We start from the raw sequence: 115021 nt of genomic DNA, 5'->3' as shown, positions 1-115021 counted from the left end.
GTCCATTCGATACCGCGAATCTTGTCCCTGGCCTAAAGGGTCAGTGCTGCGAATGTAGAAACGGCGGACTGACTTACGCCAGCCCGCCGTCCCGGTTGTGACCGTTACGTGCTTGAATTGCCACTGCGCACGTAACAGCTTGCGAGGGCCGGTTGCGCCAGCGCGGCCGGCCCTTTCCCTCGCGTTCGCCCCCCGCCTCGGCGGCGGACGACGCCGGCATACGCGTGATGTGTATGCCGGCCGCCCCGTAAAACAACCGATATTGCCAGATCCCGTTGCGACCCTGTTTGGGAGTTTTCTAGGCGTGGCAAAAAATGTGTTTCCGCTATTTCTTCTGATGCTTAATCAGGTACAGTGCATTAATTGTTCCTTGTCCTTCCCCAACAAGGCGCGAGCCGGTCAATACAACGTTCCATTTTTTGATTTGGCCCGGATGCGTTGTCGCTGTTGAGTCTGGAAGGCGTTATACCCTTCAAGGCAAATTGTCGCATCGCGTTTTCAGCAGGTTCTGACTATCCTGACATCAGACGAAATGCACGGGAGATATTTGAAATGATTGCCTTTTATGTTTCGTTGGCTTTATTCGGAACGGCGATTATCGGGCACGTAGCGGCGAAAAACAGGAGTGAGCGCCGCCAGCCGGTGCGTGTGCGCCGCACTGAAGGTCGTATCCGGCAACAGTAGTCGCCGACGTGAACCTGACCGTCCGGAACATCCCCGCGTCGTGCACCGAGCAGGAAGTGCGCGAATTTCTGCGCAAGGAACTCGGACACTACGCTGTTGGCGTGGCGGTGTACGAGGCGGGGACGCCGAATGCATACGCGGTCGTCGAACTGGATGCGGACGAGCCTTACGTCGGCGAGGTGATTGCCCGTCACATGCAGGGGCTTCACCTGAAAGGCGCGTCGCTCGACGCGAGTTCGCCGCTTTTCGGCGACGAGCCGCCAGCGCGGCACTAGCACAAGGCATGTACCACGAAGCCCGGCAATGGGCGTTCGTCGTCGACCGCGATTTTCCGGAGCGCGCTCGCGGGCGCTAGTCGGCAACCGGCCAGTCAAACGGCGTGTAGGGCAACGCCCGCTTGTGACGCGTTGCGTCGTAGAAGCGGAACACTGCCTCGTACACGTTCTTGCTGACCGGTTTCCCCTCGAGAAAATCGTCGATGTGGTTATATGTAATGCCGTACGCATCCTCGTCGGGCCTTTGAGGACGCAACATCTCCAGGTCGGCAGTCGGAATCTTTTCCGCCATCGTTTCCGATGCGCCAAGCGCACGTGCCAGCGCACGCACGCGGCGCTTGTTGAGACCGGTCAACGGCAATACGTCTGCGCCGCCGTCTCCGAACTTCGTAAAGAACCCCATCACCGACTCGGCCGCGTGATCCGTGCCGATCACCACGCCTGAGCGTGCGCTCGCCACCGCGTACTGAGCAATCATCCGCTGCCGGGCCTTGACGTTGCCGTGGACGAAGTCCTGTTGCGCATGGTTTGCGAACTGCGTGCCGGCGGCATTCAGCGCGGCAAGCATCGCATCGGCGGCGGGTTTGATGTCGACGGTCAGCGTTTCGTCGGCGCGAATGAAAGCAAGCGATTGCTGTGCGTCCGCTTCGTCGTGCTGCGTGCCGTAGGGCAAGCGCATGGCTACAAACCGGCATGCGTAGCCCTCCCTGCGCAGACGTTCGACGGTCAACTGCGCCAGGCGCCCGGCAGTGGCCGAATCGACACCGCCGCTGATGCCGAGTACGTAAGTCTTCAAGCTGCTGGCGCGCAGATAGTCGGCGAGAAACGTGACGCGGCGATCGATTTCCCGGTGTGCGTCGAACTCCTGCGTCACATGCATCTCTTCGATGATGCGCCGCTGCCGTGCTGCCGGATCCTGGTGGATCATCGGTTTTTTCCTCTAGAAAGGGTCGCCCCGCTCGCAGTTCTTCCGCTTTGTCTGGTTTAATGGCACAAACTGTATGGAACTTGTCGTCCGAGATAAACCGGATTGAATCTGACGCAATGTTGAATGCCGGGTAATCAGGCTGCATTTTTCGGGTTTGAAAATGCTATTGCCGGTGCACCCGGTGAAAAACCTCCGGCCCGCGCCCGTGCAGGCCGGAGGCCGGTCAATCATAAGCGGGTTTGCTCGAAGACGTGATGAACAACAATAGGCGCCACGATCAGGCGCACAGAAACAGAGAGATTCCGGGATCTGCCACTTCACTGGGTGACGTCCACCTTGCCGTGCGGCGTAGATTGATTCATGGCGCGTTGAGCGTGGGCTTGTGCGCGCTCTCGTGTTCGACCGCGTTGGGTGCGGGCCCCGTAAAGACTTCGGATGCGGCAACCGCAGATGTCGGCTCCGCGTCGACGGTAGTTGCGACACCGGATGCCACGGGTGTCGTCGATCCGCGGCATGCGCTGTTGTTGCGCGATGCGTTCGCACGCCAGGTGACCCGCCGCCTGAAGGTGCCCGCAGCGGAGCAGGCCGCCTACGGCGCACGGCTGCAGACTGCGCTCACCACGAAGGATCTCGGCGGGCTGTCAGGCGAATATGTGGTGCTGGTCGACCGCAACGCCAACGTGCAGGCTCTTTTCATCTATTTCCGCGCGGCCCCGGCCGACAGGTGGCAGATGATTGGTGCGTCGCCGGTTGCGACCGGAAGACCGGGCGAGTTCGATCACTTCATCACGCCACTCGGCGTATTCGAACACACGCCGGACAACATGGATTTCCGCGCGGAAGGCACGATGAACCAGAACGGCATTCGCGGCTATGGCCAGCATGACATGCGCATTTTCGACCTGGGCTGGGCAGAAGGCGAGCGAGGGTGGGGCAAGGGCGGCTTCTCGCAGATGCGCTTCCAGATGCACGCGACCGATCCCGACCGGCTGGAACCGCTGCTTGGCATTCGCCACTCGAAGGGCTGTGTGCGGATTCCAGCGTCGCTCAACGTGTTTCTCGATCATCACGGCATTCTCGACGCCGAATACGAAGCGCTGGTGTCATCGGGCGATTCGCTATGGGTGCTGCATTCAGACCGTCAGGTCACCCCGTGGGCGGGACGCTACATCGTCGTAGTCGATTCGGAGCGTAAGTCGCGGCCCGCGTGGTCCCCCGCCCCGGGCGCGAAAGCTCATGCGAAGCTGCCTCCGGGCGGAGACAAGGCGGATTGATGCGGCAGGCATTGACTCATGTCGCCGCTGTCGCCTCTACCGGCGTCCCGAGCGGGCAAGCCAGACGCCCGCGAGCGCAGCGACGAAGCCGGCGACCTGAACCGGCAGCAGTCTTTCGCCGAAACCGAAATAGCCTTCGAGCGCGGCGAGCGGCGGCGCGAGAAAGAGCAGCGCCGTTGCACGGGACGCGTCGCCGCGCCGGACCATCCACACGAGCAGTGTCACGCTGACACCCGACAGCATCACGATCCCCCACGCGAGCGATGCCCACAATTGCGGCGACGGAATCCAGCGATGCTCGCCGAGAGCCAACGCGAGGATCGCGGCGACGATGGCTGCGCCGGAATTCTGGACGGCGCTGGCGCTGCGAATGTCGGCTTTCGCGAGCGAGGTCTTCTGGAACAATGTGCCTGCCGTTATCGCGACCACCGCGAGAACCGAAATGACAGCCACGAGCCAGGACGGCACGTTGCCGTGCGCTGTCGGCATGGCAGCAGCAGTGAGCTTCGGCTCGAGGACGAGCGCGACCCCGACCAGGCCGAGCGCCATTCCGGCCCAGCCCCGTCGCGACAGCCGCTCGCCGAAGAGCGGCGCCGCGACGGCGGCGGTCAGGAGCGGCTGCAGCGCGCCGAGCAGCGCCATGACACCGGCGCTTTGTCCCTGGGCGACGGCCCAGTAGCCTGCGCCCAGATAAACGCCCTGCAGCAGCGCGCCCGCAAAGAGGTGTTTGCCGAAATCTTGGCCAGTCGGCCACGCGGTTCGCGCGACAAGGGCGGCGATGGCGAACAGCAGCGCCGTTCCGCTGAAGCGCGCCAGCAGGAAGAGATTGGGATCGGCGAACGGAGTGATCGCCCGGGCGACGACAAACCCCGTCGACCACAGCACGACAAAGACAGCAGCGTTGAAAGTGGCAAGCATCGGACATCAGGCGGTCGGACCGCATACAAAAGGTCCGTAGTATTGCGCGGCGCCCGCGGGTGGGTCTTGTTCGAGCCTGCACTGCCGGCTCGTCGAGACGCGGTAACCCCGGATACCTATCGGAGCAGCAAGGCGGCGCCAAGCCCAAGCACGGCACCACACCCCGCGCATGCCCATAGCAGCCTGCGCGTACGGCGCGATTCGCGTTCGAGATCGATCGCGAGCTGGGCGTGCTGATGCTGGGCAGTCTGATCGTGCTGGTGCTGCAGGTAGCGCACCGCCAGTTGCGGCACGCGCGGCACGATGTGCGCGAGATGGGGTAACTCCTGCGAAATGCGCCGGATCCAGCCCCGGTGGCCAAGATCGCGTCGTGCGATATCGGCCAGTGCGGTCCGCGCGATATTCCACGTATCGACGCCCGGATGCAGTGCGCGTGCGAGCGCTTCAGCCTGTTCGAACGAACGTTGCGCGTTCGAAAGACGCACCGATACCGCGCCGTCGAACGGCTGGACCGCGTGCAACAGATGATGAAAAAGCGCGCCGGCTGAGCGTTGCTCAGGCTCGTCCGCGAAGTGGGCCTCGGCGCGGGTGCGCAGTTCGGCTTCGAGCATCTCGGTGCGCGTCGTGGGCGGCACGTGGCCGGTATTGCAATGGAGTGCGGCGAGGCGTCCATAGTCCCGCTCGAACAATGCGCTCGCGCCGTGCACGAAGAACTCGCGTTCCTGCGACGACAGGCTGGACATGATCGCGAAGTCCTCCAGCACGAGGCGACCCAGCGAGTCCGGCTCGATGCTCACGCGCACGCGCTCCGCATCGAGCGCCGCGTGAAAGAAACCGTGCTCGAAAGCCTGCTGCGCCACCACCTCGACGATGTGCGCCGCAAGCGTCGCAAGCTTGATGTGATGCGCGTGCAGCCCGACGATGTCAGCGCACGACAGCGTGTCGATTCTTTGCATGGTCAACGTGGTCGTCGTGCACAGGTCCCAGATCACGCTGGGCACGACGAGCCGCGCGTCACCGGTGAAGTGGTGGCCGGTCTGGCTCAGGTTGGCCGCTTCGGCGCGCAGGTCGAAGCGGCGCATCACGTCGTCGGTGAACGATTGCGCGAGCGCGCGCAGATTGAGACGTCGCGCCGTCCCTGACAGCTTTTCAAGCCAGCGTGCAACCCAGCGCAGCAGCGCCGCTTCGTCGCCGATCTGCTGGACGGCCGCGGCGCGCAGCAGCTTGATGGTGACGTTGTGATGGCCGTCGACCGGCTCGGCGAGACGCGCGACATGCGTCTGTTCGGCGAAGCCGTTGCGCACCGGCGTGAGGTCGATGGAGATGAAGAGGGCGGAGAGTGGCCGCCCGAAAGCGGCGCTCAAGGAACGTTCGACTTCCTGCGGTGGCAACGGCGCTTCGAGATGCTCGATGGCGTCAATGGCGTCGTGCAGGGTGCCCGCGGCGAGTTCGGGGTGTTCGGCGAGCGCCTCGGCGAACCCGCTCGCAAGCGGTCCGAGGCGCGGTAGCACACCGTGCAGGCTGGCGCGCGCACCGTCGGATTCATGCACGCGGATGGCGAGGGTCGCAATCCAGTGCAGCCTTTGGTGCTGCGGCGCTGCGAGCCAGAGAAGGCGTGCGCCGTAGCGCAGCGCGTGAAACAGCAACAGTAGTCGGCGAAACAGGGGAGGCATTGGCAGATCGTTCAGCTAGGCGCGCATCGATAGCTGCGGCAAGCGTTCAGGGTAGCAGGGAAGCGCACCGGATGGAGCGTTGCGGGCTGTCACGTACTACAATACGCCGGCCTTCCGAACTCACGCGTGCCGTCAGCCCGGCACCCACCGCGATGCTCGCAGAACAACGTCACCAGTACATCCTGTCGCAAGTCGCCAAAACCGGCGCGTTGTCCGTAGCTGAACTTGTCCGCGAACTGAACGTGTCGCGCGAAACCATTCGCCGCGATCTCAATACGCTCGCCGGACGAGGTCTGATTGTGACGACGCACGGTGGCGCATTGTCCAGTGAGCGGCGTGAGCCAGATCTCGACACCCGCGAGGCAGCCAACGCCGGCGCCAAGCGGGCAATCGGCGAGCGCGCCGCACAATTTGTGCCAGACGGCGCATCGGTCATCATTGATTCGGGCAGCACGACGCAAGCGGTCGCGCGGGCGCTCACCGACCGGCACAAGCTCACGATCTATACCAACGACTGGCGGATCGCCCTGTTATTGGGGCGGCGCAACGACAACCGCGTCACGCTGCTCGGAGGGGAACTGGCGGACCTTGAAGACGCCACCTTCGGTCTCGATACGGTGCAGCAATTGAGCCAGTATCACGCGGATTTCGCGTTTGTCGGCGCGGGCGGCATCTCGTCGGACGCCTGGCTCACGGACTACTCGCGCATGGCCGCTGAGGTACGCAGCCGGATGATCGCGGCGGCGGGCATGGTGGTCGTGGTCGCCGACAATTCGAAGTTCGGGCGTGTCACGCCTGTGCGCATCAATGGCTTCGAGACGGCTCGCTATCTGGTCACCGAACTCGCGCCGGATCGCGCGCTCGCGAAAGCCATCGCGGCGCGCGGTCCGGAAATACTGATCGCCTGATCGATCAACGCCTTTAGCGCACGCGCACGCCCAGTTTCTTCAGCGTTCGGTCGATCGCCGCGACGGCGTTGTGCAGTTCGTTCGCATCGATGGCGCCGATGCAGCCGACGCGGAACGTTTCCACCTGCGTAAGCTTGCCCGGATAAAGGACATAGCCCGCATCGCGCACGGCGGCGTAGAAGTCCGCGAACCGCCACGCGGGATCCTTCGGCGCATGGAAGGTGACGATCACCGGCGCCTGCACGTCGGCTTTCAGGAACGGCTCGAAGCCGAGCGCCATCATCTCCTGCACCAGCGTCCTGCAGTTCTCGGCGTAGCGCGCGCCGCGCGCCGGCTGGCCGCCTTCCGTGATGAAGCGGTCGAGCGCGTTGCGCAACGCGGCGACAACGTGCGTCGGCGGCGTGAAGCGCCACTGCGTCGTCTTCTGCATGTACACATATTGATCGTGCAGATCGAGGGCGAGAGAAGGCGAGCGTCCTTCGCTCGCTTCCAGCACGCTGCGCCGCACGATCACGAAGCCCATTCCGGGCACACCTTCGAGGCACTTGCCGCTTGCCGAAACGAGCGCATCGATGCCGCCCTTGCGCAGGTCGATCGGCAGCGCGCCGAACGAACTCATCGCATCCACAATCAGGCTCTTGCCATGACGCTGACACAGCGCGGCGATCTCGTCGAGCGGATTCACGAGGCCGGCGCTCGTTTCCAGATGGACCTGCGCGACGTGCGTGATCCGCGGGTTAAGGTTGAACGCGTCCTCGATCGCCGCCGCGCTGACTGGCTCGTCTTCGCGCAGAGCCAGTTCGATAACGGCAATCCCCATGCACTGCAGGATCCTGACGATGCGAGCGCAATACGCGCCGTTGTTCGGCACGAGTACGCAGCCGTTGCGCGGCACCAGCGTGCCGATGGTGGCTTCGACCGCGAACGTGCCGCTGCCCTGCATCGGGACACATACATAGTCATTTTCCCCATGTGCGATCTCGACCAGATCAGTACAGACTGTTTGCGTCATGCGGTTGAACGCCGCGTCCCACGAACCCCAGTCACGCAACATGGCCTGACGGGTTGCCGATGAGGTCGTCAGCGGCCCCGGTGTCAGCAGGATTGGATCGTTTCCAAGAATCACAGAACCTCCGTAGTCAGAAGATATGCACTGTGGCATGTGCAAGATGGTACGCATATTATTGGCGAATTGTGTCATTTTGTGGAATTCGTGAAAATAGTCATGCCGCTGTCACGGAAACCTGTGATTCTTGCCATGCCCTTTCGTGGCAAGGCACCGTGCGCCGGATCTGTCCGCAAGCTGGATGTCTCGCTGGAGAAGGAATCGCTGGATTGTCAGCAATCTGCAATCCGGTTTCAGCATCACAAGGGGCACGGCGTGAGCGCCGTTTTCAATCACAACTGGTATGGGGTTTTCCCGACCGTCTGGTTTTTGCCTTTCGGAGAGCGACATGACAACGAAGAACCATCTTCACGCGACAGCCGGCTTCGCCCGCAAACTGCTGCCGGCACTCGTGGCAGCAGCAGCGTTTGGCGGCGCGGCATTGCCCGCACATGCGGCCGACGCCGTGGTGCTGTACACGGCCGACGGTCTCGAGAACCTCTATAAGGACGTGCTGCCGGCGTTCGAAAAGAAGGAAGGCGTCAAGGTCAATATCGTCACAGCCGGTAGCGGCGAAGTAGTGAACCGCGCGACGATCGAAAAAGATGCGCCGAAGGCCGACGTGATCGTCACGCTGCCGCCGTTCATCCAGCAGGCAGCGCAGTCCGGTCTGCTGCAGCCGTACCAGAGCGTGAACTACAAGAACGTTCCGGCGATCGCAAAGGCAAACGGCGGCGAGTGGGCGACGTTCGTCAACAACTACTTCTCGTTCGCGATCAACCCGGAAGTGGTCAAGAATGAGCCGAAGACGTTCTCTGACCTGCTGCATCCGGACTACAGCGGCAAGGTTGCGTATTCGAACCCGGCGACGGCGGGCGACGGCATGGCCGTCATCATCCTGACGACGTCGCTGATGGGCGAAGACAAGGCGTTCGACTATCTGAAGAAGCTCGAGCAGAGCGCCAAGTTCCACACGAAGGGCACGGGCTACCTCGACGTGCTGCTCTCGCGTAACGAAATCTCGTTCGCGAACGGCGACCTGCAGATGGACCTCGACGATGCAGCAAACGGCGGCCTGTCGTTGAAGCCGATCTTCCTGTCGGTCGACGGCGGCCAGCCGACGACGTTCCAACTGCCGTACGCGATCGGTCTGATCAAGAATGGTCCGAACCAGGCGGAAGGCAAGAAGCTGATCGACTATCTGATGTCGACGGAAGTGCAGTCGAAGGTGCCGGACATCTTCGGTATCCCGGGCCGTACGGACGTGGCGCTGACCGGCAAGAACGGCGAGATCGTGAAGAAGGCGACGGCTGGCGTGAAGGTGATTCCGGTCGACTGGGACCATGTCATGGCGAAGAAGGCTGACTGGACGGCCCGCTGGAAGAGCGACGTGATTGGCAGTTCGGACAAGCAGCTCGAAGTCGTCAAGCCGAAGTAAGCAACTGGAATTAGCAGCCGAAGTTGCCAACCGAAGTTGGCAACCGAAGTTGGCAATACAAGCAACCAGTAGCAGCAACGTTGGAGGATGAACCCGGTGAATACGGCCAGTCTTGCTGATCGAGGCGCCCTCGGCGCCTCACCGGACGCGCTTGTCGACACGTGTCCGGACACGCCGCGCGGTGTACAGATCGACCATTTGACCGTGCGCTTCGGTTCGCGCACGGTGCTCGACGATCTGTCGCTGACGATCCAGCGCGGCGAATTGCTGACCGTGCTTGGACGCAGCGGTTGCGGCAAGACGACGCTGCTGCGTTTTATCGCCGGGTTCATCGAAGCGGATGGGCTGGCGGGCACGCTGACGGTCGCAGGGCGCGATCTCACGCATGTCCCGCCGCATAAACGCAATCTGGGCCTGCTGTTCCAGAGCTATGCGCTGTTTCCGCATCTGTCGGTGTTCGAGAACGTCGCGTTTGGCCTCAAGGCACGCCGCGCGCCCGCCAGGGACGTGGCGCGGCGCGTCGCGGATGCGCTCAAGCTCGTGCAGCTCGGCGATGCCGGTCATGTGATGCCGGCGCAACTGTCGGGCGGCATGCAGCAACGGGTCGCGCTTGCGCGCGCACTCGTCATTGAGCCCGATGTCCTGCTGCTCGACGAGCCGCTCTCGGCGCTCGACGCTAACCTGCGTGCGTCGGTGCGTTCCGAACTCAAGTCGCTGCATGAGCGTCTGCCGAATCTGACGATCGTTTGCGTGACCCATGATCAGGATGACGCGCTGGTGCTCTCCGATCGCACGCTGCTGATGCGCGAAGGCCGCATCGCGCAGCTCGGTACGCCACAGCAGTTGTACGACACCCCGAACGATGCATTCGTCGCGCGCTATCTTGGCGCGGCTAACCTGCTGCCGCCGCAGGTAGCGTTTCCGCTCGACGACGCGCGCTACAGCGAACGTGAGCGCGTCGCGTGCCTGCGCCCGGAGAGCATGCGCATCGTGCCGCTCGGCGAAGGGCAATTGCACGGCAAGATCGCTTCGGTCGAATGGTACGGCGCGGTGCTGTCGGTGTCGGTCGCGCTCGACGCGATGCCGAATGAGCCAGTTCTCGTCACTACGCAACGTGGCCAGGGCAAGATGCCCGAAAAGGGCGCGCGCGTTTCCTTGCGATATGAGGCAGACGATGTCGTCCTTATCAACCGGTAACACCCCTGACAGCCCCGAAGCGCATCGCACGAAGAGCGGTGCAGCGCATACGGCGGCTGTGCGGCGTCGCGAGCGCGCCGCGCAATGGCACCTGCTGTTCATTGCAATCGTCGTGCTTGGGCCGCTGGTGATTTATCCGCTCGCGCGGCTCGTGCTGCTGAGTCTGGCCGGAACGCACGGACTGAGCTTCAGTGCCTACTCGCACTTCTTCCACAATCCGGAAACGAGCGGCGTGATCGGCACGACGTTACTGATTCTCTTCGCCAGTGCGGGGCTTGCGTCGCTGCTGGGCGTGGGGCTCGCGTCGCTGCTCTTCTTCAAGCCGTTTCCGGGCGCGCGGATGGTGACCCGGTTCCTTGAGCTGTTCGTCGCGTTTCCGTCGTTCCTCGTCGCGTTCACGCTGATTTTTCTGTATGGCTCGCAAGGGTCGGTCAGCATCGGATTGCAGCGACTTTTTCATCTGGAGGCACCGCCGCTCAATTTCCTCTTCGGCATCGGTGGTGTGATTCTGGCTGAAGTCGTGTTTTACGCGCCGTTTGTCGTGCGCCCGACGCTCGCTTCGTTCGCGACGCTCGACATGCGTCTGATCGAGGCGGCGCGCAGTCTTGGCGCTCACGGCTGGATGGTCGCGTTCCGCGTGATCCTGCCGCTCGCATGGCCGGGCATTGCCGCGGGCACGATCCTCTGTTTTCTCCTGACGCTCAATGAGTTCGGCATTCTGCTGGTGCTGGGCAGCGCGCATCTGATCACGCTGCCGGTGGCGATTTACAGCGCAGCGACGGTCGACCTCGACTTGCCGACTGCGGCGGCGGGCGCCGTCGTGATGCTGGCGATGTCGCTGTCGCTGTATGCGCTGTACAGGCAGGTCAATCGACGCAAAGAGGGAGGCGCGCGCCATGGACGCTGAACTCGATCCGGTACCGTTGCCGGTCATCCATCATCGCGTACGTCCGGTGAAGCGCAGTCTGTTGACGCGCGTTGTGGGTTCCGTGCTGCTGGGCCTCGCCGCGCTGCTGTGTTTCTGGCTGTTCGTGCTGCCGGTAGGCGTGGTTGCGCTGTCGAGCGTGGCTGCCCACTGGTCGGGCACGATCCTGCCCGACGGCTTCAGCATGCGCTGGTTCGAACGTCTCGGTTCCAGCGATTTCGACGCGCTCACCACGAGTCTCGAGATCGGCTTCGGTGTCGCCGTGCTGGGCACCGCGCTTGGGCTGTGGCTCGCGCTGGCGCTGGAAGGGCGTGACCGCCGCGGTCTCGGCGCGCTCGTCGACACGATCGCGATGATGCCGAATGGCGTGCCTAGCGTCGTGCTCGGGCTTGCGGTGCTGATTGCGTATCACAAGGCGCCTGTGGATCTGTCGAGTTCGGCGGCGATCGTCGTGTTCGTGCAGCTCGCGCTGGTGTTGCCGTTCTGCTATCGCTGTGCCAGCGCCGCGCTGCGGCCCGAATTGACCGTGCTGCGTGAAGCGGCCGCGAGTCTGGGAGCGCCGCCATCGATGGTGCTGCGCCGGGTGGTGCTGCCGCAACTGCTTCCCGCGATACGCGCGAGCCTCGCGCTTGGCTTCGCGCTGTCGCTCGGCGAGCTGGGCGCCACGCTGACTGTTTATCCGCCGGGCTTTGCAACCGTGCCGATCGTTGTCGTCGGACAGGTCGAACGCGGTTACTACCTGCCGGCTTCCGCTCTTTCGCTGATTCTTTTGCTTGTCTCGCTCGCTGCGTTACTGCTGATCGCAGCGCGCGTCCCGCGTCGTCGCCTGGACTGACGGGGCGCTTCTGATGTTCCGGGTAGTGCGTCACCTAGGCGCACAACACATATCGATGTGGCAAAAAATGTCAGAATGACCGAAAATATGGAAAATGTCTCGGCTGATCCGATTGCTGTCGTTCGCAGGCATACGCTGACGGAACTGGTCCGCGACGAGATTGAGCGCCACATCGTAGAGGGGGCACTCGCTCCTGGCGACAAGCTCAATGAAGCCGACTGGGCCGCGCGTCTGGAGGTGTCGCGCGGGCCGGTGCGCGAGGCATTTCGCGCGCTGGAGCAGGCTGGTCTGGTGCGCACCGAGAAAAACCGTGGTGTGTTCGTGCGGATCGTGTCGCTTGCTGAGGCGGATGAGATCTATGCGGTCCGCGCGGTGCTTGAAGAGGCGGCGTGCCGGATGCTGGCGGCGCGCATCGACGCGGCGCAGCTTGCGAGGCTGCGGGTCCATGTCGATGCGATGCGTGCCGCGCTGGATGCGCAGAATCACGACGAGTACGCTCGCGCCAACGTCGCGTTTCACGATGCGGTCGTGGCGTCGGCGGGCAACGACAAGCTGTATGAGACGTACCGGCGGCTCGTCGGCGAACTGAGTCTGTTCCGGCGTGCAGCGCTCGTTGCGCACACCGACGCGATGGAGCGTTCGCTCAGCGAGCACCGCGCCATTCTAACCGCGCTTGCGTCGCGTGACGGCGATCACGCTGCCGCACTGATGCATGCGCATGTGAACGGCGGGCGGCAACGCGCGCACGACGCCTGTGAGCCGGCTGGGCAACGCTCTGTGCGTGAGACGTTGTCGGCCTCGACCGATGAAGAACGCGCGTAACCTACGCACATGGATGACTACGATGGCAAGCCAATCTGAACGCAGTATCGAAGTGAACGGCCGGGCATACCGCCTTCCGTCGACGCCGACCGTGGTCGTGTGCGTCGACGGTTGCGAGTACGACTATCTCGAAGCCGCGGTCGCAGCCGGCGTCGCGCCGTTCATCGGCAAGATGCTGCGCGGCGGCGCGGCGTTCAAGGGCGATTGCGTGATTCCGTCGTTCACGAACCCCAACAACCTGTCGATCGTGTGCGGCGTGCCGCCATCGGTGCATGGCATCTGCGGCAACTATTTCTGGGACCCGGATGCGAACGACGGCAAGGGGGCAGAAGTGATGATGAACGACCCCGTCTATCTGCGCGCCGGCACGTTGCTGGCTGCGGCGGCGGACGCAGGGGCGAGCGTCGCGGTCGTAACAGCCAAGGACAAGCTGCGCCGCCTGCTTGGCTGGCAGATGAAGGGTATCTGTTTTTCTGCCGAAAAGGCCGATGCCGTCACCTGCGAAGAAAACGGTATCGACGATGTGCTGGGTCTGGTCGGCCTGCCCGTGCCTGATGTGTACAGCGCCGGTCTGTCCGAGTTCGTGTTCGCCGCGGGCGTGCGCATGGCTGAAACACGCGAGCTCGACCTGATGTATCTGTCGACGACCGACTACGTGCAGCACAAGGCCGCGCCGGGCACCGAAGGCGCGAATGCGTTCTACGCGATGATGGATGGCTACCTCGCGCGACTCGACGAACTCGGCTGGGTGGTTGCGCTGACCGCCGATCACGGCATGAATGCGAAACACGATTCGAAGACGGGCGAGCCGAACGTGATCTACCTGCAGGATGTGCTCGACGAGTGGCTCGGCGCGCGCGCCGCACGCGTGATCCTGCCGATTACGGATCCCTACGTCGTTCATCATGGTGCGCTGGGTTCGTTTGCGACGATTTACCTGCCGCGCGAGGTGAGGGCTGCGCAGGTGATCGAACGTATCGGCGGTCTGTCCGGTATTGAGGTCGTGCTCGACAACAAGGCGGCGTGCGAGCGTTTCGAATTGCCGAACGACCGGGTCGGCGACATCGTCGTGATCAGCCGGCAGGATGTCGCGCTCGGCACGCGGCGCGATGAGCACGACCTCTCCGGTCTGACCGTGCCGCTGCGCTCGCACGGCGGTCTGTCGGAGCAGACGGTGCCGCTGATTTTCAATCGGCTGATCGATCGTGCGTCGACTGAGGGCAAGAGTCTGCGCAACTTCGACATCTTCGATCTCTCTCTGAACCACGTGGTGGTGTCATGAATGCGCCTGCTCACAAGGATCATCCTGCGTTTCGTGCTGAAGCGCTGCGTTTGAAGGGTGAGCGTGCGGTTCGCGAGCGTACGCTCGATGTGTTCGATCCTTACGCCGGGCTGCGGGTCGGCACGGTGCCCCTCGCCAGCGTCGATGATGTGCGAAGTGCGTTGACTTACGCGGCTGGGTATCAGCCGAAGCTGACGCGCTACGAGCGCTCGCAGATCCTCGAGCGCGCGGCGGCACTGTTGCGTGAGCGCATTGAGGAAGCGTCCGATCTGATCTCGCGCGAGTCGGGTCTGTCAAAACAGGATTCGCGCTACGAGATCGGGCGCGTTGCCGATGTGCTGAAGTTTTCGTCGATCGAAGCGTTGCGCGACGACGGTCAGAGTTTCTCCTGCGATCTTACGCCGCATGGCAGGAAGCGCCGCGTGTTCACGCAGCGCGAGCCGCTTGCTGGTGTGATCGTCGCCATCACGCCTTTCAACCATCCGATGAACCAGGTCGCGCACAAGGTTGCGCCTGCAATCGCAACGAATAATCGTGTGCTGCTGAAACCGTCGGAAAAAGTGCCTCTTTCCGCGTTCTACCTCGCGGATATTCTGTACGAAGCGGGTTTGCCCGAGCCAATGCTCCAGGTGTTGACCGGCGATCCACGCGAAATCGCCGACGAGCTGGTCACGAATCGGCTCGCGGAACTGGTGACGTTCACTGGCGGCGTCGCGATCGGCAAACAGATCGCAGCGAAGGCGGGCTACCGGCGCGTCGTGCTCGAGCTCGGCGGCAATGATCCTCTGATCGTGCTCGAAGATGCCGACCTCGAGCGCGCGGCAACGCTCGCGGTTCAGGGTTCGTACAAGAACTCCGGGCAGCGGTGTACCGCGGTCAAGCGAATGCTCGTGCAGAAAACCGTCGCGTCGCGCTTCACCGAGTTAGTGGTGGAAAAGACGCGAGCCTGGTCATACGGCGATCCGTTCGACGCCGCGAACCAGATGGGCACCGTCATCGACGAAGCCGCTGCGATGCTCTTCGAAGCGCGCGTCAATGAAGCGGTTGCACAGGGCGCCCGGCTTCTCGTGGGCAACGAGCGCAATGGCGCACTGTATGCGCCGACCGTCGTCGACCAGGTCGATCCGGCCATGACGCTCGTGCGCGAGGAAACCTTCGGTCCGGTGTCGCCGATCATCGTGTTCGACACGCTCGATGACGCTATCCGCATCAGTAATGGCACACCGATCGGGCTGTCGTCAGGCGTCTGCACCAACCGGCAGGACGCGATCATCCGCTTCGTCAATGAATTGCGCGTCGGGACGGTCAACGTGTGGGAAGTGCCGGGGTACCGCATCGAGCTGACGCCGTTCGGCGGCATCAAGGATTCGGGGCTTGGATATAAGGAAGGGGTGCAGGAAGCGATGAAGAGCTTCACCAACCTGAAGACGTTTTCACTACCGTGGGAGTGATGGAGTGGCTTTGAGTCTGGACGACATCCGTACGCTCTTCGAGCAACACGGCAACCTGGTTTATAGCGGCGAGCCGGTGACGCAACTTGAACATGCGCTGCAGAGCGGTGCGCTCGCTGAGGAGGAACGCGCAAGCGACGAGCTGGTCGCGGCGGCATTCCTGCATGACCTTGGGCATCTGCTGAACCGGCAGGGAGAAACGCCGACGGCGCGCGGCGTCGACGATCTTCACCAGTATTTCGTATCGCCTTTCCTGCGGGCGGTCTTGCCGGAAGCCGTATTGGAGCCGATCCGCTTGCACGTGGATGCAAAGCGCTGTCTGTGCGCGGTCGACGCAACGTACTATGGGCTGCTGTCGGCGGATTCGGTTCGCAGCCTGGAGTTGCAGGGCGGGAGCTACAGCCCGGATGAGGCGCAAGCTTTTCTGCAGAAGCCTTACGCGGAAGACGCCCTGCGCCTGCGCAAGTGGGACGACCGGGCGAAAGAAGCGAACCGATCGACGCCGGATATCGAGCACTATCTACGCGTCGTCGAGCGGGTGATGGAGAAGCAACTGCCTGTCTGACGCAGGCAGATTGCGTATTGCGCATCTGTGCCGTTTTGGGCGTCTCCGTTCGAAATCCATGCACAGCAAAATAACGCTTGCAAGGGTGCGGGAGGCTGGCTAGAATTCCGGTCTTTCGTGCTTTCGGAAGAAGGCGCGGGGAAGCGGGAAGCCAGGGTTGGCAAGGCTTTGCGAGGTGGTTGGCGGGCTGGGGTGGTTAAAGAAACCTGTTGACGACATAGCGGAAGTTCTTCATAATTTCGTTTCTCTGCTGCTGATGCAGCGACGCAGGGCGAGGCGGTACCGGAGGGTGGTCTGACCGGTGCGGCGCGCGACGCGGATCGATCTTTAAAAACTAACAGCCGATAAGTGTGGGCGCTTGATGGCGACGCGCTGGCGGGTCCTTTCTGGGCCTGTCAGGACAGGCGAAGGTATCAAGTCTCACACAGTAATGAAAGGAAGGTTTGGCCGTCGCGAGACGGCTGGATCATTCGTCAGTACGTTGAGTGAGCGACCGGTTGGTAAAACAACCGAAAAACAGTAACAGGTTTGAACTGAAGAGTTTGATCCTGGCTCAGATTGAACGCTGGCGGCATGCCTTACACATGCAAGTCGAACGGCAGCACGGGGGCAACCCTGGTGGCGAGTGGCGAACGGGTGAGTAATACATCGGAACGTGTCCTGGAGTGGGGGATAGCCCGGCGAAAGCCGGATTAATACCGCATACGCTCTGAGGAGGAAAGCGGGGGATCGCAAGACCTCGCGCTCAAGGGGCGGCCGATGGCAGATTAGCTGGTTGGTGGGGTAAAGGCCTACCAAGGCGACGATCTGTAGCTGGTCTGAGAGGACGACCAGCCACACTGGGACTGAGACACGGCCCAGACTCCTACGGGAGGCAGCAGTGGGGAATTTTGGACAATGGGGGCAACCCTGATCCAGCAATGCCGCGTGTGTGAAGAAGGCCTTCGGGTTGTAAAGCACTTTTGTCCGGAAAGAAAACCTCAGCCCTAATACGGCGGGGGGATGACGGTACCGGAAGAATAAGCACCGGCTAACTACGTGCCAGCAGCCGCGGTAATACGTAGGGTGCGAGCGTTAATCGGAATTACTGGGCGTAAAGCGTGCGCAGGCGGTTCGTTAAGACAGATGTGAAATCCCCGGGCTTAACCTGGGAACTGCATTTGTGACTGGCGGGCTAGAGTATGGCAGAGGGGGGTAGAATTCCACGTGTAGCAGTGAAATGCGTAGAGATGTGGAGGAATACCGATGGCGAAGGCAGCCCCCTGGGCCAATACTGACGCTCATGCACGAAAGCGTGGGGAGCAAACAGGATTAGATACCCTGGTAGTCCACGCCCTAAACGATGTCAACTAGTTGTCGGGTCTTCATTGACTTGGTAACGTAGCTAACGCGTGAAGTTGACCGCCTGGGGAGTACGGTCGCAAGATTAAAACTCAAAGGAATTGACGGGGACCCGCACAAGCGGTGGATGATGTGGATTAATTCGATGCAACGCGAAAAACCTTACCTACCCTTGACATGGACGGAGCCTGGCTGAAAGGCCGGGGTGCTCGAAAGAGAACCGTCGCACAGGTGCTGCATGGCTGTCGTCAGCTCGTGTCGTGAGATGTTGGGTTAAGTCCCGCAACGAGCGCAACCCTTGTCCCTAGTTGCTACGCAAGAGCACTCTAGGGAGACTGCCGGTGACAAACCGGAGGAAGGTGGGGATGACGTCAAGTCCTCATGGCCCTTATGGGTAGGGCTTCACACGTCATACAATGGTCGGAACAGAGGGCTGCCAACCCGTGAGGGGGAGCCAATCCCAGAAAACCGATCGTAGTCCGGATCGCAGTCTGCAACTCGACTGCGTGAAGCTGGAATCGCTAGTAATCGCGGATCAGCATGCCGCGGTGAATACGTTCCCGGGTCTTGTACACACCGCCCGTCACACCATGGGAGTGGGTTTTACCAGAAGTGGCTAGTCTAACCGCAAGGAGGACGGTCACCACGGTAGGATTCATGACTGGGGTGAAGTCGTAACAAGGTAGCCGTATCGGAAGGTGCGGCTGGATCACCTCCTTTCTCGAGCCAACACGTGTTCAACGTTGAGCGCTCACGCTTATCGGCTGTGAAAAAGACAGACTCAGGGGTCTGTAGCTCAGTCGGTTAGAGCACCGTCTTGATAAGGCGGGGGTCGATGGTTCGAATCCATCCAGACCCACCATTGTCTGCGGTGGCTGATCGGTGCACCCCTGGGGTAGCGGATGCGCACAGCGGTGTGCGTGCATGACTGGGGGATTAGCTCAGCTGGGAGAGCACCTGCTTTGCAAGCAGGGGGTCGTCGGTTCGATCCCGTCATCCTCCACCAATCCTCAATGCGCAGTGTTCTGCCGGCGGTATGCGGTGCAGAGCGTTTTGCATTGGCGATTGAGCCAGTCAGAGTGATAGGTGATCGGTGATCATGCTATCGGCTGTCGTTCTTTAACAATCAGGAAGAAGTAGTAAAGAGATTCACGAAAGGGTGCCTCGAGATGGGTGTCCGAGTAGGTGAATCAGGGTTGTGATTGTATCGATGTATTTTAAAGGTGATCGAAAGATTGCTTTGGAATACGGCGCAACACGAATACTCAACCTGTAATGTGTGTGAGGACACGGTCCCCGTCGGGGCCCGGGAAGACACACTCGTTATAGGGTCAAGCGAACAAGTGCATGTGGTGGATGCCTTGGCGATCACAGGCGATGAAGGACGCGGTAGCCTGCGAAAAGCTTCGGGGAGCTGGCAAACGAGCTTTGATCCGAAGATGTCCGAATGGGGAAACCCACCTCTTTTGAGGTATCCATGGCTGAATACATAGGCCATGTGAAGCGAACGCGGTGAACTGAAACATCTAAGTAACCGCAGGAAAAGAAATCAACCGAGATTCCCAGAGTAGTGGCGAGCGAAATGGGAGCAGCCTGTACTCTTTATCTTTGTTGTTAGCCGAACGCTCTGGAAAGTGCGGCCATAGCAGGTGATAGCCCTGTAGGCGAAAACAGCGAGGAAGAACTGGGTGTACGAGAAGTAGGGCGGGACACGTGAAATCCTGTCTGAAGATGGGGGGACCATCCTCCAAGGCTAAATACTCGTGATCGACCGATAGTGAACCAGTACCGTGAGGGAAAGGCGAAAAGAACCCCGGGAGGGGAGTGAAACAGATCCTGAAACCGCATGCATACAAACAGTCGGAGCCCCGCTTTAAGCGCTTTGGGCGCGCTCACGAAGTGAGTGCGTCAAAAGACATCGAGTCTGAAACAGGACAGCTGCGCGCTTAGGGCGGATTTAAGCGCGAGAGCGCTTAAAGCGGGGTGACGGCGTACCTTTTGTATAATGGGTCAGCGACTTACATTCAGTGGCAAGCTTAACCGATTAGGGCAGGCGTAGCGAAAGCGAGTCCGAACAGGGCGTTCAGTCGCTGGGTGTAGACCCGAAACCAGGTGATCTATCCATGGCCAGGATGAAGGTGCGGTAACACGTACTGGAGGTCCGAACCCACTAACGTTGAAAAGTTAGGGGATGAGCTGTGGATAGGGGTGAAAGGCTAAACAAACCTGGAAATAGCTGGTTCTCTCCGAAAACTATTTAGGTAGTGCCTCGTGTATCACCTTCGGGGGTAGAGCACTGTCATGGTTGAAGGGTCCATTGCGGATTACTTCGCCATAGCAAACTCCGAATACCGAAGAGTGCAATCACGGGAGACAGACATCGGGTGCTAACGTCCGGTGTCAAGAGGGAAACAACCCAGACCGCCAGCTAAGGTCCCCAAATATTGCTAAGTGGGAAACGAAGTGGGAAGGCTAAAACAGTCAGGAGGTTGGCTTAGAAGCAGCCACCCTTTAAAGAAAGCGTAATAGCTCACTGATCGAGTCGTCCTGCGCGGAAGATGTAACGGGGCTAAGCAATATACCGAAGCTGCGGATGCACAGCAATGTGCATGGTAGGAGAGCGTTCCGTAAGCCTGCGAAGGTGCACTGGAAAGTGTGCTGGAGGTATCGGAAGTGCGAATGCTGACATGAGTAGCGATAAAGGGGGTGAAAGGCCCCCTCGCCGTAAGCCCAAGGTTTCCTACGCAACGTTCATCGGCGTAGGGTGAGTCGGCCCCTAAGGCGAGGCAGAAATGCGTAGCTGATGGGAAGCAGATTAATATTTCTGCACCATTGTGAAATGCGATGGGGGGACGGATCGCGGAAGGTTGTCCGGGTGTTGGAAGTCCCGGTTCCTGTGTTGGAGAAGGCGCTTTGGCAAATCCGGGCGCGTAATTCAAGGGCATGGGACGAGCCGCTTAGGCGGCGAAGCAACTGGAAGGGGTTCCAGGAAAAGCCTCTAAGCTTCAGTTTCACGATGACCGTACCGCAAACCGACACAGGTGGGCGAGATGAGTATTCTAAGGCGCTTGAGAGAACTCGGGAGAAGGAACTCGGCAAATTGGTACCGTAACTTCGGGATAAGGTACGCCCCGGTAGCTTGACTGGCCTGCGCCAGAAGGGTGAAGGGGTTGCAATAAACTGGTGGCTGCGACTGTTTAATAAAAACACAGCACTCTGCAAACACGAAAGTGGACGTATAGGGTGTGACGCCTGCCCGGTGCCGGAAGATTAAATGATGGGGTGCAAGCTCTTGATTGAAGTCCCGGTAAACGGCGGCCGTAACTATAACGGTCCTAAGGTAGCGAAATTCCTTGTCGGGTAAGTTCCGACCTGCACGAATGGCGTAACGATGGCCACACTGTCTCCTCCCGAGACTCAGCGAAGTTGAAGTGTTTGTGATGATGCAATCTCCCCGCGGCTAGACGGAAAGACCCCATGAACCTTTACTGTAGCTTTGCATTGGACTTTGAACCGGTCTGTGTAGGATAGGTGGGAGGCTATGAAGCGTGAACGCCAGTTTGCGTGGAGCCGTCCTTGAAATACCACCCTGGCTTGTTTGAGGTTCTAACCTTGGCCCGTGATCCGGGTCGGGGACAGTGCATGGTAGGCAGTTTGACTGGGGCGGTCTCCTCCCAAAGTGTAACGGAGGAGTACGAAGGTACGCTAGGTACGGTCGGAAATCGTGCTGATAGTGCAATGGCATAAGCGTGCTTAACTGCGAGACCGACAAGTCGAGCAGGTGCGAAAGCAGGTCATAGTGATCCGGTGGTTCTGTATGGAAGGGCCATCGCTCAACGGATAAAAGGTACTCTGGGGATAACAGGCTGATACCGCCCAAGAGTTCATATCGACGGCGGTGTTTGGCACCTCGATGTCGGCTCATCTCATCCTGGGGCTGTAGCCGGTCCCAAGGGTATGGCTGTTCGCCATTTAAAGAGGTACGTGAGCTGGGTTTAAAACGTCGTGAGACAGTTTGGTCCCTATCTGCCGTGGGCGCTGGATATTTGAAGGGGGCTGCTCCTAGTACGAGAGGACCGGAGTGGACGAACCTCTGGTGTACCGGTTGTCACGCCAGTGGCATCGCCGGGTAGCTATGTTCGGAAGAGATAACCGCTGAAAGCATCTAAGCGGGAAACTCGCCTTAAGATGAGATATCCCCGGGGCTTCGAGCCCCTTGAAGGGTCGTTCAAGACCAGGACGTTGATAGGTCAGGTGTGGAAGCGCAGTAATGCGTTAAGCTAACTGATACTAATTGCCCGTAAGGCTTGATCCTATAACCAGTGTGTTTTGTGTCGATCAATGTTAGCGCTTCAGCGCTTACAGTGATCCCACCCCCGAAGGGGGTAACGCGCTCAGGTTGAGACCGGTGTTGTGCCCGACACATCACAGCCCGCATCCCGCTGATGAGCCATCATCGGCAACTACTTCTTCCCGATTGGTTGTGCTGCCCCGGGCCCAGAACCCCCGCAGCGCGACAACAAGTCATGCCTGATGACCATAGCGTGTCGGTACCACCCCTTCCCATCCCGAACAGGACCGTGAAACGACTCCACGCCGATGATAGTGCGGATTGCCCGTGTGAAAGTAGGTAATCGTCAGGCTCCCCTGCAGCACCAGAAACCCCACCCCGAAAAGGTGGGGTTTCTGCGTTTACACACCCTGCCCGCAGCAGCAGTGCATACGGCACCATGCAGCGTCGCGGCCGCTGTATCGTAAGCGCCCGGCCATGTCACCTTGAACCGGCGGGTCATGAAAGCGACGATCGTGTCCACCTATTTTTTTAATGGACACGTGTACGCTATGAACGAAAATGAAGTGGGTTCTGAAGTGGTGCAGCCGAGGCGGCGCCGTCGGCACAGCAAGGAGTTCAAGGAGAAGGTGATTCGTGCGGCGATGCAGCCGAATGTGTCAATCGCTGCGGTCGCGCTGCATTACCAGTTGAATGCGAATTTGTTGCGCCGATGGGTGGCTGCACAGGAGGAACAGGACCTCGCACGTGAGGCGCGCCAGTCGATGAGCGTGCCGCCGGCGGAGTTCGTTCCGCTGCAACTGCAGGCGCCGGGCGCGGTGCCCGCTTCGACGGAGATTCAGATCGAGGTGCGCCGGGGAGCGGCGACCGTCATGGTGCGCTGGCCGCTTTGTGCCGCAGCCGATTGCGCCGCCTGGTTGCAAGGGTGGCTGCGATGATCCGCATCGAGGCGATCTGGCTGGCGACGGAGCCCATCGATATGCGCGCCGGCATCGACACGGTCCTGGCGCGTGTGGTCAAGGTGTTCGGCGCGGCACGTCCGCACCACGCCTACCTGTTCGCCAATAAGCATTCGACGCGCATGAAGGTACTGGTGTACGACGGGTTCGGTATCTGGTTGGCTGCGCGTCGCCTGAACAAGGGGCGGTTCATCTGGACGAATGGGGACCAGGCGATCGCCACCGCGCTCAATCCCGAGCAGTTGCGAGCGCTCGTGACCGGACTACCGTGGCAGACGCTCACACACGATCACGCGATTACGGTCGTGTAATACCCCCAAAGACGTAAACTGGCTTGCTTGCCGCAGCGGGTTGGGTTCTGGCAGACTGGCCCCATGAACCTGCCCGCCAACCTCGACGCTCTGAGCCCCGACGAACTGCGCACACTGGCTGCGCAGTTGATGGCTCAGGTCGGCGAGAACGAGCGGGAACTGCGCTACCGTAAGACGCGCATCGACCAGCTCACACACGAGATTGCCGTGCTCAGGCGTCTGCATTTCGGCAAGCGCAGCGAGCAGCTCAACGCCGAGCAACTGAGTCTGCTCAATGAGGCGATCGATGCCGATCTGGCAGCACTCGAAATCGAACTTGAGCAGTTGCAGCCGGATACACCACCGGATAAGCAACGACAGAAGCCCAGGCGCACACCGCTGCCTCCGCACTTGCCGCGCACCGACATCCACCATGAACCCGACGACAAGACGTGCTCCTGCGGTTGCCAGCGAGTGCGTATCGGCGAGGACGTCAGCGAGAAGCTGGACTATACGCCGGGCGTGTTCACGGTCGAGCGGCACATTCGCGGCAAGTGGGCCTGCAAGGCGTGCGAAACGCTGATTCAGGCGCCTGTTCCGCCTCATGTGATCGACAAGGGCATCCCTACCGCCGGCTTGCTCGCGCAAGTGCTGGTCGCCAAATACGGCGATCACTTGCCGCTGTACCGTCAGGAACGCATCTTCGAACGCGCGGGTCTTGCAATTCCCCAATCAACGCTTGGCGAGTGGGTTGGCGTTTGCGGCGTGCGGTTGCAGCCGCTAGTCGACGCGCTGCGCGACGAGCTTCTGCAACAGGGTGTGCTGCACGCCGATGAGACGCCGGTGCAAATGCTGGTTCCCGGTAAAGGAAAAACGCAACGCGCCTATGTATGGGCGTATGCCACCACGCAGTTCGCCGACGTGCGCGCAGTGGTCTATGAATTCGCGGATAGCCGTGCTGGCGAACATGCTCGCACGTTCCTCGGCAAATGGCGTGGCAAGCTGGTGTGTGATGATTACAGCGCCTATAAAGCCGGATTCGAGCTGGGCATCACTGAAATCGGCTGCGCGGCACATGCCAGGAGGAAGTTCTTCGAACTGTACGCCAACCACAAGAGCCAGATCGCGGAACAGGCCCTGAAATACTTCGTCGCGCTATACGACGTCGAGCGCGACGTTGCAGACCTGAAGCCCGATCGAAGATGTATCGAGCGCCAAGAGCGAGCGCGACCCATTGCCGATGCATTGCATGCCTGGATGACCGGTCAGCGCAAACTGGTCTCCGAGGGATCGGCGATCGCCAGGGCACTCGACTACAGCCTCAAGCGATGGGACGCGCTTACACGCTACCTGGTCGATGGGCATGTGCCCATCGACAACAACTGGCTGGAAAATCAGATTCGTCCATGGGCCCTGGGAAGGGCGAACTGGCTCTTCGCGGGCTCTTTGCGTGCGGGCCAACGTGCAGCCGCGATTATGAGCCTGATTCGATCAGCGCAGCTCAACGGCCATGATCCATACGTCTACCTGAAAGACGTACTGAATCGCTTGCCAACGCATCGCGCCGACCACATCGCTCAGCTACTGCCTCATCGCTGGGCGCCGATCACCGCCTGATCGCTGTAGGCACTCCCCAGGGTGCCATTGCCGGGCGCTTACAACGCATTCCTCGCTAAAACCGGTCCACCCGGAACGGAGAGGGATCGACAGTCAGATCCGAGCCAGTCATCATCTCTGCAATCATGCGCCCCGTGATCGGACCGAGCGTGAGACCGTGGTGCGCATGGCCAAAGGCGAACCAGAGGTCCTTATGACGCCTTGCCGGCCCGATAATCGGCATCATGTCGGGCGTACACGGACGGCTGCCCATCCACGGCTCGTCGTCGATGCGTGCGCCGAGCGGAAATAGCCTGCGTGCGATCGGTTCGACCGCTGTGAGCTGGTCGGGCGTCCTCGGCGCGTCCCGATGCCCGAGTTCGACGCCGGTGGTGAGCCGTATGCCGCGCGCCATTGGCGTGATCAGATAACCGTTCTCGACATCCACTACCGGATGGTTGAGGCGCGCGTCGCCGTCTGCCGCGTAGTGCATGTGATAGCCGCGTTTCACCGCAAGCGGCAGCCGGTAGCCGAGTTTCGTGCTGAGCAGATCCGACCACGGTCCCATTGCCACTACCGCAGAGCGCGCTTCGATTCGGCCATGATCAGTGTTCACTGTCCACCCGGGTTCGAGCGACGTCGCGTCGCCGGACAGAAAGCGTCCACCGAGCCTCTCGAAATAGCTCGCGTACGCGGTGGCGAGCGCATTCGGGTCGCTGACCGAATCTGATGCCGTATAGCGCAATGCGCCGAGCAGAGACGGACTCAGACTCGGCTCGACCTGCCTCAATTGCGCGGCGTCGAGCGACTCGAACGTGACGCCGAATTCATCGTTCCAGCGCTGCGCAGTGCGTGTTTCTTCGTCCTGCTTCGCAGCGCTGCGAAAAATCTTCATCCAGCCGGACCGGCGTATGAGCGCACTTGCGCCAGCCGCTTCGGCGAGCGCGCGATGCTCGCTGACGCAATGCTCGATCAGCGTCGCGTACGATCGCGCGATCGCCGCATGGCGGGCAGGATGTGAGTGATGCCAGTAGCGGTAGAGAAACGGCGCGAGTCTCGGCATTGCGCTCGGGTGATAGCGCACATCGAGCGAGCGGTTACGCGCGTATTGCATCAGCGTGCTGAGCGCGCGCGGGAACGCGTACGGATAAACACCTTCGCGCTGGATCAGCCCGGCATTGCCGAAAGACGTCTCGTTGCCCGGCCGCTTTCGGTCGATGAGGGCGACCGCCCGGCCTCGTAGCTGCAGATGCACTGCCACCGAAACGCCCACTATGCCGCCGCCCAGTACGACCGTGTCGAATTTCATTGCCATGTTTTATTGCCTCGTACCTTGATGTGCAAAGAGGGCGACGACATCGCCATTCGCGCATCGCGGCAAAACCGTCTCGCGCTTACGCCAGCGCCGTTACCGCCACTTCCACGTCGAGGCCGGCCTTCATCAGCAGCGCCTGTACGCATGCGCGCGCAGGTGCATGGCCGGCTGGCACCCATGCGTCCCACACGGCGTTGAATTCGTCGAAATGCTTCGGGTCGCTCAGCCAGATATTGGCTGTAACGAGACGCGTCTTGTCGACGCCGGCAGCTGCAAGCAACGCGTCGATCCGCTTGAGGATTTCGGTCGTCTGAACAGTGATCGGCGCGTCTGCCGTGTCGGGCACCTGGCCGGCCAGATGGACGATGCCATTGGCGATCACCACCTGGCTCATCCGGGCGTTGGTCTGCAGGCGTTTGATTTCGTTGGACATGATTTAAACCGCCGAAGTACCGGCATGACTTTCACCGGTTGAGTGGAAAAGGGGTGGCGCCGTTACGATCGACTTCAGCGAGGGCGTAGGCTGCGCGAGCTTTGACAGGTCGGGACACGGGCGGCGCAGCGCCGGCGATGCGTCGAAAGCTTGTTCGAACGCAAGCGCCACCGCGAGGGTCTTGCGGTCGCCACGATACGGCCCGACGATCTGCAATCCGAATGGCATGCCCGCGTGATCGACACCGCACGGCAGGGACAAGGCGGGGTGTGTCGTCAGCGTGACCACATAGGTGAGCGCGAGCCACCGGTAGTAATTTTCCTGCTCGCGACCGTTGATCTGTGCCGCATAGAGTTGCTGCCAGGGAAACGGCGACACGGGCGTGGTCGGCGAAAGGATCACGTCGTAGCGGTCGAACGCGGCCTGGAAACGCTTGAAGATGCGCGTCTGTTCGGCTTGCGCCCACGCGCTGTCGGCGAGGGACATTTTCGCGCCCATCTCGTAGTTCGCCCGGGTGTTCGGGCCGAGCGCGCCGGGGTCACGCGAGTACGCGTCGCGCAAGCCCGCGACGAAGCTCTCCGCGCGAATCACATCGAAGCAGCGGTGCACATCGCCCAGATCGAACGCGACCCCTTCGCAGGTGCGGACCATCGGCGCGATCGCGTCGATGCGCGAGCGGAAGACGGCACGGATGGCGTCGTCGACGTCGCAACTGCCGAAGTCTTCGGTCCAGCCCACGCGCAGTGACGAAAGGTCGAGCGGCGCAGGCATCGCGAAGGCGAGCGGATCGACTTCGTAGCTAAGCGGGTCGCCGGAGGAAAGGCCGGCGGTCGCGGCCAGTTGCAGCGCGGTTTCAGCGACGGTGCGCCCCATCGGGCCGACTACCGGGATTGGCGTCCAGCCGAGCAGCCGCCGCGAATTGGGCACCAGTCCGGCAGACGGGCGGAAGCCGACCACGCCGCATTTCGACGCAGGAATACGCAGTGAGCCGCCGGTATCCGAACCGGTGCACACGGGTAGCATGTCGCACGCGAGCGCCGCCGCCGATCCACCTGACGAGCCGCCCGCGTTCAGTTCCGGATTGAACGGATTGCCGGTGGCGCCCCAAACCGCATTGCGCGTATTCGCGCCCGCTCCGAGTTCCGGCACATTGGTTTTCGCGACCAGAATCGCACCAGCCGCGCGCAGCCGTTCGACCAGCACGACGTCGTGTGCCGGTACATTGCCGCGCGACATGGGCGAGCCATATGTTGTCAGGAGGCCGGCTGTGTCTTCGAGATCCTTCACGCCGAGCGGCAAGCCGTGCAGCAGGCCGAGCGGTTCGCCTTTCAACACTTGACGCTCGGCGGCTTTCGCGGCTTCGCGCGCTTGTGGATAGCAGGTCGCGGTCACCGCGTTAACCGCAGGGTTGATCGTTTCTATGCGCTCGATGCAGGCGTCGAGCAGCTCGACCGGCGAAATCTCTTTGGCGCCGATCATCCGGCGCAAATCGACGGCAGAGCGGCTGACCAGATTGGCGTTCTCAGTCATGGCGTAGCGTCCTCTAGTCCTGTAGATAGGGTTCAGTCAAAGATCAGTCGAGTGCTTCACCGGTTCGGTCGCGTAGCCAGATCACCGGCACAAGCGACACGGCGCAGGCCACTGCGACGTACCACGCCGGCGCAAGCGGGTTGCCGGTATGCGCGACGAGCCAGCTCGCGATGAATGGCGAGAAGCCGCCGAAGAACGATGCACTGACAACGTAGGTCAATGCGATGCCAGTGGCGCGTACGTCCTTCGGAAAGAGCTCCGGGATCATCACCAGCACAGGGACGATCTGGCCCGCCACGAAGACCGCGAGGAACGCGGACACCACGCACAGCGTCAGCATCGAAGGATACGCGCCGAGCACTGCAAATGCAGGGTAGACGGACAGCAGCAGTACGACCCGCGAGATCACCAGCACCCGCTTGCGGCTGAAACGGTCAGCGAGGCGGCCTGCGACTGGCGCGGCGACGAACAGCACGAGCGAACTGACGACGCCCGATACAACAGCCGAGGTCGGCGAGAGATGCAGCACACGCACCGCGTGGCTTGGCAAAAAGAACGCGGTGATATACACCGACACCGAGCCTCCAAGTTCCGCAAGCGTGCCGAGCACTGTCAGCTTCAGGTGCGTGGTCAGTGCGGCTTTGAGCGCGCCGCTTCGCCGCGTCGTGGCGGACGACGCGTGAGTGAGCGTTTCCTCGAGACGGCGGCGGATCAGCATGCCGACTGGCGCGGCGACGATGCCGAGCAGAAACGGCACCCGCCAGCCCCATGCGAGCAGCGCATCTTTGGGCAGCCGCAACGTTGACGAGCGTTGCGACCACCGCGCCCAATGCGAGCCCGAGTGCAGTCGCGGCAAAATTCCAGCTTGCGAAAAATGCCCGCGTGTTTTCGGTTGCATATTCGACCAGGAGCGTCGTGCCCGGCCCGAATTCGCCGCCTGCGGCAAAGCCCTGGATCAGCCGGGCGGCGAGCACGATGAACGGCGCCGCGATACCCGCCATCGCATAAGTCGGCGCGCAGGCGATCAATGCACAACTGAGCGCCATCAGCATGATGGTCAGCACCATCGCCTTCTTGCGCCCCACGCGATCCGCGTAAGCACCGATCACGATTCCGCCCAGCGGCCTCACGACAAAGCCGACGCCGAATACGCCGATCGACAGCAGAAACTGGTTGACTGGCGATGCGGCTGGAAAAAACAACTGACCGATCTGGATTGCGAAGAAGCTGTAGATCGTGAAATCGTAGTATTCGAGTGCGGTCCCTAGGGTCGTCGCGACGATGACCTGTCCTTTGGAAAGGCTTGCCTTGTCTAGTGCGAGAGTTGACACGATCGGGATCCCTTCAAGGTTGGAAATCGACGTGAGTTATCATATACGAGAAAAAAATAATTCTCGTATACGACAAAACCCGCACTGAATTTAAGCCTTCATGCCAAAAACGGCCGCTCCCGTACCCGTCCCGTCTCCCTCCGACACGCCGCCGCAGATCGATCACAAGGCCGTCGGTGCGCGCGTTCGCAAAGCGCGCAAGGCGCGCGGTCTTACGTTGATGCAACTGTCTGAACAGTCGGGCATCGCGGTTTCGACCATCTCGAAGACCGAACGCGGTGACATCGCGCTGACGTACGACAAATTCGCAGCGCTCGCGCACGCGTTACGTTTGGACCTCGATGCAATCTTCGGACGACCGAAGCGCGCCAGGGCGAGTGTGATGACACCATCGTTCACGGCCGACGGCGAGCAGATGATCTACGACACGCCGAATTACGAGTACGGCATGCTGGCCAACGATCTGACCGGCAAGCGGATGGTCCCGATGCGTGCGCACGTGCGAGCCCGCGAGCTGTCCGACTTCCCGGATTACATCCGCCATGCGGGCGAGGAGTTCGTATTCCTGCTGGCGGGCGCGCTGGAACTCCGTTTCGAGGACGGCGGGGTGTTTACGCTGAAACCTGGCGACAGCCTGTACTTCGACAGCTCGGTTGGCCATGTGTACATCAGCCTGGGGGACGAAGAGGCGGAGGTGCTAGTTTGTTGTGTAGATACAGACGACGAGCGGCCACAAGGGGCAATCTAGACGCACGGCCTCTGAGGTGTGAAGCCATCGCGATGGCCAGTACCATCGTCAATCCTGGCGACTTCGTGTCGCCGAACGTGAAGGCGTGGACCGACGCGCGATTCGGATCCGGTGTTGCGGGTTTGATCCTGCGCGCGGGCCATCGATCAAATCCCTGTTGATTCCGCCGACCCGCAACGGTTGTCGCCGTGCTTATTCGAGACGACGTGACCGGCCCGGTCAAACGTTTCTGCCGACGGTCAGTCCGGTCGACCGCCCAATCCCTTCAAGCCTTTGATCACCACGAGCAACGCCCGCCCGTGCTCTTCCGAACCGTCCCACGCGTCGACGATCGCGTTGCGCAGCAACTCGTTGTAGCCGGCGGCCCGTCTCCTCGAAAGGCGCGATTCGACACCGTAGAAATTGCATAACTTATTGAATGATGCGCTTCTGCGCACCCTGCGTCCGTTCGACAGCCGAAGTCGTGAGACAGTAGGCTGACTCACACCGGAAAGCCGCGCTATTTCGCTGGACGAACGGGTATCTGCCGTCAACCGGCGTAACAGGTCCTGCACGGGCAAATCGGTGTTCGGGGCTTCCATTCCATACATTATAGCTATACATTAACGGTTATTGAATTGGCTGTTCAACTCAGCGAATGGCAGCGTCTTGAGGAAGTCGATGACACTGAAGCACCTACCGCCCGCGTTTTGCTGGACCAAAACAGGCGTCGAGTCTGGCGAGGATCTCCCCACCATCGTTCTGCAAAAGGAGTGGGAGCGCAGGCTCGGAGGCGGGCGCTTTCTGTGGGGCATCAGCCAGTCGCTTGGGAGCAGTGCACAGGTTGCAGCTCACAGGACGGGTTCGCTGATTGCTCTCTTCTCGCCTACGTCGGGCAGGCCGAAGGCGGCCGACAGAAAACGGGAGGACGTTCTGCTCTGGAACGCCTGGGTCGACAGCGCCGGCCAGGTTCGGCAACTGGCGCCTCACGCCTTTATCGTTAGCCGCACGATGCTGCCTTCCGGGCGACGCAGAGAGCACCACTACGCATTGGTTTGCTCCTCGCCAACCGAACTCAGCATCGGCAGCAGATTGAGGGTGTATCCCGATCACCTGCGAAGCGTTAGCACAGGAAAGGCGCTCGGCGCGGCGCAGGGTGCGGCTGTGGTCGACTGCATCGCGCGAGCTGGCGAACTCACCGGCAAGAGCTATCCGCTCGCGCTCGCTGTCGAGCTCGAAGCCCCGTATTTCGTGCGGCTTACGCAGCCGAGTGTCCTGAAAGCGCGCGACTTTCTGGAAGTCAACAAGGCGCTACGCGACGGCGACTTTGGATCGTTCGCCGATCTGGTGAGACGTTTGCGCAGCCGGCCGTCTGCGGAACGAATGCGCGGATTTACGCGGGATCTTTTCGATATGCCGCCGGCCGAATCGATCGCTTCTTTCGGCAGCGTGGCTCACCAGGCAAACTACGCGTGATGACAGATCGACAGCTGAACAGAGCGTGGACAAAAGAAAAATGAAGGCGGCTCAGTAGCGGCATATCGTGACGCAGCCCTGTAATTTTCGATTTGCTGCGCAAAAAAAGACCCGAATACGATTCGGGTCAAGGGGTCGATTCGTTGCGAATGTTCCGCAGTCGACCCGGACGTAACGGAGGAATTCCCCCTTGGTATTACACGGCACCGTAACAAGTCCCCACCCCGCAGGCGCCGTGACGTATCGGGTCCGAGAGTAGGGTTGGTGCCTTAAACGAAGCTTAAAAGCGGTATAGGGTAAACGTTGCGATGACGCTCGGGCGACTGGTCGGCGCACCTGTGTTCAAAAGCGTGACGAGGCCGGGAATGTCGCGCACGGGGTGCGTGTGTTGATGCCGTCGAATTTGCGCGCGTGAAGCTGGCCGCGCAGGTGGCTCGATGTTGAGTCAGGACGAGGTGCGCAGGTCAACTGAAAACGGGAATGCCAGCGAATGGCGCGTCTGATGACGACCGGCGGAAAGCGATAACCACGATAAGCCGACTTTTCATTCTTCATCGCGATCATCCTGCTTGCCAGACGTTTGCAACGTGACAGGGTTTGATCTCGTCAACGCCCTCGCGGTCACTGCGCCGCCGTCAGCGTGTTTTCACACCCTGGAAAGCGACCTATCCTAAAGGAGTCTTTCGCAATAAATTTCATCTGCTTCCCTTCGAGAGGAGGTTCGTCATGTCAATGTCTGCCACCCTCCAGGACTACCTGCGCAGCAAGGGCTCCCGGTACGAAATCGTGCATCACCCATACAGCCATTCCAGCATGGAAACGGCTGCGGCAGCGCATATACCAGGTGATCGGCTCGCCAAGACCGTGCTCCTCGAAGATGAGCGCGGCTACGTGGCGGCTGTGCTGCCATCGACCCACGCCGTGCGGTTGTCCGAGCTTTGGGCAAAGACCGGGCGGCACCTTGTGCTGGCCAGGGAGGTCGATCTGCGTGAACTGTTTAAAGACTGCGAGGCCGGAGCGCTTCCGCCGGTATGCACGGCCTATGGTATGCAAACCTACCTCGACGAGAGCCTGGCACAGCAGCCGGACGTCTACTTCGAGGCCGGCGATCACGAAGAACTTGTTCACATGGGTTCGGACCAGTTCCTGGATCTGATGGATCGAGCTGAGCGGGCACGCTTTGCCCATCGCATCCAGGGTAAGTCGAGCTGACTGGCGCTCGCGTTGGCGGGCGGAAAGCCCTGCCGCGTTGCTTCGGCGGCAAATCGTTGTCGCGTGGGGCGGGATCGGTGCGTGAACAGGAACCGTCCGGGGCGAGCCGGCTGAAGAAGCTATTGGCGCGAATCCGCGCGTGACATTACAGCGCGGATACACGCCATCAAGCGGCCAGCGGCTTGGCCCTGGCATTGATCCGCTGACGTGCAAACTTCGATTTCAATATTCCCGCGCGGACGGCTTTTGCATACGGTCTTGCCGGGGGGCAGCCGGGATGGCCGCTCGTCGCGCCACGCCAATACCTATAATCGACTGTACAGTGCCCTCCTGATGCGGCAAGACTCGCAAGATGCGGCATGGTGGGCGCTGCATCATCAAACCTTTCCGCGAGGCAGATCATGCAACGCAGCGATACGGTCCTGACACAGGTGATGGCAGCCTTCGAACATGAATCACACCGGAAGCTCCACAATCATTCCATTCATATGAGTTTCGACGGCGGTACCTTGACCGTGGCAGGCGAGGTGCCGGATATAGCATCCAAGAAACGTCTTCTTCGGTTGACCCAGACGCACAGCGAAGGGAAGCCTCTGGTTGACCAGTTGCGTGTCACCGCCAATCCGCCCGTCAGGGATGGCGAGTTGCGGACACACGTTTGTGAACGGCTCGCTCAAGCAGTGGATTTCCGCAATTGCGTAATTTGTGCACGCGTCAAGGGTCAGCTCGAAGTGCTGCGCGGCACCATGGACCAGGCTGGCGAAGACGGCAGCGGCGTACTCGAAGTGACGGTGGAAGATGGTGTGGTGACCCTGACTGGGCAGGTGATCAGCCTGTCTCACAGGCGCCTGGCGGGTGTGATTGCCTGGTGGGTCGGCGGCTGCCGCGACGTGGTGAACCTGCTTGAACTGGTGCCCGCCGAAGCCGATGGCGACGATGAAATTATCGAGGCCTTGCACCTTGTGCTGGAAACCGATCCCCGTTTGCGCGCCGAGCAGATCACCGTCAATGTGAAAGACCACCGGATCACGTTGGGAGGTTGGGTGGCGACCGAAGCAGAAAGCCGACAGGCGGAACAGGACGCCTGGTGTCTGGATGCGATCGAGGGCGTTGTCAACCGTATCGAAGTGCGGGCCTGACGCCGCCGAGGGGCCGGGCAACTCGATGCGCGGCATCCATCGTGCGACCTCGTGCCCGCCAGGCACAGCCGGGCGACACCCGGCATCACGTGTTACAGGGCTGCCTTGAGACGGCGCGTGCGTCGTCTATCGGGCACCCTTTTTATTCGATTAAAGCAGTCATGAGCGGCCTCTCATAACAGGCTCGCGAATGTCTGTTCAACATGAACACGCCGCGCCCTGGGCGCGCGGCGAGCGTCGGTCTTTGCGACCGTCCAGGGCCTCCGGCTTGCGGCCGCTTTTCAACGTCCGGTTCAGCGCCTGGTGTCTGCGTGGGTTTTTCAAAGCGGTTCTAGCGATCATCCTTTGATCTGATGTGTCAGCCTTGCTCCATTCCGATGGCTTGCAACGAGACGCTGTGTTAAGTGAAATCCCTTAACGACACTGGTCGATGATAACGCTACCATCGACGTCAATTCAGCTGCCGCATGAAATACATCCCCACCTGTATCAATACGTTGTCAGCCGGAGATTATTCAGCCGGAATGATAGCGATACCATGGAGAAGCCAGTGACCTCGACCCGCAAGACGCCCGAACAGTTGCGCAGCTACCGCTGGTATGGCGCAAACGACCTTCGCTCGTTCGGACACCGCTCGCGCACCGCGCAGATGGGCTATCACCCGTCGGACTACATGGGCAAGCCTGTCATTGCCGTCGTCAACACGTGGAGCGAGATCAACTCCTGCCACACGCACTTCAGGCAGCGCGTCGAGGAAGTGAAACGCGGCATCTGGCAGGCAGGCGGATTCCCGGTCGAAATGCCGGTGATGACACTCGCCGAACCGTTCCAGAAGCCGACCACGATGCTCTACCGCAACTTCCTCGCGATGGAAACCGAGGAAGTGCTGAAGTCGTACCCGTTCGACGGTTGCGTGCTGATGGGCGGCTGCGACAAAACCACGCCGGCCCTGCTGATGGGAGCGATCAGCATGAACCTGCCGGCGATTTTCCTTCCGGCCGGGCCGATGCTGCGCGGCAACTGGAACGGGCGAACCCTCGGCAGCGGCTCGGATACGTGGAAATACTGGGCCGAACTGCGCGCGGGCAAGATCACGGAAGAAGAGTGGAAGGGCATCGAAAGCGGCATTGCGCGCTCGCCGGGGCACTGCATGACGATGGGCACCGCGTCGACGATGACCAGCGCGGCCGAGGCGCTCGGCTTGACGCTGCCGGGCTTCTCGTCGATTCCCGCTGTCGATTCGCGCCACGCGCAGTTTGCGTCGCTGACCGGTCAACGCGTCGTCGAAATGGTATGGACCGATCAGAAGCCGTCGGACATCCTGACGGCGAAGTCCTTCGATAACGCGGTGACCACGGTGCTGTCGATGTCGGGCTCGACCAATGCGATCGTTCACCTGGTGGCGGTTGCCCGTCGCGCGGGGATCGACCTGACGACCGCACGCTTCGACGAACTGGCGCGCATTACACCCGTGCTCGCCAATCTGCGACCGGCCGGCAAGTATCTGATGGAAGACTTCTTCTATGCGGGCGGCCTGCGCGCGCTGCTCGTGGAACTGGGCCGCCTGATCGACGGCACGCAGATGACCGTCAACGGCAAAACGCTCGCGGAGAACATCGCGGGCGCCGAAATCTACGACAACGACGTGATCCGGCCGCGCAGCAATCCGCTCGTCGAACGCGATGGTCTCGCGGTGCTGACCGGCAATCTTGCGCCGGACGGCGCGGTGATCAAGCCGGCTGCGATGGAATCGCATCTGCTCAGGCATCGGGGCCCGGCGGTGGTCTTCGAGGACTATGCGGACATGGCTGCACGCATCGACACTGAAGAGCTCGACGTCACCGCAGACTCGGTGATCGTGCTACAGCACGCCGGTCCGGTGGGTGCGCCGGGCATGCCGGAGTGGGGCCAGTTGCCGATTCCGCAGAAGCTGCTGAAACAGGGCGTGCGCGACATGGTGCGCATTTCGGACGCGCGGATGAGCGGCACGAGCTACGGGGCGTGCGTACTGCACGTCGCGCCGGAGTCGTTCGTCGGTGGCCCGCTTGCGCTGGTGAAGGACGGCGACATGATTGAACTCGATGTGCCGGGCCGCCGCCTCCATCTCGAAGTCGGCGCGCAGGAACTGGCTGCCCGCAAGGAAGCGTGGCAAGCGCCGAAACGCCCGTTCGAGCGTGGCTTCGGCGTGATGCATCAGATTCACGTGACGCAGGCGAACAAGGGTTGCGATTTCGACTTCCTCGAAGAGCCGCTCAAGACCACCGCCACGACGCACGAGACCGCTGTGACCGCCGACGCGCGCCGCAACGAACCGGAAATCCACTAAACCCAGCTATTCCAGCCAGACATCATCATGACCTCAACCGATAAGACCGTCAGCGCTGCCGCGCTCGAACAGCTTCGACATGTCAGCACTGCCACGCTGACCACGCAACTCTTCAAGCGCGGACTGCGCAATGTGTTTCTGCAGGGCGTCGCGCCGCTCGTGAAGCCTCTACCCGGCGCACCGAACCTCGTGGGCCCGGCGTTCACGCTGCGTAATATTCCGGCGCGCGAGGACCTCGATCACGTCGGCGTGTTCCAGGACCCCGATCATCCGCAGCGCAAGGCGGTCGAAAGCGCGCCGCCGGGCAGCGTGCTGGTCCAGGATTGCCGGGGTGAGCGTTCGGTGGCGTCGGTGGGTTCGATACTTGCGCTGCGCCTTGCGAAGCGGGGTGTCGCAGGCATGGTGTCGGATGGCCCGGTGCGCGACAGCGGCACCATCTCCGGCCTCGGCCTGCCGCTGTGGTGCGCGGGCGCGAGCGCGCCGTTGAATCTCGCGAAGCACCACGCAGTCGACATGAACGTGCCGATTGCCTGCGGCGGCGTGCCGGTGTATCCGGGCGATATCGTCGTCGCGGATGTGGATGGCGTCGTGATCGTGCCGCACGAAATGGCGGAAGAAGTGGCGCGCGATGCGGCCGAACAGGAACTGATGGAGGTCTTCATCACCGAACGCATTGCCGAAGGGCGTCCGCTGCGCGGCACGTATCCGCCGAACGAGGACACGCTGGCTGCCTACGCAGCGTGGCGCGCAGAACGACAATAATCACCGGCAATACGCTGGGGCGCGCCGCGCCGGCGTGCAACACGACGCTTGCATTCAGGATGCAGACCGAGGAGACACCTTGAACACCGTGATGCCAACGATCGACGAATCGCGTCTCATCAACCGCCTCGCGCTGAGGCTGATGCCGTTGCTAGGCCTGCTGTATCTGGTCGCGTATATCGACCGATCCAACATCAGCTTTGCGAAGCTGCAGATGCTGGGCAGCCTCGGACTCTCTGAGGTCGCGTATGGGCTAGGCGCATCGTTGTTCTTCATCGGCTATCTGTTGTTCGAAGTGCCGAGCAACGTGCTGTTGCACAAGTACGGCGCGCCGCGCTGGATGGCGCGCATCATGCTGACCTGGGGCGTCGTTACCGTGCTCCTCGCCGACGAACGCGCCGATGTTCTACGCGTTGCGCTTTCTGCTCGGCGCATCCGAGGCAGGGCTGTATCCGGGCGTGATCTATTACCTGACGCTGTGGTTCCCGGCGCGGCATCGCGTGCGCATGCTCGGCTATTTCACCGTGGGCAGCAGCCTCGGCAACATGGTCGGCGCACCGATTTGCGGCTACCTGCTCGACAAGAGCGGATTCGCCGGGCTGCAGGGATGGCAACTGGTGTTCATCGTCACGGGCTTGCCGTCGATCCTGTTGACCTTCGTCGTCCTGTTTCTGTTACCGGCATCGCCGCGCGAAGCCCGCTTCCTGTCCGACGGCGAGAAAGCGTGGCTGACGAACGCGCTCGAAACGGACCGCGCTTCCATGCAGAAGAACGTCTCCGGCCATTCGTCGCTGCTGAGTGTGCTGACCGAGCCGCGCGTGATCGGTATGGCGTTGTACTACATGATGCTGTCGATTTCCGTGTATGGCGTGAGCTACTGGCTGCCGACGCTCGTGAAGGGTTTCGGCGTCAGCAACACGACCAACGGCTTGCTCAACATCATTCCATGGTTGCTCGCGACGATCGTGCTCGCGTGGCTGCCATCGAAGCTTCGCGCCGGCAATCGCGCCCTCGCCGCGATGCTGGTTTCCGCATTGCTCGGCGTGCTGTTCTTCCTGAGTTCGGTCTTTCTGCCGACCAACACGCTGCGCTTCGTGGCGCTGTGCTTCGGCGCGCCGTGTCTGTACCTGCTGATTCCGTGTCTCTGGACGCTGCCGCCGAAGTTCCTGTTCGGCGTGCGCGCCGCGGCAGGGATTGCTGCGATCAACTCGCTCGGCAACATCGGCGGCTTCATCGCGCAGAATCTCGTACCCGCCGTCAGGCAGGCGACCGGCAGCGTGCGCGCGCCGATGCTGATTCCGGCAGCCTGCCTGCTGGTGTTCGCGACCATCACCGCACTGATCATTCGCCGCAACAGCGCGGCGAGCCCGCAACTGGACGGCACCCCCGTCGCCGAATGAAGGGATGTCCGCACGTCGCGTACGGACATCATTTGCCCCGGTATGACATCGGCACATGGGTGGCAGCGAAGCGTTGGCGCGCGGCACATCGCCAAGCATGACTACAATAGCCGCAATACATTATCTCCAGCCATTGAACCATGCCGAATCACAAGCCGACCGCCGCCGCCAGCCCCGATGCGCCGGAGGTGGCGACGCCCGCGAAACGCATGCGTGGCGGTCCGAAAGGGCTGCGCATTACCGATGTCGCCGCGCAGGCCGGGGTCGCGCCGATTACGGTGTCGCGTGTGTTCAATAGCCCGGAGACAGTCGCGCCCGAAACGCTCGAACGGGTGCGGCAGGTCGTGCAAAAGCTGGGCTATGTGCCCAATCGCCTCGCGGGCGGATTGTCGTCGGCGCGTTCAAGGCTGATTGCCGCGATCGTGCCGACCATCGCTCACTCGCTGTTCTCCGAAACGATCCAGGTGTTCAGCGAAACGATGTCGCGCGCTGGCTACCAGGTGCTGCTCGCGCTGAGCGGCTACAGCGATTCGAGCGAGGAGGCGCTGCTCGACGCCGTACTAAGCCGGCGCCCGGAAGGCGTGCTGCTGACGGGCGTCGCGCATGCCGACTCGTTGCGCGAACGGCTGCGCAATGTCGGCATGCCGATTGTCGAAACATGGGATATGACGGCGACGCCGATCGACATGCTGGTCGGTTTTTCGCACAACGAGATCGGCGCTGCGGTGGCTGAGCATTTTCTGCACAGGAAGGTGCGGGCACCGGGTCTCGTTTCGGCCAATGACGACCGCGCGCTCGCGCGCCGGGACGGCTTTCGCGCGCGCCTTGCGCGGGCGGGCATCCACGAGATCGCAGAGGTGCTGGTGTCGCCGCCGAGTTCGGTTGCTGCCGGCAAGGCCGCATTGCTGACGCTGATCGAACAGGCGCCGCATCTCGATGCGGTTTTCTGCGGCTCGGATCTGCTCGCGATCGGCGTGCTCGGCGCGGCGAAACGCCTGGGGATGAGCGTCCCATCGCAGTTGTCGATTTGCGGTTTCGGTGACCTCGAATTCGCGACCGAAACCACGCCGCAATTGACGACCGTGCGCGTCGACGGCACGCGCATCGGACTCACGGCTGCACGCTGCCTGCTCGACAGGCTGGCCGGCGTCGAGAAAGACAAAGTGACTGACGTCGGTTTTCATATCGTCGAGCGCGAGACGACCTGACGCTCGAACATCACGGCGCGCTGCGCATTCTTCAATCCTCGCGCAACGTCTCGATGATCAGCTCGCGAAACCAGCGGCTTCCCTCGTCCTTGTCGAACGTGTCATGCCAGTGCACGGTCACTTCGACTTCTGGAATTTGCACCGGCAAAGGATAGATCAGGAATTGCCCTGACTCGTTAAAGAGCTTCGCCACCCGTTTCGGCAGTGTCACCATCCAGTCGGTGCGCCGAAGAATCTGCGGAATCACCGTGAAATGCGGTACGCGCAGCGCAATGCGCCGATGCAGTCCGCTGGCGCGCAGCGAATCATCGATCGTCCGGTGGCTGCTTTCGCTCGACACCACGGCCACGTGCGACTGCTCCAGAAACTTCTGCCTCGACAGTTGCCGCGCCGGCAGCCCTGGCCGTTTGCGCGTCATGCAAACGTAGGCCTCGTGAAACAACACCGCATAGTTCGTGGTCAGCTTGAGCGTTGGCAGATTGCCGATCGCAAAATCCAGCTGCCCTAGCCGCAGATTCTCCTCCACGTCGGCTACCGGAACCTGTCCGGCCTCCAGCCGTACCAGTGGCGCAACGCACTGCAATTTCTCGCAGATGGGCGGCAGAAACGCCTGCTCCCCTATGTCCGACATCGATAGCCGAAACGCACGCGAACTCGTCTGCGGATCAAACTGTTCTCCATGGCGCAACGCTTCGCGGATCGAAGCGATGGCGCGGCCGACCGGCACCGCCAGTTGCTCGGCCGTCGGCGTGGGCAGCATGCCGTCAGTTGTTCTGACGAATAACGGATCGTCGAACAGCGATCGCAATCGTCCCAGTGCATAGCTGATCGCCGGCTGCGAAAGTCCCAGGCGCTGGCCGGCGCGCGTCAGGCTGCGTTCTTCCAGGATCGCCTGGAACACCCGCAGGAGGTTCAGATCGACGAAATTGAAATCAGCCATGTTTATGTTCAGTATCATTTTGATAAATTTGACCAATAGAATACCCGATCCTATTCTTGGTCACATACGAGACGTGACATGAGGGCATCGGCCGTATGGAAACTGTTCGCGAACATTGCGGGAGCCTGACACACGAGCTTGCCGCGCAGCACACGTTGCCGGCCTTGCTGGCCGCGCGCGTGGAGCGAAACGGCGCCGCGCCGCTGCTCTCCGATGGCACGACGACGTGGAGCGGTTCCGATGCGGTAGCCATTGCGAGTCGCCGCGCCGGGGCACTCGCAGCGCACGGTGTCAGGCGCGGCGACCGGGTCGCGCTGCTGTGCACGAATCGCATGGAGTTCATGGAGATCGTGCTCGGCTGCGGCTGGCTAGGCGCGGTGGTCGTGCCGATCAATACCGCATCGCGCGGGTTGCAGCTGGAACATATCCTGCGCAACTCCGGCGCGCGCCTCGTCGTGGCGGAGGCGCAACTCGTCGACGCCATCTATGCCCTCGACGCGCAGAACCTGGCACTGGAGCGCGTCTGGCTGATCGACGAGCCAGCAACAGACGCGACGTCGGCGCCGCCCTACGCCACGATCCCCCTGCCGCCCGCAGGTGAGCCGCTCGCCGCTGCCGCGCTCGCCGGTGGCGATCCGCTCGCGATTCTCTACACGTCAGGAACATCGGGGTTGTCGAAGGGTGTGGTCTGCCCGCATGCACAGTTTTACTGGTGGGGCCATCACACGGCGAACAACCTGGGCGTCGTCGCTGGCGACGTGCTTTATACCTGTCTGCCTCTCTTTCATACGAACGCGCTGAACAGCTTCTTTCAGGCACTGACTCGTGACGCTAAGCTCGTCGTCGGCAGGCGCTTCTCAGCGAGCGGCTTCTTCGACGCGCTGGTCGCCACGCGCGCCACGATTACATTCGTGCTCGGCGCGATGGTGCCGATCCTGCTTGGCAGGCCCGTGACGGCAAACGAGCGCGAGCATCGCGTGCGCATCGCGCTTGCACCTGGCGTGCCGGGGCATTTCCAGAAGGATTTCACGGCCCGCTGTGGCATCGCGCTGCTCGACGGCTACGGTTCGACGGAGACGAATTTCGCGCTCGGCGGCAGCGTCGACGCGCAACGTCCCGGTTACATGGGCAAGCTTTCGAAGGGCTTCGATGCCCGGGTGGTCGACGAGCACGACCAGCCGCTGCCCGATGGTCAGGCAGGCGAACTGATTCTGCGCGCCGACGAACCCTTTGCGTTCGCGAGCGGCTACTTCGGCATGCCGGAGAAGACCGTCGAGGCTTGGCGCAACCTCTGGTTCCACACCGGGGACCGCGTCCTGCGCGAGGCCGATGGCTATTACCGTTTCGTCGATCGTCTGAACGACGCGATTCGTCGCCGCGGCGAGAACATCTCGTCCTATGAAGTCGAACAGGTGCTGCTGAGCCATCCGTCAATCGAGACGGCCGCGGTTTTCGCGGTGAAGTCGGTGTTGGCGGAAGACGAAGTGATGGCGTCGGTCGTACTGCGCGACGGCGAGACGCTCGAACCACTCGAACTGATCCAATATTGCGAACCGCGTATGCCGTATTTCGCGGTACCTCGCTATCTCGACATCGTGCGCGATCTGCCCAGGACGGAAAACGGAAAGATCCAGAAATACAAATTGCGTGCAACCGGCGTCAACGCGGCGACGTGGGACCTGGAGACGTCGGGATACCGGCTCAGGCGCCTGTGAGATGAGACCCGCTGTCCCTGAAACGTCCGCGGCAGAAGACATCGAAGCGATGCGCGCCGGGACGCGGCACGGCAGCCCTGGCTGAAAACTTTGAGTGCATCGCAAGGCGCACGCGAGGAGACAAAGATGGCAAGTATGCAGACGCTTTCCGCCGCTGGCACGCGTCCCGACGACGCGCCCGAGGCGCCGACCGCTCCCGTCGACGACAGGTCGCTGCGGCGCATCGTCATCGCATCGGTAGCGGGCAACGCGCTCGAATGGTACGACTTCTTTCTGTACAGCACGGCCGCCGCGCTCGTGTTCGGTGAACTGCTCTTTCCCAAGGGCACCGATCCGCTGGTCGGAACGCTCGCCGCATTTGCCGGATTCGCGGTCGGTTTCGCCGCGCGGCCGTTCGGCGGCGTGCTGTTCGGCCATATCGGCGATCGCTACGGCCGCAAGGGTGCCCTCGTGTGGACGCTGTCGATCATGGGTGGTGCGACATTCCTGATCGGCCTCCTGCCGACCTACGCTCAAGCCGGCCTGTGGGCGCCAGCGCTGCTGGTGCTGTTGCGCGTGCTGCAAGGCATTGCCTCGGGCGGCGAATGGGGTGGCGGCGTATTGATGATCAGCGAATCGGCGCCGCCCGAGAAGCGCGGCTACTACGCGTCATGGAGCCAGATCGGCGTGGGCGGCGGCTTCGTGTTGTCGGCGGCCGTGTTTTTCCTCGTGCAGATGTTGCCGAGGGACGCTTTCATGAGCTGGGGATGGCGCATCCCGTTCCTGCTGTCGATCTTCATTTTCGGCATTGGCGTGTATATCCGCTCGAAACTGCCCGAGAGCGCCGAATTCGCCAGGGCCGAAGCGGCGGGCAAGAAAGCGCGTATGCCAGTGTTCGAAGTCATCCGCAAGCACCCGAAGGAAATCTTGATGGCAATGGGCCTGCGTGTCGCGGAAAACGGCGGCTCGTACATCTTCCTTGCCTTTTCGCTGGTGTACGGCAAATTCATCGGCGTGCCCGGTCAGATCATGCTCGCGGGCGTGATGGTGTCGATGACCGTCGAGCTCTTCACGATGCTGTTGTGGGGCCGCCTGTCCGACCGCATCGGCCGTAAGCCCGTGTACATGATGGGTGCGGTCGGCCTCATCGTCGTTGCTTTCCCGTTTTTCTGGCTGATCGGCACCAAGGTGCCGGTGCTGATCTGGCTGGCATTTCTGCTCGGCAACGCCGTTTGCCACGGTGCGATGATCGGCACGCAGCCGAGCCTGATGGGCGAGCTGTTCAGCACGGAAGTGCGTTACTCGGGGATGGCCTTGGGCCACGAGATCGCATCGGTTTTCGCGGGCGGCCTGTCGCCGCTGCTGGCGACGGCGTTACTCGCGCACTATCGCGCGGCCTGGCCGGTGGCGTTGCTGCTGATGGCGATGGGCATGGTCACGGTCATCTCGCTGCTGTTCACGCACGAGACTCGCCATCGCAGTTTGCATTGATCCCCAGGGCACAAGGAACTTCACTATGCCATCCCGTGATTTCGACCATGTGCTGGTCGCGGCCGGCGTCGAAGTGCCGTACCGGCGTCAGGCGCCGCGCGAGTCTACCGGCGATCTGCTCGCGCGGGCGTTTGGCGCGGCGCTCGCGCAGTCGGGTTTCTCCATCAGGGACATCGACGGTCTCGGCGTGGCGTCGTTCACGCTGGCGCCCGATCACGCGATCGATCTCGCCTGGCGGCTGGGCTTGAGCCCGCGTTGGTGCATGGACGACTGTCATGGCGGCGCGAGCGCAATCAACCTGCTGCAACACGCGATCCGCGCGATTCAGCACGGTGACGCGAACGTCGTTGCCCTCGTATCTGGCGACCGTTTCGAGCCGGCCGATTTCAGGCAACTGATCGAGCATTACAACCTGACGACGCGCACCTGGTTGCGTCCGCTCAAGAACGGTGGCCCGAACAGCCTGTTCGCGATGCTCACGCAACGCCACGCGAAGCGCCACGATCTCGCGCGCCGCGACTACGGAGCGCTCTGCGTCGCGCAACGCGCGTGGGCGGCGCTGAACCCGAATGCTGTCTACCAGACGCCACTAAGGATCGAAGACTATCTCGCCGCGCCGATCGTTGCCGAGCCGCTGGGACGCTTCGATTGCGTGCCGGTCGTGTGTGGCGCGAATGCGGTGATCGTCGCGCGCAGCGACCTTGTACGCAAGGCGGCAAACGTTCGCGTGCGGGCGCTGAAATGCCAGTACAACGCCGATCATCAGGCGGGCGATGGCCTGCAAACATCGCTGGCAACGCTTGCCGCAGACCTGTGGCAGCAAGCCGGCGCCATGCCTGATGACATGGACATGGTGTCTGTCTACGACGACTACCCCGTCATGACCCTGGTGCAACTGGCTGATCTCGGTTTTGCGCCCGATGGCGACCTGCGTGCGCTGATCGCGCGCATCGGCTCGCGTGCGCTGCCCGTCAACACGTCGGGCGGCCAGTTGTCCGTCGGGCAGGCGGGGGCGGCCGGCGGCATGCACGGCCTTGTCGAGGCGATCACGCAACTGCGTGGCGATGCGGGCGAACGGCAGGTGGCCAACGCGCGCCTCGCCGTCGTGAGCGGTTACGGCATGGTCGAGTATCGCTACGGCATGTGCGCGAACGCCGTCGTGCTCGAAAGCGCCCAGCGAGGTGTGCAATGACGCTCAAGGTATTCCAGTGCCGGCAATGCGGCACGACGCTGTTCCCGGCGCGCTATTTCTGCCCGGCATGCGGTGGCGGCGAATGGGACGAACGCGTGGTCGAGCACGGTACGGTTGCCGAGGCGACCATCGTGCACCATCGTGTCGGCGTGCAGGAGGGCAGCGAGGTGCATCTTGCGAGCGTCGCGACGGATGCCGGTCCCATCGTCATCGCACGGCTCGAACGGGCGACGCAGGCGGGCGACAGGGTGCGCCTGGAAATCGACGAGGCAAGACGCATCCTTGCGCAACGGATCTGAATCGGAACAGACGAAACATGGCTGAGAAATCATTCAGGAAGGAAGTCCAGAAGCTGCGCATGCCTGCCGGCGAGGAGTTTCGCGGCGAAGGCATTCTCGCTGTCACGAAGGCGCTGCTGCAGGCAGGGGTGTCGTATGTCGCGGGTTATCAAGGCGCGCCGATCTCGCACCTGATGGATGTCCTGTCCGATGCGAACGAGATCCTCGAAGAACTCGGCGTGCATTTCGAAAGCAGCGCGAGCGAGGCGACGGCTGCTGCGACACTGGCCGCCTCGGTCAACTATCCGCTGCGCGGCGCCGTGACGTTCAAGGCAACAGTAGGCACGAACGTGGCGTCGGACGCGCTCGCCAACCTCGCGTCGGGCGGCGTGACGGGCGGCGCGCTCGTCATCGTCGGCGAAGACTACGGAGAAGGTTCGAGCATCATGCAGGAGCGCTCGCACGCATTTGCGATGAAGTCGCAGATGTGGCTGCTCGATCCGCGCCCGAATCTACCCTCGATCGTTGACGCGGTGGAGAAGGGCTTCGAACTGTCGGAGGCCAGCAACACGCCCGTGATGCTGCAACTGCGCATCCGTGCCTGTCACGTGCATGGCCGCTTCACGACGAAGCCCAACGTGCGCCCCGCATTCACGCTCAAAGATGCGATCGAGAATCCCGTGCGCGACATCCGCAGGATCGTGCTGCCCCCCGCAAGCTTCGCGCACGAGCAGGAGAAGGTCGAGAAACGCTGGCCGGCTGCGGTCGAGTTCATCCGCCGCCACGGGCTCAATGAGTTCTTCGGCACGGACAGTGCGCACAATGTCGGCATCATCGTGCAAGGCGGCCTCTACAACACGCTGATGCGCGCGCTCGCCCTGCTGGGTCTCGCCGACGTCTATGGCCGCACTGATCTGCCGGTGTACGTGATGAACGTCGCGTATCCGACGATCGATGCGGAAGTGCGCGAATTCTGCGCGGGCAAGCGCGCCGTGCTGATGATCGAGGAAGGCCAGCCGGAATTCATCGAACAGTCGCTCAACACGATCCTGCGCCAGGCCGATCTGCAAACACGCGTGCACGGCAAGGATTTTCTGCCACGCGCGGGCGACTACACGCCGAATGTCATCATCAAGGGTCTGCTGCGATTCCTCACCCGTTATTTGCCCGACCTGACCCACGAAGACCGGCTGCCCGCCAGCGTGCGCGCAACGGTCTCGACGAGGCGCGCCGTGCCGGTGCCGGTTGTGTCGTCGGCAGCGGCAGCAGCATTGGGAGAGGGCAACCGGCAATTGCAGCAGTCCGTTACGGAGCCTCCAGAGCTTTCACCACCACCTCCACCTCCTCCACCTCCGGAAGTGCATCTGCGCCCGCCGTCGTTCTGCACGGGCTGTCCTGAGCGGCCGATTTTCACCGCGATGAAACTCGTCGAGCGCGAGCTTGGCCCGCATCATGTCAGCTGCGATATCGGCTGCCATCTGTTCTCGATCCTGCCGCCGTTCAATCTCGGCGCGACGACGATGGGCTACGGGCTCGGCTGGGCCGGCGCGGCAGCGTTCAATACAAATGAGACCGAGCGTCGCACGATCAGCGTGATGGGCGACGGCGGTTTCTGGCACAACGGTCTGACGAGCGGTGTCGGCAATGCCGTGTTCAACCGCAACGACAATGTGCTCATCATTGTCGACAACGGCTACTCGGCGGCGACGGGCGGGCAGGACATCATGTCGTCGAAGGCGGACAACAAGATCCGTTCGACCAGAAATCCGATTGAGGCGGCGGTGCGGGGCGTCGGCGTCAAATGGGTCAAGACGATTACCCGCACGTACAGCGTGGCGGCGATGCGCGACACGCTGCGAGAAGCGCTGACGACGAAGGAGAAAGGCCCGAAGATCGTCATCGCGCAGTCCGAATGCATGCTCAACAAGCAAAGGCGCGTGAAGCCGTTGATGAAACGTCGGATCAAGGAAGGCAAGCGCGTCGTGCGCGAGCGCTTCGGCGTCGATCCCGATACCTGCACGGGCGATCATTCGTGCATCCGCCTGTCGGGTTGCCCGTCGCTGACGATTCGCGAGAATCCTGATCCGTTGCGTCGTGATCCGGTCGCGTCGGTGCTGAACAGCTGCGTCGGGTGCGGGCTGTGTGGCGAGGTCTCCCATGCTGCGGTGCTGTGTCCGTCGTTCTATCGCGCTGAGCTGGTCAGCAATGCCGGCTGGTGGGAGCGTGTTTCGAGGCGCCTCGCCGATCGCGTGATTGCCGCCCTGCAGCGCCGCGTCAAGGCTCGGGAGGTTGTCTATGTCGCATGAGCTTGTCAAGCCGGTCAGCATCGCGATTCTCGCCATGGGTGGCGAGGGCGGCGGGGTGCTCGCAGACTGGATAGTCGATCTGGCAGAGCACGCCGGCTATGTGGCGCAGACGACGTCCGTGCCCGGCGTCGCGCAGCGGACCGGCGCGACGATCTATTACGTCGAATTCCATTCGGTGAAGCTCGCGCCGCATGCGCCCGAGCCGATCCTGGCGCTCGCTCCGGTGGCGGGCGACGTCGACATCGTGCTTTGCTCCGAATTGATGGAGGCGGGCCGCGCCGTGCAGCGCGGACTTGTGTCGGCCGACCACACGACGCTGATCGCGTCGACGCATCGCGTCTACTCCATGACGGAGAAAACCGCGATGGGCGACGCTCGCGTCGACTCGCAGAAGTTTCTGGAGACCTGCCGAAACGCCGCGAAGCGCTTCGTCGCGACCGACTTCGCGGCAATGGCGGAGCAGACCGGCAGCGTGATCAGCGCCGTCCTGTTCGGCGCGTTGGCGGGGGTTCGTGCGCTGCCGTTCGAGCGCGCCGATTTCGAGGCGGCCATCGAACGCGGTGGCGTGGGTGTCGAGACGAGCCTGAAGGCGTTCGATGCCGGCTTCACGATTGCGACTGCGGCGGACTCCATCGAGACGAGGCCTGCCGCGAATGATCCGCCCATCAAGCCGTTGCCAGCGGATGCCCGGTTGGCCGCGCTCGATGCACGCATTCGCAACGACTTTCCCGCCGCGGTTCAGCCCACCCTGCACGTCGGCGTGCGACGACTTGCGGACTATCAGGATGTAGCCTATGGCGCGGATTACCTCGACCGGCTCGTTCCGATCCTCAGGATTGGTGATGGCAAGGGCAGGGAGCGCTGGGAACTGCTGTGCGAGACGGCGCGTTATCTGGCGCTGTGGATGTCATACGAGGACACGGTGCGCGTTGCCGATCTCAAGATCCGCAGCGGCCGTTTCGCGCGTGTGGCAGACGAGGTCAAGGTCGAGAGCGGGCAGTTGCTGCACATCAATGAGTACCTGCATCCGCGTGTCGATGAGATCGCCGATACGCTGCCCGCGCAACTTGGCCGCTGGCTGATGAAGCCGGGCTGGGCCCGCATGTTCATCGAGCGGATGACGCGCGAGGGGCGCATCGTGCGGACGTCGTCATTGCGCGGATTTCTGCAGCTGTATATGGTAGCGTCGCTGCGCGGCATGCGCCGCAGGTCGTTGCGCTTTGAACGCGAGATGACGGCCTGCCGCCGCTGGCTTGCGAGTATCGTCGAGATCGCCCGGGACGATTACGCGCTGGCCGTCGAAGTCGCTCAGTGCCAACGTCTGGTGAAAGGCTACGGCGATACCCACGCACTGGGCATGCGCAGCTTCACTGCTATCGAGGCGGCGTTGCCGGCATTGCGCCGCGAAGGCGGCGCGGCGGATCGCGTGCGGCTATTGCGCGAGGCGGCGTTGGCCGACGACAGCGGCAAGCGCCTCGCCGATCTGCTCGGCGAGTGGCGCCTTGCAGCCTGACCGGCCGGGTTCGATCGAGCAGCATGATGGATTCACTCGCGTGCGGCCCGTTGCCGCTTCACTCACTCGATGGACAGGAGAAGTAGATGCTCAAAGCCTTGGCAGAAGCGTTGCAAAGTGGCGCGGTTCGCGTGATCGATCTGAGTCAGACGCTCCATGAGCGCACGCCGGTCATCCCGCTACCGCCGCAATATGGCCAGAACGCGCCGTTCCGTCTCGACGAGATTTCGAATTTCGACGAGCGCGGCCCTGCCTGGTACTGGAACAACATCTCGTGCGGCGAACATACCGGCACGCACTTCGACGCGCCGGTCCACTGGATCACAGGCCGCGATTTTCCGAACAACACGACCGAGACCATCGACGTGCAGAAGCTGATCGCACCCGCGTGCGTGATCGACGTATCGGCGGAAACGCGCGAGAACCCTGACTATCTGCTGACGATCGAACGGGTCGGGCAATGGGAAGCGGAGCATGGCCGCATTCCGGCGGGCAGCTGGGTGCTTATGCGCACGGATTGGTCGCAGCGTACCGATCCGGACGCTTTCCTCAACATGAGAGAAGATGGCTGCCACACGCCCGGCGGTCACCCCGATCTGCCGGGCTTCCTCGCCAGGGAGCGCGACGTGATCGGCTGGGGCACGGAAGGCGTCGGTACCGATGCGGGGCAGGCGTACGCATTCTCACAGCCGTTTCCTTGCCATTCGAACATGCACGGCAGCAACAAGTTCGGCCTTGCGAGCCTTGTCAATCTCGACAGACTGCCTGCGACCGGCGCGCTCCTGATCACACCGCCGTTGAAGATCCGTCGTGGGTCGGGTAGCCCGTGTCGGGTGCTGGCGCTCGTGGAGGCGTAACGGCGAAGGCGGCGGCGTCGGGTGCCGGACCTGCCTGTCAGAACCCTGTCAGTCAGGCAGGCAAACCGGTTCATCTTGAGGATACCCATGCCATGCACGCGCGAAAGCAGATCGGCAAGACAAATGCGGTCAGGATGCCGTTCATTGCCATACCCAGCCCTGCGAAAGCGCCCGCCTCCTCGCTTATCTGAAAGGCGCGCGCGGTACCGATGCCATGGGCTGCGACGCCTATCGCAAATCCGCGCGCATCGTCGCGCCGGATCCTGAGAGGACGCAAAACAGAGGTGCCGAGAACGGCACCCGAAATACCGGTGGCGATCACCATGGCTGCAGTCAGAGAGGGGATGCCGCCTATCCTGGCGGAGATCAACATGGCAATGGCTGCAGTGACTGACTTGGGCGCAATCGATGCGACCGTAACGGCGGGAGAGCCGAGTAGCATGGCGATCGCTACGGCGGACACGACGGCAGTGGCCGAGCCCGCAACAAGACCCCCAAGCAACGGAACCAGGGCGCCACGGAGTTTTGGCATCTGCCTGTGCAAAGGGACAGCAAGCGCGATGATGGCCGGACCCAACAGAAAGTGGATGAACCGCGCTCCGTCGAAATATGTGCTGTACGGTGTACCGGACAGTTTCAGAAGACCTATGAGCATGGCGATCGAGATCGCGACCGGATTGGCGAGAGGGCTTCGCTTCGATCGTCTGTGGATCCAGCATGCGAGGATATACACGCCAAGCGTAGCGGTGAGCGCAGGCAACGGAGATGCGCCGATGAGAGCGTCCGTGAGCCCAGATGTTGTGCCGATTTTCATGGCAGCCTCCATGTTTGCATACTGAGACTGGCAGTCCTACGCTGTATCGACCTTCGCCGCTTCCGCGCGGGCTTTTTTCTCTTCGAGCCGGGCCATCAATGAAGCGGTTACCAAAGCCGCAACCGCCATCGAGAGGATGGTGCTGACGACGAGCGCGACAGCAATGGCCAGCAACTGGGCTTTCATTACGTTTGCAAGCACCATCACGCCGACGCCGGCCGGTACGAAGAGGAGCGAGAGATGGTTCAGCAAGCCACGCGAAACATATTCCACCTGTTCAGTCAGGGAAGGTGCTGCCGATAGAAGAAACAGAAACAGAACCATGCCTATAACAGGGCCTGGAACCGGCACTCTGGCAACACGCGAAATAGCTTCCCCGAGGCACTGAAACGCAAGCAGGATGCCGAGCGACAGGATCACGGTCCATTCGCCATGTGCTGGTTGACTCGAGGCACCGGGTGCTGGCGGTGGCACGTTCACGGGATTCCCGCTGGTCGGCGGCAGGTTGCACGACGTGCTGGGAGAGAGATTGCTCATGGTCTCTACCCTCTCATGATCGGCGGATCTGGCCGGTTGACTTGAACACAGGAGTCAAAGTGCGCGCCTGGTTGCGCATCGTGACGTCGTACCAGTAAACGAGCGGGGCAAAGAAAATTTGGAGCGGAGAATGTCGCCCTTTAGCGTCGGGCTAGTCAGCGCTTGAATTTGAAAGACGTGTCAGGCATTCGTAACAGGCAATATGGGCGGCTCGACCGTCGGAACGTCGAATGATGCTTTTTGAAGGAGCCTCGCGCACCAAAGCCATCGCGCTTCATCGTGCCGGCGTGACGGACCCGACCCGATTACGTCCCGCCCGCTTTGCGTCGTAGAGCGCGGCGTCCGCCGCCTGAACGAGTCCGCTGGGTGTGGCCGGCATGTTTCGCTGGCTCGTCGCGCACCCGGCGCTGATGGTGATCTGACCGGCGGGCACCGGCGCGGGCAAACCCAGATGCATGACCGCGAGCCGTGCCTGCTCGGCAATATCCGATGCTTCGTCCGCTCCCGTATCGGGTAACACCAGTGCGAATTCTTCACCGCCGTAACGGGCGACGAAATCTCCTGGCCGACGCGCTGTTCCTGCCAGCGCGCTGGCAATGGCGCTCAGGCAGGCATCGCCCCGAAGATGGCCAAAGGCATCGTTGTAATGTTTGAAATTGTCGACATCGACCATGATGAGCGACAGCGGCTGACCGTTGCGCGTCGATCGGTCGAATTCCCTTGGAAACTGATCGTTAAAGTAGCTGCGGTTATAAACGAGTGTCAGCGCGTCGCGGGTCGACGATTGCAGCAGGGACGCATGCGCCTCGGACAACTGGCGGTAGAGCACGGTCACTTCCCATACCAGGACGCAAACAAGGACACCCGGAGCAAGCATGCTGAAAATCCGTGCAACGTACCAGCCGACGGTGAACGGGACCATGCTCAGCAGATTCAGGCTGGCGTCGACGAAGGACGTCAGTACGGCAATGGCGACCCATAGATCGAGCACGGTCCGCAGTCGCCCTTTGAACAGCACGACGACGATCGCGACGACGTTCAGCGAGCAGATGACGAGTACGGTTCGCCTGCCTGACAGCACGTCCGTCTCAGGCGCCATATGAAACGGTTCCGCCAGATTTGCATGAATGGCGAGTACGCCTAGCGCAACGGCCAGCGCGACTGGAACGCCGATCAACGCCCATCTCCACAAATCGCCATGAGGCAGGTCGATCGGCCTGCTCGGGAAGCGGTCGCGGAGCAGCGCCGCCAGAATGACGAGCAGCGGAAATCCCGCATGCCAGAACACCCACATCCAGGCCGCACTATAAGGGCCGGCGCCGAACAGGCCCGTGCGCGTGAACACGCCGGGGAACATCAGCAGTTGCAAAGCGACGGTAATCGCTGTGAATGCGTACGCGCCGCCGAGCGCGCCGAGCATCGGTTGTTGCGTCGCGGTAAAGCGGGCGCTGAGGAGGAAGGCGGCGATTCCCGACGTGGTGAATACCGTGAGCGCGCACATCGGCATGAACGGCATGATGGCCGGTAACGTCTGTTGCGCGCGCGGCGCGGCGACCGCCAACGTGAGCAGACCGAGCATCGCACAGGCGCCTGCAAAAACGACCTGTTTGAGTGTCGCCCGTCCGATAAGCAAGCTGTCCATTCTGACCCGTTCGATTGGTGCCCGGTTGTCTCAGTGCAGCGGGTGTCGCCAGCCGCCCGCTGTGTATCCGACGTGGGTCGATACATCACGGCGTTCGCTGCGGACCTCGGCGACGTTGTGCCGGCGAAAGCGCGCTGCGCGCGTCGAAGCCTGTCGGCATGTATTGTCCTACAAATCGACCCGACAGGCGGTTATTGCAGTGCGAATGCCCGCGTCGCTGTCGACCGCCACTGCGGTCTGGGCGTTACCCGTCTTGCGCATTGGATAAGCCCGGCTTATGCGTGCGCAGCTTTTGACTGATTTGATACCGTGAAGATGTTCACTCAGATTTCCGTCCACGGAGCGCGGCTCCGCGGTTCGCAGTGTCACCTCGATTCCGGGAACAGGTTCTAACGCAACGATCGATCGTTGCGCCATTCAAACGAACGATTCGTCATAGACAGGATATCGAACGTATGAGAGTGACCCTGGGCGCTTCTGCTCGTCGTGCTCGCGGCCCATGTTGTGTGGCTGCTTTCGATGCGCGAAGATGGTATGTATCAGCGGATTTACGACCGGTGGTTTGGTATGCAGTAGCGGTGTCTTGCCGTGTTTCTGTGAGCCGTTCCGTGGACCACTGCATTTCCTGGTCTTGCGGTGGCGGTGCATAATCTGATTGCGGCGTCCGGGTGCGGTCCAGACGCGCTGCCACAATGACAAAGACTAGCGTGACGTCGGCCAGAGGTTCAGTGGCTTGCGACCATCGCTCGACCAGGAGACATCGCGGTTCACTGCCGCGTTGATAGAAGTCATGCCAATCATCACTTGCATCGAAGATCTGCGTATCCTCGCCAAACAGCGCGTGCCCCGCATGTTCTATGACTATGCCGATAGCGGGTCGTGGACCGAAAGCACCTATCGCGCGAACGAAGCCGACTTCCAGCACATCAAGCTTCGCCAGCGAGTGGCGGTTAACATGGAGAACCGCAGCACGCGTGCGCAAATGATCGGGCAGGACGTGGCGATGCCGGTCGCGATCGCCCCGACCGGACTGACCGGCATGCAACACGCTGACGGCGAGATCCTTGCGGCGCGAGCCGCTGAGAAGTTCGGGGTGCCTTTCACGTTGTCGACGATGAGCATCTGCTCGATCGAAGACATTGCCGCCAGCACCACGAAGCCGTTCTGGTTTCAGGTTTATATGATGCGCGACCGCGATTTTGTCGTGAGGCTGATCGAGCGGGCGCGCGCCGCACGATGCAGTGCGTTGATGCTCACGCTGGATTTGCAGATCCTTGGGCAGCGCCACAAGGACATTAAAAACGGACTGTCTGCGCCGCCCAGGCCCACGATTACGAACCTGATTAATCTGGCAGGCAAACCTCGCTGGTGCCTCGGCATGCTTGGAACCAGGCGGCACAGTTTTGGGAATATCGTCGGTCACGCGAAGGGTGTCAGCGACCTGTCGTCGCTGAGTTCATGGACTGCAGAGCAGTTTGATCCCGCACTGAGCTGGGCAGACGTGGAGTGGGTGAAAAAGCTGTGGGGCGGCAAGTTGATCCTCAAGGGAATCATGGATCCCGAAGATGCGCGACTTGCAGCGGACAGCGGAGCCGACGCGCTGATCGTTTCCAACCATGGCGGACGCCAGCTTGACGGCGCGCCGTCCTCGATCTCGGCGCTTCCAGCCATTGTCAGCGAGGCCGGGTCGCGAATCGAAGTGTGGATGGATGGGGGCATTCGCAGCGGACAGGACGTCCTGAAAGCCGTCGCGCTTGGCGCCAAAGGAACGCTCATTGGTCGCAGCTTCTTATACGGCCTGGGCGCCATGGGCGAAGAGGGCGTGACCCGATGCCTGGAGATCATTCAAAAGGAACTGGATACCACGATGGCGTTTTGTGGGCATACCCGTCTCCAGGATGTGGATGAGCGCATTCTTCTGGGCGGCCGCAAGGCAACTTCGACACCGGGGCACGCGACGGGTAGTGCGACGCATCAGACCGGTTTGACGGTCCACGCAGACTGATTCCGTTTGCGTTGAGTCGACGATTGCATCGACACGCTACATCATGATGAACCCGTGACGCATCCCGAGCATCACTGCTTCAGTGCGGTTGGTCGCGCCCAGCTTGCCGAAAATGGAGGAGAGGTGGAATTTCACCGTGTTGTCCGAGATGTCGAGCTGCCGCGCGATGTCCTTGTTGCCGAGTCCTTCGGCGAGCATCGCCAGTACTTCGATCTCGCGTAAGGTCAGCGTTTCGAAGGGGATACCGGAGGCCGCCTGACGCGGCGGCTTCCGTTCGGCAAGCAGTCTCGCGAGGATCTCCGGCGACAGTACGCAAAGGCCCGCGGCAGCGGCCTTGATCGACGCGACGATTTCGTCTGGCATCGCGTCCCGATGCAGGATCGCCATCGCGTCGCCCGCTAAGGCTGCGACGATCCAGTCGCTATCCGCGTCGTCGGTCAACACGACGAGCGCAGGCGGCGCGTGCCCCAGGTCAAGTGCTGCCTTGAGCGTGTCGCTCGCCTCCGGCTCCACGTCGATGACGATCACATCGGGCACTGAACCGGCAAGGCGATCCGCGAGCAATTCTACGTCGGCTGCGCTTCCCGCGAATCCGAGTGCGGGGCTGTCCTCGACAAGCGCCTGCAAGCTTGCGCGGACCTGCGGCGAATCCGCAATGACCGCGACCCGGATCAGCTCCATCGCTGTCGTCTGTGCCGTCTGTGCCGTCTGCGCCATCTGTTCATCCGACATTTGACCGTTACGGACCTCATCGGCACGCGTTCCGTTGCGGGCGTTCACCCACGGTTATCGAACACTCGCTGCGCTCACCGCCCCGGATCAATGCGATTTTCAACGGCTGGCCGATGCTCCCCGAGCCAAGGGCGGTGTGCAGGTCGTCCATGTCGCGGCACGGCTTGCCGTCCAGTTCGATCAGCACATCGCCGATGAGCACGCCCGCCTGTTCCGCAGGGCCGCCCGGCGCGAGCGAGTTGACCAGCAATCCGCGACTGGATGACGGATTCATCTTCCTGATCCACGCCTCCGACAGGTTGACCTGCTGCGTACCGACGCCAAGATAACCTCTTGAGACGTGCCCTTTGGCCAGCAGTTCATCGGTCACGCGCTCCACAGTCATCCCGGGGATCACAATACCGAAGCCACGTGCAAGCGCCGATGTGCAGATGCCCATGACTTGCCCGCGCACATCCGCAAGGGCCGCGCCGGAGAAACCGGGATGCAGGCCGCCGTCCAGTCGCACGAGCGCATCGAGTTGACCGCCCCGCCAGGTCCGCCACGGACCGCCTGTGCCGCCGATCACGCCAAAATCAGCGCTGATGCTGGACCCGTCCGCCCGCGCAACTGCGAGCGCGAGATGGCCGGCCTTGAGCGAGCGTGCATCACCGGATTCGACCGGGTCCAGGTCCACGCCGTCCAGTTTCAGAACGGCGATGTCGGTGCCCGTGTCACGGCCCACGAGGACTGCCGCGACCGTACGGCCATCGGTCAGCGTGACTTCGATCCCGTCGTCACGCCTGAGCGTGTGCGCAGCCGTGACGACGACGCCTTGGCGCCAGATTACCCCACTTGACGGAATGCGATGCCGGCCGTGTACCGCGACGACGCCCCGGCCGACCCGCTCGACGATTCCCGCCAGATTGTCGGACAGATCCAGCAATGGATTTCCATTAGACGATGCATTTTCCATGTTAACTCTCCTGCCATTTGCGACACGACCCGTTCGTGCTTCACGCCGCCCATTGCGCGCCGAGCCTTCACAGGCAGCGTGGCAACGGGCAGATTCAGCATGACATTCAGCATGACAGAACGACAGGAGGCGCACACCACCCGAACGGGTAGTCCACGGCTGCCAGAGACAATCAGCTTGCGACGCCTTCTCCACGTGCGATATGAGATAGGGAATCGCGGACAGCCATCCGATCAGGGACAGGTCGCAGAGATCCTGAAACCGGCGCATCGTCGCGTCGTATCCCTGCAGGGTCGCCTGCGACAACGCTTACTGCTTCGCGTCCTGCCGCTCGTTCCGGATTTCGTCTTCCGTGGGTAGCCAGTAAACGGCGCGCTTGCTGGCCATCGCTTTCTTCAGATCGCCTCTCAGGACACAGGCTGTCAGCGTCGTCTGGACGCTGGGAACGCTGCCGTCGACGCGCTTCGCGATCTGATGCAGCGCGTAGCGCGTGCAGGGCACCATACTCTGGATCACGGCGGCCCGAGTAACTACGGTTTGCGGCCTTGCTTTCGTCGGTGGTGAGTGGTGGCAATGTACGTTTCATGGATGTCCTGCCCGTATGGGTTGCACAAGGGGAGACAGGCGGCTTTGACCCCGGGGTCTTCGCAGGCAACGATACCCGCCGCTCCCCAGAGTCAGCGCCGCCGGTTGCCGTCAGTCGGTCCCGTACTTCGGTGAATGCGGACCGTACAGCAAGCCATTCGGGAGCCCCGCCGACAGAAGCCGCCGGCTGGTCAACCCCGCCACGTCGTGACTGTCATCCGACAGCGTGTGCGCGACCTGCTTGACTGCCGCCTGCGCCAGCGCGGCTATCAGCCCGAAGCCGACGTTGACGTTTCCCCCGAGTTCCTTGCCGGTCGCCCGGCCGGTTCCCTCCCAGAGCACGTCACCCGTCTTCAGATCCACGAGCTTCGCCGATGCGGCAACGACGGTTGTGCTGTCAATGACCGTATAGATCGAGCCGTACTGCGTGACCTTCGGGTACAGCGCTGCGTCCGCGCCGAAGATCTCGCGAAGCTTCGCGGGAGCCACCTGCTGGACATCAGCTGGCGTGGTGAGGCCGTTCTGCCGGAAGGTTTCATCCATCAGCGCCACGGGCATCACGTAGTAGCCGGCTTCGGCAAGCGGCAACGTCATCTGCGACAGCATGCCAGACGTCGCCTTCACGTCCGAGGTTTCATTCAGGGGTGGCAAAACGAGAATGGAGCGCGGCTGGCTCTTTTTGAACGCGGTGTAATCGACATGCTGCACCGGACCCGCACACGCGGCAAGCAGACCCAGCACGGATACCACGGACAGCAGCTTGAGAGAAATGACTTTCAACATGGCCAGGCTCTTATTGTGATTTGGACTTTTTCAACAGAAAGTCCATATAGGTCGTTGATTCCGGGAACAACTGTTTCTCCGCCTCCAGTTCCTGCTGCGCCTGCTGATCGTTGACAGTGCTTGCATAGAGCATTCCGAGCTGTGCATGAAAGCCGGGGGGTGGCTTATTGCCCTTCGCGCGGATCTGTTGCAACGCCTGCTCCAGCGCGTCGATCTGCTGTTGCGGGCTCGTTTGCCCCTTGAAATACTCGTAGACCTGCGGCTGATAGCCATCCCACTGGTAGAGCAGTGGAGTCGATTGGGTCGCCGCGCATCCCGTCAGGAATACGCCCGCAGCCATCAGCGGCAACCACACGCCCTTCTTCATTGCTGTATTTCTCATCGTTTCAGGTTGTGATGTTGTGGGTGTCCGGTCTCGTTTATTTCGCTGCATGCAGTGCGCCCGCATCGACCTGCTCAACAAGATGATTGACCGCCTCCTGAATCGCCAGATCGAGCACCTTGCCGTTCAGCGTCGAGTCATAGCCCGCTGTACCGCCGAATCCGATGATTTCGCGGTTCGACAGGCTGTACTCTTCCGCGCCCTGGCTTGACAGCACCACCTCGGAGGTTGTCGTATTGACGACATTCAGATTCACATTCGCGTACGCGACCTGACTCTTGCCGCGTCCGAGAATGCCAAACAGTTGCTGATCACCCACTTCCTTGCGACCAAACTCCGTCACGTCGCCAGTCACAACAAAATTGGCGCCCTTTACCGCCTGGCCCTTCTTCATGAAACGCGCTTCCTGCGTGATCTCGTCCAGGTTGTCGCGATCCAGCACGTTGAAGCGGCGACTCTGTTGCAGGTGGGTGATGAGGATCGTCTTTGCCTGACCACCCAGACGATCGATGCCGTCCGAAAAAATGCCCCGCATGTAGCTCGAACGGTTGTCGAACTTGCCGATCGCAATCTCGACCGGCTGGCCCGCAAACGGTATTTGCGCGCTGCTGACGACCGGTACGGGCAGGGTCCGGGACGATTCGGTGGCGCAGCCGCACAGGGCTGCGGTAACGGATGCTGCGATCAGCATCCCGAGCTTTGTTGACGTTTTCAAGGACGCATTCTCCTTCAATGGATTCACAAGAATTACTTCACGGAACATCTGTTGCTGACAGGTCGACGTCTTCATAGCTGCGCGGTCACCTGGAAGCCGAGGGTCACGCGCGCGGTCGGAAAGTTCGCGGGTTTGTAGACAGGCGTCCCGGCGAACAGGTCATAGGCGAATCCGGCAAAGCGCGCCGGCACACTGCCGCGAATCCCGATCACCGCGCCGGCCAGTTGCGTGCCGGCGAGGAACGCGGTGTTCGGGCCGAATACCCGGCCATAGTCGAGACCTGCGTATAGCGACTGGCCCGTCTGGCCGATCGGCAACTGCAGTTCGTTGCGCCAGTAAAAGCCGCGTTCGGCCGCGAGCATCGTCTCGCCGTCGAAACCGCGCACCGTATAGCGGCTGCCGATCGTCAGGTCATCGATATAGAACAGCGTGTCGTTCGTGAACTGGCCGTGAATGGTCGTGACATAGCGCAGCGGTTGGCTCGCGATCTGGAACGGCACCGACAGGTTCGCGTCGAGCACGGCCATGTGAAACCGGTACGTGGGGCCGACGGCGTATGGGTCCGGTGTCGCGCCCAGTCCACCGACGCCCTGGCGGTAGGCGAGGCTGCCGTCGAACTGCGATGCGCCGAAGTAGTGGCGGTTGGTCAGTCCAGCCTCGATGAAGGTGTTGTTGCGACGCTGCTGCGGAATCTCGGTATCTTCAATGAAGCTGTCACCGAAGCGCTTCGTGAGCCGGAACTGCACGCCGAGCACATCGTTCTGGCTGCGGCGGATCACGCGCTGCAGCTTGAAATCGACCGTCTGCGCATTGCCGCTCGACACGAACGTCTGGTTCACGCCCGCGATCTGCTGGTAGTACGTGTTCGTGTTGGCCGACAGCGTGCCGGTCCAGTAGCCCCATGGGATCGAATACGAACCGTTGAAGCCGTGCGAGCCGAGGCGCTTGTCGCCGAACTCCAGATCCTGGCTGGCGCCGACGCTAAAGATGTCATTCAGGCCTAGCGGGTTGTCGATGCCGAGGCTCAGGTTGCCCTGCAGCTTGCCGGTTGCCCGTGTGCCGCTGTTGTCGACCGAGGCGACGACGGTCCACGGGTTCGCGCGCTTCACGTCGAGCACCACATCGCTTTCGCCGGGTACGTCGGTCGGGACGATCTGCATCGACACGTCCTGGCTGCCGACGCGCTTCATCTGCTCCAGCCCCTGTTCGAGGTCGCGCAGGTTGAGCATGTCGCCACCACGGGCAGGGAAGGCGGACTTCCATGTGCCGCGAATTGTCGAACCATCAGCGGGATCGGCGAAGCGCAGGTCCCGGATGACACCAGGCACCAGCGCGATCTTCAGCGTGCCCGTTGACAGATCCTGCTCGGGCACCAGTACGCGCGTGGTGATGTAGCCCCGGCTCAGGATGGTCTGCTGCAGTCCCTTGACGATTACGTCGAGGCCCTGCTTGCCGACGCACTGGCCCGCGTAGTGATCGAGCCATTCGCGGGTGAAGGCGAAGCGGTCCAAGGGCAGCGCGGACGCACCTTGCGCACGCACCGCATCGGGCAACGTCGCGGGCACATCGGGCAAGAACGACTCGATGCGAAAGCATGGCGTTTCGGTTGGCAGTTCAGGCCACCCCGAAGTGCGCGCTACGGTTGACCGCACGGACGGCGCTTTAACGGTCGCTTCGCGTTGCTGCGCTTCGTGCTGTTCCCTGACCTGCTGGTTCTGTTCGGCGTTGGCGCGCGCCGCTGCAGCGGTATCGGCGGGCGTCGGCACCTTGAGGTTCCCTCGATATTTCGTCTTCCAGCAGGTGGATTTTATGCAGCCCGCTCGTCCTGGTTTTGGTCGTTGATCCAGCGGTCGAGATACTGGATTGGTGACCTGTAGCCGAGCGTTGAATGCTGCCGTTTGCGATTATAAAAGACTTCGATATATTCGAAACTGGCCGCCTTCATTTCGGCGTGTGTGGCGTAACGCACGCCATGAAACCGCTCGTTTTTGAAACTGTTAAACCAGCTTTCAGTGGGGGCGTTGACGCTCCTATGTCAAGGGACACGCGTTGACTCGGCCAGATCCGCGAGGATGAGCGGGTACAGCTCCCTCACGATATAGCGCTTGAGGCAGCGATGAATTTCCTTGTTCGACATGCCTTCTTTGGTCCGGCGCTCGACATAAGCACGGGTCCGAGGATCGCTTCTCATCCGCACCATCGCAATGGTCCACAAGGCATTGTTTGCAGACCGGTCGCCGCCCCTGTTCAAGCGATGCCGGACCGTTTTGCCAGACGATGCCTGCAACGGGCTCGTGCCACAAAGCGCCGCCAGCGCAGCCTCGCTTTTCAGGCGTTCGGGATTGTCGCCCGCGACGGCGACGAGCACTGCAGCGGTCTGTGGGCCAACACCGAATCTCTCACGAAGCCGGCCGGCGTGCTGGCTGGTCAGGCGATCAAGCATGGCATCGAGCGTGTTGAGTTCCTCTGCCAGCGCCAGCCAGCGCTTGGCCAGCAAGCGCAACGTGGTCGTCAACGTTTGCAACATGGGCGTGTTGCCCAACGAGCGCAGGCGGGCGCAGCTCGCAACGCATTCTGCTGTCTTCGTTTTCAGAAGGCGCTCGCGAATTTCCTGTGGCGCGCTGACCAGCAAAGCCCGCAACTGATTGATGGCCTGCGTTTTCGCTTTTACAGCGCTGCGTCTGGCAACGGAGACGGCGCGCATTGCTTCGGCAGCGCCGGACTGCTCCTTGGGAATAGCAGTTGCTTTTCCGGAGAGAACCGCGCGGGCTGCATTTTCTGCATCGGTGGGATCGGACTTCCCTCGAGACCGACGTGTCGCCCGGTCGGGGCGATTGACTTCGAGTACTTCAATCTCGTGATCGCGCAGCACGCGCGCCAAACCCGCTCCATAGGTGCCGGTCCCTTCTACGCCGGCACGGCGCAGATGACCGAACGAATTCGCCCAGGTCACCAGGTTGAGATATCCTGCCGTGTCGGTCGATACCGACAGCGTTCCAAGGAGTTTCCCCGTCTCACTGATCACAGCCCCAACATGCGCATCCAGATGCGTGTCGACACCCAGAATCACTTCGTTTTGTTCCATGCGTATTTCCGTTGTAGTGGGCGCATCGCCAACCCCACTCGCAGGACAGGACACTCATGGTGCAGAACAAAGCTCCTATCAGGTCACAGACGGTGAGCCCGGCAACGCTCGGGGAACGCCGGAAGCCGATCGACAGGTCAACGCCAAGGCAGTTCGGCCAATCCCAGCACGGGTCAGATCGGTCCGACGTTCAGAAGCGATCTTAGACTGAGTATCCCAGCAGTCACCCCGTCGGCTCATCGACGAACGCATGCCATAGGCCTTCAGTGTGTCCTGAAACAGGTCGCTGCAATACTGGCTGCCCCGGTCGCTATGTACGATTACGCCAGCTTCCGGGCGGCGCCGGAACCACGCCATGCGCAGTGCGTCCGTGACCAGTTCAGCCTTCATGTGCGGCTGCATCGACCAGCCCACCACCTGCCGGCTGAACAGGTCGATGATGACCGCGAGATACACCCAGCCCTCGGCCGTCGCCAGATAGGTGATATCGGTCGTCCAGACCTGGTTCGGTGCGGTGGCGGTGAAGTTGCGCTTCAGCAGGTTCTTTGCGACCGGCAGGTCGTGGTTCGAGTTCGTCGTCGCGATGTACTTGCGCTTGTGGCGGGCCCGAATGCCATGCTGCGCCATCAGCTTGCGAACCCGCTCCTTGCCTACGCGCACGCCGCGTGCGAGCAGTTCCTTCCACATACGCGGCCAGCCGTATTCGCCTTTGACCTGCGCGTGAATTGCCTTGATGTGCGCCAGCAAGGCATCGTTGCTCACGCGGCCTCTGTGCGGCTTGTCACCGGTGGTGCGCTGCCGGCGCTGATGATATCCGCTGGGGCTGACCTCCAGCGTTTCACACAGGACTGAGACGGGCCAGTGGTGTCGATTCCGGTCGATAAACGCGCACTTCACATCGACTCCTTCGCAAAGTGTCGAGTAGCCCGGCGGAACTTCCCCGCCAGGCCCTCACAGATCCGTACGTGAACCTCTCGGTTCATACGGCTCTTGTCATCCAGCCGATGGCAATACCCCCACGATCCAGTGGTACAGCAGATCCGGCGCACGCTCGGCCATCCGCCTGAGCCAGGTCCGGGCCTTGGCACGACTCCGTTGAAACCGGCGGTATTTGCGGGCCGCCCATTTCACCAGAATGTCGTTGAGGTGGGCGATCACGCGCTTAAACTCGCTCATGTAGAACGCCGCGTAATAGTTCCACCATCCTCGCAAGGCTGGATTGGCTCGCGCGGCGATGTCCTCGATCCCAGCCTCCGTCCAGCGACCGATATTCCACCCCCGCATTTTCTCGCGGATGCGTTTCGTCGCCTTGCCGCTCAGGGCAGCACTGAAGCTGTTGAAGTAAACGCCGCGCTTGCTTTTGGCCAGCCGGCCACGGAAGGTGTATCCCAGAAAGTCGAAGCTCGTGTTGGGATAGTCGTTCTTGCGATTCCCATCCCGGCAGTACACGATCCTCGTCTTCTCAGGATGCAGTTCCAGGCCACAGGCCTTGAGACGCGCACCGATTGCCTCCTGCAACCGTCTGGCTTCGGCTTCACTTTTACAATGGACCAATCCATCGTCGGCGTACCGCACGAAGGACGTGTCCGGAAAGTGCCTCGCCATCCAGGTATCAAAGGCGTAATGCATGTAGAGATTAAACAGCACCGGGCTGACGACACCACCCTGCGGCGTGCCCTCCGTCCGCGACACCATTTCCTGCCCCCTCATCATTGGCGCCTTCAACCAGCGTTCGACGTACAGCTCCACCCATGTGCAACGGGCATGCTGCCGCACCGCTTTCATCATGAGTTCGTGATCAACGTGGTCAAACGCACCTTTGATGTCAAATTCCAGTACCCAGTCGTATTTCCAGCAACGACCCCGGACAGCAGCAATCGCATCCAGCGCCGACCTGGAAGGCCGGTAAGCATAGGAATCTGGATGGAAACAGGGCTCTACCTGCGCTTCAAGATAATTGCGTACAACTGCCTGGGCAACGCGGTCCGCTACTGTCGGAATTCCCAACAATCGCTTTTTGTTTCTGTCGTTGCCCTTCGGAATTTCCACGCCACGCACCGGCGGTGGGAAGTAGCTCCCTGAAGACATCCGGTTCCACAGCTTGTACAGATTGGGTCCAAGCCGCTCTTCAAATGCCTCAATGGTTTGCCCGTCCACCCCATGCGCGCCATGGTTCGCTTTCACCTGAAGCCATGCTGCCCACACAGACTGCTTCGTTATTGCAAACGGCCTGGCTCGACTCATCGGTTCATCCCATTCTCTGGTTGGCCCACAGGTCTTGCCGGATGACGCATTCCCTTCGCTCCGCCCCCATTACGAGGCCTCACCGCTACTACGAAATGCTCCGTCCCTGTACCCCGCATCGGTACTCTCGCCTTCTTCGAGTCCTTCAAATCAAGCTTCTCCCTTCGCATCGAGATGACAGGTTCCTATGTTCCGTTCAATCGCCTGGAGTAACGTCACGCCGCCTATATGCCGGTCGCCATCAGGCCAGTAGTCAGGTTTCCGCCTGATTTATCCCAGAGCACAGCGTGGACCCTGGTTTTGACGACACGTGGAAAAAGCTATCGACACCTCATCGACGGTTCGCTTGCGCTCGTCTCGTTATTCCTTACCTGACGCATTCATTGCGCCTTTTCTTCAACGCTCACCACCACGTCTCTTAAACGCAGCAGCTTGAAGTGGTTTGATGCCTTCTCCTGAAAAGACGGCATCGAGGGGCCCGCCCTCATCGATCAAACAGCTTTCATAGCACACACGCCGCTGCTTTTTTTATGATCTCGTTCTCCCGCTTCAGTCGAGCGACCTCGGATCGCAGTCGGGACAACTCCATCGCTTCCGGCGTCACGACCTTGCCACCGGCCCCGGTCAGCTTGCCCGTCGCAGCGGCCTTGATCCAGTTGCGTAAGGTCTGGCCGCTCAGGCACAGTTCCTTCGCCGCCGCCGCGATCGTCTGTCCATCGCTCACGCGCTTGACGGCAAGCTCCTTGAACTCGGCCGTGTACGCTTGTTTGGGTATCTTCTTCATTTCTAGTCTTTCCAAAGTAACGTCAATTTTACGTCACCCGTGGAAGGCTAAATTTCGAGGGAAGCTCACCTGCTGCGCGTAACCCGCGAGCGAGACCAGGGCTGTAAACGGAAGTAGCGCCAGCCTTTGGTGAATTTTCATTGCTGATCTGAACGACAACATCTTCCCCGTGAGTGCGGGTACTGCACTCAATGCATTAAATTTTCAGAATTACTTTTCGTCGGATTCTTTTGGTGTGATTGCCGAGCAGAAGGCAATGATGACGACCGCCAGCAAACCTACGCCCGCAGGGACAAAAAAGCCTACAGGTGTAAAAGTCAACTTAACAACTCTTGCGATTGCCGCACGGATGCCTACGTCAAATAGATCATGCGCGAACAGGAACACGTGGACGCCAATAGTGACTACGAGAAATATGGTCCAGTATTTATACTTTCCTGCCCAACGAACGAAGGCAGGGCCGAACAGACCACCGACCATGCCACTCCAGAATCCATCAAACATGAATCTCTCCGGTCATTCCATTAGTTGCGCTGCTGCACGGCGCCTTGGGCTGCCTTGCCGGCAGCCTGACCTAGCGCAAATTTGTTTGTCTGGATCACAAAACCAGGAATCGTGCTGACGTTCTTGATTGAATTTGCAATACCGGCCCATTGGAACATGGAAGTCGCAAACATGCCGTTGAGCGCCCCCACCACTGCGGCTGTTCCCAGCCCGGCCACCGAAAATCGCTGATCAAAGCTGGTGCTAAAATCTTGTCCGTTTCGGAAATCGATCCCGGCATTGATCGTGGCGATACTCGCGTAAATGCCACCGGAAATTCCTGCGCCGGTCATCGCGGCGGTGTACAACGAATATCCTGCCTGCGCTGCCTTGTAGGCCGCGAGCGCTTCCGGACCAGCGACTGCGGCCCCGGCGATCGCTGCTGCGCCTCCGCCCACAGCGACCGTGTCCAGCGCATAGCGGTTCACTTCCTGCGACAGCTCTGCCTGCGCCTGCATGACCTGCTTGAGCTGTGCGTCGGTGCACGCGACACCCGCGCCGCAATATTTACTGACCAGATCAACCCGGATCGCATCGAGCGGATCGCTGCGCTTGCCCAATGCGTTGCTGTCGTCGCAATGCGCGCCATTGCATGATGTGCTCCGGTTGTAGAGATCGACATTCGCGCCGGTGAACGCGCCCGCATTGCCGCCCACCAGCGTACCGGCCCCGGTGGCCAGGGCATTCGCCAGAATGTTGCCCAGCATGCGGTTGGCATTGGCGTCCCCAGTCGGGTTCGCGTCATAGATGGCGTTGCTGAGCTGGTTCAGATTCCCGGCCAGCGCGGCCGACAGGCCGGCACCCGCTGCACCGGCGAACGCGTTGCCACCACCCAGGCCAGCAATGAGGCCGCCGCCCGCCGTATGCAACGCAACGCGATACGTGCCGCCTTCAGCCCAGTCGGCCGCTTCCTGCTGGTACTGCGCCGCCAGTTCCGGGTTGCCGTCCTTCATGGCCTGATCGGCTGCAGCGTTGGCTGCGTCGCGCTTCGAGTCCGCATATTGACCGATCCGCGTCGCCACCGCTTCGCCCGCAGCGCTCGCCGCGCTCATCATGTCGGCCTGTTTGTCGAGCAGGTTGCTCACGTTCGGCAGTTTTGCCACCGTGCCGTTCGTGTCCGACGTGTCGCGGTTCTGCGCCGACACGTCAAGCCGGTCATTGGCCTGTACTGTTCCGCCCGCATTGTTGAACCCGCCGGCATCGTTTACCGACACGTCCCTTGCGCCGATATAGCCGCCCGCGCTGTTGTCGAGCGACGCCACGATAAAGGCCGCCTGCGACTGCGCGGCAAACGTACCGCCCTGGTTGAAGACGGCGCCCGCGTTCACCGCCAATGCGCCATTGGTGGCGATGTCGCCGCCATTGTTCGAGAGCGTTGCGGTATTCACCGAGAGCGTACTGGTGCCGGTGTTCGCAATCGTGCCGCCGTCATTGACAAGCGTACCCGGCGAAAGCGTCAGATCGGCGCTGTTGGTCAGCAGCTTGCCATTCGTGTTGTCGAGGGTGCCGGATACGGCAATGGTCGTCGGCCCGGTGCCGGTCTGCGTGAGCGTCCCGCCGTGGTTGGTGAGGTTCGTTGCGCTCAGCGATAGCTGCGATGCGTCGAGCGTGGCTGTGCTGGTGTCGAGAGACTGCGCGGCTGAAACGTTGAGGGCGCCGTTAGCAGCGGTCTGGCTGCCAGCAAGCGTGACGGTGTTGCCCTGCAGGGTCGCATTGCCGCCCGCGATGTTTTGACCCGTCGCGCTCAGTTGACCCGTCGCGGTGAAGTTCAGGTCGCCGCTCTGGGCCACGCTCCAGTCGGCGTTGATGCCTGCGCCGAGGGTTCCGGTTGACGCGACGCTGCCCGCGGTTGACGGTCAGGCCCTGCTGTGCAGCCAGCGTGCCGCTGTTGGTCAGATCGCCCGATGTGTTCACCGATACGTTCTGCTGGCCGTAGGTCGTGCCGCTGTTATCGATGTCGCCCGCCACCGACACCGACAGGTTGCCGCTTGCATTGGTGCGGCCGGTGAGGACAAGCCTGCCCTGCGTGGTGAGCGTCAGGTCGCCCGCCTGCGCGGCGACCACGCCCGCATTCGAGACACCGACGCCGTTTTCCGAGCCGACCAGAATGATGCGATTCGCATACATGCCGCCAAGCTGGCTCACGTCGATCGACACACCTGGCGCGGGTCCCGTCCCGGCAATCGGCGTCGCGGCGAGCGTGTCGTGATTGACCTGGTTCGGGCCGGTGATGACGTTCAGGTTGTTCGCATAGATCGCCGCGTTTGCCTGCACCGCACGCGCGAGCAGGTCCACCTGATCGACGTTCGAAGCATTCAGGCCCGCGCCCTGGACGGTAATATTGCCGCCCGTGACATTGAACCCGGTCAGGCTGCCGTCTGCGCCGTAGTTCGGCGTGCTGGTCGTCAGGATCGCGCGCGCGGTGTTCAGGAATGAACCGCCGTTCACCGAGATGCCCGAACCGTTGGCTATGACGACTTCGGCCCGGCTTCCCGCGACTTCGAGCGCGCCGTTGATCTGGCTCGCGGCGCTGCTGTTGACCTGGTTGACGATGATCTTCGCGGACTGACCGGCGGCATAATTCGGGTTGCCGTTGATGTAGCCCGCCTGCTGCGTGTTAACGAGCACAGGCGAGTTATTCAGGATCGCGCCTGGCTTCTGCACGTCGAACTGCGAGTACGTATTAACGGACACGCCAGCCCCCGACGGACGTGCCACGTTCACCTGCGGCAAACCGTTTGGCGTCTGGATCACCTGCGCGCCGGAGCCGGGCGCGGTAACAATTTGCGCATAGCTGGCAGGAAGCACGCCGAGCAGCAACAGGACAGCGAACGCCATCTGACGCAACGCAAAGAACGGCGTCTGCGAAGCATACGGGCACGCCCGCACAACGCTGGTTTCGCCCCGACTGGACTTGCCGGTTCCTGTGGCGGTTTCCTCAACCGCGACGAGCATGCCTCGCAACTTGCTGAATACAAGCCGATAGCGCGTGTTATTCATTGTTGATGCTTTTGTTGATTCGATGTCAAGCGCGCGAAGCTACATTACCGGCGAAAGCGGATCGTCAACAATTGCCAGGTTGTTAACTCTGCGCAACGAATCTATTCAAATCGGTTTTGTCTGATTCACATTGAGCCGCAGGCGTGCGTCCGTCCGACTCAAACCGGTTGGCGCTAAGGAGAACAAAACTATCGGTTCGCAAGCGCGTCGGCGCGTTTATCGTGACTAATGCGGGTTCTCCATAAATGGCGCGCAGATGCCCGGATCGGGATCACTGACACCGTGACCATGCCCCGGATCGGCCACGCCGTACTGCATCGAAACAGTCGCGCACATAGTCCGTCGGCGCTTCGAAGACGGCGTACACGCCCCAGCGCAGATCCCGGAAGACCGGACGCCCGTCCCGTTCGAGCGACGACACGACTTCGACGCTGCCGCGATGAGGCAGGATGCCACGCACCGACACGGGCCGCAGAAGGTTCGGCAGATCGTCGACGCCACAGGCGGGGAAGGCGAGGCCGTCCGACGGCGGACGAAGATCGCACGCATTGGCGACGGCGGCCATTTCGAGTGCGGCTTTTGTGCCATCGAGGAACGAATTGGACATCTGCGCGTTGAAGTCTCCGGAGCCGACCTGTTCTTCGGTGAAGCCGTAGTAGCCCCAGACAGTGTCCGGCGTTGACTGGTGGTATCGAGCAGGGTTGAAAGCAAGATAGCAGCAAGTTTTTTGCAATAGAATGGGCGATTCAACAACTGCTCTGTGCAAAAATCCCCATGCGCGGATTCGATTGGGACGACATTCAGGCTTTTCTGGCCATTTCGCGCGCGGGCCGGCTCACGGTTGCCGCGCAGCAGATGGGCGTGGATCATTCGACGCTGAGCCGCCGGATCGCGGCACTGGAAGCCCACTTCGGCGTGAAGCTCTTCGACCGTCGCTCGGTTGGCTTCCTCCTGACGCCGGAAGGCGAGCGCGTTCTGAGTGATGCCGAGGCGATGGAAAGTCTGGCGATGCGCATGCGGCATCGGCTGGAAGACGTGTCGGTCGGGTTGACCGGCAGTGTGCGGGTGGGAACGCCTGAGGGTTTCGGCACCTACTTCCTTGCGCCGAGCGATTGTCGGTCGGCCTCTGCGTGATCGCGCCCCGAGTTGATTTGCCCCAGGTTGTCACCTAGACTTTTTGCGAGTGCCCTCTTTAGGAAACCGAAGACGTGGCTTCGAACAGCGAAAAACCGGTCACGTCGTTCGCTCCACGGGGGATGCTCAGCCTGTGGGTCGTCCTGTTCACGGTCTGGATGATCGCCAACGCGTCGCTGGCGGTGGAACCGGCACTCACCGGCGCTGCAATCACGCTGGTGCTGGCCTACGTGTTCGCCTCTTCCAGCGACGCCTGGGGCCGGATTCGCTGGACGCCGCGCAGTCTCTATCATTTCGTTGCCTATGGCGCGACCTTCGTCGTCGAGCTGGCGCGCGCCAATCTCAACATGATGCGATACGTCTATGCGCCACGTATCGACATCGCGCCGGGCATCGTCAAGGTCCGCACCCGGCTGACATCGCCCATGGGCCGGCTGGCGCTGGCCAATTCAATCGCACTCACGCCGGGCTCGCTTGTGATGGATCTTCAGGGCGACATACTGTTCATCCACTGGCTGGACGTCAAGACGACCGACATCGATGCCGCAACACTGACGCTCGTCACGCCTTTCGAACAGCATCTGGAGAAGGTCTTTGGCTGAAATCATGCTCGAGATCGCAGCCGTACTGATCTTTTTCGCCATCCTGTTCGGTGTCATTCGCCTCGTGCTCGGCAAGACCCTTATCGACCGGGTCGTCGCCATCGACATGCTCACTGTCATTTCGATTTCGCTGATCGGGATTTATGCTCAGTTTTCTGGTCGTTTCGTCTATATCGACGTGGCTCTCGTCTATGGACTGCTAAGTTTTCTGGCCGTTCTGGCGATTGCCCGCTTTCTGGAAAAGGGGCTTTAGACCGTGCTGGAACTGCTCGTCCTGCTCATGTGCGCCAGCATACTCGTCAGCGGAATACTGGCCGTTTGCCTGAAAAATCTCATGGCCGCGATGGTAAGTTCAGGGCTGGCCAGTCTGTTCGCCGCGGTGGCCTTTCTGCTGCTCGCCGCCCCCGACGTGGCGATGGCCGAAGCGTCGATTGGCTCGGGCCTTGCGACCTTCATTTTTCTCTATGCGATCCGCAAAACCGGCTATGAGAAGGGCTGACGCATGACCGAACTGATCGGCAGCGGATTCATCCTGATGGGGGCCGTATTCCTGTTTTCCGCGGGGCTTGGCCTGTTGCGCATGCCCGATGCCTATACGCGCATCCAGGCGGGCACCAAGGCTTCGACACTCGGCAACATGCTGGTGCTGATCGGCCTCGCGTTCTATCACCCGGACTGGACGTTCCGGCTGATCCTTGTCATCGCTTTTGTGCTGGTGACCAACCCGGTGTCCTCGCATGCGCTGGCGCGCGCGGCCTGGCTCAACCGCACACCGATGGCGCCGTCCACCGTGACAGACGCGCTTGCCGAAGAGCACGAACGCCGTGCCGGGGAGAGCGAATCATGATCCGACGCGTGCTGGTGCTGGTAACTGTCTTGCTGTTCGCGCTGATCTTCTGCCGCCTGATCGGTAGCTATACCGAGTTGCAGGAACTCAGGCCGCTTGCCCTGCACTATGTGATGCAAGGACCGGCCGAACTCGGCGCGCCGAACATCGTCACGGGCATTCTGATCACATACCGCGGCTTCGATACGCTCGGCGAGGTGGCCGTGCTGTTCATGGTAGCGGCGAGCGTCGGTGTGCTTCTGAAGAACGAGAGTACCGCTGGCGCCGCCGCTGTCGATGACGACTGCGACCCGCGCCGCGAAGCCGGCGAGGTTGTCAGGACCGGAAAGCAGGTTCTGCTGCCGATGATCCTGACCTTCGGCGCCTATGTGATCGTGAACGGCCATCTGTCGGCCGGCGGGGGTTTTCAGGGCGGCGCCATCGTTGCGTCCGGCGGCATGATGATGATGCTGGCCCGGCCAGGCGCCGCGCTCAACGTCGCGCTGCTTGGCGTCATCGAATCGCTGGCCGGCGTGTTTTACGTGTGTATCGGCATTTTGGGGTTGGTGCTGGCGGGCGGCTTCCTCGATGCCCGCTTTTTGCCGCGCGGCGAATTCGGCGCGTTTTTCAGCGCTGGCGCGATCCCACTGATTTCCGCGTTGCTGGGCATCAAGGTCGGCGCGGAACTGAGCGTCATCATCGACCGGTTCAGAAGCTGAGCGAGGAGGGCGGGGCATGACGACAGGCCTACCGGTTTCGACCATTCTGCTGATCACGGGCTTCACCCTCTCGTTGATCGGCCTGTGGGGAATGCTGACCCATCGCAACATCCTGCGCATCATCATCGGCTTCGCACTGATCGACACGGGGCTGCATCTCGTCATGGTTGCGACGGGCTATATCAGGGGCGGCACGGCGCCGATCATCGACGCCGCCATGAGCAAGGCAGACGCCGCGCATCGCGCGATCGATCCGATTCCGTCCGCGCTCGTGGTGACCGCGATCGTGATCGGTCTGTCGGTCACGGCGGTCATGCTGTCTTTCGCGATTCGCCTCTATGCGGCTAAAAAGACGCTCTCCATCGACGCGTTCACGGAGTCGAAATGGTAGCCGGGCTGTTCCATCCGCTCTACATCTTCATTCTTGGACTGGGCGGCGGCTTCGTCATTCCATTGCTTTACCGGCTCGGCAAGCCGTGGCTCACCGGTGGCTTCTTCGTCGCGCTCGGCGGCATCGTGCTGGTCAGCGGCGTCTCGTTCCTCGGCCTGTTGCAAGGCGGCGAGACCATCGAAGTGCTGACCGCGGGCGCGTTGCCGCCGGTCTCCATCGATCTGCGCTTCGGCCTGTGGGAGGGGCTCTTCACCTTCAGCGTCAATGTGGTGTCGCTGCTCGGCACGCTGCATCTGTGGGACCGCCTGCGCGGCAATTACGCGGCGTTGCTGCTCTATCTGATCCTGGTCATGGGCATCGACGGCATGGTGATGACCCGCGACCTGTTCAACCTCTTCGTGTTTCTCGAAATCGTATCGATTGCCACCTATGGGCTTTTCAGCCTGGAGCGCGCGCCGGCCGCGCTGGCCGGCGCGTTCAAATACATCATCGCGACGGTAATCGCTTCGACCTTCTTGCTGCTTGGTGCGGTGCTCCTCTACTACGTCACCGGCACGCTGAACATCGATGACCTGATTGCCTTCCGTGGCCAGATCACTGATCCGATCGGCGAGACGGCGCTCCTTCTCGTGCTTGGCTGCCTCGTGATCGAACTCAAGCCGTTTCCGGCGAACGGATGGGGGCTCGACGTCTACGAAACCGCGCCGAGCGGCATTGCCTCGATGGTGTCGGTCGGCGTTTCCGCAGGCGTATTTTTCGCGCTCTTCAAGCTCCTGCCGCTTTTCGACGATGAGCTTGGCATCATCGCCGTGTCCGGCGGGATCACCTTCCTGTTTTCCAATCTGCTTGCCCTCAAGCAGACCGAACCGCAGCGGGTGCTCGGCTATTCGTCGATCGGCCAGATGGGACTTCTCATGCTGGCGCTCGCCCTGTTGCGGCAGGTCGGTGCGGATGCGTCGATCCCCCTCGTGGTCGGTGGCCTGTTCGTCAACCATCTTCTCGCGAAGGCAGGCCTCTTCTGGCTTGTCGGCGTGCTCAAACGGCACGGCGCCGATGCGCGCGCCATCCTGTCGCGCAGCCCGCTCCTGATCGGCCTGCTTGGGTTATTCATGGTGGCCATAGCCGGCCTGCCGCCCTTTCCCGGCTTCTGGGCGAAATGGGAACTGGTGATCCAGCTGACCCGTGCCGGCAAGCCGTACTGGATCGGGCTGATCCTGACCGGTTCGCTTCTCGAAGCCGCCTACATGTTCCACTGGTTCGTGCGCGCGCTGCGTCCCTCCGGGGACGCGGTCAAGGCGGGACCCGGTCTGGTTGCGCTGTTGCCGCTGTTCGGCGCGGCCATCCTTCTGATCGCCGCAGGCTATGTCGCCGCGTCAGTCTCGGGCACGGAATCGATATGGATCTTCTCGCCGCTCATCGCGGGCGCCTTGTTCTACGCGGGGGATCGCCTGCCCGGCCGGGTGAAGGGCGTCGCCATGCTGATCGTCGTCGCGCTGGCTGGCTCGTGGCTCGCCGAAGGCACGAGCGGAATCGCCAGGCTCGTCGCGTGGCTGCTGCTGACCGGCAGCTTCGTCATCGCGTCGGCGAGCCTCTACCGCAGCGACGTGCGCCCCGGCTTCTATCCCATGTTGGTGGTCCTGCTGCTTTCGATCCCGGCACTGCTGCGCTCCACGACCACGCTTGAATTCTTCTATAGCTGGGAGATCGTGACGCTGTCGTCCTGCTTCCTGATCGCGAAATGCCGTAGTGCTGGCGCGCACGTGCTGACTTTCCTGCTGTTTTCGCTACTGTCGGCTTTTTTTCTGCTGGCCGGCTTCGCTGCCGCTGCCGCAATCGACGGCAGCATCGAGCTGGCCGGGCTTGTCAGGTCGGGCCCGGACGCGAGCCGGGCGTTCGTTTTGCTGGCGGTCGGCTTTCTGATCAAGGCGGGCGCGATCGGCGTGCATGTCTGGCTGCCCGCCGCCTATACGGAAGCGGAGGACGACGTGACCGCCATGCTATCGGCCGTTGTCAGCAAGGTAGCGATTTTCGGCCTGCTGATCGGCACCTATCTGACGATACGCACGGAGGTCGGCCTCGAGCTTGCGCATGTCATGGCGTGGATCGGTGCGCTGACGACCCTGGCGGGTGCGTTCATGGCGCTGCGGCAGAATGACTTCAAGCGCATGCTCGCGTATTCGAGCATGAGCCAGCTCGGCTATATCGTCACCGCGATCGCGCTGATGAATCACCTTGGCTGGGTCACGGCGCTCTATCTGGTCGCCAACCACATGATGGTGAAAGGCATCCTGTTCCTCGCGCTGGCGGGCGTCACGCTGCGCACGGGCACGCACGGCGCTGCCGGGGTGGGTGGGCTTGCCCGCGCGATGCCATTCACTTTTGCGATGGTGCTCGTCGCCATTATCTCGATGTCCGGCTTGCCGCCGCTCATGGGCTTTGGCGGGAAATGGCTGCTGCTCGTCGCCTTGACGGGCAAGGGCTGGTACGGGCTGACCGTGTGCGGACTGGTTGCCACGTTCGCCGGTTTTCTCTACATGTTCCGCTTCATCAGCGGTCTGTTCTTCGGACCGCGCGCGGCGGGACAGACGGAGATCCGCGAAGCGCCTGTACTGTTGCTCGCGCCGCAATTGATTCTGGTCGCCGGAATTTTCCTCCTGTCGTTCTTCCCGAAGGTGCTGATCGAACCGGTGTCGGCGGCGATCGACCCGCAATTTGCGTCGACGCTGATCTGGCAAGGCATGTCGCTGGAGAGCATCTATGGTTTCTGGAACCCGACGCCCGTCGTGATCGTGGTCCTGGCGGTGACCGCCGTGCTGTTTGCATTTTTCCTGCTGCTCTATCGCAGCCGGCGTCGCGATGCGGGAAGTATCTCCGGCTTCTTCAGGTTCTACCGGCCGGTGCTAGCCCGCACGGTCCCGCCAGTCGCGACAATGTTCTGGCGCGGTGTTTCAAGCGGTGCGCTTGCTGCCGCGGGGACCGCTCGCAAGGTCTACACCGGCAACGGCCAGGCCTACGCGCTCTATGTGCTCGGCTATTTCCTTGTGATTTATGTCGCAAGCACGGGGTTCGGCGGGCTTTGGCCCGCAGGATGACGGCCTGCCGAAGGCGCGGCGGCCCACCAACGCCGTCTGGACTAGCCAGTTTCAGGGTGCCTCATCCAGGTGTCGCCGGACAACCAGCGGGGAAGCCCGGCATAGATGCGCTTCATGCGTCGACTCGATGATCGCGTCGAACGGTTTCGGCAACTGGCAGCGGGAGAACTCAACATGAGCGAACGTGACCGCGACGCGGGCAAGGCATGGCGCCCGGAAGTGATGGGCGCGCGATTCGTCGAGCGCGCGATGGGCGATCTGGAGCATACGGTCGCGAACAAGGTTGAAGCGGCCTATCACCGTACCGACCTGCTGGAACAGCGACGGCCACTTATGGAAGCATGGGCGGCGCATGTCTGCTCGCCGGTGTTGGGGCGACGCGGCGGCGCGAGTTCGACGACCGTCCCTTCCCGATTCGTTATGCGCCGCCCAGTCAATACGTTTATTGGTTCGCGTCTTGCCGTGAAAACTCGAACGAGTTTTCCGGACTAGTGAAGCGAAGTCGAACCACGTTGTTGGTCGGCTTAAAGCGCCCGTTCTCAAACGTGAGATATGAGACAAGCAACCCGACGCGCGCTTCTTCTGCTGCCGCGCCTCCTGTTTTTCTGGACACAGATTTGGGGTAAAACGTGGGTCCCAAACTGGAGTTGTTGATGTTGAAGAAAACAGATGTAAACGGGGTTGCGCCAGAGGCGCTGGAAGGAGCGCGTAGCGCGACTGGAAGCGCCTCTGGCGCCGCCGAAGTCAAGCGTTGGTCGACCGGTCGCAAACGCGGCGTGGTGCTTCGGTTGCTGCGTGGCGAACCCGTCGACGCCGTGTCCCGTGAAGTCGGTGTGACGATCGCCGTGCTCAAGCAATGGCGTGAGCTGGCACTGGCCGGCATGGAGGCCGGCCTGAAGGCACGCACCAGCGATCCCCTGGAAGCCCGGCTCAATGACGCCGTGCGGCGCGTCGGCGAGTTGTCTATGGAAAACGAGATCCTGCGCAAGGAACGTGAACTGCAGGCCCGTCGCCCTTTGACCGCTCGGAGATCGTCGACATGAGCCGCGCGATCTCCGTTAGTGCGAACAAGCCCTTTGGATTGCAACGGGTTTGCCAGGTGCTCGGATTCCCCCGCTCGACGATCTATGCTGTCCGCGCGAGGACAGCGGACAACGTGGTGCCGATCATCCCGGGCCGCCGCGGCCCGAAACCGAAGATGCCCGATGCTGACCTGCTGAAGGCCATCCGCGACGATCTGGTGGCTTCCCCCTTCATCGGCGAGGGGCATCGCAAGGTCTGGGCGCGCTTGCGTATCCTGCACGACATCCGGGTCTCCCGGACCCGCGTGCTGCGACTGATGCGCGAGCACAGCCTGCTGTCGCCGCACCGGCAAGCGCGAGGCGAACCCAACCTTCACGATGGCCGGATCACAACCGATTGCCCGAATGAGATGTGGGGCACCGACGGCGTGCGCATCGCGACCGTGGACGACGGCATGGTGTGGATCTTCTCGGCCGTTGATCATTGCGACGGCATGTGTACCGGCATTCATGCCGCGAAGATTGGCGACCGCTTTGCTGCCCTCGAGCCGATCTCCCAGGGGCTGCTGGACGAATTCGGTTCCGTGCTCGCCGATGCGGGCCGCGGGCTGTCGCTGCGTATGGATCACGGTTCGCAGTACACGTCGGACGACTTCCGTAACCAGATCCGGTTCTGGGGCATCGCGCCGAGCTATGCCTTCGTCGCCGAACCCCAGACCAACGGCGTCGCCGAGCGATTCAACCGGACAATGAAGGAACAGGCTATTCATGGACGCATCTTCAAAAACCTGGAGGAAGTTCGTGCCGCCGCCATCGCGTTCAAGGATCGATACAATCGCGACTGGCGTCTTGAAAAGTTGGGCTTCAAATCACCCCTCGAAGCCCGTCAGGAACGGCTGATGAAGCTGGCCGCCTGAGCTGCAAAAGCGTGTCCAGACAACCGGAGCCGGTACACGCGCTTCTTCTGCATTGTCGAATAGGTAGCTGTTCTTTGGAAACACGAGCTTTGCGTCCTTTGTCAACAGTACAGCACGGCACGAAGCAAACAGACTTGGTAAATGCAGAAAGGTCGGCTTGCCCTTTCGTGCAAAGGGGTTCACCAGCAGGTAGACTTGCTTGTGTCGATCAGCTTCCCCTGACCCGACAGTATCGCCTTGCAGGCACATGATGCTGATGGGGGAGCCCGTTGGTGTCGCAAGAAATACATCTACGCTTTGCGGATTCAGGTTTGATCGATGCTCTCCGGGGAATGTCGTTGCGTCCGCAAAACGATAATTGCTTCCGTTAATCGTTATGCTCCGGTCGGCGATCCTGATACTTACCTTTTCCCCGTTCAGCGCACCTTGCATTTCCGTATAAACGCCTCGTTCGCCTGAGTCGGAATAGACAACGCTAGAGTCACGTTTAACTGGGTCGCTAAAGACGGCGCCGGGTTGTGCCGCGTAGAAAGAATCGTAGTTGCTATAGATTCGAGCCGCCTGAGAACAGACGGCAAAAGCAGCCAGGATGGCCGCTGACACTATCTTGAATCTCATCGGTAGACCTTGCCCCCAGTGGCTTGTAAATAGTCGGGATCATGAAGCCAGAATACTGTGCTACCGTGCGCAGCCGTCGACACCCACACCGAAACGTAACGACCGCGCTCGCCGCCATCGACAATTGTCCCGGTCTTTTTGTTTTTGACTTTCCAGCGCACGACAATTTCGCGTCGTTTATCTGGCACGCCAAAAATGTTGTGGGACGGGTCACCCCATCTGAAGCCGTCTCGAACTTTCGGATGGTTAGCGTAGTTCGTCCTGAAGTCCAGGCCGTCCCACCAGAACCCCCCGTTCGACGGATCGGGCCCACTGTTTGCCAAAGTTTTCTGAGCCCACTCAACGGCCAATTTCATTCCCGGGTCCCGCTCTATCTCACCATCCGATGTTCGCATCAGTTTGTTGAATCGGGCGTTGGAACCGTCCCATGCATACGAATAGTTCGGGTCAGCCGCGCGCAACTCCGATACTGTCTTGTTTCCCCATGCCCGGCATCTGTTAGCTACTGCGAACGCAATCCCACCGATTTCTTGAGGATCATTCGCCGGGGATGCTTCCCCGTAAGCAACTGCCGCCAGTAGGCGCACCTCCTGATTGGTCGCGTCACTCATCGTACGTCTCCTGGCCGCCACGCGATGAACGTCAGATCTGGATGCTCGTTCTTCGAAAACGCCATCGTTTTCCCGGCTACAAGCGCCTTATCACCGACAAGCGCAACACCCTTGCTAAACAGCTTGTAAGTCATTCCTTCGATTGGTGCGCCCGTCAACGCATCCGTAATTTCAAAATAGTGTTCTAGTTTGTCCGCTGCGATGGCGGATTGCGCCGCGCTAGCCGTGCTGCTCGCGCTCGCCGAACCGTGGTCCGAATTGAGAAAACATCCCGGATTGCTACCGACGATTACCCGATTCTTTCCGCACGGGCAAAGTACGGAATCGCCATCAACCACCACCACCCGTCCCATGTCCGACATTCCCTTGCCGGTTCCGAATATCCTGTATGTACCCTTGCAGTTGCCACAGGTGGCGTAATCGTCAATCAGGGCAACCTTCTTCCCCTTATCGTTAATGCGGGTCGAAGTGCCAATGACAAAACCGCCCGTTGTTGTAGGGTCGCCGTCGCGCACCGCCGCCTTACGCATGGATGCTCCCTCCGTCCGTGACGGCACTCCGGGGTAGCGTATAGGCCGGAAGGCCGGGAACCGGTTCACGGTCGTCGTACGTGACGATATCGCCGACACGGGCCAGCGCCATCTCTTGATATTCAGCCATGGTCGTTATCCAGGTGACGCGTCGGCCGCGCTCAGTGCGCGAACCGATGGTGACAAAAAGGTACGTCGTTTCGTTGTTCTGCTGTTCCGGCATGTTTAAGTATCCTACGTGAATGATCGCCGTACCCGAAATGGTGGCCTCGCCAGAGTAGCCGACATTTCTCAGATGTATTGTCAAGAATTGTCGGGCGATAACAGACGTCAAAAGCTATCGGGCGAATGCCCGGCCATGCCGCAAACAAAAAAGCCGACCCTTGCGGGGTCGGCTTCCCAATGCTTTTTTGGGCGGAAGATTGCCACTTCACCGCATGGACGCCGTTTCACAAAATGGTTAATCGACGCTGGCGGATGCGAACTTACGGAACCGGCGCGAAACGCGTGCCGCCTTGCGTATCAGGGATTTGCGGGCGGCGCTGGTGCAAACTTATTCCGGCGATAAGTTTGCGCCGCTGTCATTCCGTATGGCGCAACCATCGTGGAGATTCGCGAGGTCTTGCTGCATGGCGCGGTGTATGCCGGCGCGCCTGCCGCCATCGAAGCGTTCCGGAATGCCCGGGAAGTATTCAACGAACTCGGGCTTCGGCTTCCTGACGAAGCGTAGCGATAGCGGGTTGCGTTGGTTTTCCCGTGCGCCGTCGATCGGCGAGCGACGCATCAACCGGCCGTCGTCAGGGCGGTCATGCGCCTCGTCATGTCTGGATGGTTGTTGAATGCGAAGCCCTTGTGCTGGAACGAAGTCGCGAAGAAGAGCACCTGATACTGGATCGCATTGGCCCAGTACTGCCACGTGTGGCCGCCGGGACGTTCCGCGTAATCATGCGGTACGCCCAGTTCGACGAGTCGTTCGTGCAGCGTGCGATTCGATTGGACGAGCGAGTCGTTGACGCCGCAATCGATCGTCAGGTCAATATGGGCGTTTTCAAAGCTTTGGGCGTTTTCGACGATGACCTTGCTGTTCCAGAACGCAGCGTGCCGGGCTGGGGTGCCGAACACGCGGTTGATACCGGGTTCGTCTTCGCACGCACGCGGATCGACCGCGCCGCTGATGCTCCCCACGGCGCCGAATGTATCCGGCCGGTCGAGAGCAATGCTTAACGCGCCGAAGCCGCCCATGCTCAAGCCCGTAATCGCGCGTGCCTGCTTTGCGGCAATCGTGCGGAAGTGCGCGTCGATATACCCAACGACTTCCACACCCACGAACGTTTCGTAACGGCTGCGCGGATTGACGGGGCTGTCGATGTACCAGCTTTCATGACCGCCGTCCGGCATCACGAGGATCACGTGATAGCGGTCTGCCAGCTTGCCAATCGGCGTATTCGCGGTCCAGTCGGTGTGGTCGCCGCCCGAGCCGTGCAGCACATAGACAACCGGGAACCGGTCGGCCTCGTCGCCTCGCGCGTACTCATCGGGCAACACCACGGTCGCGTCGAAAGACTTATGCATCGCAGCGCTGGGAATCGCGACGACCCTGGACTGAAACGCCCAGACAGGGTTCGTGAAAAGCAGCACCACAATGAGCCAGAATGCACGCGCTGTGTTCATGGGTTGACGCTCTTGTCCTTTCTGCCTGTCCGCAGGGAGTCCGTCCGGCATCCGGCGGCAAAGGCTTTCGAGGACTGTAGCAACGGCGACTTACAGCCAAATTTCAGCGAAACATACGGTGTTGTCAGGTTCGGTATCCGGATTCACTCAGATCATGTCTTTCAGCTGCCTCACGATCGCCGCAGTCACGGCCATCCTGGCGTGCCACTGCGGCAAAGGTTCGGCGAAAGCGTAGCGTGCTCAAGTCGACCTCGACGGCGGCGGATCTGGATGCGAATCGCTGTTGCGCACCGATATCGGTAGCCCGGTAATCCTTGTGCAGCGCGTGGCCTTCGATTTCGCGGGAACGCCCATCGAATGGCGCACCACGCAAGGTTCCGCCACCGCGTTCCAGTATCAGGTCGATATTCGCTGACCGCGCCCCATCGGTGCCGTCGCCGACTGCCCGATCGGCATCCGGCGCGCGACCTGCGCCGCGGTTGCGCTGTGAACCGCCTTGCGCGCGTGGCATGGCGGCTGATGCCCCTGCTGATCGTCATGTTCCTCATCTCTTTCATCGACCGCCAGAATGTCGGCTTCGCGAAACTGGAGATGGTGCATGCGCTCGGTATGACCGAGGCGGCGTATGGCCTTGGAGCATCGCTTTTCTTCATTGGCTACCTGCTGTTCGAAGTGCCCAGCACGCTGGCGCTCCATCGTTTCGGCGCCCGCACGTGGCTCGCCCGCATCATGATACGTGGGGCATCGTTACGGTGCTGATGGCGTTCACGAGGTCGCTACCGGTTTTCTATTCTTTCCGCTTTGCACTTGGCGTGGCCGAAGCGGACTTTTATCCCGGCGTTATCTACTACCTGACGCAGTGGTTTCCGCAAAGCTATCGGACGCGCGTGCTCGGCTTCTTTACGCTGGGCAGTTCGCTCGCGAACATGCTTGGCTCGCTGGTAGGGGGGCTCCTGCTTTCGCTGGGCGGGACACTGGGGCTGGCGGGTTGGCAATGGGTCTTCATTGCTACCGGCATTGCGGCAATTCTGATCGCGTTCGTCGCACTTAAGTATCTGCCCGGCTCGGTCAGGGAGGCGGCGTTCCTCTCGCAGAACGAAAAACATCTCGTGCTGACAGCGCTCAAGCGCGAGGCTTCCGTTCAGGCGAAAGCGTCCCGGCCGTGGGCTGCACTGGTTGATCCGAAAGTTCTTCTATTCGCAGCGACCTACATGCTGATGTCGACGTCGCTATACGGTGTCACCTACTGGATGCCTACGCTGGTCAAGAGTTACGGCGTTTCGTCGAGCGTCAACGGCTTGCTCAACATGATTCCGTGGGCACTTGCGACGCTGCTTCTGCTCTGGCTTCCCGGGAAGCTCAAGCGCGAGCGGGTGGTGTTGAGGGCGATGACTGTGGTCGCAGGGATTGGCGTCGTTTGCTTCGCATCGAGCCTCGTGCTGCCGACGATTTCCCTGCGCTTCATCGCGCTATGCCTGGGCGGGGCCTGTATCCCGCTACTGTATCCGTGCTTCTGGTCGCTTCCGCCGCGTTTCTTCTCCGGCGCCCGAGCCGCGGCGAGTGTCGCCGCCATCAACTCTATCGGCAACCTCGGCGGGTTCTTTGGGCAGAACCTGACGCCCTATGTCGGCAAAGTGAGCAACAGCCATGTCGCGCCGATGCTCGTTCCGACCGCATGCCTGTTAGTTCTCGCAATCGGGACCGCGGTTGCGTGGTCGGTCGGGGCCCGTCGCCGGGCGACGCTCGCGTCTGCGACGGTGTCGCTTTGAGATCGAAGGGACTCCTCGCCACGGCTACTCGGCAGCAGTAGCATCTGCAGTAGGAACGAGGTATTGCCAGGGTAGGTTCGCTGAACCATTCGAGTGCATCCCCGCCTCGTGCGATCACCATGAATAGGCTGACACTGTCTGTCGCGATGGCGCTGGCTGCGCTGGGCGTCGTAGGTCTGTTCTTTGTCCCGTTGCCGCGGCAGCTTGTCCTCGACACGCGGATCGTCACGGTCACGTCGATCGAACGGCCCGACACGCTCGTCTTCGACTACGTGACGACCCCGACTCACTGGCCTGTGTGGCACCCGTCATCGCTCGCCGTCAGCGGAGCAACGGATCACTCGCTCGACGTGCGGGAGCAGGTCACTGAAGAGTTTCGCGTAGCTGGCCGACGAGGGCGCGTCGTGTGGACCGTCGCTGAGCGAGACCGTCCTCGCAAGTGGGTGATAGAAGGGGCGATTGACGGCAGACCCGCCGGCACTGTCACCTACACCTTGACACCGACAGCGCACGGTACTCGGTTCATGCGCGAATTCACGTATCGCGCGCCGTCGTTGTGGTTTGCGGCACTGAACGAACTGTTCCTCCGCGCACGGATTCAATCGGAGTCGGATGAGGCGGTCTCGCGTCTCAAGACGATTCTTGAAGCGGCCCCGCAGGCTTCCACTGCGCTGGCACATGACGGCCAGGTCATTACGTCAATGCCGTTGATCAGAAACCTTCGCAAGTCACGCCGCAGCCCAGAACTGGCCAACGACGTGCGCAAGCTCGCGCCGAAACTACAAACCGGATATCACCGCGTGGTCCGGTAGTTCTTCCGGTTGTCTGGGTAGCCGCCTGCCAACCTCAACAATCCATGGCTCCCTGAGGCTGAAACCGCCGCCGGCAGCATGTTGGCCGGTCATCGCCGATAAATCCAGTTCGAACCGCAACGCCGATCTACAGGGTCGGGGGCGACGCGTCACCCCGTCCGAAGCTCGAACGGCGGCAAACAAAGCGATGCGCTACTTCTCCAGAAGGTTTTTTGTCTGAAATCGCGCCGCGCGAATTCCTCTCCCTTCGCTTCTGATCATGCTCATCCCTCTCCAGGGCAATTGCCTGGTTGACAGCGGAAGTTTTGGCCTCCTACTATGCATGCAACGTTGCACACATCACAACATACATGATTGTGTGGCGCCGGAGAGTTTATCTCCGGGATTACCCTTAATTGAGAGGTCAAAATGGTTCGGATGTCTCGCTTCATTCGTCACGCCGTTCTGTGTGCAACAGCCGCTGCATCACTGTTCGCGAGTGTTTCTTCGCATGCCGAAGACGCCGGTACGTGGCAAAGCGTAAAGAAAGCAGGAGTATTGAGGTGCGGCGCCGCAGTGGCTCCCCCGTACGTCATGCGGGATCCCAAGACAGGCTCATATAGCGGCTTCTTCTCCGAACTGTGCCGGGACTTCGGACAAAATGTCCTCAAAGTCAAAGTCGAGTTTGTCGACACGACCTGGGACAACATCGTGGCGGGCCTTCAGTCGGACAAATGGGACCTTTCGCTTGCGCTGAATGACACCCCCGAGCGTGAAAAAGCCATCGGATTCTCCGCACCCGCGACCGACTACAACGTTTCGTTCGTCTTCAACAAGAACAACCCAAAGATCCCGAAAAATCTGCATGCGGCGGCCGATGTCGACAAACCCGGCATTGTCATCGCGGTGATGTCAGGCACGTCTCAGGACAAGGCGATCTCGGCCGTGCTCAAGCAGGCGCAGATCATGCGTTTGCCGGGCAACGATGAAACCCGTCTGGCCTTGATCTCAAAGCGCGCCGATATGCTGGCAGACGCAAACATCACGAACATGCTGCTGACCGAGGCTCATCCTGAATGGGCCGTCAGCTTCAATCCGACGCCGGCGCTCGCACAGCAGGAAGTTGCCTTTGGCGTGCGTAAGGAGACACCGGCGGCCGACATGGACGTTCTCAACAAATATCTCGGCCAGCAGGTCAAATCCGGCGCCGTGAACCGGCTCATCAAGACCTCCGTCCAGGCGATGCTCGTGCCCGGTCAGTAAGTCCGCGAGCGCGGCGCGCTGTGCTGCCGCGCGATCCAGTCATTGGCGAGCTTCGCGCTCGCCGTCGCAGGTAGATCGGCTTTCCGTCAGGCGTTCGCGGCCATGCGATGCGACGCGGGGTAGCGGCTCGCCAACGGCGAGCCAGAGGGCAGAACGATCAGGCGTGCTCCAGCAGCAACGGCAACGCTGATCAGGTTTCGATCATTTGAATTCGTACCCTGAGCGCCTGCAGCGCGCTCGCTGGAGAAAGTGCATATGTCTTCGCCTCAAATCATGCCGACGCCGACCCACATCCGTCAGACCCCCGCTGAAACAACGGGCGATTTCGTTCAGTTGCGCGACGTGTACAAGTCGTATGGCGAGAACCTGGTCGTCATGGATCGCATGAGTCTGAACATGCGCGCCGATGATCGACTAGTGATCATCGGCCCCAGCGGCAGCGGTAAAAGCTCGCTTCTGCGTGTCATGATGGGGCTGGAAGGGATCCAGGACGGCGGCATCGAATTTCAGGGTAAGCCGTATATCAACGGATCGAAGACCGGCCGCGGCAAGCGGATCGACCAGCGCCTGCAAAAGCAGATCGGAATGGTGTTCCAGCACTACACGCTGTTCCCTCATCTGTCGGTGCTCGGCAATCTCATCCTTGCGCCCGTGAAAGTGGGCGGAGTGTCGAAAGGGGAGGCAAGCGAGCGCGCTCGCATGTACCTGGCTCGTCTTGGTCTGGAAAGCAAGCTGCATGCGTACCCGAGCCAGTTATCGGGCGGCCAGAAGCAGCGTGTCGCCATCGCCCGCGCGCTGATGCTGGAGCCGAAACTGATGCTGTTCGACGAAGTCACGTCGGCTCTCGACCCGGAGATGGTGATCGAAGTCCAGAACGTGATGCTCAAGCTGGCTGAGCAGAAGATGGCCATGATCATCGTCACCCACGACATGCACTTCGCCCGCGACATCGCGACGCGAGTCGTCTTTTGCGCCAACGGCAAAATCGTCGAGGAAGGACCGCCGGCAGAAATATTCAAGTGCCCGAAGGAAACCCGCACACGCGAGTTTCTGGAAAAAATCCTGCACCTTGATTGAGGTCGACGCCATGAACTACCACTTCGACTTCGGCTTCCTCGCGGGAAACTTCGGCGCACTGCTGGCAGGCCTCAAGGTCACCATCGAGCTGGCGATTGCATCCAACGTCATGGGTCTCGTGCTGGGCTTTTTACTGTGTCTGCTGGCGATGAGCCGGTGGACGATCGTACGATGGCCCGCGCAGCTTTTCATCGAGTTCTTTCGATGCACCCCCGCACTCTTGCAGATTGTCTGGTTCTTTTACTGCATACCCATGATGGTGGATGTGTTTATCGATCCGATCGCCATGGGCGTGCTCGCGCTCGGACTCAACCTCACGGCATTTAACGCCGAAGCGTATCGCGCTGGAATTCAGGCGGTTCCGCGTGAACATCTGGACGCTTCGACAGCGTTGGGGCTGCGATCCTGGCAACGCACTGTTTTTGTCGTGTTTCCGCAGGCACTTCGCAGCGCGCTGCCCGTCTTGATGACGAACGGCATCGGCAGCCTTCAGCAAAGCGCGCTGGTCGCCATCGTGGCGGTCGCCGACCTGATGTACGTCGGCAAGAGTATTGCTACCGAAGCATATCGGCCGCTTGAAACGTATTCGGTCATTGCGCTGATTTACTTCGCGCTTTCTGTGCCCATCGCACGACTGGTACACGTAGTCGAGCGCCGTCAGGACGCCGCGGTGCAGCGCTAAGGAGAACACCATGAACCTCAACTTTTCTGTGGTCTTTCCCTACTGGCTGGTGTTGCTGAAAGGCCTGGGGCTGACGCTGTCATTCACGATGACCTGCGCCATCCTCGGCAGTCTTGCGGGCTTTGTGCTGAGCCTTCTGCGCATGTCGCCGGCTCGCTGGCTGAAAGCGCCGACGACCCTGTATGTCGAATTTTTTCGCGGTACGCCGTTGCTGATCCAGTTGTTCTGGGTGTTCTTCTGCTTTCCAGTGGTGTTCCGGCTGCCCATTCCGCCTTATGCGTCGGTTCTGATTTCCCTGACGCTGTACATGGCTGCGATTACGAGTGAGACCTTTCGTGGTGCGCTCAAGTCGATTGCCGGCGAGCAGCACGACGCATGTACCGCGCTCAATCTGACGCCGCACGCGAAGATCCTCTATGTGATTTTTCCGCAGGCGCTTCTCAGGTCGATACCGCCTCTGTTGTCGAACGTCGTCAGCCTGTTCAAGGAGAGCGCGCTCATCTCTTCTGTGGGGGTGGCTGACCTCATGTTTGTCGGGCAGAACATTTCGAACAGCACTGCGCGGCCTGTGGAGTTTCTTACTTCCGTCGCAATCATTTACTTCCTCGTCGCTTTCCCGCTGACGCGTCTCGTCGGTGTGGTTGAGTCCCGGATGCTCAGGCGCTACGCCTGCTAACCCAATTACCTGCTGTCCGTCACACGTCACCCGTTATCTGGAGAAATCTCATGCAGTTGAAAGGTATTCTGCCCGCCCTCGTTACCCCGTTCGATGCATCAGGCGCAGTGGACCATGACACGCTGGCTTCGATTCTCGAGTTCCAGCTCAAAGCTGGCGTAAGCGGCTTCGTGCCGCTTGGTTCGACCGGCGAATACTACGCGCTCACCAATGAAGAGCGTCGCGCGATCATGAAGACCGTGCGCGAAGTGGTCGGCGACCGTGGCCTGCTTATCGCTGGGGCCAATGGATCCTGCACACGTGAAGTGATCGAGCAGGTGAAGCAGACGCGCGACGCCGGCTACACAAACGTGCTGATCGCGCCGCCGTACTACGCGTTGCCGTCGCAGGAAGAACTGATTGGTCACTATGACGCGATCCTGGCCGCAGTGCCCGACGTCAATGTGATCCTCTACAACTATCCGGTCCGAACCAACGTCGAGGTCGGCTATGGCGTGCTCGACGCGTTCAAGGATCACCCACGCGTGATCGGCATCAAGGAAAGCAGTGGCAACCTGCTGCGCGCAATCGAAATCGGCGGCAAGTACAAGGACAGTTACCAGTTGTCTTGCGGTTCAGACGACCAGGCACTCGACTTCTTCCTGTGGGGCGCGAGCAGTTGGATCTGCGGGCCGGCGAACTGCTTCGCTACTCAGGTGGTCGACTTCTACAAGAAGTTCTCTGGCGGCGATCTGGCCGGTGCGCAGGCTGTCATGCGTTCGCTGTTCCCGGTGATGGCGAGCATGGAAGCAGGCAAGTTCATCCAGAAGGTGAAGTATGGCTGCGAGCTTGCTGGCTTCAAGGTCGGTAACGCCCGTATGCCGCTGCAGCCGCTGTCGGATGCAGAGAAGGCTGAATTCCGCAAGGTATTCGAGGCGACCCAAATCTGATGGACTTCACGCACCGGCGCCGCAGGATGTCGGTGCAACCGAGCGAGACCCCGAAAATGACGAGACACAGCTTCACCTGCATCGAAGGCCACACGGAAGGAATGCCCGTCCGCATGGTGATCGACGGCGGCCCGGCGCTGGATGGCTCCACGATGAACGACCGCAGGCTGGACTTCATCGAGCGGTATGACTGGATTCGTCGCGCGCTGATGTTCGAGCCGCGCGGTCATGCTCATATGTCAGGGACGATCTTTTATCCGCCGCTCAGTGCGAACGCTGACTTCAGCCTTCTGTTCATCGAGACTTCGGGCTGTCTGCCGATGTGCGGGCATGCGACGATCGGCTCGATTTCATTTGCGCTGGAGACGGGTCTCGTTGTTCCCAAAAATCCGGGCACGGTAACGGTCGATGTGCCTGCGGGACAGATCACGGCGCGCTACGAGCAGGACGGCGAGCGGATCACGTCAGTCAGATTCACCAACGTTCCGAGTTTCCTGTTGCATCGCGACGTCGAGATTGTTTTCCCGAAGTTGGGCCGGCTGTCAGTTGACATCGCTTATGGGGGAAATTTCTATCCGATCGTCGAAGTGCAGGCGAACTATCCGGGCTGCGAGCACTTTGCGCCGGAAGTGTTGCTGGAGTGGGGCCGCGACATGCAGCGCCTGGTCAATCACGCGGTTGACGTGGTTCATCCGGACAACCCCGCCATACGCAGAGTGAAACACTGCATGTGGACCGGACGGCCGATTTCTGCCGAAGCTGACGCTCGCGCTGTCGTGATTGCGGGGGACAGTCTCATCGACCGCTCACCCTGCGGAACAGGAAGTTCGGCTCGCGTGGCGCAACGCTTCGCGCGAGGGTGGCTGAAAGAGGGGGACGCGTTTCGCCATGAAAGTCTGATCGGCAGCCGGTTTATCGGGCGCGTCGAAGCGCAGACCAGCCTGGCGGATGGCACCGCCGCTGTGTTCCCCAGTGTCGAGGGTCGCGCCTGGATTACCGGTCGTGCCCAGCACTTTGTCGAAGACGGACAGCCTTACGCGCACGGCTTTAGCCTGCAGGAGTTTGTCAATTGAATGCCGTTCCACGAGAACACACCATGAGCGCGCAGGATACGTCACCACGGCAGAAAGCGGTCGTCATCGGCGGAGGGATCGTGGGTGTGTGCTGCGCACTGTATCTGCAGCGGGATCGGTATGCCGTGACGCTCGTTGACCCGGCGGCGCCCGGAGACAGCACCGCAAAGTGGAGCTGTGGCCAGATGGCCGTGAGCGAGATCATTCCGCTGTCCAAGCCCGGCATCCTGATGAAAGTGCCAGGCTGGCTCATGGATCAGAACGGGCCGCTCGCGCTGCGGCCCAGCGCATTGCCGGGGATCCTTCCATGGTTCTTCCGGTTCGTCGCTTCCGCGCGGCATGCGAAGATCGTAGATATTGCGCGGGCCATGGCCACGCTCACGCATGACGTGTACACAGACTATTCGCCACTGCTGGACGCGTGCGAGAACAAGGCGCTGATGGGCGAGCGTCCAGTCATTGAAGTGTTCGATCATCCGTCCGGCGTTGAGCACGAGAAACCGCATCTCGAACTTCGACGGTCGCTCGGCTTCAAATCGCAGCAGCTCAACGCCGCGGAAATCGGCGATCTCGAACCGGCGCTGGCCGGCCGTTTCGCGCATGGGCTTCTTTTTCCCGACTGGCGCGCAGTCAGCGACACGGAAGGTTTCATCGCGGCGTTGACGGAGAGCTTTATCGAGCAGGGCGGCGTTCGCGTCCGCATGGAGGTGCGGCGTATCGATCAGACGTCCGGGCGGGCGACCGGCGTAACGCTAGCAAACGGCGAGTGCATTCCGGCCGACCACGTGGTCGTTGCCGCCGGCACGGGTTCGCGCCAGTTCTTCGACGCGCTTGGCGTGAACATTCCGCTTGAAGGCATTGCCGGATATCAGGTGCTGCTGCCTGAACCCGGGGTGGACATCCGACACTCCGTCATCTACGCGGACGGCGGGTTCTGTTTCAGCCCGATGACACGTGGCCTGCAGATTGGCGGGACCATCGAATTCGCCGGCCGAAACGCCAAACCCAACTTCAGGCGCGCGGACATCATCCTGGAAAAAGCGAAGCGAATCCTGCCCGAGCTTCGAACGGACAAGCTGGAATACGGTGTCGGGTATCGTCCGTTTTTACCCGATACCAAGCCGGTCATCGACCGCTCGACGCGACTCCCGAACGTCTTCATGGCGTTCGGTCACGGACAGCTCGGTCTCACGCTGGGCGCCACGACCGGTCGTCTGATCACGGAGATGGTGGCGGGTCGTCCGACCAGACAGGACCTGACGCCGTTCAGCGCTCGCCGCTTCGCCTGACATTGAGAGAACTCATGAAATCGTACGAACAACTTTTCATCAACGGCCGCTGGATTGCGCCGGTTAAAGGCGGTACGTTCGAGACCGTCGACCCGAGTAACGAGCGGGTCATCGCCAACGTCGCGGCCGCAACGGCAGAGGACATCGATCTCGCCGTCAAGGCCGCGCGTGAAGCGTTTGACGGAGGCCCCTGGCCGAAGATGCGCGGCGCGGAACGAGGCGCGATCCTGCGCAGGATCGCGAAGGGTATCCGCGACCGTCTGCCGGAACTGGCGGAGATCGAGGTGCGCGACAACGGCAAGCCGCTGCCCGAGGCGCTGTGGGACCTCGGCGATGCGGCCGGCTGCTTTGAGTTCTATGCCGGTCTCGCAGATAAGCTGGACGACGCTGCGGAGCAACCTGTCACGCTGTCCGATGACCGTTTCAGTTCGGTAGCGAGAAAGGAGCCAGTGGGCGTTGCAGGCGCGATCATCCCGTGGAACTTTCCGATGCTGATGGCCGCCTGGAAGGTGGCGCCCGCTCTGGCAGCCGGATGTACCATGGTTCTCAAGCCCTCTGAGCTCACGCCGTTGACGGCGCTCGAACTGGCCGACATCGCGCTCAAGGCGGAACTTCCGCCGGGCGTGCTGAATATCGTCACGGGCCTCGGCCTGGACGCTGGCGCGCCATTGAGCGAACACCCGGGGATCGACAAGCTCGCCTTTACCGGCAGCGTTCCGACGGGAAGCCGCATCATGCAGGCGGCGGCGCGCGATATCAAGAACGTAAGTCTTGAACTGGGTGGCAAGTCACCGTTTATCGTCTTTGACGATAGCGATCTCGAGGCGGCGGTCGAATGGATCATGTTCGGCATATTCTGGAACCAGGGCGAAGTCTGTTCCGCGACATCGCGAGTCCTCGTGCAACGTGGCCTCTATGAGCCGCTGCTGGAACGACTCGCACAGGAGGCCCGAAAACTCACGATCGGCAGTGGTCTCGAGGAGGGCGTGCTGCTTGGCCCGCTCGTCAGTCGCGGCCAGTACGACAAGGTCCGCGAGGCGATTGCGCGGGGACAGCAGGAGGGCGCGCGGCTGGTCACCGGAGGAAATCGTCCGACGGGCCTCGAGAAGGGTTACTTCCTCGCGCCGGCCGTGTTTGCCGATGTGCCTGAAGACAGCTGGATCTGGCAGGAAGAAATCTTTGGCCCCGTTGTGTGCATCCGCCCGTTCGACGACGAGGCTGAAGCGCTGCGCTCGGCGAACGACTCACGCTTCGGTCTCGCGGCTGCGGTGATGTCGCGCGATCTCGAACGCTGCGAACGAGTGGCGCGTGCGTTGCGCGCGGGCATTGTCTGGATCAACTGTTCGCAACCGACGTTTACCGAGGCGCCGTGGGGCGGCTACAAACAGAGCGGCATCGGGCGTGAACTGGGCGAGTGGGGCCTGAACAACTACCTCGAAACCAAGCAGATCACGCGTTACGACAGCGACCGGCCGTGGGGCTGGTACATCAAGTAAAGGTACGTCCATCATGCGCTGGAAAAAAACGCTGCAGCTGGTCGATGTTCATTGCGAAGGCGAAATCGGCAAGGTGATTACCGGGGGCGTCATCGACGTGCCCGGCAAGACCATGCTGGACAAGATGAACTACATCAACGAGGTCGACGACAGTTTGCGACGGCTGGTGATTCTCGAACCGCGAGGCTGTCTGCAGATGTCCGTCAACCTGCTGCTGCCGCCGACCCGGCCCGAAGCGCACGCAGGCTTTATCGTGCTGCAGGCTGACAAGGCGCATCCGATGTCGGGCAGCAACTGCATATGCGTAGTCACTGCGTTGCTCGAGCTCGGCATGGTTCCGATGCAGGAACCGGAGACGACGGTAGTGCTGGACACGCCAGCCGGGCTCGTCACCGCCCGGGCCACATGCAGTGACGGACGGTGTCTGGGGGTGTCGCTGGATATGGTTCCTTCGTTTGTCGAGCGTCTCGACTTCGAGGTCGAGACCGCCGAATTCGGACGCATCAAGGCCGATATCGCTTTTGGGGGTGTCTATTACGCGCTGATCGACGTCGATCAGATCGGTTTGGAGATTGCGCCTCAAAACGCAAGGGAACTGGCGACGTATGGCGTCAAGCTCAAGGAAGTGATCAACCAGCAGATCACTGTTCAGCATCCTCTCTTTGAGCAGATCAATGACGTCGCCTACGTGATGTTTCGCAATCGCATCAGCGACGACCTGTACCAGACCTGCACGACGTTGCCGCCTGGGCGGGTAGACCGGTCGCCTTGCGGGACGGGCAGTTCTGCGAACCTCGCGACACTGGCCGCCCGTGATCGCATCAAGGTTGGCGGTCGCCTGACCTCGCGCTCGACGATCGGAGGCGAATTCAAGGTTGAACTGCTGGGCTTAACCGAAGTGGCAGGCAAGACAGCGGTGCTGCCGCGCATTCACGGGCGTGCATGGCTCTACGGAATCCAGCAGATCGGCGTGGATCCCGACGATCCGCTAGCCGCCGGTTTCATGTTGAGCGATACGTGGGGCTCGGGGTTCGCCGGGACTGGAAGGTAGGCGCGCAATGTTAAACTTGAAAGCGCGCCCGGCCTTCCGGGCCAACGACGAACGTGGTGAGCCAATGAGCAAAGAGACCGTGGAGACAGAAGGAACGGGCCGCCGTCATGGGGGGCGGTACATCTACGAGGAACTGCGCAAACAGATCCTTACGCTCAAGCTGAAACCTGGTGTGCAGCTCGACGAGGTTTCGCTTGCGGCCCAGTTCGGATTGTCGCGCTCGCCGGTACGGGACGCGCTCGCGCGCCTGAACAGCGAAGGTCTCGTCACGATTCTGCCCAACCGGACTACGCTGGTGACGCCCTTCGAAATCGAGGAGTTCCCCAAGTACATTTCCGCTTTGGACCTGATTCAGCGTGCGGTTAGCCGCCTCGCGGCGACGCAGCACACTGCCGCCGATCTGGCCCGCATCCGCAAGGCCGACGACGTGTATATGGACGCCGTCAGCAGCGGGGATTTCCAGGCGATGTCCGAGACGAACAAGGCGCTGCATATGGCCATCGCGCAGGCCGCAAACAATCCCTACTTCGTTGGCTACTACGAGCGGCTTCTCGGAGAAGGGCAGCGTCTGCTTCACCTTCACTTCGATTTCACTGTCAGTTCTCCCACGGCGGCCAAGCTTGGCCGCGACCACGAAGATTTGATCGAGGCGATTGCAAGCCGCAACGCCGATGCAGCTGAGAAGGCGGCGCATGAGCACACCATGCTTTTCCAGAAGCGGTTCCTCGATTACATGCAGCAGAACATGACGGAAAAGATGGCCATCCTCTAAGGTGGATGTCGGCGGTGCGTTTGCACCTGTAGATGTGATTCCGCAGGGTGATTGGGGGGCAGCCGGTTTTTCCCCACTTGTGCCCCCCTGTCTGATCATTTTGGGCCGCCCGGTCCGGGCTGCATCTCAGCAGCGCCAGATTCTGCCGAAGCGTATGGCAGGAACACCTGGAAACGACGCCTATTATTTGCATGCTTGTCGCGCGAGCGCTTTTCATGCTCATCGCGTGTCAGCTTCATCAGTTTCGAATTCGCACACTCCGCGAACAGGCCCGCTCGCGGCAGCGCATCGGGCGCGCGTTGCGCTTAGAATCAGGCAACGGTCAACACACCCTGCCGGGGTATCCACATGCGAATTCTGGTCATCGAAGACGAGCCGAAGACAGCGGCTTACCTGAAAAAGGGGCTGGAGGAATCCGGTTATCTCGTCGACGTGGCGAATGACGGCGCCGAAGGGCTCATCCTCGCGCAGGAAGAGAACTATGACGTCATCGTCCTCGACGTGATGCTGCCGACGATGGACGGCTGGGCCGTGGTGAAGAAGTTGCGCGCCACCCGCACGACGCCCGTGCTGTTCCTGACCGCGCGCGACGACGTCAGCGACCGGGTGCATGGTCTCGAACTGGGCGGCGACGACTACCTTGTGAAGCCTTTCGCGTTCGTCGAGTTGCTGGCGCGGGTGCGCACACTCGCGCGTCGCGGGCCGCCGCGCGAAAGCGAACTGCTCAAGGCCGGTGACCTCGAAATCGACGTCAACCGGCGACGTGTGCGCCGTGGCGCCACGCGCATCGACCTCACGCCGCGCGAATTCGCATTGTTGCAACTGCTCGTGCGCCGTCAGGGCGAAGTGCTGAGCCGGACGCAAATCGCGTCCTATGTGTGGGACATGAATTTCGACAGCGATACGAACGTGGTCGAGGTGGCGATCCGTCGGTTGCGGGCAAAAATCGACGACGACTATCCGGTCAAGCTGATCCAGACGGTACGAGGTGTCGGCTACGTGATCGAGGCGGTCGCCGACAAAGAGGCGGACTGATGGCCGGCCGCTCACTGACCGCCACACTCGCACTTGCTTTCGCCGGAACCACGCTGGCTGTTTTCGCAGTCGTTGGCAGCGTCGTGTATTTTGCGCTGGATCGCCAGGTCAAAAAGCAGGACGACCTCGACATCGTCCTGATCGCGCGACATACGCGGCGTCTGGCCGGGGAGCTCGATACGCTGGCCGACCTGCGCAGCCACGTCGACCGCCTCACGAGCCAGGTGCTGGGCAATGGGGCGCTTGCCATGGAGGTGCGCGACCCGGCGCAGAACGTTCTCGTCCAGCACAACATGGAGAGCGTGGCCGACCCGGGAACCCCGTCACCCGCACTTTCGCGAAGACTCGGCGCATCGCAGCGGATTACCGGAGACGCGATTTCCGAGTGGCGCACGGCTCGCGGTGTTCCGGTACGCGGTCTCGCGGCTGATGCCGTCCTGCGCGACGGTACGACCGTCACGATGATCATCGAACGCAACATGACTGACCGCTGGCTGCTGCTCGATCGCTACCGCGAGCGCCTGTACGTCGTGGGTATCTGCGGCATGCTGCTCGCCTTTCTGATGAGCTGGATACTGGTGCGGGAATCGCTGCGGCCGCTGCGGGAAATCGCGCGAAGTGCCGCGACGGTCACCGTCGACCGGCTGAACACCCCTATCGAAGTCGACAACGTTCCCAGCGAACTGGCAGCGCTCGTCGCATCGCTCAACGCGATGCTGGACCGGCTGCATGGCGGATTCCAGCGTCTCTCGCAGTACACGGCCGATCTCGCCCATGACATGCGCACGCCGCTGGGCAATCTGCGGGGCTCGACGGAAGTGGCGCTCGCGCGGCCGCGTTCGAATGAAGAATACCAGGCCCTGCTCGAGTCGAACCTCGAGGAGTGCGAGCGGATCTCGCGCATGATCGAGAGCGTGCTCTTTCTTGCACGTGCCGAACATCCGCAGTTCGTCACCACGCTGCGCGATCTGGATGCGGCTCACGAACTCGCGCGGATTGCCGAATACTTCGAAGGCGTTGCCGAAGAAGCCGGTGTCCGTTTGCACGTAACCGGCGGCGGACGTCTGCGGGCCGACGCGGAACTGTTCCGGCGCGCCATCGGCAACCTGCTCGCCAATGCACTGCGCTACACGCCGCGCGGCGGCGACATCACGCTGGAAGCCGCGGAAACGCCGGACAAGGTACGTGTCACCGTTTCCAATCAGGGCAAGCCGATCGATCCTTCCCTGCTCGAACGCATTTTCGACCGCTTTTACCGCGTCGATCCCTCACGCAGGAGCGACCCGAAATCCGCGGGTTCGACGGGACTCGGACTCGCGATCGTGCGCACCATCATGGATCTGCATGGCGGCACGGCGCATGCCGAAAGTGACGCGACCAGCACGCGCTTCATCCTGACGTTCGTGCGCGCGTAAGCTGCGCGGTCCCGGCAGCCCATGACAGCCCCTTTGCAATCGGGCGCCAGGATATTTCCCGCCCTTCATCCGGAAGCCTGCGCCGGATCGAGTGACGCGCTGTTCCAGCCGCCGCCTAACGCCTTCAGCAACAACACGCTCGCATCGACGCGACGGGCCTGGATCTGGTCGGCGGTACGCTCGTTGGTCAGTGCGATCGTCTGGGCGGTCACCACGTCGAGGTAGTTGACCGCGCCGGCCTGGTAACGGTTCGTTGTCAGCTTCAGCGAAAGCTCAGCCGCCGATGTCGCGCGTTGCTGGCTGTCCGCTTCGCCAGCGAGCGTATGCAGCGCGGACAGGTTGTCTTCCACCTGCTGGAAGGCGACCAGCACGGTTTGACGATAATCGGCGACGGCGCCGTCATACTGGGCCGTCGCGCCCTTGAGCGTCGCGTCCCGGCGGCCGCCGTCGAAGAGCGTCCCCGCGAGCTGGGCGCCGATTGACCAGAAGAGGCTCGGTGCAGTCAGCCAGGGCGCGAAGAAGGTACTTTCGAGCCCGGCGGTTGCAGACAGGGTGAGGTCCGGGTAGAACGCTGCACGTGCTTCGCCGATCTGCGCGTTGGCCCCGGCGACGCGGCGCTCGGCAGCGGCGATGTCGGGACGTCGTTCGAGCAGTTGCGAAGGCAGGCCAGCCGGAATCGACGGCACGCCGACCGGGTCCAGTTTCGCGGGCAAGTTGAACGACGAGGCCGGCACGCCGACGAGCGTCGCAATTGCATGCTGTAGTTGAGCGCGTTGCACGTCGATGTCGGTGTCCTGCGTACGCGTGCTCTCCAGCTGCGTCTCAGCCTGCGCGACGGCGGACGCGTCGATTGCGCCGTCCTTCATCTGCTGCTTCAGGATGTCGAGCGCCGCGGTGTAGGCGGTGACCGTATCGTCGAGCAGCCTCTTCTGGATGTCGAGCGAGCGTAGGTCGAAGTAGTCGATCGCGAGATCGCTCGCCATCGACAGGCGTACCGATTGCAGATCTGCTTCGCTTGCCTGCGCGTTGTCGCGTGCGTTCAACGTGGCATTGCTGACGCGGCCGAACAGGTCCGGCTCCCAGCTTGCAGCGATGCCCGCGGAGTGGTCGGGCACGGTCTGGCCGGCCAGCGAATGTCCCAGCACATTCTGCGACAGGCGCGTGCGCGATTGAGCCACGCCGGCGGTCACCGTGGGGAAGAAGCCCGCGCGCTGGTAGTTGATCATCGCGCGGGCTTCCTGCAACTGCGCAACCGCTTTCTTCACGGTCTGGTTCGATACGTCGATGCGGGCTTCGAGGCCGTTCAGGTCCGGATCGTTGAACAGGGTCCACCACGGCCCGCGCGCCAATCCATCGGCGGGCGCCGCGACCGCCCATCCGGGGGCGGCCTGCGGCGCGCCGGCAAAGTGGTCGGGCACCGCCACTTCGGGCTTCGTGTAGGGCGGAAGGGTCGAGCAGGCGGTCAGCGCGCAGGCGACGGCGATCGCGGCAGTCCTGCGGACAAAGGGAATGGGCAGCGTAAGCATGGTCGGGCCTCTGTTGATCCGGCTTTAGCCGTGGGCGGCCGAAGGCGCGGACGCGGCCGCCGGCGCGGCGATTCGCACGGGCTCGCCGTCGCTGATCGAATCGCCCGGGTTGTTGATGACGCAGTCGGTCGCGGCGATGCCCGTGGCGATTTCGACATAGGTGCCGAAATCGCGGCCGATGGTCACGTTCTTCAACTGGACCTTGTTGTCGTTGCTGACCAACGCGACCGTTACGCCGTCTGGGCGAAACAGCAGCGCGCTGACAGGCAGATCGAGCGCAGGCCGCGATGTGAGCAGCGCGAGGTGCACCTGGGCATACGCGCCGGGCATCAATGCGCCGTCGTGGTTGTCGACGTCGATCTCGACGCGCAGCGTGCGGCTCACAGGATCGATCGCGTCGGCGCTGCGCGCGACCCTGGCCGGGAATTGCCGGCCAGGATACTGCTGTGTCGTCAGATAGACCTGGGTGCCGGGCGTCACGTCGCTCGCGTCGTCCTGCGGCACGTTCACGAAGATGCGCAACGTGGCCGTCTGCTCGACGTGAAAGAGTTCGCCTGGCATCGCCGCGAGACCGGGCGAGCCGCCCGCCGTCACCAGGGCGCCGACATCGACGTTGCGGCTGGTAATCACGCCATCGAACGGCGCAGTCACTTTCTCGTACGACACCATCTCCGAAAGGCGCGCAACATTGGCCTGTGCCGATTCGAGCATCGCGCGTTTCGCCTGCATGTCGCTGGTTTTCGTATCGGCGTCCTGCTGCGATACCGATTGAGTCTGCAACATCTGCTGCCAGCGCTGTGCGGTGCTATTCGCGTAGTTGTAGTTTGCCTGGGCACTCGCTTCGTCTGCGCGAGCCTGTTTGAGTTGTGCATCGAGCTCCGGTGTTTCGATGACGGCCAACGTCTGGCCTGCTGTTACCCTCGCGCCGATGTCGGTGTACCAGTGCCGGATATAGCCGCTCGTGCGTGCGTAGATGGACGCGTCGGCGTAGGGCATCACCGATCCTGGCAGAAGCAGTTCCTGCGAGGCTGGCGCATGGCTCGGCGTAACGACTGCCACGTTCAACGCGCTTTGAGCCGCGACCTGTTGGGTGAGCGCGGTGCTCGCGTAGAGCCGCGGCACGATGCCGACGACGAGCAGGGCAGCCGCCACTGCCGCGAGGGCGACGGGCACAACGTACCGGCGCGGGCGGGTTTTCGTGCCGCCTCGCGCTTCATCGCGGTTCTCTCGAACGACATGAACAGGTTCGGTATGCGGCGCAGCGTCACGACCGGATGGAACATGGGGCGCATTCATGGCGGTTCCTTTTCTATCGATTTATTGAGCGTATCTGGGGGATGAGGTATCGGCGGCGCGTTGCGCGCGGCGGTTCGCGAGCCACGTGTGCACCATACCGAACACGACCGGGACGAATAGCAGCGTGGAGACCGTACCGATTCCGAGGCCGCCGATCACGGCGCGCCCAAGCGGGGCATTCTGTTCGCCGCCATCACCGAGGCCGAGCGCCATCGGCAGCATGCCGATCAGCATCGCGAGCGCCGTCATCAGCACGGGACGGAAGCGGCTGAAGCCCGCGTCGAGCGCGGCGACGAGCGGTTCAGACCCGTCCTGCAACATTTCGCGGGCGGTATTGATGACGAGAATGCTGTTGGCCGTGGCGATGCCGATACAGAGGATGGTGCCGGTGAGCGCCGGCACGCTTAGCGTGGTGTGCGTGGAGAACAACATCCACGCAATGCCGGCGAGCGAGCCAGGCAGGCCGCTGACGATGATCAGCGGATCGAGCCATGACTGGAAGTTCACGACCATCAGCAGATAGACGAGTGCAATGGCGAACACGAGGCCCGTGCCCAGTCCCACGAAAGACTCGTTCATCGACTGCACCTGACCGCGAATCACGATCGACGAGCCGGGCGGCAACTGCGCGCGGGCGGAGTCGACGAGGCGCGCCACGTCCGAGGCGACGCCGCCCAGGTCGCGACCCTGCGTCGAAGCGAAGATGTCGAGCACCGGCTGCACGTTGTAGTGCGATACGACGGCCTGCTGCGTGGCGCGCGACGTCGTGCCGAGCGTGCCTAGCTGGTTTTGCGGATTGACCGTGCCCTGGTCCGTCGTCACAGGAATGTTGGCAAGCGTTTGCAGCGAATGAATGTCGTATTGCGGCACTTCGGCCATCAGCGGATAGCTCACGCCGTTCTTCGGATCGAGCCAGAAATTCGGCGTGGTTTGCGAACTGCCCGACAACGCGATCAGCAGGTTCTGCGCGACGTCGCGCTGCGTGAGGCCCGCCTGGATCGCTTTCGTCCGGTCGACGTCGACGTTGATTGCCGGTGCGTCGCCCGGCTGCTGGATGCGCGCATCGACCAGTCCGCGAACGCTTCGCAGTTGGGCAAGCAGGCGATCGGCGACCACGCGGTTCTCCGCGAGCCTGTTGCCGACGATCTGCACGTCGATCGGCGCCGGCAAGCCAAAGTTCAGGATCTGGCTGACGATGTCGGCGGGCAGGAACGCGAACGTGACGCCGGGAAAGGCTGCGTTCAGCGTATTGCGCAGTTGCGCGACGTACTCTGCCGTCGGACGATGGCCGGGTTTCAGCGTGATCATGATGTCGGCGTCTTCCGGGCCGATCGGGTCGGACGAGTCGTAGGTGAGGTTGATGCCGCTCACCGGCACGCCGATGTTATCGAGCACCGCGGCCTGCCCGGACTGGGGGATCACCGTGCGGATCTTTGCTTCGACTTCATCGGTGAGGCGCGCCGTCTGCTCGATCCGGGTGCCGGTGGGCGCACGCAGATGCAGGCGGATTTCGCCGGTGTCGACCGCTGGAAAGAAGTCACGGCCGGCAAACGGGAGCAGGGCGAGCGATCCGAGACACAGCAGCAGGAACACGACTACGAAGCGGCGGCGATTTTCGATCGCCCGTCCCAGCACGGCCCGATAACGATTTCTCAAATCCTCGAAGCGGCGCTCGAATTCCGCCTGAAACCGCACGATCGCGCCGAAGCGTCCCTGCGCCGCCGCGCCGTCCTTCGACGGTGCGCGCATCAGATACATCGCGAGGGTCGGGACCAGCGTGCGTGAGAAGAAGTACGACGCGATCATGGCGAACACCACGGCTTCGGCCATCGGCACGAACAGATAGCGCGCAACGCCCGACAGCAGGAACATCGGCACGAACACGATACAGATCGACAGCGTCGAGACGAAGGTCGGCACCGCGATTTCGCCCGAGCCATTCAGAATCGCGTCGTGCAACGCCTCGCCGTTCTCGAGGTGGTGGGAGATGTTTTCGATGGCGACGGTTGCATCGTCGACGAGAATGCCGACCGCCAACGCCAATCCTCCGAGCGTCATGATGTTGATCGTTTGCCCGAGCGCGGATAACGCGATCAGCGAGCTCAGCACGGCAAGCGGAATCGACACGGCGATGATCAGCGTCGCGCGCCAGCTGCCGAGGAACAGCAGGATCATCGCGGCCGTCAGGCACGCGGCGATGAGCGCTTCCCGTATGACACCCGAGATCGCCGACTTCACGAACACCGACTGATCGGAAAGCGGGGTGACGTGGAGCGCCTTCGGCAGGCCGGCGGCGATCTTCGGCAGCATGTCCTTGACCTGCTGGATGATCGTCAGCGTCGACGCGCTGCCGGTCTTTTCCACCTGCAGCAGGGCGGCGCGCTTGCCGTCGCTGCGTACGATGTTGGTTTGCGGCGCATAGCCGTCGATCACATGGGCGACGTCGCGCACGTAGACGACGCCACCCTTGACGGTCTTGATCGGCAGGTTATTGAGCGCCGCGACGGTCTGCGTGCTGCCGTTCATCTGGACGTTGTACTCGCGCGAGCCGATCTTCGCGGTACCGCCTGGCAGGATCAGGTTCTGTGCGTTGACCGCATTGACCACGTCGATCGGCGCGAGGCCCTTGGCCTGCAGCGCCGTGGGATCGAGCTCGACCATGATCTGGCGGATCTTGCCGCCATACGGCAGCGGAACCGCTGCGCCCTGGACCGTCGCGAGCTGTGTGCGGATAAAGCTGTTGCCCAGATCGTAGAGTGTCTGTTCAGGCAGCGTGTCGCTCGACAGGCCGAGTTGCAGAACCGGCACGGTCGACGCGTTGTACGTGATGATGTTCGGCGGCAGCGTGCCAGGCGGCAGGATACGCAAGATCGACGCGGAGTTCGAAGCCGCTTCGGCGATTGCGCGGTTGATGTCGGCGCCAGGGTGAAAGAAGATCTTCACCACTGACACGCCGTTCAGCGACTGCGATTCGATGTGCTCGATGTCGTCGACGTCGCTCGTCAACGCACGCTCGTAGTTCGACGTGATACGTTTGGCCATGTCTTCGGCTGAGAAGCCGTTGTACGACCATACGATGCTGACCACCGGAATATCGATGTTGGGAAAGATATCCGTGGGGGTACGCATGATCGCTAGCGGCCCAAGAATGAACAGAAGAACGGCCAGCACGATGAAGGTGTACGGACGGTGCAGGGCCAGTTTGACGATCCACATGGCGGTTTCCTTGGGCGTTTGGCTGTGGGCTGTCGGAGCAGCCTGGCTGCGGGATCTTGCGGCAGGCTCCGTGATGGCGAAGTGTGCCGGGAGCCCACTTACCCGCCAGTGACTGGAAAATTACAAGTCCGTTATCTGGCGGCGGGCGCGAACACGTTCGCCTGGATGCCTTACGTGGCCTTGCATGAGGAAGCGTTCGCTTCGGCGTATTGCACCGTGTGAGCTGGGGCTGCGGCTGGTGTGCGAGGTCGCCCTGAACGCGACCGGACAGGAACTGTCGCGCCCGATGCGCGAGCGGCGCAGAAGATAACGGTGTTGTAATGCACGCGACAGCGTGAGGTCATCCTTCATTGCGCAGAATGAAGTCGACTCTTCATCGACGCAGGTGAGGAGCCTGAGGGCCCCGTTCATCGTGAATGAGGCCGCTACTCCTTCAAAGGTGAACCATCATGAAAGCAATGTTTCGGACCGTACTCATCTCATGTGCTCTGGCTGCGCCTGCATTGGCATTTGCTCAAAGCAACAATGAACCTGTGACCCGTGCCGAGGTGCGCGCCGATCTCGTTGGCGTCGAACAGGCGGGTTATAACCCGAGCGCCCACGATCCCCACTACCCCGCATCCATTCAGGCAGCCGAGGCGAAAATCGCCGCGGACCAGCCGTCGCCCGCAACGACCTCCGTTGGCGGCGTGGCGCTGACCGGTACCTCACAGTCTGGCTCGACGGCCACGTCGACCGACACCCGGTCGATCTACTTTGGGCACTGAATTCGCCAGTGAATTGACCGCTACGGGCTGCGCCGTACGCGCAGCAGCGAACCGCGACGTGATGCCCGGAGGCGGTTCTTCACGGAACTTCATTCCACGACCGTCTTCCGGCAGTTCGTCGTCGAGGCGCTGGGCGCGTCAGGAAGGTTGCAGCAACTGACGCTCACGTCCAGTACTTCGAATCGTCGATCGATCGCTCGTAGCCCGGCGCGCGAAGCATCGAATCACGCGCCTGGGTTCCGGCGCGCCCATCTTCTCTTCACGTTCGTGCGCTTGCCTTCGATGGTTGAGCGATTGGTGGCTGCTGCGTCGGCGTCCGTGAGACCACGGCGACGTCCGTCGCATCGCCGCTGTCGATCGATATCCGTTCGAGCGGCAACTGCGCGTCGTTTCCAACTTCGGAGACGACGTCGAGGAAACCTCGCGCGTTCAGCGCGCACCAAGCGCCAATGGCCAGGCAAACGGCAGTCAGCAGAAAGCCGGTTCGGAACCGTTTGAATCTGCGTGCGTTCATGATGTGTTCTCCGAGGGCACTCCCTCGGGGGAGCGCATCTAAAGGCGATCGGGCATTGAGTCGGTATCGTTGGGTTAGCGGGTGCGTTCTTTCTTCACGGCACGTTTGCTTTTCGATTTGCACCCGGGCGGCTACAGGTTTTGATTGTCATTCTCACCGCCCCTCGCGGTTGTTGATCAAACGCTCGAGGAGCCGGTGCCCGCATCGGTCACTGGCCGGAATCAACCGGGTTCTCCGTCATCCCGGACGCATGTGTACCAGCCTGCGACGTGCCATTCGGCGACGCCCCGCCAACCGCCTCGTTTGTCGTGCGGTCGCCGTTTTGCGCCGCTATTTTTGCTTCGGCTGCCTGAATGTCGGATGGGTAATTCGCATCGTCGCTTGCGCCAGGGTTATAACCGGCTTGTTCAACACGCACGAGATCCTCATAGACCTGCGCGCGGGTTAGAGGGGCGGCGGACTGTGCAAATGAAAGGGCGGGGATGACAAGCGCGCTGATAGCCAGCGGAAGGCGGAAAAGCGTATTCACGGTAAATCTCCTTTGTTCATTAAGGGTCGGCACCTGACAGATAGATGGAGCCGGAAGCGACTTCCCATCAATCGACAAGACGTATGCAGATCATAGATAGCGATGACTGACGAGAACCGGTCGTCAAGATGACATTGTTGCCATCTCCGTGCGACCGTCGGTTCCGGGTTTGGGGGCCGTATTGGTGAGTGTCCGCACGCACCACCGAAGCTGCGTCTCCTACCGCTGCGACCCGTGCCCGGTCATGCTGGAGAGAACACCATCACGCCGGATAAGACCATGGAACAAGGCAGCCGCGATATGCATCGACACAATGACGAAGAGCGAGGCCGCCAGCCATGTATGCAAGGCACGCAGCAGCGCATAGAGCCGTTCGTCGTGCGGCATGACAGGCGGCAGGTGTAGCGGACCGTAAAGCGTGACAGGGTAGCCCGCAGCAGACAGCATTGCCCAACCGATTAAAGGCATCGCAGCCATCAGCACATAGAGCATCAGGTGCGACAGCCTGGCGACGAGACGCTGCGCAGGCGGAATACCGTCAGGCAGGGCTGGACTGCCGCGCCTGATCCGCACACCGGCCCGAATCAGCACCAGCACCAGCAGGGCTACGCCCAGTGGCCTGTGGATGGCAACGAGCGTGTCGTGAGCGCGGGACACTGTCGCGACCATCCCAACTCCGATGAACAGCATCGCGAGTATCAGTGGCGCCATCGTCCAGTGGAGCAGCCTCGCGAGGGGACTGAAATGTGCGTGCGCTGGCGTCATGACCGGTCTCCTTTCGGTTGTTGTTGATGAACGTCGGGATGCAGCGCTTCTTCGCGCGTGCGACGGTTGTAGGAAACGGAATAGGCGGCCGAGCGCGCAGCGAGCAAGGGATCATCCGATGGGAGGATGCCATCCGGCAGAACCGTTGGATCGAAATTGACGTCGCGGCATGCGCCGTCTTCCTGCGATGTCGCGCGTTCGATCACCAGCGTACCGGCATCGATATGCTGACGGTTGTCCGGCCATTGGACCGTGGCGTCGTTCGTGGTGTCGCCGGGCGCGGCGACAGTCACGATCAGATGCCAGCGCTGACTGCCGGCCTGCAGCCGTCGCGCCAGATCCGCCTGGAGAAAGTTCTTTCCGTTCTTCTCAGCGTCGGTGAGCGGAGCATAGGGCGTCTCGGGAACCATCGCCCAGCGCACGGCCTGGCTCTTGCCCGAGCTGTCGATGAAGCGGAACGCGTTGATGCTGTAGTACGCAGCGTTCGCCAGACTCGACGATGGTGGATGCGCTTTCACCCAGTCCTGAAATGGACGCGTCTCCGGATTGGCAGCATAAAACGCTTTCAATCTGGCCGGGTCGGGTCTGCCCGTGGCGGGGTCGGGCTGCGCCGCGACGAGCTGCTGATAGAACTGTTGCGGCGTGTGCACCACGAAGAGCGGCGCCGAATTCATGCCGGTGCGCCATTGTTCGCCGTCGCGCAGCGTGAACAGCAGGGCCATGCTGCGAACTGGAACGCTGATATCGGGTGCGGACGGATTGCCACCCGGAATGGCGAAGCGGCCGATCACCGGCGTGCGCCCCTGGGCGAACACTTCCGCGCGCGACAATGCCGCCGCGCCGCCGTTGCTGTCGAAGTAACCCGCCACGCAGATGCCCTTCGCGTGGTTGCGGCGATAGCCTGGATGAGGCCCGGCATTAGCCTCGAAAGCGTTGACGATGCGAGGCGCGGTCAGGCGTGCCGGGGTGAGCCAGCCGCCCACATACGCGAGGCCAGCCACGAGGCTCAGGACGATGGCACCGATTGCAGTGAGCCGGCATGGCACGCATATGCGCTCGGGTGCCGGGGATAGGGGCTTGGTCACAGGTGTTCCTTTGCGTTTGTTCAGGTTCACAACCACAGGTGAGCAAACACGCGGGAAACGCGTCTATTCCACGGAAAATGTAAATTGCTGGTCGGTCGTGCCTGGCGGCGCGTGCAGGTGCCGAGCCGGGAATTCAGGCGTGTGGTCCCTCGCAGCCGGCCCGATTCGCCCGGCTTCAGGCCCTCGGGTGGGTAGGAAGCATGTCCGCTGCAAGGCCGTCCGGAGACACCTGGGCGGTCGCGCGGAACGCATGGCCGGCGCCGCTCAGGGAAGGTGTCCCGTGCGGCGGAGCGTGCCGCATGGACTCATTGTCCGCCGTATTGCGCGTTCAGTTGATCCAGCGTGCCGTCTTTCTTTGCCCGCAGAAATTCCTGGTAGACCTCGGCACGCGTCTTGCCGACCGGCGCGCCGCTGCCGCTGCTACCTCCGGCCGGGGCTCCGACTGATTCCGATGCCATTGTGGCGTTACTATGGGACGCGGCATTCGATGTGCCCGCGTCGTCGCTCGCATAGGCCTGCGTGACGCATAGTGCGAATGCGGCAATAGGGATCAAGGTCAAAGTCTTCATCGTGTTCTCCATCATCTTGCGTGGTCATGTCTGAAGCACATCGATCCGGCAGGATATGCGTCGGGCGTTTCGCGTCGCTTCAATAGAGGGAACCGTGGCTGGTGCGAGGAAGCGGAGCGCGCTCCTGCAATACGACTTTCGCGCTTCTTTTATTCCCGACAAACCCGTTCTTCTCGCGGCCCGGGAGAACGGGCGGAGTCAGGTTGTCGCGCGAGCCAGATGGAGAACGTGTAGCGACCATCGGGCCTGATTCATCGATCCGTTGCCACTTTCGGATGCTTGATGGTCGGCGTATCCGGAATTCACAGCCTTCCTCGTTTTGTGGAGGCTGCCGGTAGCGTGAATGCGGCTAGTGTCGCCAGCCGTGGCCATAATAACCGCCGAACCCCACGCCCACGCTGACAGCCGGCACCGCGTAGTAGCCCGGCGCGTAGCCGTATGCGGGGGCGGGCGCGTAAGCATACGGTGGAGCGACGATGCATCCGCTGAGTCCCGCTGCAAGCGCTAATACACTCAAAAGTCTGATCATGATTACTCTCTGGTGTTGCATCGCAGGAAACGTTGCGGGCACTGTCGGCAATGACGTGTCCAGGAACATCGGCCCGTGCGTCAAACAGGCGGCGGCATTCCGGTAGCAGATCGCGGCAAACGCATCGTGCGTCTGTTAGACCGCGCAACCCAGGTTCGGTTTCACATGGGCCGCGTGACTGGCGAGTGCGCCAGCCGCTTCACAGCGTCGCGCGCTCATCCAGCACATCGGTGGTCTAGTAACGCTCCAGCCGGTTGCCGTCGATGCGCACGTGGTCGCCCTGACGGAGATCGCCGAGGTTTGCGACGTCGAACGAGCGTGAGGAGCCGTCACTGACCTGCACGACGATCCGGTAAGCACTCGGTGTCGCATTGCTGTACTGCTGGCCGATCTGATTCCCGGCCACCGCACCGCCAAGAGCCCCGACGACAGTCGCGACGTCGCGGCCGCGTCCACCGCCAAACTGATTGCCGACCACACCGCCGACGACTGCACCCACCACCGTGCCCATTACGCCACCGGTGCTCAACGCGTTGGCAGCGGCAAGCGGCTGGATCGTCGAAATGACGCCATATTGGAGACCATAGCCTGAGCCTGCGGGAGCCGAACCTCGATATGCGTCTGTGCTATCGACGGGCTGTGAATAAGCCGGTTGTGTGTAGGCCGGCTGGGCGTATGACGGTTGCACGTAAGCTGGCTGCGTCGGCATTGAGGCGTAGGGTGCGCTCCCTCCGGGAACCACACATCCGCTCAAAGACAGGGCAGTGCATAGTGCGATGTAGAACGTGGGCTTAACAGATTGAGTGTTGTGCATGATGTTTGCGACATCCTCGCGCCGTATGTCAGATTGTCAGTTTGCTAGTTGGCCTGGTTTCAGGTTCGGCGAGGAGTATAAGGATGCGTCGTTCGATATGTTTGCCGCGGCGCGTAACAGTGTGTAAGTTGTTTCGCCGCAGGCGTTACACGTGCAGGCGCGGCTGGCGTCCCATAGCGAGTCGTCGTGGTCACCAGGGTCTGTCATGGATGGACAGTCGCGACACGAAGACGCCAGAATGGCTCATCGCTGGCTTGTGAGGAGGCGGCAGCATGAAACACTTTATTGCGGGACGCTCGGCAGGGGCCATTGCGGGTCCGTTGCTGCTGGCGGCTGCCATCTGTCTGAGCGTTGCGCATGCTCAGCCCGTCGAAACTGGACCCATGAGCATCGGGGGCTCGCTCCTTGTCGAGGGGCCGGTGACCGTGCACGGCCAGCTCAGCGTCGCAGGCGATATCCTGGTGCACGGTCCGCTCACGACCGATTGGGTTGCACAGCTTTCTCCGAATGATCCCGCGATCCGCAGGGGGTGGGGCGGAAGGACGTTTCATGGACCGCTCACCGTGCACGGTCCGCTGACCGTGCACGGCGATCTCGAAGTACGCGGGCCGCTCACTGTGGACGGACCTGCGGGTGCCGTCGGGAGCGTCGATGCCGAAGGCCCGATCGTCGAGCGTCGTTGAGCAGCATGAGTAGCAGGACGCGTCGCAGGCTACGCTGGTGCCATCGCGCGCCCGTGTAGGCCCGCCTTGCGCACCTCAATCGACACGCTTGATCCTGACGAGTCGAAACACCTGCCGCAGTTCGAACCCAAGCCGTTCATACAACCCGATAGCGGCTCGATTGTCACTGAAGACATGCAGGAATGGCGTATCCCCGCGCCGCTCGATATCGCCACGCAAGACGTTCACCAGTCGCCCGGCAAGTCCCCTTCCACGATGTGCGTTGTGCACGCAAACCGCGCTGATCTCAACGTACCCGTCGATGTGCATGCGCTCGCCCGCCATCGCGATGAGTTGCTGCCGCTCGCGGTATCCAATGTAGTGACCCGTCTCGTGTGTGCGTGTGCTGAAGGGACCGGGTTTCGTCATACTCGCAAGCTCCAGCATGTCGGGTGCGTCGAGGTGGCCCAGATGGACCATCTCCGTGTCATCCACCCTGTCAGGCGCACGGCCCGTGGCTGCCATTTGATGGATCACGCCAAGCTGCTCTGCGCGCAGGCCCTCGACCGGCTCCATGGTGTCGAGCGCCAGCAACGCCACCTGCTCGCCGCGCTGCATCAGCCCATGGAGTTCCTGCCAGGCCGCCGCAGTATTCGACACCACCGCCGCGAACGGTGCGATGTCCGGGTGGTAACGACGGGCCAGCAGGCCGCCAGTCCCGAGATGCGCATGGCGGGTGGCGAGAGCCGCCCAGACGGGATTGTCGAGGCTATGCCGGCTAGACAGATTCATGCTGGCTCCTTCCGCTCGTACAGGGCTGTTCAGCATGCCGTCAGGCCGCCTTCAGCAGTGCGCCGAGCGCAAGCAGAGGACCGATCGGCATCAGGTCGAACGTCAGGAGGTCGTCGCGGCCGAGCGGCAATGCCTTCAGCAGCGAATCCGCCTCTTCGACCGAGTCCACGTTCATCAGGAAAATCACGCCTTTCATTCCGTCGCGCAGCCAGAACTGCTCCATCTTTCCATCGAGATAGAGTTGCAGCGTCGCCGGCACCTCACTCGGCATATACGCTTGCTGCTGTTCCGATGTCAGGGTCTTGAGGGATCCAATGGCCATCACTTTCATGCTTCTCTCCACACGTTGAGTTACTTCATCGACAAGAGACACGTCCGGAAAACGGTGTCGACCGTGGCGGGCAGGACAGGCAAAGTCTGTCTGGCTTCAGTGCCGCGTCTCGCGTCGAACCGGCTTCGTCGATGAGTAATGTAGGCGTCGCGCCGCTGCTGTACCATTGCCGTAAATGACAACTTTGATATCGTTTGCGCCATGAGGCTAAGCGTACTCGCCCTCGATAACGTATTCGACACCGGCCTTGCTGCGGTACTGGACGCCTTCACCACGGCTAACGAACTGGCGGCGATGCAGAACACTGGCGCGCGTCCCTTCGACGTATGTGTGGTGGGCATGAAGCGTCAGGTGCGCACGGCACTGGGGATGCGCATGTCGGTCGAGACGACAGGCGCGGCCGACGGCTCCGACTGGATCGTCGTGCCGGCTCTGAGCACGAAGGTGCCGGAGCAGCTGGTGCCGGCGCTTGGCCGACGCGATGGCGCAACTGCGTGCCTGGCATGCCGGTGGTTCGCGAATGGCTGCGTCCTGCATCGGCACGTTCGTGCTGGCGGAATCCGGGCTTCTGCGAGACCACGACGCGACGACGACATGGTGGCTCAGTCCGCTGTTCCGGCAACGCTATCCGGACGTACGTCTCGACGAATCGCGGATGCTTGTGCCGTCGGGCGATGTCGTGACGGCGGGGGCCGCGATGGGGCATCTCGACCTCGCGCTGTGGTTGATACGCCAGTCGAGTCCCGAGCTTGCCGCGGTTGTCGCACGTTATCTGCTGGTGGACGGGCGTCCGTCGCAGGCGCCGTACATGATTCCCGAACATCTGGCGCGCGCGGATCCGCTTGTCGAGCGGTTTGAGCGCTGGGCCCGTTCGCGCCTGGCGCAGGGATTTTCGCTGGAATCGGCGGCGGACGCCCTCGCGACGAGCAAACGAACCCTGCAACGTCGCATCGAGGCGGTGCTCGGAAAATCGCCTCTCTCATACTTTCAGGATTTGCGCGTCGAGCGCGCGCTTCACCTGATACGGACGAGCCACCTCGATATCGAGGCAATCGCCGCCGAGGTCGGCTATGCGGATGGCGTTACGCTGCGGACCTTGCTTCGCCGGCGCCTCGGACGGGGCGTGCGTGAATTGCGAGGCGATTCGCGTTGATCGCGCAGACGAAGTCGCCGTCAGGCAGTGGCGGCTTCGCGATAGTGTGCGAACTTCGATGTCTGTCCGATCCCCGGGTTGAAGCAGTTGCACCGGTCGAATTGCGGATAGAACGCGGCTGAAGCGAAGCGGACAGCGTGCGAAAATGCGCGCCCGTCAGCAGCGGGCATTCTGGTATCGTAGGCTTCACACCACGCAGGAGCGGCCTGACGAGAGAGGGCCAACGATGCCGAGGCACACCCCAGCGCTTCAACGTAGCCAGAAACCCCCCATGACGCCGGGGCGCAGGCGGCTTCTCGTCGTCTGCGTGGTCGTGCTGCTGGCCGCGCTAGGCTGGGCGTTGGCGGCAGCGCTCAAACCTGCCATCCAGCGCACCATCGTCATCACTAGCGGAGCGGACGGTGGTATTTACCGCGGCTTTGCGGATCGCTATGCCCCCCTCCTGAAGCGCGCAGGCATCACGCTCGATATCCGTAGCTCTTCGGGGTCGGTCGAAAATTATCAGCGGCTCGCGAACCCGGACAGCGAATATGAAGTGGGTTTTATCCAGTCGGGCACCACCAGTCCGAAAGAAACCGACAACCTGCAGACCATCGCCGCCGTTTCATTCGAACCGATCTGGGTGTTCTATCGTGGCGACGCTACCGTCGACCGGCTCGCGCAACTGCGCGGCAAGCGCATTTCCATAGGCGTTCCGGGCAGCGGACTGCTTAACGTCTCCCAGGTACTGCTGGGCTATAGCGGCATCACCGCCGGGAACACCACACTGCTGCAAATGGATGCGTCCAAAGCATACCAGGGGCTCGAAAATGGCCAGCTCGATGCGGCTTTCTTCATCGGCAGGCCTGACGCCGCGATGCAGAAAGCGCTGCTGAACAGCGATCTAAAACTGATGAGCTTCGCCCAGGCCGATGCCCTGGTGCAAAAATTTCCGTCTCTCTCCAAGGTTATTTTTCCGCGCGCCTCGACAAGCGTCGTCAACGATCTTCCGCATGCTGATGTCACCCTGCTCGCCGCCACTGCTTTGCTCGTGTCCAAGGACACGCTGCACCCAGCCCTCGTCTACCTGCTGCTGGATGCGGCCAAAACCGTCCACGGCGGCGAAGACTACTTCACGCCGCTCGGCACGTTTCCCAACCTGAACACCGAGGAATTTCCCGTTTCCGACGAAAGCACGCGCTTCTTCAAATCCGGCCGTCCGTTCCTGCAGCGCTACCTTCCATTCTGGCTGGCCAGTCTTATCGAAAGGCGGCTCTTGATCCTGCTTCCTTTCGTGGCGCTGATACTCGGTTTGCTGCAGGCGCTGCCGCGCATGATGGAGGCGCGGATAAGAAGACGGTTCGTCGTCTGGTACCGTGCAATCAAGGCGCTCGAAGATGAAGTGTGGAAAAGCAGTCAGCCGACCCTTCACCAGATCGCGCAATGGCGCGATGAAATCGAGAGCATCGATGCGCATGCCAGCCAGATACGGATTCCGTATCGCTATTTCCAGGATGTTTACGCCCTCAAGCAGGCGATCGGCATCGTGCGGGACCGGATCTCGCAGGTGGCCGAGAAGGTGAGGGAATAATTGGGCGGCGACAATCCGGCCGCACGCTGTTCACGCTAAAGCCCGTCTACGGAATCAGGAAAAGATGGAGTGACGCAGCACGCGGGCCGATGCTCAAATGCAGTATCCGACGCTTGATCCACCGACCAGGACTGATCATGGATTTCACGCTTTCCCCAGAGTTGATCGAACTACAGGGCCGCGTACGCGCATTCATCAAGGACGCCGTCATTCCGTTCGAGGACGATCCACGGTGTACTGCGCACGGACCGGACGAGGCGCTTCGCGCGGAACTGATCGGCATGGCGCGCGCAGCCGGGTTGTTGTCCAGCCATGTTTCGAGAGAATTTGGCGGGCTGGGTCTCGGGCACGTTGCCAAAGCGATTTTCTTCGAGGAAGCGGGCTATTCGCCGCTGGGCCCCGTCGCGCTGAACGTCGCGGCGCCCGACGAAGGGAATATGCATCTTCTTGAAGCAGTGGCGTCACCGGGCCAGAAAGAGCGTTGGCTGCGCCCGCTGGCTGCCGGGCAGATACGCTCCTGCTTTTGCATGACCGAACCCGCTCCGGGATCGGGCTCCGATCCCGGCATGCTTCAGACCGTGGCGACGAGAGAGGGCGACGAGTATGTGATCACGGGCGGCAAGTGGTTCATCACGGGCGCCGAAGGGGCGTCGTTGGCCATCATCATGGCGAAGCTCTCCGATGGACCTGCCACCATGTTTCTCGCGGATATGAAGAGCCCCGGTATCGCGATCGAGCGATCGATGGGGTCGCTCGATACGTGCTTTCCCGGCGGCCACGGCGTGGTTCGTTTCGACGGGCTGCGCGTTCCGGCGTCGGACGTGCTGGGTGCGCCCGGCGAAGGCTTCAGGTATGCGCAGGTGCGTCTGTCCCCGGCGCGGCTGACGCATTGCATGCGCTGGTTAGGCGCCGCACGGCGCGCGCACGATGTTGCATCGGCATACGCTCGTGAGCGGGAGGCTTTCGGTAAAAAGCTCGGCGAACATGAGGGGGTAGGCTTCATGCTCGCCGACAATGAGATGGATCTGCACATTACCCGTCTCGCTATCTGGCACTGCGCGTGGGTTCTGGATCAGGGCGCGCTGGGCAGGCACGAGTCGAGCGTGGCAAAGGTCGTGTCGTCCGAGGCGTTGTGGCGAACGGTCGATCGATCGGTTCAGGTGCTGGGCGGGCAAGGCGTGACGCACGAAACGGTAGTGGCGAGAATCTTTGCCGATATGCGCGCGTTTCGAATCTACGATGGCCCTTCGGAAGTGCATCGGTGGAGCATCGCGCGCCGGATACTGCGGGGCGCCGCCTGAGCATTGAACCGGATAGCGTCTGGCGTCGTCCCTTAAACAAGGGCGCGGTGCGAACCGCGCTCGACGATTCAGACGAGTTCCGCAAGGCAGGCGTCGAAGGCGGCGATCAGACGGTCGACGTCTGCTGCCGACGTTTCCGGGCACACCAGCATCATGTTGTGAAATGGCGTGATCAGCACGCCGCGATTGAGCATATACAGGTGGACGATGTGCTCGAGTTCGCCATCCAGTTGCTGGCCGGCGGCTGTACCATTACGCGGTGGCGTCGAGGCGAACTGGAATTCGGTACGCGCGCCGATGCGCGTGACGCACCACGGCAGTCCGTGACGGGCGATTATCTCTTCGAGGCCTGTCGCGAGTCGCGCCGCGAGTGCGAACATGTGCTCATAGGCCGCATCGGTCATGACCTCCTCGAGTGTCGCGCGGATCGCGCGCATCGCCAGCATGTTCGCGGTCAACGTCGTGCCGACACCGGAGTGCCCGGGCGGCGCCTGAAGCTTCGCTCTCTCGGCGGCCTCGGCAAGCGCCGCGCTAAAGCCGTACACCGCGCACGGCACGCCACCACCGACCGGCTTGCCGAGCACGAACAGGTCGGGCTCGATGCCGTGCGCGACCGAGTAGCCACCCGGACCGCTACTGATGGTATGTGTTTCGTCAATGGCCAGCAGGGTGCCGTGGCGACGTATCAGCGCGGCCGCGTCGCGCCAGTAGCCGGGGTCGGGCAGCACCATGCCGATGTTCGTCATGGCCGGTTCCGCAAGCACGCACGCGACTTCGCCGTCCTTCAGCGCGTCCTCCAGCGCGGCGAGATCGTTGAACTCGACGACGCGCGTGTATTCGAGCAGGTCGTGCACCTGCCCGATCAGGCTGTCACGTTGCTCGGGGCGTCCGTTCACGAGATCGACGAACACGTCGTCCACCGTGCCGTGATAGCAGCCGTTGAACACGACAATCTGCTTGCGGCCGGTTGCGGCCCGCGCCCAGCGGAGTGCAAAGCGGTTCGCATCGCTCGCTGTCATGGCGAACTGCCAGAAGGGAAGCCGGAAACGGCGCGCGAGTTCTTCGCTGACCCACACGGCATCCTCGCCCGGTAGCATCGTGGTGAAGCCGCGCTCTGCTTGGGCGGCGAGCGCGCGCGCGACGGGGGCCGGCGAATGGCCGAACATGGCGCCGGTATCGCCGAGGCAGAAGTCCGCATATTCATGGCCGTCGACATCGGTAAAGCGTGCGCCGTGCGCGCGCTCGACAAACAGCGAGAAGGGCGTCGACCAGTCGTTCATCCAGTGCAGGGGGACGCCGAACAGCAGATGGCGTTTCGCCTGAGCCGAGAGGGCGCGTGATTCTGGCATTGCATTCACAAAAGCGCTGCGTTCGCGTTCGAGCAGCGCCTGCGCGCGCAGCCAGTTCACACCATGGCGGAGACTCAATTGGGGTTCCTCTGACGATGGTTCAGGAAGC

Annotated in this window: 101 protein-coding genes, 2 tRNA genes, 3 rRNA genes and 10 pseudogenes; 67 read left to right on the top strand and 49 right to left on the bottom strand. The window is 61.7% G+C overall.

Going from position 1 to position 115021, the window contains the following annotated elements; genetic code table 11:
* The first annotated feature begins 692 nt into the window (after positions 1 to 692).
* A complete protein-coding gene (locus B0G77_RS25065) occupies positions 693 to 959 on the top strand; it encodes an RNA-binding protein (RefSeq protein WP_133664736.1) in 267 nt (88 codons plus the stop codon).
* Between the two features lie 76 nt (positions 960 to 1035).
* Here the strand turns inward: B0G77_RS25065 and nadE are convergent, their stop codons facing one another.
* Positions 1036 to 1887 carry an ammonia-dependent NAD(+) synthetase gene (gene nadE / locus B0G77_RS25060; RefSeq protein WP_133664735.1) on the bottom strand — a complete coding sequence of 284 codons (852 nt, stop codon included), beginning with the start codon at positions 1885 to 1887 and terminating at the stop codon, positions 1036 to 1038.
* A gap of 254 nt (positions 1888 to 2141) precedes the next feature.
* Here nadE and B0G77_RS25055 point away from each other — a divergent pair, with 254 nt between their 5' ends.
* Positions 2142 to 3161 (top strand): L,D-transpeptidase, encoded by a 1020-nt coding sequence (locus tag B0G77_RS25055; RefSeq protein WP_243751199.1) that lies wholly within the window; start codon positions 2142 to 2144, stop codon positions 3159 to 3161.
* Between the two features lie 36 nt (positions 3162 to 3197).
* Here the strand turns inward: B0G77_RS25055 and B0G77_RS25050 are convergent, their stop codons facing one another.
* Together B0G77_RS25050 and B0G77_RS25045 are read right to left on the bottom strand one after the other, a co-directional pair.
* Positions 3198 to 4079 carry a DMT family transporter gene (locus B0G77_RS25050; protein ID WP_133664734.1) on the bottom strand — a complete coding sequence of 294 codons (882 nt, stop codon included), beginning with the start codon at positions 4077 to 4079 and terminating at the stop codon, positions 3198 to 3200.
* A 116-nt stretch (positions 4080 to 4195) separates the two neighbouring features.
* Positions 4196 to 5752, bottom strand: a complete 1557-nt coding sequence (locus tag B0G77_RS25045) for an AarF/UbiB family protein (RefSeq protein WP_133664733.1) — start codon at positions 5750 to 5752, stop codon at positions 4196 to 4198.
* A 152-nt stretch (positions 5753 to 5904) separates the two neighbouring features.
* Between B0G77_RS25045 and B0G77_RS25040 the strand changes: the two genes are divergently transcribed.
* Positions 5905 to 6660, top strand: coding sequence for a DeoR/GlpR family DNA-binding transcription regulator (locus tag B0G77_RS25040; protein ID WP_133664732.1), 756 nt, complete (start codon positions 5905 to 5907; stop codon positions 6658 to 6660).
* A gap of 13 nt (positions 6661 to 6673) precedes the next feature.
* On the opposite strand, the gene B0G77_RS25035 is transcribed toward B0G77_RS25040, so the two are convergent.
* Positions 6674 to 7783 (bottom strand): 2-aminoethylphosphonate--pyruvate transaminase, encoded by a 1110-nt coding sequence (locus tag B0G77_RS25035; protein WP_166656344.1) that lies wholly within the window; start codon positions 7781 to 7783, stop codon positions 6674 to 6676.
* Positions 7784 to 8114: 331 nt separating this feature from the next.
* Between B0G77_RS25035 and phnS the strand changes: the two genes are divergently transcribed.
* From phnS to B0G77_RS24955, 16 genes are all read left to right on the top strand, one after another.
* Entirely contained in the window at positions 8115 to 9203 is a 1089-nt protein-coding gene (gene phnS, locus B0G77_RS25030; protein ID WP_133664731.1) for a 2-aminoethylphosphonate ABC transporter substrate-binding protein, read from the top strand.
* A 96-nt stretch (positions 9204 to 9299) separates the two neighbouring features.
* Positions 9300 to 10400 carry a 2-aminoethylphosphonate ABC transport system ATP-binding subunit PhnT gene (gene phnT / locus B0G77_RS25025; protein WP_133664730.1) on the top strand — a complete coding sequence of 367 codons (1101 nt, stop codon included), beginning with the start codon at positions 9300 to 9302 and terminating at the stop codon, positions 10398 to 10400.
* The gene (locus tag B0G77_RS25020) at positions 10378 to 11307 is read left to right on the top strand and encodes a 2-aminoethylphosphonate ABC transporter permease subunit (protein WP_133664729.1); all 930 of its coding nucleotides are present in this window, start codon (positions 10378 to 10380) and stop codon (positions 11305 to 11307) included. Before phnT ends, B0G77_RS25020 begins: the two co-directional genes overlap by 23 nt.
* Complete coding sequence (gene phnV / locus B0G77_RS25015) at positions 11297 to 12160, top strand: 2-aminoethylphosphonate ABC transport system, membrane component PhnV (protein WP_133664728.1); 864 nt, start codon at positions 11297 to 11299, stop codon at positions 12158 to 12160. Before B0G77_RS25020 ends, phnV begins: the two co-directional genes overlap by 11 nt.
* A gap of 75 nt (positions 12161 to 12235) precedes the next feature.
* Positions 12236 to 12982 (top strand): phosphonate utilization associated transcriptional regulator, encoded by a 747-nt coding sequence (locus tag B0G77_RS25010; RefSeq protein WP_133664727.1) that lies wholly within the window; start codon positions 12236 to 12238, stop codon positions 12980 to 12982.
* Positions 12983 to 13004: 22 nt separating this feature from the next.
* Positions 13005 to 14264, top strand: coding sequence for a phosphonoacetate hydrolase (phnA, locus tag B0G77_RS25005; RefSeq protein ID WP_133664726.1), 1260 nt, complete (start codon positions 13005 to 13007; stop codon positions 14262 to 14264).
* Positions 14261 to 15715, top strand: coding sequence for a phosphonoacetaldehyde dehydrogenase (gene phnY, locus B0G77_RS25000; RefSeq protein WP_133664725.1), 1455 nt, complete (start codon positions 14261 to 14263; stop codon positions 15713 to 15715). The genes phnA and phnY overlap by 4 nt, the downstream gene beginning before the upstream one ends.
* Before the next feature lie 4 nt (positions 15716 to 15719).
* On the top strand, positions 15720 to 16280 hold the full coding sequence (locus B0G77_RS24995) for a phosphonate degradation HD-domain oxygenase (RefSeq protein WP_133664724.1): 561 nt from the start codon (positions 15720 to 15722) through the stop codon (positions 16278 to 16280).
* Positions 16281 to 16810: 530 nt separating this feature from the next.
* Positions 16811 to 18341 (top strand): 16S ribosomal RNA (locus tag B0G77_RS24990).
* Positions 18342 to 18406: 65 nt separating this feature from the next.
* Positions 18407 to 18483: transfer RNA gene (locus tag B0G77_RS24985), tRNA-Ile, on the top strand.
* 68 nt (positions 18484 to 18551) lie between these two features.
* Positions 18552 to 18627: transfer RNA gene (locus tag B0G77_RS24980), tRNA-Ala, on the top strand.
* Between the two features lie 323 nt (positions 18628 to 18950).
* Positions 18951 to 21936, top strand: a 23S ribosomal RNA gene (locus B0G77_RS24975).
* Between the two features lie 214 nt (positions 21937 to 22150).
* Positions 22151 to 22264 (top strand): 5S ribosomal RNA (rrf, locus tag B0G77_RS24970).
* Together the 16S, 23S and 5S rRNA genes with 2 tRNA genes alongside form the textbook arrangement of a ribosomal RNA operon.
* 199 nt (positions 22265 to 22463) lie before the next feature.
* Positions 22464 to 22850: a transposase gene (locus B0G77_RS24965; RefSeq protein WP_243750967.1), complete on the top strand. Its 387-nt coding sequence runs from the start codon at positions 22464 to 22466 to the stop codon at positions 22848 to 22850.
* On the top strand, positions 22847 to 23182 hold the full coding sequence (gene tnpB, locus B0G77_RS24960) for an IS66 family insertion sequence element accessory protein TnpB (RefSeq protein ID WP_133662130.1): 336 nt from the start codon (positions 22847 to 22849) through the stop codon (positions 23180 to 23182). Before B0G77_RS24965 ends, tnpB begins: the two co-directional genes overlap by 4 nt.
* 63 nt (positions 23183 to 23245) lie before the next feature.
* Positions 23246 to 24778, top strand: a complete 1533-nt coding sequence (locus B0G77_RS24955; RefSeq protein ID WP_133662131.1) for an IS66 family transposase — start codon at positions 23246 to 23248, stop codon at positions 24776 to 24778.
* A gap of 55 nt (positions 24779 to 24833) precedes the next feature.
* Here the strand turns inward: B0G77_RS24955 and B0G77_RS24950 are convergent, their stop codons facing one another.
* The 4 genes and pseudogenes from B0G77_RS24950 to B0G77_RS24935 form a co-directional block, all read right to left on the bottom strand.
* Positions 24834 to 26066, bottom strand: a complete 1233-nt coding sequence (locus B0G77_RS24950) for an FAD-dependent oxidoreductase (RefSeq protein ID WP_133666854.1) — start codon at positions 26064 to 26066, stop codon at positions 24834 to 24836.
* Positions 26067 to 26151: 85 nt separating this feature from the next.
* Positions 26152 to 26505 carry a RidA family protein gene (locus B0G77_RS24945; RefSeq protein ID WP_133664723.1) on the bottom strand — a complete coding sequence of 118 codons (354 nt, stop codon included), beginning with the start codon at positions 26503 to 26505 and terminating at the stop codon, positions 26152 to 26154.
* 3 nt (positions 26506 to 26508) lie between these two features.
* Positions 26509 to 28035 carry an amidase family protein gene (locus B0G77_RS24940; RefSeq protein WP_133664722.1) on the bottom strand — a complete coding sequence of 509 codons (1527 nt, stop codon included), beginning with the start codon at positions 28033 to 28035 and terminating at the stop codon, positions 26509 to 26511.
* 43 nt (positions 28036 to 28078) lie between these two features.
* A pseudogene (locus B0G77_RS24935) lies at positions 28079 to 29366 on the bottom strand (MFS transporter).
* A gap of 100 nt (positions 29367 to 29466) precedes the next feature.
* On the opposite strand from B0G77_RS24935, the gene B0G77_RS24930 reads away from it, so the two are divergent.
* Entirely contained in the window at positions 29467 to 30114 is a 648-nt protein-coding gene (locus B0G77_RS24930) for an XRE family transcriptional regulator (protein WP_133664721.1), read from the top strand.
* 239 nt (positions 30115 to 30353) lie between these two features.
* On the opposite strand, the gene B0G77_RS24925 is transcribed toward B0G77_RS24930, so the two are convergent.
* Positions 30354 to 30695: an XRE family transcriptional regulator gene (locus B0G77_RS24925; RefSeq protein ID WP_133664720.1), complete on the bottom strand. Its 342-nt coding sequence runs from the start codon at positions 30693 to 30695 to the stop codon at positions 30354 to 30356.
* A gap of 79 nt (positions 30696 to 30774) precedes the next feature.
* Here B0G77_RS24925 and B0G77_RS24920 point away from each other — a divergent pair, with 79 nt between their 5' ends.
* A complete protein-coding gene (locus B0G77_RS24920) occupies positions 30775 to 31569 on the top strand; it encodes a hypothetical protein (protein WP_133664719.1) in 795 nt (264 codons plus the stop codon).
* A gap of 342 nt (positions 31570 to 31911) precedes the next feature.
* Here the strand turns inward: B0G77_RS24920 and B0G77_RS24915 are convergent, their stop codons facing one another.
* The gene (locus B0G77_RS24915) at positions 31912 to 32133 is read right to left on the bottom strand and encodes a hypothetical protein (RefSeq protein WP_133664718.1); all 222 of its coding nucleotides are present in this window, start codon (positions 32131 to 32133) and stop codon (positions 31912 to 31914) included.
* Positions 32134 to 32295: 162 nt separating this feature from the next.
* Here B0G77_RS24915 and B0G77_RS24910 point away from each other — a divergent pair, with 162 nt between their 5' ends.
* The 6 genes and pseudogenes from B0G77_RS24910 (at position 32296) to B0G77_RS24885 (ending at position 39616) form a co-directional block, all read left to right on the top strand.
* Positions 32296 to 32781, top strand: coding sequence for a YbaK/EbsC family protein (locus tag B0G77_RS24910; RefSeq protein ID WP_133664717.1), 486 nt, complete (start codon positions 32296 to 32298; stop codon positions 32779 to 32781).
* A gap of 401 nt (positions 32782 to 33182) precedes the next feature.
* Entirely contained in the window at positions 33183 to 33920 is a 738-nt protein-coding gene (locus B0G77_RS24905) for a BON domain-containing protein (protein ID WP_133664716.1), read from the top strand.
* A gap of 538 nt (positions 33921 to 34458) precedes the next feature.
* A complete protein-coding gene (araD, locus tag B0G77_RS24900) occupies positions 34459 to 36246 on the top strand; it encodes an L-arabinonate dehydratase (RefSeq protein WP_133664715.1) in 1788 nt (595 codons plus the stop codon).
* A gap of 27 nt (positions 36247 to 36273) precedes the next feature.
* Positions 36274 to 37008, top strand: a complete 735-nt coding sequence (locus B0G77_RS24895) for a ribonuclease activity regulator RraA (protein WP_133664714.1) — start codon at positions 36274 to 36276, stop codon at positions 37006 to 37008.
* 79 nt (positions 37009 to 37087) lie between these two features.
* A pseudogene (locus B0G77_RS24890) lies at positions 37088 to 38408 on the top strand (MFS transporter).
* A gap of 140 nt (positions 38409 to 38548) precedes the next feature.
* Complete coding sequence (locus B0G77_RS24885; RefSeq protein WP_133664713.1) at positions 38549 to 39616, top strand: LacI family DNA-binding transcriptional regulator; 1068 nt, start codon at positions 38549 to 38551, stop codon at positions 39614 to 39616.
* Between the two features lie 31 nt (positions 39617 to 39647).
* Here the strand turns inward: B0G77_RS24885 and B0G77_RS24880 are convergent, their stop codons facing one another.
* Entirely contained in the window at positions 39648 to 40556 is a 909-nt protein-coding gene (locus B0G77_RS24880; protein ID WP_133664712.1) for a LysR family transcriptional regulator, read from the bottom strand.
* Between the two features lie 95 nt (positions 40557 to 40651).
* On the opposite strand from B0G77_RS24880, the gene B0G77_RS24875 reads away from it, so the two are divergent.
* The 7 genes from B0G77_RS24875 (at position 40652) to B0G77_RS24845 (ending at position 49887) form a co-directional block, all read left to right on the top strand.
* The gene (locus B0G77_RS24875) at positions 40652 to 42271 is read left to right on the top strand and encodes an ATP-dependent acyl-CoA ligase (protein WP_133664711.1); all 1620 of its coding nucleotides are present in this window, start codon (positions 40652 to 40654) and stop codon (positions 42269 to 42271) included.
* 126 nt (positions 42272 to 42397) lie between these two features.
* Positions 42398 to 43741, top strand: a complete 1344-nt coding sequence (locus B0G77_RS24870) for an MFS transporter (RefSeq protein ID WP_133664710.1) — start codon at positions 42398 to 42400, stop codon at positions 43739 to 43741.
* 25 nt (positions 43742 to 43766) lie between these two features.
* On the top strand, positions 43767 to 44933 hold the full coding sequence (locus B0G77_RS24865; RefSeq protein WP_133664709.1) for a thiolase family protein: 1167 nt from the start codon (positions 43767 to 43769) through the stop codon (positions 44931 to 44933).
* Positions 44930 to 45232 (top strand): zinc ribbon domain-containing protein, encoded by a 303-nt coding sequence (locus B0G77_RS24860; protein WP_133664708.1) that lies wholly within the window; start codon positions 44930 to 44932, stop codon positions 45230 to 45232. The genes B0G77_RS24865 and B0G77_RS24860 overlap by 4 nt, the downstream gene beginning before the upstream one ends.
* 17 nt (positions 45233 to 45249) lie before the next feature.
* Positions 45250 to 47517: an indolepyruvate ferredoxin oxidoreductase subunit alpha gene (locus tag B0G77_RS24855; protein WP_133664707.1), complete on the top strand. Its 2268-nt coding sequence runs from the start codon at positions 45250 to 45252 to the stop codon at positions 47515 to 47517.
* A complete protein-coding gene (locus B0G77_RS24850) occupies positions 47507 to 49030 on the top strand; it encodes an indolepyruvate oxidoreductase subunit beta family protein (protein ID WP_133664706.1) in 1524 nt (507 codons plus the stop codon). The genes B0G77_RS24855 and B0G77_RS24850 overlap by 11 nt, the downstream gene beginning before the upstream one ends.
* A gap of 86 nt (positions 49031 to 49116) precedes the next feature.
* Entirely contained in the window at positions 49117 to 49887 is a 771-nt protein-coding gene (locus B0G77_RS24845; protein ID WP_133664705.1) for a cyclase family protein, read from the top strand.
* A gap of 70 nt (positions 49888 to 49957) precedes the next feature.
* On the opposite strand, the gene B0G77_RS24840 is transcribed toward B0G77_RS24845, so the two are convergent.
* The 3 genes from B0G77_RS24840 to B0G77_RS24830 form a co-directional block, all read right to left on the bottom strand.
* Entirely contained in the window at positions 49958 to 50701 is a 744-nt protein-coding gene (locus B0G77_RS24840; protein ID WP_133664704.1) for an LrgB family protein, read from the bottom strand.
* A gap of 36 nt (positions 50702 to 50737) precedes the next feature.
* Positions 50738 to 51121, bottom strand: a complete 384-nt coding sequence (locus tag B0G77_RS24835; protein ID WP_208116492.1) for a CidA/LrgA family protein — start codon at positions 51119 to 51121, stop codon at positions 50738 to 50740.
* Between the two features lie 391 nt (positions 51122 to 51512).
* On the bottom strand, positions 51513 to 52880 hold the full coding sequence (locus B0G77_RS24830) for a sensor domain-containing diguanylate cyclase (RefSeq protein ID WP_133664702.1): 1368 nt from the start codon (positions 52878 to 52880) through the stop codon (positions 51513 to 51515).
* Between the two features lie 790 nt (positions 52881 to 53670).
* Here B0G77_RS24830 and B0G77_RS24825 point away from each other — a divergent pair.
* The gene (locus B0G77_RS24825; RefSeq protein ID WP_133664701.1) at positions 53671 to 54885 is read left to right on the top strand and encodes an alpha-hydroxy acid oxidase; all 1215 of its coding nucleotides are present in this window, start codon (positions 53671 to 53673) and stop codon (positions 54883 to 54885) included.
* 36 nt (positions 54886 to 54921) lie between these two features.
* Here the strand turns inward: B0G77_RS24825 and B0G77_RS24820 are convergent, their stop codons facing one another.
* The 16 genes and pseudogenes from B0G77_RS24820 to B0G77_RS24745 form a co-directional block, all read right to left on the bottom strand.
* Complete coding sequence (locus B0G77_RS24820; RefSeq protein WP_243751198.1) at positions 54922 to 55602, bottom strand: response regulator transcription factor; 681 nt, start codon at positions 55600 to 55602, stop codon at positions 54922 to 54924.
* 31 nt (positions 55603 to 55633) lie between these two features.
* Positions 55634 to 56539 (bottom strand): trypsin-like peptidase domain-containing protein, encoded by a 906-nt coding sequence (locus B0G77_RS24815; RefSeq protein ID WP_133666852.1) that lies wholly within the window; start codon positions 56537 to 56539, stop codon positions 55634 to 55636.
* A gap of 342 nt (positions 56540 to 56881) precedes the next feature.
* A complete protein-coding gene (locus B0G77_RS24810) occupies positions 56882 to 57088 on the bottom strand; it encodes a hypothetical protein (protein WP_133664700.1) in 207 nt (68 codons plus the stop codon).
* Between the two features lie 180 nt (positions 57089 to 57268).
* A complete protein-coding gene (locus tag B0G77_RS24805; RefSeq protein ID WP_133664699.1) occupies positions 57269 to 57940 on the bottom strand; it encodes a DUF799 domain-containing protein in 672 nt (223 codons plus the stop codon).
* 10 nt (positions 57941 to 57950) lie between these two features.
* Entirely contained in the window at positions 57951 to 58307 is a 357-nt protein-coding gene (locus B0G77_RS24800) for a DUF4810 domain-containing protein (protein ID WP_133664698.1), read from the bottom strand.
* Positions 58308 to 58359: 52 nt separating this feature from the next.
* On the bottom strand, positions 58360 to 59037 hold the full coding sequence (locus B0G77_RS24795) for a CsgG/HfaB family protein (protein ID WP_133664697.1): 678 nt from the start codon (positions 59035 to 59037) through the stop codon (positions 58360 to 58362).
* 71 nt (positions 59038 to 59108) lie between these two features.
* Complete coding sequence (locus tag B0G77_RS24790) at positions 59109 to 60848, bottom strand: ShlB/FhaC/HecB family hemolysin secretion/activation protein (RefSeq protein WP_133664696.1); 1740 nt, start codon at positions 60846 to 60848, stop codon at positions 59109 to 59111.
* Positions 60845 to 61060: pseudogene (locus tag B0G77_RS24785) on the bottom strand (IS3 family transposase); the annotation flags it as partial. The gene B0G77_RS24790 and the pseudogene B0G77_RS24785, both read right to left, overlap by 4 nt.
* 12 nt (positions 61061 to 61072) lie before the next feature.
* The gene (locus B0G77_RS24780; protein WP_133664694.1) at positions 61073 to 62122 is read right to left on the bottom strand and encodes an IS110 family transposase; all 1050 of its coding nucleotides are present in this window, start codon (positions 62120 to 62122) and stop codon (positions 61073 to 61075) included.
* Between the two features lie 213 nt (positions 62123 to 62335).
* A pseudogene (locus tag B0G77_RS24775) lies at positions 62336 to 63031 on the bottom strand (IS3 family transposase); the annotation flags it as partial.
* A gap of 84 nt (positions 63032 to 63115) precedes the next feature.
* On the bottom strand, positions 63116 to 64366 hold the full coding sequence (gene ltrA, locus B0G77_RS24770) for a group II intron reverse transcriptase/maturase (RefSeq protein WP_133664693.1): 1251 nt from the start codon (positions 64364 to 64366) through the stop codon (positions 63116 to 63118).
* A 520-nt stretch (positions 64367 to 64886) separates the two neighbouring features.
* Positions 64887 to 65150, bottom strand: a pseudogene (locus B0G77_RS24765) (transposase); the annotation flags it as partial.
* Between the two features lie 210 nt (positions 65151 to 65360).
* Positions 65361 to 65654 (bottom strand): hypothetical protein, encoded by a 294-nt coding sequence (locus B0G77_RS24760; protein ID WP_133664691.1) that lies wholly within the window; start codon positions 65652 to 65654, stop codon positions 65361 to 65363.
* A 20-nt stretch (positions 65655 to 65674) separates the two neighbouring features.
* Positions 65675 to 67153 (bottom strand): hypothetical protein, encoded by a 1479-nt coding sequence (locus tag B0G77_RS45320; protein ID WP_279571363.1) that lies wholly within the window; start codon positions 67151 to 67153, stop codon positions 65675 to 65677.
* 199 nt (positions 67154 to 67352) lie between these two features.
* The gene (locus B0G77_RS44510; protein ID WP_133664689.1) at positions 67353 to 68693 is read right to left on the bottom strand and encodes a filamentous hemagglutinin N-terminal domain-containing protein; all 1341 of its coding nucleotides are present in this window, start codon (positions 68691 to 68693) and stop codon (positions 67353 to 67355) included.
* 271 nt (positions 68694 to 68964) lie between these two features.
* Positions 68965 to 69384, bottom strand: a pseudogene (locus tag B0G77_RS24745) (hypothetical protein); the annotation flags it as partial.
* Positions 69385 to 69467: 83 nt separating this feature from the next.
* Between B0G77_RS24745 and B0G77_RS24740 the strand changes: the two are divergent.
* From B0G77_RS24740 to B0G77_RS24690, 11 genes are all read left to right on the top strand, one after another.
* Positions 69468 to 69827 (top strand): LysR family transcriptional regulator, encoded by a 360-nt coding sequence (locus B0G77_RS24740; RefSeq protein ID WP_133664688.1) that lies wholly within the window; start codon positions 69468 to 69470, stop codon positions 69825 to 69827.
* Between the two features lie 74 nt (positions 69828 to 69901).
* Positions 69902 to 70429, top strand: coding sequence for a Na+/H+ antiporter subunit E (locus B0G77_RS24735; RefSeq protein WP_133664687.1), 528 nt, complete (start codon positions 69902 to 69904; stop codon positions 70427 to 70429).
* Complete coding sequence (locus tag B0G77_RS24730; protein ID WP_133664686.1) at positions 70422 to 70682, top strand: monovalent cation/H+ antiporter complex subunit F; 261 nt, start codon at positions 70422 to 70424, stop codon at positions 70680 to 70682. The genes B0G77_RS24735 and B0G77_RS24730 overlap by 8 nt, the downstream gene beginning before the upstream one ends.
* Before the next feature lie 3 nt (positions 70683 to 70685).
* The gene (locus B0G77_RS24725; protein ID WP_133664685.1) at positions 70686 to 70928 is read left to right on the top strand and encodes a hydrogenase subunit MbhD domain-containing protein; all 243 of its coding nucleotides are present in this window, start codon (positions 70686 to 70688) and stop codon (positions 70926 to 70928) included.
* Positions 70929 to 70931: 3 nt separating this feature from the next.
* Positions 70932 to 71276: a monovalent cation/H(+) antiporter subunit G gene (mnhG, locus tag B0G77_RS24720; protein ID WP_133664684.1), complete on the top strand. Its 345-nt coding sequence runs from the start codon at positions 70932 to 70934 to the stop codon at positions 71274 to 71276.
* Complete coding sequence (gene mbhE / locus B0G77_RS24715; RefSeq protein ID WP_133664683.1) at positions 71273 to 71974, top strand: hydrogen gas-evolving membrane-bound hydrogenase subunit E; 702 nt, start codon at positions 71273 to 71275, stop codon at positions 71972 to 71974. Before mnhG ends, mbhE begins: the two co-directional genes overlap by 4 nt.
* A 16-nt stretch (positions 71975 to 71990) precedes the next feature.
* Entirely contained in the window at positions 71991 to 72365 is a 375-nt protein-coding gene (locus tag B0G77_RS24710) for a cation:proton antiporter subunit C (protein WP_133664682.1), read from the top strand.
* Complete coding sequence (locus tag B0G77_RS24705; RefSeq protein ID WP_133664681.1) at positions 72359 to 75457, top strand: proton-conducting transporter membrane subunit; 3099 nt, start codon at positions 72359 to 72361, stop codon at positions 75455 to 75457. Before B0G77_RS24710 ends, B0G77_RS24705 begins: the two co-directional genes overlap by 7 nt.
* Before the next feature lie 174 nt (positions 75458 to 75631).
* Complete coding sequence (locus B0G77_RS44505; protein ID WP_133664680.1) at positions 75632 to 75949, top strand: hypothetical protein; 318 nt, start codon at positions 75632 to 75634, stop codon at positions 75947 to 75949.
* A 161-nt stretch (positions 75950 to 76110) separates the two neighbouring features.
* Entirely contained in the window at positions 76111 to 76500 is a 390-nt protein-coding gene (locus B0G77_RS24695; protein ID WP_133661608.1) for a transposase, read from the top strand.
* Positions 76497 to 77396: an integrase core domain-containing protein gene (locus B0G77_RS24690; RefSeq protein ID WP_133661607.1), complete on the top strand. Its 900-nt coding sequence runs from the start codon at positions 76497 to 76499 to the stop codon at positions 77394 to 77396. Before B0G77_RS24695 ends, B0G77_RS24690 begins: the two co-directional genes overlap by 4 nt.
* Here B0G77_RS24690 and B0G77_RS24685 read toward each other — a convergent pair.
* The 4 genes from B0G77_RS24685 to B0G77_RS24670 are packed head-to-tail and all read right to left on the bottom strand — an operon-like array spanning position 77349 to position 79378.
* The gene (locus B0G77_RS24685; protein WP_133664679.1) at positions 77349 to 78014 is read right to left on the bottom strand and encodes a hypothetical protein; all 666 of its coding nucleotides are present in this window, start codon (positions 78012 to 78014) and stop codon (positions 77349 to 77351) included. The genes B0G77_RS24690 and B0G77_RS24685 overlap by 48 nt on opposite strands.
* Positions 78011 to 78625 carry a hypothetical protein gene (locus tag B0G77_RS24680; RefSeq protein ID WP_133664678.1) on the bottom strand — a complete coding sequence of 205 codons (615 nt, stop codon included), beginning with the start codon at positions 78623 to 78625 and terminating at the stop codon, positions 78011 to 78013. Before B0G77_RS24680 ends, B0G77_RS24685 begins: the two co-directional genes overlap by 4 nt.
* On the bottom strand, positions 78622 to 79155 hold the full coding sequence (locus B0G77_RS24675; protein ID WP_133664677.1) for a PAAR domain-containing protein: 534 nt from the start codon (positions 79153 to 79155) through the stop codon (positions 78622 to 78624). Before B0G77_RS24675 ends, B0G77_RS24680 begins: the two co-directional genes overlap by 4 nt.
* On the bottom strand, positions 79148 to 79378 hold the full coding sequence (locus B0G77_RS24670; RefSeq protein WP_133664676.1) for a hypothetical protein: 231 nt from the start codon (positions 79376 to 79378) through the stop codon (positions 79148 to 79150). The genes B0G77_RS24675 and B0G77_RS24670 overlap by 8 nt, the downstream gene beginning before the upstream one ends.
* Before the next feature lie 369 nt (positions 79379 to 79747).
* Here B0G77_RS24670 and B0G77_RS24665 point away from each other — a divergent pair.
* Positions 79748 to 79885 (top strand): annotated as a pseudogene (locus tag B0G77_RS24665) (carboxymuconolactone decarboxylase family protein); the annotation flags it as partial.
* 53 nt (positions 79886 to 79938) lie between these two features.
* On the opposite strand, the gene B0G77_RS24660 reads toward B0G77_RS24665, so the two are convergent.
* On the bottom strand, positions 79939 to 80826 hold the full coding sequence (locus B0G77_RS24660; protein ID WP_133664675.1) for an alpha/beta hydrolase family protein: 888 nt from the start codon (positions 80824 to 80826) through the stop codon (positions 79939 to 79941).
* Between the two features lie 283 nt (positions 80827 to 81109).
* On the opposite strand from B0G77_RS24660, the gene B0G77_RS45315 reads away from it, so the two are divergent.
* The 15 genes and pseudogenes from B0G77_RS45315 (at position 81110) to B0G77_RS24585 (ending at position 96144) form a co-directional block, all read left to right on the top strand.
* On the top strand, positions 81110 to 81241 hold the full coding sequence (locus B0G77_RS45315) for a hypothetical protein (RefSeq protein WP_279571353.1): 132 nt from the start codon (positions 81110 to 81112) through the stop codon (positions 81239 to 81241).
* A 104-nt stretch (positions 81242 to 81345) separates the two neighbouring features.
* A pseudogene (locus tag B0G77_RS24650) lies at positions 81346 to 82595 on the top strand (MFS transporter).
* A 146-nt stretch (positions 82596 to 82741) separates the two neighbouring features.
* Positions 82742 to 83251: pseudogene (locus B0G77_RS24645) on the top strand (SRPBCC family protein); the annotation flags it as partial.
* Between the two features lie 711 nt (positions 83252 to 83962).
* On the top strand, positions 83963 to 84649 hold the full coding sequence (locus B0G77_RS24640; protein WP_243751195.1) for a transporter substrate-binding domain-containing protein: 687 nt from the start codon (positions 83963 to 83965) through the stop codon (positions 84647 to 84649).
* A gap of 255 nt (positions 84650 to 84904) precedes the next feature.
* On the top strand, positions 84905 to 85726 hold the full coding sequence (locus tag B0G77_RS24635) for an amino acid ABC transporter ATP-binding protein (RefSeq protein WP_133664672.1): 822 nt from the start codon (positions 84905 to 84907) through the stop codon (positions 85724 to 85726).
* Positions 85727 to 85736: 10 nt separating this feature from the next.
* On the top strand, positions 85737 to 86408 hold the full coding sequence (locus B0G77_RS24630) for an amino acid ABC transporter permease (RefSeq protein ID WP_133664671.1): 672 nt from the start codon (positions 85737 to 85739) through the stop codon (positions 86406 to 86408).
* A 10-nt stretch (positions 86409 to 86418) separates the two neighbouring features.
* Positions 86419 to 87084, top strand: coding sequence for an amino acid ABC transporter permease (locus tag B0G77_RS24625; RefSeq protein WP_133664670.1), 666 nt, complete (start codon positions 86419 to 86421; stop codon positions 87082 to 87084).
* A 50-nt stretch (positions 87085 to 87134) separates the two neighbouring features.
* Positions 87135 to 88013: a dihydrodipicolinate synthase family protein gene (locus tag B0G77_RS24620; protein ID WP_133664669.1), complete on the top strand. Its 879-nt coding sequence runs from the start codon at positions 87135 to 87137 to the stop codon at positions 88011 to 88013.
* A gap of 56 nt (positions 88014 to 88069) precedes the next feature.
* On the top strand, positions 88070 to 89086 hold the full coding sequence (locus tag B0G77_RS24615; protein ID WP_133664668.1) for a 4-hydroxyproline epimerase: 1017 nt from the start codon (positions 88070 to 88072) through the stop codon (positions 89084 to 89086).
* 23 nt (positions 89087 to 89109) lie between these two features.
* Positions 89110 to 90375 carry an FAD-dependent oxidoreductase gene (locus B0G77_RS24610; protein ID WP_133664667.1) on the top strand — a complete coding sequence of 422 codons (1266 nt, stop codon included), beginning with the start codon at positions 89110 to 89112 and terminating at the stop codon, positions 90373 to 90375.
* 14 nt (positions 90376 to 90389) lie between these two features.
* Entirely contained in the window at positions 90390 to 91871 is a 1482-nt protein-coding gene (locus B0G77_RS24605; RefSeq protein WP_133664666.1) for an aldehyde dehydrogenase family protein, read from the top strand.
* A gap of 13 nt (positions 91872 to 91884) precedes the next feature.
* A complete protein-coding gene (locus B0G77_RS24600; RefSeq protein WP_133664665.1) occupies positions 91885 to 92922 on the top strand; it encodes a proline racemase family protein in 1038 nt (345 codons plus the stop codon).
* Between the two features lie 64 nt (positions 92923 to 92986).
* On the top strand, positions 92987 to 93694 hold the full coding sequence (locus B0G77_RS24595; protein ID WP_208116490.1) for a GntR family transcriptional regulator: 708 nt from the start codon (positions 92987 to 92989) through the stop codon (positions 93692 to 93694).
* 348 nt (positions 93695 to 94042) lie between these two features.
* Positions 94043 to 94729, top strand: coding sequence for a heavy metal response regulator transcription factor (locus tag B0G77_RS24590; protein ID WP_133664664.1), 687 nt, complete (start codon positions 94043 to 94045; stop codon positions 94727 to 94729).
* On the top strand, positions 94729 to 96144 hold the full coding sequence (locus B0G77_RS24585; RefSeq protein ID WP_133664663.1) for a heavy metal sensor histidine kinase: 1416 nt from the start codon (positions 94729 to 94731) through the stop codon (positions 96142 to 96144). Before B0G77_RS24590 ends, B0G77_RS24585 begins: the two co-directional genes overlap by 1 nt.
* A 65-nt stretch (positions 96145 to 96209) precedes the next feature.
* Here the strand turns inward: B0G77_RS24585 and B0G77_RS24580 are convergent, their stop codons facing one another.
* The 3 genes from B0G77_RS24580 to B0G77_RS24570 are packed head-to-tail and all read right to left on the bottom strand — an operon-like array spanning position 96210 to position 102182.
* The gene (locus tag B0G77_RS24580) at positions 96210 to 97670 is read right to left on the bottom strand and encodes an efflux transporter outer membrane subunit (RefSeq protein WP_133664662.1); all 1461 of its coding nucleotides are present in this window, start codon (positions 97668 to 97670) and stop codon (positions 96210 to 96212) included.
* 24 nt (positions 97671 to 97694) lie between these two features.
* Entirely contained in the window at positions 97695 to 98966 is a 1272-nt protein-coding gene (locus B0G77_RS24575) for an efflux RND transporter periplasmic adaptor subunit (protein ID WP_133664661.1), read from the bottom strand.
* 21 nt (positions 98967 to 98987) lie between these two features.
* A complete protein-coding gene (locus B0G77_RS24570) occupies positions 98988 to 102182 on the bottom strand; it encodes an efflux RND transporter permease subunit (RefSeq protein WP_133664660.1) in 3195 nt (1064 codons plus the stop codon).
* A 449-nt stretch (positions 102183 to 102631) separates the two neighbouring features.
* On the opposite strand from B0G77_RS24570, the gene B0G77_RS24565 reads away from it, so the two are divergent.
* Positions 102632 to 102949, top strand: coding sequence for a DUF4148 domain-containing protein (locus tag B0G77_RS24565; protein WP_133664659.1), 318 nt, complete (start codon positions 102632 to 102634; stop codon positions 102947 to 102949).
* A 259-nt stretch (positions 102950 to 103208) separates the two neighbouring features.
* On the opposite strand, the gene B0G77_RS24560 is transcribed toward B0G77_RS24565, so the two are convergent.
* The 7 genes from B0G77_RS24560 to B0G77_RS24530 form a co-directional block, all read right to left on the bottom strand.
* The gene (locus tag B0G77_RS24560) at positions 103209 to 103463 is read right to left on the bottom strand and encodes a hypothetical protein (protein ID WP_133664658.1); all 255 of its coding nucleotides are present in this window, start codon (positions 103461 to 103463) and stop codon (positions 103209 to 103211) included.
* 208 nt (positions 103464 to 103671) lie between these two features.
* Positions 103672 to 103992, bottom strand: coding sequence for a DUF4148 domain-containing protein (locus B0G77_RS24555; RefSeq protein WP_133664657.1), 321 nt, complete (start codon positions 103990 to 103992; stop codon positions 103672 to 103674).
* A 219-nt stretch (positions 103993 to 104211) separates the two neighbouring features.
* The gene (locus tag B0G77_RS24550; protein ID WP_133664656.1) at positions 104212 to 104757 is read right to left on the bottom strand and encodes a cytochrome b; all 546 of its coding nucleotides are present in this window, start codon (positions 104755 to 104757) and stop codon (positions 104212 to 104214) included.
* Positions 104754 to 105803 carry a catalase family peroxidase gene (locus B0G77_RS24545; RefSeq protein WP_133666850.1) on the bottom strand — a complete coding sequence of 350 codons (1050 nt, stop codon included), beginning with the start codon at positions 105801 to 105803 and terminating at the stop codon, positions 104754 to 104756. The genes B0G77_RS24550 and B0G77_RS24545 overlap by 4 nt, the downstream gene beginning before the upstream one ends.
* A 344-nt stretch (positions 105804 to 106147) precedes the next feature.
* The gene (locus B0G77_RS24540) at positions 106148 to 106411 is read right to left on the bottom strand and encodes a DUF4148 domain-containing protein (protein WP_166656267.1); all 264 of its coding nucleotides are present in this window, start codon (positions 106409 to 106411) and stop codon (positions 106148 to 106150) included.
* A 349-nt stretch (positions 106412 to 106760) separates the two neighbouring features.
* Positions 106761 to 106940, bottom strand: a complete 180-nt coding sequence (locus B0G77_RS24535) for a hypothetical protein (RefSeq protein WP_133664654.1) — start codon at positions 106938 to 106940, stop codon at positions 106761 to 106763.
* Between the two features lie 235 nt (positions 106941 to 107175).
* Positions 107176 to 107754: a glycine zipper 2TM domain-containing protein gene (locus B0G77_RS24530; protein ID WP_133664653.1), complete on the bottom strand. Its 579-nt coding sequence runs from the start codon at positions 107752 to 107754 to the stop codon at positions 107176 to 107178.
* 272 nt (positions 107755 to 108026) lie between these two features.
* Between B0G77_RS24530 and B0G77_RS24525 the strand changes: the two genes are divergently transcribed.
* Entirely contained in the window at positions 108027 to 108437 is a 411-nt protein-coding gene (locus tag B0G77_RS24525; protein ID WP_133664652.1) for a hypothetical protein, read from the top strand.
* A gap of 75 nt (positions 108438 to 108512) precedes the next feature.
* On the opposite strand, the gene B0G77_RS24520 is transcribed toward B0G77_RS24525, so the two are convergent.
* Together B0G77_RS24520 and B0G77_RS24515 are read right to left on the bottom strand one after the other, a co-directional pair.
* Positions 108513 to 109208 carry a GNAT family N-acetyltransferase gene (locus B0G77_RS24520; RefSeq protein ID WP_133664651.1) on the bottom strand — a complete coding sequence of 232 codons (696 nt, stop codon included), beginning with the start codon at positions 109206 to 109208 and terminating at the stop codon, positions 108513 to 108515.
* Between the two features lie 40 nt (positions 109209 to 109248).
* The gene (locus tag B0G77_RS24515; protein ID WP_133664650.1) at positions 109249 to 109539 is read right to left on the bottom strand and encodes a hypothetical protein; all 291 of its coding nucleotides are present in this window, start codon (positions 109537 to 109539) and stop codon (positions 109249 to 109251) included.
* A 201-nt stretch (positions 109540 to 109740) separates the two neighbouring features.
* On the opposite strand from B0G77_RS24515, the pseudogene B0G77_RS24510 reads away from it, so the two are divergent.
* Positions 109741 to 110692 (top strand): annotated as a pseudogene (locus B0G77_RS24510) (helix-turn-helix domain-containing protein).
* A 20-nt stretch (positions 110693 to 110712) separates the two neighbouring features.
* On the opposite strand, the gene B0G77_RS45310 reads toward B0G77_RS24510, so the two are convergent.
* Positions 110713 to 110916 (bottom strand): hypothetical protein, encoded by a 204-nt coding sequence (locus tag B0G77_RS45310; RefSeq protein ID WP_279571352.1) that lies wholly within the window; start codon positions 110914 to 110916, stop codon positions 110713 to 110715.
* Positions 110917 to 110963: 47 nt separating this feature from the next.
* On the opposite strand from B0G77_RS45310, the gene B0G77_RS24500 reads away from it, so the two are divergent.
* Complete coding sequence (locus B0G77_RS24500) at positions 110964 to 112262, top strand: TAXI family TRAP transporter solute-binding subunit (protein ID WP_133664649.1); 1299 nt, start codon at positions 110964 to 110966, stop codon at positions 112260 to 112262.
* Between the two features lie 137 nt (positions 112263 to 112399).
* A complete protein-coding gene (locus B0G77_RS24495) occupies positions 112400 to 113563 on the top strand; it encodes an acyl-CoA dehydrogenase family protein (protein WP_133664648.1) in 1164 nt (387 codons plus the stop codon).
* A gap of 68 nt (positions 113564 to 113631) precedes the next feature.
* Here the strand turns inward: B0G77_RS24495 and B0G77_RS24490 are convergent, their stop codons facing one another.
* Positions 113632 to 114990 carry an aspartate aminotransferase family protein gene (locus B0G77_RS24490; protein ID WP_133664647.1) on the bottom strand — a complete coding sequence of 453 codons (1359 nt, stop codon included), beginning with the start codon at positions 114988 to 114990 and terminating at the stop codon, positions 113632 to 113634.
* Positions 114991 to 115021: the final 31 nt, after the last annotated feature.

Origin of the sequence: Paraburkholderia sp. BL10I2N1 (genome assembly GCF_004361815.1) — a bacterium.
Classification (GTDB): domain Bacteria; phylum Pseudomonadota; class Gammaproteobacteria; order Burkholderiales; family Burkholderiaceae; genus Paraburkholderia.
This window is presented reverse-complemented; position numbering and strand designations above follow the sequence as displayed.

Coding starts and splice junctions, on each gene's coding strand:
- phnS (WP_133664731.1), top strand. CDS start 8,115: ATGACAACGAAGAACCATCTTCACGCGACAGCCGGCTTCGCCCGCAAA.
- B0G77_RS24760 (WP_133664691.1), bottom strand. CDS start 65,654: ATGTTTGATGGATTCTGGAGTGGCATGGTCGGTGGTCTGTTCGGCCCT.
- B0G77_RS24625 (WP_133664670.1), top strand. CDS start 86,419: ATGAACCTCAACTTTTCTGTGGTCTTTCCCTACTGGCTGGTGTTGCTG.
- B0G77_RS24905 (WP_133664716.1), top strand. CDS start 33,183: ATGCAACGCAGCGATACGGTCCTGACACAGGTGATGGCAGCCTTCGAA.
- B0G77_RS24910 (WP_133664717.1), top strand. CDS start 32,296: ATGTCAATGTCTGCCACCCTCCAGGACTACCTGCGCAGCAAGGGCTCC.
- B0G77_RS24635 (WP_133664672.1), top strand. CDS start 84,905: ATGTCTTCGCCTCAAATCATGCCGACGCCGACCCACATCCGTCAGACC.
- B0G77_RS24800 (WP_133664698.1), bottom strand. CDS start 58,307: ATGAAGAAGGGCGTGTGGTTGCCGCTGATGGCTGCGGGCGTATTCCTG.
- B0G77_RS24620 (WP_133664669.1), top strand. CDS start 87,135: ATGCAGTTGAAAGGTATTCTGCCCGCCCTCGTTACCCCGTTCGATGCA.
- nadE (WP_133664735.1), bottom strand. CDS start 1,887: ATGATCCACCAGGATCCGGCAGCACGGCAGCGGCGCATCATCGAAGAG.
- phnA (WP_133664726.1), top strand. CDS start 13,005: ATGGCAAGCCAATCTGAACGCAGTATCGAAGTGAACGGCCGGGCATAC.
- B0G77_RS24880 (WP_133664712.1), bottom strand. CDS start 40,556: ATGGCTGATTTCAATTTCGTCGATCTGAACCTCCTGCGGGTGTTCCAG.
- B0G77_RS24705 (WP_133664681.1), top strand. CDS start 72,359: ATGGTAGCCGGGCTGTTCCATCCGCTCTACATCTTCATTCTTGGACTG.
- B0G77_RS24915 (WP_133664718.1), bottom strand. CDS start 32,133: ATGATCGCGATGAAGAATGAAAAGTCGGCTTATCGTGGTTATCGCTTT.
- B0G77_RS24535 (WP_133664654.1), bottom strand. CDS start 106,940: ATGATCAGACTTTTGAGTGTATTAGCGCTTGCAGCGGGACTCAGCGGA.
- B0G77_RS24740 (WP_133664688.1), top strand. CDS start 69,468: ATGCGCGGATTCGATTGGGACGACATTCAGGCTTTTCTGGCCATTTCG.
- phnV (WP_133664728.1), top strand. CDS start 11,297: ATGGACGCTGAACTCGATCCGGTACCGTTGCCGGTCATCCATCATCGC.
- tnpB (WP_133662130.1), top strand. CDS start 22,847: ATGATCCGCATCGAGGCGATCTGGCTGGCGACGGAGCCCATCGATATG.
- B0G77_RS25040 (WP_133664732.1), top strand. CDS start 5,905: ATGCTCGCAGAACAACGTCACCAGTACATCCTGTCGCAAGTCGCCAAA.
- B0G77_RS24500 (WP_133664649.1), top strand. CDS start 110,964: ATGACGCCGGGGCGCAGGCGGCTTCTCGTCGTCTGCGTGGTCGTGCTG.
- B0G77_RS24695 (WP_133661608.1), top strand. CDS start 76,111: ATGTTGAAGAAAACAGATGTAAACGGGGTTGCGCCAGAGGCGCTGGAA.
- B0G77_RS24685 (WP_133664679.1), bottom strand. CDS start 78,014: ATGAGATTCAAGATAGTGTCAGCGGCCATCCTGGCTGCTTTTGCCGTC.
- ltrA (WP_133664693.1), bottom strand. CDS start 64,366: ATGAGTCGAGCCAGGCCGTTTGCAATAACGAAGCAGTCTGTGTGGGCA.
- B0G77_RS24850 (WP_133664706.1), top strand. CDS start 47,507: ATGTCGCATGAGCTTGTCAAGCCGGTCAGCATCGCGATTCTCGCCATG.
- B0G77_RS24925 (WP_133664720.1), bottom strand. CDS start 30,695: ATGGAAGCCCCGAACACCGATTTGCCCGTGCAGGACCTGTTACGCCGG.
- B0G77_RS24550 (WP_133664656.1), bottom strand. CDS start 104,757: ATGACGCCAGCGCACGCACATTTCAGTCCCCTCGCGAGGCTGCTCCAC.
- B0G77_RS24690 (WP_133661607.1), top strand. CDS start 76,497: ATGAGCCGCGCGATCTCCGTTAGTGCGAACAAGCCCTTTGGATTGCAA.
- B0G77_RS24955 (WP_133662131.1), top strand. CDS start 23,246: ATGAACCTGCCCGCCAACCTCGACGCTCTGAGCCCCGACGAACTGCGC.
- B0G77_RS24940 (WP_133664722.1), bottom strand. CDS start 28,035: ATGACTGAGAACGCCAATCTGGTCAGCCGCTCTGCCGTCGATTTGCGC.
- B0G77_RS24515 (WP_133664650.1), bottom strand. CDS start 109,539: ATGAAAGTGATGGCCATTGGATCCCTCAAGACCCTGACATCGGAACAG.
- B0G77_RS24885 (WP_133664713.1), top strand. CDS start 38,549: ATGCCGAATCACAAGCCGACCGCCGCCGCCAGCCCCGATGCGCCGGAG.
- B0G77_RS24610 (WP_133664667.1), top strand. CDS start 89,110: ATGAGCGCGCAGGATACGTCACCACGGCAGAAAGCGGTCGTCATCGGC.
- B0G77_RS25020 (WP_133664729.1), top strand. CDS start 10,378: ATGTCGTCCTTATCAACCGGTAACACCCCTGACAGCCCCGAAGCGCAT.
- B0G77_RS24895 (WP_133664714.1), top strand. CDS start 36,274: ATGACCTCAACCGATAAGACCGTCAGCGCTGCCGCGCTCGAACAGCTT.
- B0G77_RS24580 (WP_133664662.1), bottom strand. CDS start 97,670: ATGCTTACGCTGCCCATTCCCTTTGTCCGCAGGACTGCCGCGATCGCC.
- B0G77_RS25010 (WP_133664727.1), top strand. CDS start 12,236: ATGACCGAAAATATGGAAAATGTCTCGGCTGATCCGATTGCTGTCGTT.
- B0G77_RS24615 (WP_133664668.1), top strand. CDS start 88,070: ATGACGAGACACAGCTTCACCTGCATCGAAGGCCACACGGAAGGAATG.
- B0G77_RS24870 (WP_133664710.1), top strand. CDS start 42,398: ATGGCAAGTATGCAGACGCTTTCCGCCGCTGGCACGCGTCCCGACGAC.
- B0G77_RS24780 (WP_133664694.1), bottom strand. CDS start 62,122: ATGGAACAAAACGAAGTGATTCTGGGTGTCGACACGCATCTGGATGCG.
- B0G77_RS24565 (WP_133664659.1), top strand. CDS start 102,632: ATGAAAGCAATGTTTCGGACCGTACTCATCTCATGTGCTCTGGCTGCG.
- B0G77_RS24670 (WP_133664676.1), bottom strand. CDS start 79,378: ATGCCGGAACAGCAGAACAACGAAACGACGTACCTTTTTGTCACCATC.
- B0G77_RS24830 (WP_133664702.1), bottom strand. CDS start 52,880: ATGGACAGCTTGCTTATCGGACGGGCGACACTCAAACAGGTCGTTTTT.
- B0G77_RS24560 (WP_133664658.1), bottom strand. CDS start 103,463: ATGAACGCACGCAGATTCAAACGGTTCCGAACCGGCTTTCTGCTGACT.
- B0G77_RS24630 (WP_133664671.1), top strand. CDS start 85,737: ATGAACTACCACTTCGACTTCGGCTTCCTCGCGGGAAACTTCGGCGCA.
- B0G77_RS24860 (WP_133664708.1), top strand. CDS start 44,930: ATGACGCTCAAGGTATTCCAGTGCCGGCAATGCGGCACGACGCTGTTC.
- B0G77_RS24950 (WP_133666854.1), bottom strand. CDS start 26,066: ATGAAATTCGACACGGTCGTACTGGGCGGCGGCATAGTGGGCGTTTCG.
- B0G77_RS24675 (WP_133664677.1), bottom strand. CDS start 79,155: ATGCGTAAGGCGGCGGTGCGCGACGGCGACCCTACAACAACGGGCGGT.
- B0G77_RS25045 (WP_133664733.1), bottom strand. CDS start 5,752: ATGCCTCCCCTGTTTCGCCGACTACTGTTGCTGTTTCACGCGCTGCGC.
- B0G77_RS24710 (WP_133664682.1), top strand. CDS start 71,991: ATGACGACAGGCCTACCGGTTTCGACCATTCTGCTGATCACGGGCTTC.
- B0G77_RS24525 (WP_133664652.1), top strand. CDS start 108,027: ATGAAACACTTTATTGCGGGACGCTCGGCAGGGGCCATTGCGGGTCCG.
- B0G77_RS25050 (WP_133664734.1), bottom strand. CDS start 4,079: ATGCTTGCCACTTTCAACGCTGCTGTCTTTGTCGTGCTGTGGTCGACG.
- B0G77_RS24605 (WP_133664666.1), top strand. CDS start 90,390: ATGAAATCGTACGAACAACTTTTCATCAACGGCCGCTGGATTGCGCCG.
- B0G77_RS24680 (WP_133664678.1), bottom strand. CDS start 78,625: ATGAGTGACGCGACCAATCAGGAGGTGCGCCTACTGGCGGCAGTTGCT.
- B0G77_RS24590 (WP_133664664.1), top strand. CDS start 94,043: ATGCGAATTCTGGTCATCGAAGACGAGCCGAAGACAGCGGCTTACCTG.
- phnY (WP_133664725.1), top strand. CDS start 14,261: ATGAATGCGCCTGCTCACAAGGATCATCCTGCGTTTCGTGCTGAAGCG.
- B0G77_RS24840 (WP_133664704.1), bottom strand. CDS start 50,701: ATGAAAATCGGCACAACATCTGGGCTCACGGACGCTCTCATCGGCGCA.
- B0G77_RS24825 (WP_133664701.1), top strand. CDS start 53,671: ATGCCAATCATCACTTGCATCGAAGATCTGCGTATCCTCGCCAAACAG.
- B0G77_RS24875 (WP_133664711.1), top strand. CDS start 40,652: ATGGAAACTGTTCGCGAACATTGCGGGAGCCTGACACACGAGCTTGCC.
- B0G77_RS24855 (WP_133664707.1), top strand. CDS start 45,250: ATGGCTGAGAAATCATTCAGGAAGGAAGTCCAGAAGCTGCGCATGCCT.
- mnhG (WP_133664684.1), top strand. CDS start 70,932: ATGACCGAACTGATCGGCAGCGGATTCATCCTGATGGGGGCCGTATTC.
- B0G77_RS24570 (WP_133664660.1), bottom strand. CDS start 102,182: ATGTGGATCGTCAAACTGGCCCTGCACCGTCCGTACACCTTCATCGTG.
- B0G77_RS24845 (WP_133664705.1), top strand. CDS start 49,117: ATGCTCAAAGCCTTGGCAGAAGCGTTGCAAAGTGGCGCGGTTCGCGTG.
- B0G77_RS24805 (WP_133664699.1), bottom strand. CDS start 57,940: ATGTTGAAAGTCATTTCTCTCAAGCTGCTGTCCGTGGTATCCGTGCTG.
- B0G77_RS44510 (WP_133664689.1), bottom strand. CDS start 68,693: ATGAATAACACGCGCTATCGGCTTGTATTCAGCAAGTTGCGAGGCATG.
- B0G77_RS24575 (WP_133664661.1), bottom strand. CDS start 98,966: ATGAATGCGCCCCATGTTCCATCCGGTCGTGACGCTGCGCCGCATACC.
- araD (WP_133664715.1), top strand. CDS start 34,459: ATGGAGAAGCCAGTGACCTCGACCCGCAAGACGCCCGAACAGTTGCGC.
- B0G77_RS24520 (WP_133664651.1), bottom strand. CDS start 109,208: ATGAATCTGTCTAGCCGGCATAGCCTCGACAATCCCGTCTGGGCGGCT.
- B0G77_RS24965 (WP_243750967.1), top strand. CDS start 22,464: ATGAACGAAAATGAAGTGGGTTCTGAAGTGGTGCAGCCGAGGCGGCGC.
- B0G77_RS24930 (WP_133664721.1), top strand. CDS start 29,467: ATGCCAAAAACGGCCGCTCCCGTACCCGTCCCGTCTCCCTCCGACACG.
- B0G77_RS24820 (WP_243751198.1), bottom strand. CDS start 55,602: ATGGCGCAGACGGCACAGACGGCACAGACGACAGCGATGGAGCTGATC.
- B0G77_RS24920 (WP_133664719.1), top strand. CDS start 30,775: ATGACACTGAAGCACCTACCGCCCGCGTTTTGCTGGACCAAAACAGGC.
- B0G77_RS24865 (WP_133664709.1), top strand. CDS start 43,767: ATGCCATCCCGTGATTTCGACCATGTGCTGGTCGCGGCCGGCGTCGAA.
- B0G77_RS44505 (WP_133664680.1), top strand. CDS start 75,632: ATGAGCGAACGTGACCGCGACGCGGGCAAGGCATGGCGCCCGGAAGTG.
- B0G77_RS24660 (WP_133664675.1), bottom strand. CDS start 80,826: ATGAACACAGCGCGTGCATTCTGGCTCATTGTGGTGCTGCTTTTCACG.
- mbhE (WP_133664683.1), top strand. CDS start 71,273: ATGATCCGACGCGTGCTGGTGCTGGTAACTGTCTTGCTGTTCGCGCTG.
- B0G77_RS24600 (WP_133664665.1), top strand. CDS start 91,885: ATGCGCTGGAAAAAAACGCTGCAGCTGGTCGATGTTCATTGCGAAGGC.
- B0G77_RS25055 (WP_243751199.1), top strand. CDS start 2,142: ATGAACAACAATAGGCGCCACGATCAGGCGCACAGAAACAGAGAGATT.
- B0G77_RS24530 (WP_133664653.1), bottom strand. CDS start 107,754: ATGCACAACACTCAATCTGTTAAGCCCACGTTCTACATCGCACTATGC.
- B0G77_RS24540 (WP_166656267.1), bottom strand. CDS start 106,411: ATGAAGACTTTGACCTTGATCCCTATTGCCGCATTCGCACTATGCGTC.
- B0G77_RS24595 (WP_208116490.1), top strand. CDS start 92,987: ATGAGCAAAGAGACCGTGGAGACAGAAGGAACGGGCCGCCGTCATGGG.
- B0G77_RS24495 (WP_133664648.1), top strand. CDS start 112,400: ATGGATTTCACGCTTTCCCCAGAGTTGATCGAACTACAGGGCCGCGTA.
- B0G77_RS24585 (WP_133664663.1), top strand. CDS start 94,729: ATGGCCGGCCGCTCACTGACCGCCACACTCGCACTTGCTTTCGCCGGA.
- B0G77_RS24945 (WP_133664723.1), bottom strand. CDS start 26,505: ATGTCCAACGAAATCAAACGCCTGCAGACCAACGCCCGGATGAGCCAG.